96 protein-coding genes, 1 pseudogene and 1 CRISPR repeat array (1 of these 98 running past the window's edge) are annotated in these 115,343 nt (G+C 35.0%); of the genes and pseudogenes, 61 read left to right on the top strand and 36 right to left on the bottom strand.

The genetic code is table 11. The features are described 5' to 3' along the window. Nucleotides 1-287, top strand: partial view of an asparagine synthase B gene (asnB, locus tag ACGH80_RS05020; protein WP_411630627.1) — the 3' end only. 1,387 nt of this gene lie to the left of the window's left edge; only the last 287 of its 1,674 coding nucleotides appear in the window; its start codon lies off the left edge, out of view; its stop codon occupies nucleotides 285-287. 80 nt (nucleotides 288-367) lie between these two features. Here the strand turns inward: asnB and satP are convergent, their stop codons facing one another. After that, the gene (gene satP, locus ACGH80_RS05015) at nucleotides 368-946 is read right to left on the bottom strand and encodes an acetate uptake transporter (protein WP_034911261.1); all 579 of its coding nucleotides are present in this window, start codon (nucleotides 944-946) and stop codon (nucleotides 368-370) included. A 229-nt stretch (nucleotides 947-1,175) separates the two neighbouring features. Here satP and dnaK point away from each other — a divergent pair, with 229 nt between their 5' ends. Both dnaK and dnaJ read left to right on the top strand, forming a co-directional pair. Beyond that, nucleotides 1,176-3,092 (top strand): molecular chaperone DnaK, encoded by a 1,917-nt coding sequence (gene dnaK, locus ACGH80_RS05010; protein ID WP_085165595.1) that lies wholly within the window; start codon nucleotides 1,176-1,178, stop codon nucleotides 3,090-3,092. A 125-nt stretch (nucleotides 3,093-3,217) separates the two neighbouring features. After that, nucleotides 3,218-4,345 carry a molecular chaperone DnaJ gene (dnaJ, locus tag ACGH80_RS05005; protein WP_085165593.1) on the top strand — a complete coding sequence of 376 codons (1,128 nt, stop codon included), beginning with the start codon at nucleotides 3,218-3,220 and terminating at the stop codon, nucleotides 4,343-4,345. 202 nt (nucleotides 4,346-4,547) lie between these two features. Here dnaJ and ACGH80_RS05000 read toward each other — a convergent pair whose 3' ends face one another. Next, nucleotides 4,548-5,120 (bottom strand): hypothetical protein, encoded by a 573-nt coding sequence (locus tag ACGH80_RS05000; RefSeq protein ID WP_174799207.1) that lies wholly within the window; start codon nucleotides 5,118-5,120, stop codon nucleotides 4,548-4,550. A 694-nt stretch (nucleotides 5,121-5,814) separates the two neighbouring features. Between ACGH80_RS05000 and ACGH80_RS04995 the strand changes: the two genes are divergently transcribed. Further along, the gene (locus tag ACGH80_RS04995; protein WP_174799208.1) at nucleotides 5,815-6,906 is read left to right on the top strand and encodes a DUF695 domain-containing protein; all 1,092 of its coding nucleotides are present in this window, start codon (nucleotides 5,815-5,817) and stop codon (nucleotides 6,904-6,906) included. A gap of 93 nt (nucleotides 6,907-6,999) precedes the next feature. Here ACGH80_RS04995 and ACGH80_RS04990 read toward each other — a convergent pair whose 3' ends face one another. Continuing rightward, complete coding sequence (locus tag ACGH80_RS04990) at nucleotides 7,000-7,212, bottom strand: hypothetical protein (RefSeq protein WP_085165586.1); 213 nt, start codon at nucleotides 7,210-7,212, stop codon at nucleotides 7,000-7,002. Between the two features lie 411 nt (nucleotides 7,213-7,623). Between ACGH80_RS04990 and ACGH80_RS04985 the strand changes: the two genes are divergently transcribed. The 4 genes from ACGH80_RS04985 to csdE all read left to right on the top strand — a co-directional run bounded on the left by ACGH80_RS04985 (nucleotide 7,624) and on the right by csdE (nucleotide 11,227). After that, on the top strand, nucleotides 7,624-8,619 hold the full coding sequence (locus ACGH80_RS04985) for a peptidase U32 family protein (RefSeq protein WP_411630626.1): 996 nt from the start codon (nucleotides 7,624-7,626) through the stop codon (nucleotides 8,617-8,619). Between the two features lie 85 nt (nucleotides 8,620-8,704). Continuing rightward, on the top strand, nucleotides 8,705-9,583 hold the full coding sequence (locus tag ACGH80_RS04980) for a U32 family peptidase (RefSeq protein ID WP_034911249.1): 879 nt from the start codon (nucleotides 8,705-8,707) through the stop codon (nucleotides 9,581-9,583). Next, a complete protein-coding gene (csdA, locus tag ACGH80_RS04975; RefSeq protein WP_411630625.1) occupies nucleotides 9,552-10,763 on the top strand; it encodes a cysteine desulfurase CsdA in 1,212 nt (403 codons plus the stop codon). The genes ACGH80_RS04980 and csdA overlap by 32 nt, the downstream gene beginning before the upstream one ends. Before the next feature lie 68 nt (nucleotides 10,764-10,831). Continuing rightward, on the top strand, nucleotides 10,832-11,227 hold the full coding sequence (gene csdE, locus ACGH80_RS04970; protein WP_174799211.1) for a cysteine desulfurase sulfur acceptor subunit CsdE: 396 nt from the start codon (nucleotides 10,832-10,834) through the stop codon (nucleotides 11,225-11,227). 41 nt (nucleotides 11,228-11,268) lie between these two features. Here the strand turns inward: csdE and dolP are convergent, their stop codons facing one another. Further along, nucleotides 11,269-11,847, bottom strand: coding sequence for a division/outer membrane stress-associated lipid-binding lipoprotein (gene dolP, locus ACGH80_RS04965; protein WP_141672755.1), 579 nt, complete (start codon nucleotides 11,845-11,847; stop codon nucleotides 11,269-11,271). A gap of 240 nt (nucleotides 11,848-12,087) precedes the next feature. On the opposite strand from dolP, the gene ACGH80_RS04960 reads away from it, so the two are divergent. Both ACGH80_RS04960 and ACGH80_RS04955 read left to right on the top strand, forming a co-directional pair. Next, entirely contained in the window at nucleotides 12,088-12,786 is a 699-nt protein-coding gene (locus tag ACGH80_RS04960; RefSeq protein WP_411630624.1) for a DUF1266 domain-containing protein, read from the top strand. Next, nucleotides 12,783-15,503, top strand: coding sequence for a hypothetical protein (locus ACGH80_RS04955; protein WP_411630623.1), 2,721 nt, complete (start codon nucleotides 12,783-12,785; stop codon nucleotides 15,501-15,503). The genes ACGH80_RS04960 and ACGH80_RS04955 overlap by 4 nt, the downstream gene beginning before the upstream one ends. A gap of 81 nt (nucleotides 15,504-15,584) precedes the next feature. On the opposite strand, the gene ACGH80_RS04950 is transcribed toward ACGH80_RS04955, so the two are convergent. The 3 genes from ACGH80_RS04950 to xthA form a co-directional block, all read right to left on the bottom strand. Next, a complete protein-coding gene (locus ACGH80_RS04950) occupies nucleotides 15,585-17,255 on the bottom strand; it encodes an Hsp70 family protein (protein WP_411630622.1) in 1,671 nt (556 codons plus the stop codon). A 125-nt stretch (nucleotides 17,256-17,380) separates the two neighbouring features. Next, nucleotides 17,381-18,715: an exodeoxyribonuclease VII large subunit gene (gene xseA, locus ACGH80_RS04945; RefSeq protein WP_411630621.1), complete on the bottom strand. Its 1,335-nt coding sequence runs from the start codon at nucleotides 18,713-18,715 to the stop codon at nucleotides 17,381-17,383. A 40-nt stretch (nucleotides 18,716-18,755) separates the two neighbouring features. Next, nucleotides 18,756-19,562 carry an exodeoxyribonuclease III gene (gene xthA / locus ACGH80_RS04940; RefSeq protein WP_065590585.1) on the bottom strand — a complete coding sequence of 269 codons (807 nt, stop codon included), beginning with the start codon at nucleotides 19,560-19,562 and terminating at the stop codon, nucleotides 18,756-18,758. A gap of 120 nt (nucleotides 19,563-19,682) precedes the next feature. Between xthA and tyrA the strand changes: the two genes are divergently transcribed. The 10 genes from tyrA (at nucleotide 19,683) to ACGH80_RS04890 (ending at nucleotide 28,924) form a co-directional block, all read left to right on the top strand. Continuing rightward, on the top strand, nucleotides 19,683-20,804 hold the full coding sequence (tyrA, locus tag ACGH80_RS04935) for a bifunctional chorismate mutase/prephenate dehydrogenase (protein WP_034911232.1): 1,122 nt from the start codon (nucleotides 19,683-19,685) through the stop codon (nucleotides 20,802-20,804). Nucleotides 20,805-20,911: 107 nt separating this feature from the next. Beyond that, on the top strand, nucleotides 20,912-22,243 hold the full coding sequence (glmM, locus tag ACGH80_RS04930; protein ID WP_174799217.1) for a phosphoglucosamine mutase: 1,332 nt from the start codon (nucleotides 20,912-20,914) through the stop codon (nucleotides 22,241-22,243). Nucleotides 22,244-22,501: 258 nt separating this feature from the next. Next, a complete protein-coding gene (atpB, locus tag ACGH80_RS04925; RefSeq protein ID WP_174799218.1) occupies nucleotides 22,502-23,284 on the top strand; it encodes a F0F1 ATP synthase subunit A in 783 nt (260 codons plus the stop codon). Nucleotides 23,285-23,320: 36 nt separating this feature from the next. Next, a complete protein-coding gene (gene atpE / locus ACGH80_RS04920) occupies nucleotides 23,321-23,548 on the top strand; it encodes a FoF1 ATP synthase subunit c (protein ID WP_411588181.1) in 228 nt (75 codons plus the stop codon). 24 nt (nucleotides 23,549-23,572) lie between these two features. After that, nucleotides 23,573-24,043, top strand: coding sequence for a F0F1 ATP synthase subunit B (gene atpF, locus ACGH80_RS04915; RefSeq protein WP_034911222.1), 471 nt, complete (start codon nucleotides 23,573-23,575; stop codon nucleotides 24,041-24,043). Between the two features lie 13 nt (nucleotides 24,044-24,056). Continuing rightward, nucleotides 24,057-24,590, top strand: a complete 534-nt coding sequence (gene atpH / locus ACGH80_RS04910) for a F0F1 ATP synthase subunit delta (protein WP_065590588.1) — start codon at nucleotides 24,057-24,059, stop codon at nucleotides 24,588-24,590. Nucleotides 24,591-24,601: 11 nt separating this feature from the next. Continuing rightward, nucleotides 24,602-26,143 (top strand): F0F1 ATP synthase subunit alpha, encoded by a 1,542-nt coding sequence (gene atpA, locus ACGH80_RS04905; protein ID WP_034911218.1) that lies wholly within the window; start codon nucleotides 24,602-24,604, stop codon nucleotides 26,141-26,143. 14 nt (nucleotides 26,144-26,157) lie between these two features. Further along, nucleotides 26,158-27,027, top strand: a complete 870-nt coding sequence (gene atpG, locus ACGH80_RS04900; protein ID WP_065590589.1) for a F0F1 ATP synthase subunit gamma — start codon at nucleotides 26,158-26,160, stop codon at nucleotides 27,025-27,027. A 47-nt stretch (nucleotides 27,028-27,074) separates the two neighbouring features. Continuing rightward, nucleotides 27,075-28,457, top strand: a complete 1,383-nt coding sequence (atpD, locus tag ACGH80_RS04895) for a F0F1 ATP synthase subunit beta (protein ID WP_034911215.1) — start codon at nucleotides 27,075-27,077, stop codon at nucleotides 28,455-28,457. A gap of 41 nt (nucleotides 28,458-28,498) precedes the next feature. Beyond that, nucleotides 28,499-28,924 (top strand): F0F1 ATP synthase subunit epsilon, encoded by a 426-nt coding sequence (locus tag ACGH80_RS04890; protein WP_034911289.1) that lies wholly within the window; start codon nucleotides 28,499-28,501, stop codon nucleotides 28,922-28,924. Between the two features lie 166 nt (nucleotides 28,925-29,090). On the opposite strand, the gene ACGH80_RS04885 is transcribed toward ACGH80_RS04890, so the two are convergent. The 5 genes and pseudogenes from ACGH80_RS04885 to ACGH80_RS04865 all read right to left on the bottom strand — a co-directional run bounded on the left by ACGH80_RS04885 (nucleotide 29,091) and on the right by ACGH80_RS04865 (nucleotide 32,651). Then, the gene (locus ACGH80_RS04885; protein WP_411630620.1) at nucleotides 29,091-29,489 is read right to left on the bottom strand and encodes a hypothetical protein; all 399 of its coding nucleotides are present in this window, start codon (nucleotides 29,487-29,489) and stop codon (nucleotides 29,091-29,093) included. A 108-nt stretch (nucleotides 29,490-29,597) separates the two neighbouring features. Continuing rightward, entirely contained in the window at nucleotides 29,598-29,945 is a 348-nt protein-coding gene (locus ACGH80_RS04880; RefSeq protein ID WP_065590591.1) for a hypothetical protein, read from the bottom strand. 96 nt (nucleotides 29,946-30,041) lie between these two features. After that, a complete protein-coding gene (locus ACGH80_RS04875; protein ID WP_411630619.1) occupies nucleotides 30,042-30,383 on the bottom strand; it encodes a hypothetical protein in 342 nt (113 codons plus the stop codon). Nucleotides 30,384-30,544: 161 nt separating this feature from the next. Further along, a pseudogene (locus ACGH80_RS04870) lies at nucleotides 30,545-30,890 on the bottom strand (transposase); the annotation flags it as partial. 471 nt (nucleotides 30,891-31,361) lie between these two features. Beyond that, entirely contained in the window at nucleotides 31,362-32,651 is a 1,290-nt protein-coding gene (locus tag ACGH80_RS04865; protein WP_296299991.1) for an NAD(P)/FAD-dependent oxidoreductase, read from the bottom strand. Between the two features lie 337 nt (nucleotides 32,652-32,988). Here ACGH80_RS04865 and ACGH80_RS04860 point away from each other — a divergent pair, with 337 nt between their 5' ends. From ACGH80_RS04860 to rraA, 5 genes are all read left to right on the top strand, one after another. After that, a complete protein-coding gene (locus ACGH80_RS04860) occupies nucleotides 32,989-33,960 on the top strand; it encodes an HlyD family secretion protein (RefSeq protein WP_065561638.1) in 972 nt (323 codons plus the stop codon). Next, complete coding sequence (locus tag ACGH80_RS04855) at nucleotides 33,960-35,081, top strand: ABC transporter permease (protein ID WP_202983963.1); 1,122 nt, start codon at nucleotides 33,960-33,962, stop codon at nucleotides 35,079-35,081. The genes ACGH80_RS04860 and ACGH80_RS04855 overlap by 1 nt, the downstream gene beginning before the upstream one ends. A gap of 17 nt (nucleotides 35,082-35,098) precedes the next feature. Continuing rightward, the gene (locus tag ACGH80_RS04850) at nucleotides 35,099-36,259 is read left to right on the top strand and encodes an ABC transporter permease (protein ID WP_411630638.1); all 1,161 of its coding nucleotides are present in this window, start codon (nucleotides 35,099-35,101) and stop codon (nucleotides 36,257-36,259) included. A gap of 141 nt (nucleotides 36,260-36,400) precedes the next feature. Continuing rightward, the gene (locus ACGH80_RS04845; protein ID WP_065590595.1) at nucleotides 36,401-37,303 is read left to right on the top strand and encodes a 1,4-dihydroxy-2-naphthoate polyprenyltransferase; all 903 of its coding nucleotides are present in this window, start codon (nucleotides 36,401-36,403) and stop codon (nucleotides 37,301-37,303) included. Between the two features lie 89 nt (nucleotides 37,304-37,392). Then, nucleotides 37,393-37,884, top strand: a complete 492-nt coding sequence (gene rraA / locus ACGH80_RS04840) for a ribonuclease E activity regulator RraA (protein ID WP_065590596.1) — start codon at nucleotides 37,393-37,395, stop codon at nucleotides 37,882-37,884. An 88-nt stretch (nucleotides 37,885-37,972) separates the two neighbouring features. Here the strand turns inward: rraA and dprA are convergent, their stop codons facing one another. Continuing rightward, the gene (gene dprA / locus ACGH80_RS04835) at nucleotides 37,973-39,079 is read right to left on the bottom strand and encodes a DNA-processing protein DprA (RefSeq protein ID WP_296299985.1); all 1,107 of its coding nucleotides are present in this window, start codon (nucleotides 39,077-39,079) and stop codon (nucleotides 37,973-37,975) included. A 156-nt stretch (nucleotides 39,080-39,235) separates the two neighbouring features. On the opposite strand from dprA, the gene def reads away from it, so the two are divergent. Then, a complete protein-coding gene (gene def, locus ACGH80_RS04830; protein ID WP_065605826.1) occupies nucleotides 39,236-39,748 on the top strand; it encodes a peptide deformylase in 513 nt (170 codons plus the stop codon). 44 nt (nucleotides 39,749-39,792) lie between these two features. Here the strand turns inward: def and grpE are convergent, their stop codons facing one another. Continuing rightward, a complete protein-coding gene (gene grpE / locus ACGH80_RS04825; protein WP_034909401.1) occupies nucleotides 39,793-40,377 on the bottom strand; it encodes a nucleotide exchange factor GrpE in 585 nt (194 codons plus the stop codon). A 157-nt stretch (nucleotides 40,378-40,534) separates the two neighbouring features. Here grpE and nadK point away from each other — a divergent pair, with 157 nt between their 5' ends. Next, nucleotides 40,535-41,413 carry an NAD(+) kinase gene (gene nadK, locus ACGH80_RS04820; protein WP_296299982.1) on the top strand — a complete coding sequence of 293 codons (879 nt, stop codon included), beginning with the start codon at nucleotides 40,535-40,537 and terminating at the stop codon, nucleotides 41,411-41,413. A gap of 55 nt (nucleotides 41,414-41,468) precedes the next feature. On the opposite strand, the gene ACGH80_RS04815 is transcribed toward nadK, so the two are convergent. Continuing rightward, the gene (locus ACGH80_RS04815) at nucleotides 41,469-41,966 is read right to left on the bottom strand and encodes a phosphatidylglycerophosphatase A (RefSeq protein WP_034947327.1); all 498 of its coding nucleotides are present in this window, start codon (nucleotides 41,964-41,966) and stop codon (nucleotides 41,469-41,471) included. A 99-nt stretch (nucleotides 41,967-42,065) separates the two neighbouring features. Next, nucleotides 42,066-43,076: an ornithine carbamoyltransferase gene (gene argF, locus ACGH80_RS04810; protein ID WP_085163694.1), complete on the bottom strand. Its 1,011-nt coding sequence runs from the start codon at nucleotides 43,074-43,076 to the stop codon at nucleotides 42,066-42,068. Between the two features lie 270 nt (nucleotides 43,077-43,346). Here argF and carA point away from each other — a divergent pair, with 270 nt between their 5' ends. The 9 genes from carA (at nucleotide 43,347) to ACGH80_RS04765 (ending at nucleotide 59,373) form a co-directional block, all read left to right on the top strand. Then, nucleotides 43,347-44,498 carry a glutamine-hydrolyzing carbamoyl-phosphate synthase small subunit gene (carA, locus tag ACGH80_RS04805; RefSeq protein WP_411630618.1) on the top strand — a complete coding sequence of 384 codons (1,152 nt, stop codon included), beginning with the start codon at nucleotides 43,347-43,349 and terminating at the stop codon, nucleotides 44,496-44,498. An 11-nt stretch (nucleotides 44,499-44,509) separates the two neighbouring features. Then, on the top strand, nucleotides 44,510-47,725 hold the full coding sequence (gene carB / locus ACGH80_RS04800) for a carbamoyl-phosphate synthase large subunit (RefSeq protein WP_411630617.1): 3,216 nt from the start codon (nucleotides 44,510-44,512) through the stop codon (nucleotides 47,723-47,725). A gap of 165 nt (nucleotides 47,726-47,890) precedes the next feature. Next, entirely contained in the window at nucleotides 47,891-48,844 is a 954-nt protein-coding gene (gene cas1f, locus ACGH80_RS04795; protein WP_411630616.1) for a type I-F CRISPR-associated endonuclease Cas1f, read from the top strand. Further along, the gene (cas3f, locus tag ACGH80_RS04790; RefSeq protein WP_411630615.1) at nucleotides 48,841-52,164 is read left to right on the top strand and encodes a type I-F CRISPR-associated helicase Cas3f; all 3,324 of its coding nucleotides are present in this window, start codon (nucleotides 48,841-48,843) and stop codon (nucleotides 52,162-52,164) included. Before cas1f ends, cas3f begins: the two co-directional genes overlap by 4 nt. 1,094 nt (nucleotides 52,165-53,258) lie before the next feature. Further along, nucleotides 53,259-54,638: a type I-F CRISPR-associated protein Csy1 gene (gene csy1 / locus ACGH80_RS04785; RefSeq protein ID WP_411630614.1), complete on the top strand. Its 1,380-nt coding sequence runs from the start codon at nucleotides 53,259-53,261 to the stop codon at nucleotides 54,636-54,638. Beyond that, nucleotides 54,638-55,561 carry a type I-F CRISPR-associated protein Csy2 gene (gene csy2 / locus ACGH80_RS04780; RefSeq protein WP_411630613.1) on the top strand — a complete coding sequence of 308 codons (924 nt, stop codon included), beginning with the start codon at nucleotides 54,638-54,640 and terminating at the stop codon, nucleotides 55,559-55,561. Before csy1 ends, csy2 begins: the two co-directional genes overlap by 1 nt. A 35-nt stretch (nucleotides 55,562-55,596) precedes the next feature. Continuing rightward, nucleotides 55,597-56,607 (top strand): type I-F CRISPR-associated protein Csy3, encoded by a 1,011-nt coding sequence (gene csy3, locus ACGH80_RS04775; protein WP_411630612.1) that lies wholly within the window; start codon nucleotides 55,597-55,599, stop codon nucleotides 56,605-56,607. Nucleotides 56,608-56,612: 5 nt separating this feature from the next. Further along, on the top strand, nucleotides 56,613-57,182 hold the full coding sequence (cas6f, locus tag ACGH80_RS04770; protein WP_065561650.1) for a type I-F CRISPR-associated endoribonuclease Cas6/Csy4: 570 nt from the start codon (nucleotides 56,613-56,615) through the stop codon (nucleotides 57,180-57,182). Between the two features lie 137 nt (nucleotides 57,183-57,319). Beyond that, nucleotides 57,320-57,827: direct repeats of the CRISPR family, unit length 28 nt; unit sequence CTTCAATGCCGTATAGGCAGTTTAGAAA. 598 nt (nucleotides 57,828-58,425) lie between these two features. Then, complete coding sequence (locus tag ACGH80_RS04765) at nucleotides 58,426-59,373, top strand: hypothetical protein (RefSeq protein ID WP_411630611.1); 948 nt, start codon at nucleotides 58,426-58,428, stop codon at nucleotides 59,371-59,373. Nucleotides 59,374-59,783: 410 nt separating this feature from the next. Here the strand turns inward: ACGH80_RS04765 and ACGH80_RS04760 are convergent, their stop codons facing one another. The 3 genes from ACGH80_RS04760 to rph all read right to left on the bottom strand — a co-directional run bounded on the left by ACGH80_RS04760 (nucleotide 59,784) and on the right by rph (nucleotide 63,236). Further along, a complete protein-coding gene (locus ACGH80_RS04760) occupies nucleotides 59,784-61,568 on the bottom strand; it encodes a DUF262 domain-containing protein (protein ID WP_065589926.1) in 1,785 nt (594 codons plus the stop codon). 290 nt (nucleotides 61,569-61,858) lie between these two features. Then, nucleotides 61,859-62,506 (bottom strand): orotate phosphoribosyltransferase, encoded by a 648-nt coding sequence (gene pyrE, locus ACGH80_RS04755; RefSeq protein ID WP_065574840.1) that lies wholly within the window; start codon nucleotides 62,504-62,506, stop codon nucleotides 61,859-61,861. A 13-nt stretch (nucleotides 62,507-62,519) separates the two neighbouring features. Further along, nucleotides 62,520-63,236, bottom strand: coding sequence for a ribonuclease PH (gene rph / locus ACGH80_RS04750; protein WP_065561348.1), 717 nt, complete (start codon nucleotides 63,234-63,236; stop codon nucleotides 62,520-62,522). Between the two features lie 161 nt (nucleotides 63,237-63,397). Between rph and ACGH80_RS04745 the strand changes: the two genes are divergently transcribed. From ACGH80_RS04745 to ACGH80_RS04735, 3 genes are all read left to right on the top strand, one after another. Then, on the top strand, nucleotides 63,398-64,264 hold the full coding sequence (locus tag ACGH80_RS04745; RefSeq protein ID WP_065589924.1) for a YicC/YloC family endoribonuclease: 867 nt from the start codon (nucleotides 63,398-63,400) through the stop codon (nucleotides 64,262-64,264). Nucleotides 64,265-64,275: 11 nt separating this feature from the next. Then, nucleotides 64,276-65,175, top strand: coding sequence for a DMT family transporter (locus ACGH80_RS04740; RefSeq protein ID WP_085165261.1), 900 nt, complete (start codon nucleotides 64,276-64,278; stop codon nucleotides 65,173-65,175). Between the two features lie 145 nt (nucleotides 65,176-65,320). Next, the gene (locus ACGH80_RS04735) at nucleotides 65,321-66,004 is read left to right on the top strand and encodes a tetratricopeptide repeat protein (protein WP_411578685.1); all 684 of its coding nucleotides are present in this window, start codon (nucleotides 65,321-65,323) and stop codon (nucleotides 66,002-66,004) included. 72 nt (nucleotides 66,005-66,076) lie between these two features. On the opposite strand, the gene ACGH80_RS04730 is transcribed toward ACGH80_RS04735, so the two are convergent. Next, a complete protein-coding gene (locus ACGH80_RS04730; RefSeq protein ID WP_296318253.1) occupies nucleotides 66,077-67,456 on the bottom strand; it encodes an MATE family efflux transporter in 1,380 nt (459 codons plus the stop codon). A 397-nt stretch (nucleotides 67,457-67,853) separates the two neighbouring features. On the opposite strand from ACGH80_RS04730, the gene yejK reads away from it, so the two are divergent. The 12 genes from yejK (at nucleotide 67,854) to ACGH80_RS04670 (ending at nucleotide 85,926) form a co-directional block, all read left to right on the top strand. Continuing rightward, the gene (gene yejK / locus ACGH80_RS04725) at nucleotides 67,854-68,858 is read left to right on the top strand and encodes a nucleoid-associated protein YejK (RefSeq protein WP_411630610.1); all 1,005 of its coding nucleotides are present in this window, start codon (nucleotides 67,854-67,856) and stop codon (nucleotides 68,856-68,858) included. Nucleotides 68,859-68,900: 42 nt separating this feature from the next. Further along, a complete protein-coding gene (gene nfo, locus ACGH80_RS04720; protein ID WP_174798096.1) occupies nucleotides 68,901-69,743 on the top strand; it encodes a deoxyribonuclease IV in 843 nt (280 codons plus the stop codon). A gap of 34 nt (nucleotides 69,744-69,777) precedes the next feature. After that, the gene (locus tag ACGH80_RS04715; RefSeq protein ID WP_411630640.1) at nucleotides 69,778-69,915 is read left to right on the top strand and encodes a hypothetical protein; all 138 of its coding nucleotides are present in this window, start codon (nucleotides 69,778-69,780) and stop codon (nucleotides 69,913-69,915) included. Continuing rightward, nucleotides 69,912-73,616, top strand: a complete 3,705-nt coding sequence (locus ACGH80_RS04710; RefSeq protein ID WP_411630609.1) for a DUF4132 domain-containing protein — start codon at nucleotides 69,912-69,914, stop codon at nucleotides 73,614-73,616. The genes ACGH80_RS04715 and ACGH80_RS04710 overlap by 4 nt, the downstream gene beginning before the upstream one ends. Beyond that, on the top strand, nucleotides 73,610-77,353 hold the full coding sequence (locus ACGH80_RS04705) for a DUF4132 domain-containing protein (RefSeq protein ID WP_411630608.1): 3,744 nt from the start codon (nucleotides 73,610-73,612) through the stop codon (nucleotides 77,351-77,353). Before ACGH80_RS04710 ends, ACGH80_RS04705 begins: the two co-directional genes overlap by 7 nt. Then, nucleotides 77,347-78,444 carry an ATP-binding protein gene (locus ACGH80_RS04700; protein ID WP_174798099.1) on the top strand — a complete coding sequence of 366 codons (1,098 nt, stop codon included), beginning with the start codon at nucleotides 77,347-77,349 and terminating at the stop codon, nucleotides 78,442-78,444. The genes ACGH80_RS04705 and ACGH80_RS04700 overlap by 7 nt, the downstream gene beginning before the upstream one ends. Nucleotides 78,445-78,460: 16 nt before the next feature. Further along, nucleotides 78,461-81,028, top strand: coding sequence for a DUF5682 family protein (locus ACGH80_RS04695; protein WP_411630607.1), 2,568 nt, complete (start codon nucleotides 78,461-78,463; stop codon nucleotides 81,026-81,028). A gap of 9 nt (nucleotides 81,029-81,037) precedes the next feature. Next, a complete protein-coding gene (locus ACGH80_RS04690) occupies nucleotides 81,038-82,222 on the top strand; it encodes a VWA domain-containing protein (RefSeq protein ID WP_085165278.1) in 1,185 nt (394 codons plus the stop codon). Further along, entirely contained in the window at nucleotides 82,219-84,393 is a 2,175-nt protein-coding gene (locus ACGH80_RS04685) for a hypothetical protein (RefSeq protein ID WP_174798101.1), read from the top strand. The genes ACGH80_RS04690 and ACGH80_RS04685 overlap by 4 nt, the downstream gene beginning before the upstream one ends. A 274-nt stretch (nucleotides 84,394-84,667) precedes the next feature. Then, on the top strand, nucleotides 84,668-84,919 hold the full coding sequence (locus ACGH80_RS04680; protein ID WP_065609784.1) for a type II toxin-antitoxin system Phd/YefM family antitoxin: 252 nt from the start codon (nucleotides 84,668-84,670) through the stop codon (nucleotides 84,917-84,919). Next, nucleotides 84,916-85,203, top strand: coding sequence for a type II toxin-antitoxin system RelE family toxin (locus ACGH80_RS04675; RefSeq protein ID WP_065609762.1), 288 nt, complete (start codon nucleotides 84,916-84,918; stop codon nucleotides 85,201-85,203). Before ACGH80_RS04680 ends, ACGH80_RS04675 begins: the two co-directional genes overlap by 4 nt. 294 nt (nucleotides 85,204-85,497) lie before the next feature. Beyond that, nucleotides 85,498-85,926 carry a hypothetical protein gene (locus tag ACGH80_RS04670; protein WP_411630606.1) on the top strand — a complete coding sequence of 143 codons (429 nt, stop codon included), beginning with the start codon at nucleotides 85,498-85,500 and terminating at the stop codon, nucleotides 85,924-85,926. A gap of 84 nt (nucleotides 85,927-86,010) precedes the next feature. Here ACGH80_RS04670 and yccS read toward each other — a convergent pair whose 3' ends face one another. Next, nucleotides 86,011-88,182: a YccS family putative transporter gene (yccS, locus tag ACGH80_RS04665; protein WP_202983889.1), complete on the bottom strand. Its 2,172-nt coding sequence runs from the start codon at nucleotides 88,180-88,182 to the stop codon at nucleotides 86,011-86,013. 674 nt (nucleotides 88,183-88,856) lie between these two features. Here yccS and ACGH80_RS04660 point away from each other — a divergent pair. After that, a complete protein-coding gene (locus tag ACGH80_RS04660) occupies nucleotides 88,857-90,236 on the top strand; it encodes a hypothetical protein (protein ID WP_411630605.1) in 1,380 nt (459 codons plus the stop codon). 404 nt (nucleotides 90,237-90,640) lie between these two features. Here the strand turns inward: ACGH80_RS04660 and pgm are convergent, their stop codons facing one another. From pgm to ACGH80_RS04645, 3 genes are all read right to left on the bottom strand, one after another. Then, nucleotides 90,641-92,278 carry a phosphoglucomutase (alpha-D-glucose-1,6-bisphosphate-dependent) gene (gene pgm / locus ACGH80_RS04655; protein ID WP_411630604.1) on the bottom strand — a complete coding sequence of 546 codons (1,638 nt, stop codon included), beginning with the start codon at nucleotides 92,276-92,278 and terminating at the stop codon, nucleotides 90,641-90,643. 100 nt (nucleotides 92,279-92,378) lie between these two features. Then, complete coding sequence (locus ACGH80_RS04650; RefSeq protein WP_065590464.1) at nucleotides 92,379-92,882, bottom strand: hypothetical protein; 504 nt, start codon at nucleotides 92,880-92,882, stop codon at nucleotides 92,379-92,381. A gap of 22 nt (nucleotides 92,883-92,904) precedes the next feature. After that, complete coding sequence (locus ACGH80_RS04645) at nucleotides 92,905-93,090, bottom strand: hypothetical protein (RefSeq protein WP_065609748.1); 186 nt, start codon at nucleotides 93,088-93,090, stop codon at nucleotides 92,905-92,907. 166 nt (nucleotides 93,091-93,256) lie between these two features. Here ACGH80_RS04645 and ACGH80_RS04640 point away from each other — a divergent pair, with 166 nt between their 5' ends. Both ACGH80_RS04640 and gloA read left to right on the top strand, forming a co-directional pair. Continuing rightward, nucleotides 93,257-93,757, top strand: coding sequence for a glycine zipper 2TM domain-containing protein (locus ACGH80_RS04640; protein WP_085163798.1), 501 nt, complete (start codon nucleotides 93,257-93,259; stop codon nucleotides 93,755-93,757). Nucleotides 93,758-93,968: 211 nt separating this feature from the next. Further along, on the top strand, nucleotides 93,969-94,376 hold the full coding sequence (gloA, locus tag ACGH80_RS04635; RefSeq protein WP_065609744.1) for a lactoylglutathione lyase: 408 nt from the start codon (nucleotides 93,969-93,971) through the stop codon (nucleotides 94,374-94,376). A gap of 57 nt (nucleotides 94,377-94,433) precedes the next feature. On the opposite strand, the gene gmk is transcribed toward gloA, so the two are convergent. Continuing rightward, nucleotides 94,434-95,057, bottom strand: a complete 624-nt coding sequence (gene gmk, locus ACGH80_RS04630; RefSeq protein WP_296302479.1) for a guanylate kinase — start codon at nucleotides 95,055-95,057, stop codon at nucleotides 94,434-94,436. A gap of 194 nt (nucleotides 95,058-95,251) precedes the next feature. On the opposite strand from gmk, the gene ACGH80_RS04625 reads away from it, so the two are divergent. Next, nucleotides 95,252-95,956 (top strand): AzlC family ABC transporter permease, encoded by a 705-nt coding sequence (locus ACGH80_RS04625; protein WP_411630603.1) that lies wholly within the window; start codon nucleotides 95,252-95,254, stop codon nucleotides 95,954-95,956. Beyond that, on the top strand, nucleotides 95,943-96,266 hold the full coding sequence (locus ACGH80_RS04620; protein ID WP_065590469.1) for an AzlD domain-containing protein: 324 nt from the start codon (nucleotides 95,943-95,945) through the stop codon (nucleotides 96,264-96,266). Before ACGH80_RS04625 ends, ACGH80_RS04620 begins: the two co-directional genes overlap by 14 nt. Before the next feature lie 90 nt (nucleotides 96,267-96,356). Here ACGH80_RS04620 and ACGH80_RS04615 read toward each other — a convergent pair whose 3' ends face one another. The 8 genes from ACGH80_RS04615 to ACGH80_RS04580 form a co-directional block, all read right to left on the bottom strand. Then, nucleotides 96,357-97,256 (bottom strand): heme biosynthesis HemY N-terminal domain-containing protein, encoded by a 900-nt coding sequence (locus ACGH80_RS04615; RefSeq protein ID WP_174798107.1) that lies wholly within the window; start codon nucleotides 97,254-97,256, stop codon nucleotides 96,357-96,359. Nucleotides 97,257-97,266: 10 nt separating this feature from the next. Continuing rightward, nucleotides 97,267-98,697, bottom strand: a complete 1,431-nt coding sequence (locus ACGH80_RS04610; protein WP_167370031.1) for a uroporphyrinogen-III C-methyltransferase — start codon at nucleotides 98,695-98,697, stop codon at nucleotides 97,267-97,269. 99 nt (nucleotides 98,698-98,796) lie between these two features. Beyond that, a complete protein-coding gene (locus ACGH80_RS04605; RefSeq protein WP_065590472.1) occupies nucleotides 98,797-99,540 on the bottom strand; it encodes a uroporphyrinogen-III synthase in 744 nt (247 codons plus the stop codon). After that, nucleotides 99,537-100,457, bottom strand: coding sequence for a hydroxymethylbilane synthase (hemC, locus tag ACGH80_RS04600; protein WP_085163792.1), 921 nt, complete (start codon nucleotides 100,455-100,457; stop codon nucleotides 99,537-99,539). Before hemC ends, ACGH80_RS04605 begins: the two co-directional genes overlap by 4 nt. Nucleotides 100,458-100,592: 135 nt before the next feature. Continuing rightward, complete coding sequence (gene purB, locus ACGH80_RS04595; protein WP_411630602.1) at nucleotides 100,593-101,963, bottom strand: adenylosuccinate lyase; 1,371 nt, start codon at nucleotides 101,961-101,963, stop codon at nucleotides 100,593-100,595. Nucleotides 101,964-102,011: 48 nt separating this feature from the next. Continuing rightward, nucleotides 102,012-102,659, bottom strand: coding sequence for a high frequency lysogenization protein HflD (gene hflD / locus ACGH80_RS04590; protein ID WP_085163790.1), 648 nt, complete (start codon nucleotides 102,657-102,659; stop codon nucleotides 102,012-102,014). A gap of 1 nt (nucleotide 102,660) precedes the next feature. Continuing rightward, entirely contained in the window at nucleotides 102,661-103,779 is a 1,119-nt protein-coding gene (gene mnmA, locus ACGH80_RS04585; RefSeq protein WP_411630601.1) for a tRNA 2-thiouridine(34) synthase MnmA, read from the bottom strand. 276 nt (nucleotides 103,780-104,055) lie between these two features. Then, a complete protein-coding gene (locus ACGH80_RS04580; RefSeq protein WP_065590477.1) occupies nucleotides 104,056-104,745 on the bottom strand; it encodes a helix-turn-helix transcriptional regulator in 690 nt (229 codons plus the stop codon). A 150-nt stretch (nucleotides 104,746-104,895) separates the two neighbouring features. Here ACGH80_RS04580 and ACGH80_RS04575 point away from each other — a divergent pair, with 150 nt between their 5' ends. Further along, nucleotides 104,896-105,123: a transcriptional regulator gene (locus ACGH80_RS04575; RefSeq protein ID WP_065590478.1), complete on the top strand. Its 228-nt coding sequence runs from the start codon at nucleotides 104,896-104,898 to the stop codon at nucleotides 105,121-105,123. A gap of 70 nt (nucleotides 105,124-105,193) precedes the next feature. On the opposite strand, the gene tpiA is transcribed toward ACGH80_RS04575, so the two are convergent. Beyond that, on the bottom strand, nucleotides 105,194-105,958 hold the full coding sequence (gene tpiA, locus ACGH80_RS04570; RefSeq protein WP_065590479.1) for a triose-phosphate isomerase: 765 nt from the start codon (nucleotides 105,956-105,958) through the stop codon (nucleotides 105,194-105,196). Between the two features lie 100 nt (nucleotides 105,959-106,058). Here tpiA and zapB point away from each other — a divergent pair, with 100 nt between their 5' ends. The 4 genes from zapB to ACGH80_RS04550 all read left to right on the top strand — a co-directional run bounded on the left by zapB (nucleotide 106,059) and on the right by ACGH80_RS04550 (nucleotide 109,537). Further along, nucleotides 106,059-106,304 (top strand): cell division protein ZapB, encoded by a 246-nt coding sequence (zapB, locus tag ACGH80_RS04565; RefSeq protein ID WP_034910977.1) that lies wholly within the window; start codon nucleotides 106,059-106,061, stop codon nucleotides 106,302-106,304. Nucleotides 106,305-106,382: 78 nt separating this feature from the next. Further along, on the top strand, nucleotides 106,383-107,690 hold the full coding sequence (locus ACGH80_RS04560) for a DUF2868 domain-containing protein (protein ID WP_174798111.1): 1,308 nt from the start codon (nucleotides 106,383-106,385) through the stop codon (nucleotides 107,688-107,690). A 1-nt stretch (nucleotide 107,691) separates the two neighbouring features. After that, the gene (locus ACGH80_RS04555) at nucleotides 107,692-109,050 is read left to right on the top strand and encodes a DUF3482 domain-containing protein (protein ID WP_065590481.1); all 1,359 of its coding nucleotides are present in this window, start codon (nucleotides 107,692-107,694) and stop codon (nucleotides 109,048-109,050) included. Continuing rightward, complete coding sequence (locus tag ACGH80_RS04550; protein WP_081296713.1) at nucleotides 108,998-109,537, top strand: C40 family peptidase; 540 nt, start codon at nucleotides 108,998-109,000, stop codon at nucleotides 109,535-109,537. Before ACGH80_RS04555 ends, ACGH80_RS04550 begins: the two co-directional genes overlap by 53 nt. 110 nt (nucleotides 109,538-109,647) lie before the next feature. Here the strand turns inward: ACGH80_RS04550 and ACGH80_RS04545 are convergent, their stop codons facing one another. Together ACGH80_RS04545 and nifJ are read right to left on the bottom strand one after the other, a co-directional pair. Continuing rightward, the gene (locus ACGH80_RS04545; protein ID WP_174798112.1) at nucleotides 109,648-110,835 is read right to left on the bottom strand and encodes a pyridoxal phosphate-dependent aminotransferase; all 1,188 of its coding nucleotides are present in this window, start codon (nucleotides 110,833-110,835) and stop codon (nucleotides 109,648-109,650) included. Nucleotides 110,836-111,096: 261 nt separating this feature from the next. Continuing rightward, on the bottom strand, nucleotides 111,097-114,639 hold the full coding sequence (nifJ, locus tag ACGH80_RS04540; protein WP_174798113.1) for a pyruvate:ferredoxin (flavodoxin) oxidoreductase: 3,543 nt from the start codon (nucleotides 114,637-114,639) through the stop codon (nucleotides 111,097-111,099). Between the last annotated feature and the right edge of the window lie 704 nt (nucleotides 114,640-115,343).

Below are 115,343 nucleotides of genomic sequence, written 5' to 3'. Positions count from 1 at the left end.
TTGATACATTAAAAGAAATTGCAGAAAGTAAAATTACTGATCAGCAATTAGAAAATGCAAAATTCCGCTTCCCATATAATACGCCAACTTCGAAAGAAGCTTATATGTATCGTGAAATTTTCAATGAACTATTTCCAGTTGAAAGTGCAGCTCATTGTGTACCAGGTGGTCCAACTGTTGCATGTTCAACTGCTAAAGCAATTGAATGGGATGAATCATTTAAGAACTTAAACGATCCATCTGGACGTGCGGCGGTTGGTGTTCATAACGACGCTTATAAAAAATAATTGATTTTAGCGATAATTATTTGATATAAAAAACGGGGAATATTCCCCGTTTTTTATTAACGATAGACTAAATTAAATTATTAATGCGCAGCGCCTTTAGGTGCACCAATCGGTAAAACCGTACGACCAAATTGCTCATTAATCACTTCTGCCATTGCTAAATAAACAGCACTTGCTCCACAAATAATGCCTTCAAAACCTGCAATATGAATAATGCCATGGTTACCTGAAATATTACCAATAGCTAATAAAGCAAATAAAACGGTTAAACTAGCAAAAACAAATTGTAATGCGCGGTTGCCTTTTAATGTACCAATAAACATAAAGCCAGTAAAAATTCCCCATAACGCAAGGAAAATACCAACAAAAGTGGCATCAGATGGCGCTGTCGCTGGTGAAGTTGGTAAATACCAAATACCCACTAACGCAATCCAAAAGAAACCATAAGAAGTAAATGCCGTTGTACCAAACGTATTACCTTTTCGAAATTCTAAAATACCAGCAATGACTTGCGCAAGGCCGCCATAAAAAATACCCATTGAGACAATTACTGTCATAGCAGGAAAAAATCCAGCATTATGAATATTCAATAAAATTGTTGTCATACCAAATCCCATTAAGCCAAGAGGGCCTGGATTTGCAAGTTTTGTTTGTTCCATAAGGATCCTATAAATTAAGTAAGATGATTAAAGAGCGGCAATAATAAGTGTAGAAAACTCCATAATCAAGGTTTTAGAAAAATAATTTTTTTGTACCCCCTTGATATTAATAATAACGTTCCCATTTATGTGAAAACAAAAAACATTTCTTTGTGAAGTAAGGGCTTGAAAATTAAAATTTAAGACTTATATACAAGAAATAAAATACAGGTTTTGAGGAGAAAAGATTATGGGTAAAATTATTGGTATTGATTTAGGTACAACAAATTCATGTGTTGCTGTAATGGACAATGGTCAAGCAAAAGTATTAGAAAACGCTGAAGGCGATCGTACAACCCCTTCTATTATTGCTTATACACAAGATGGAGAAATCTTAGTTGGTCAACCAGCAAAACGTCAAGCAGTAACCAATCCACAAAATACACTATTTGCAATTAAACGTTTAATTGGTCGTCGTTTTGAAGATGCCGAAGTACAACGTGACGTTAGCATCATGCCATATAAGATCGTAAAAGCTGACAATGGCGACGCATGGGTTGATGTTAAAGGTCAAAAAATTGCACCGCCACAAATTTCTGCTGAAGTATTGAAAAAAATGAAAAAAACAGCAGAAGATTATCTTGGTGAAGCAGTAACTGAAGCGGTTATTACTGTTCCTGCTTATTTTAACGATGCACAACGTCAAGCAACTAAAGATGCTGGTCGTATTGCAGGACTTGATGTAAAACGTATCATCAACGAACCAACAGCCGCAGCGCTTGCTTATGGTTTAGATAAAGATGTAGGTAACCGAACTATTGCGGTTTATGACCTTGGTGGTGGTACATTTGATATATCTATTATCGAAATTGACGATGTTGATGGCGAAAAAACCTTTGAAGTATTAGCAACAAATGGTGATACTCACTTAGGTGGTGAAGATTTTGACTCACGCTTAATCAATTATTTAGTTGACGAATTTAAACGTGAACAAAACTTCGATCTAAAAAATGATCCGCTAGCAATGCAACGACTAAAAGAAGCGGCAGAAAAAGCGAAAATTGAATTATCATCAGCGCAACAAACTGATATTAATTTACCTTATATCACTGCTGATGCAAGTGGTCCAAAACATTTAAATATTAAAGTGACTCGCGCTAAATTAGAATCATTAGTAGAAGATTTAGTTAAACGTTCAATGGATCCTGTAAAAACAGCATTACAAGATGCAGGTCTTTCTGTTTCTGACATTAAAGACGTTATTCTTGTTGGTGGGCAAACTCGTATGCCAATGGTTCAAAAAGCGGTTGCTGACTTTTTTGGTAAAGAGCCACGTAAAGATGTAAACCCTGACGAAGCGGTTGCAGTTGGTGCGGCTGTTCAAGGTGGTGTACTTGGTGGTGATGTTAAAGATGTATTATTACTTGATGTAACTCCATTGTCTTTAGGTATTGAGACTATGGGTGGTGTAATGACAACTTTAATTGAAAAGAACACAACTATTCCAACAAAACATAGTCAAGTGTTCTCAACAGCTGAAGATAATCAATCAGCAGTAACCATTCATGTATTACAAGGCGAACGTAAACGTGCGGGTGATAACAAATCATTAGGTCAATTTAACCTAGACGGTATTCAACCTGCACCTCGTGGTATGCCACAAATTGAAGTTACTTTTGATATTGATGCTGATGGTATTTTGCATGTATCTGCGAAAGACAAAAATACTGGACGTGAACAAAAAATTACGATTAAAGCCTCATCAGGGTTAAGTGAAGAAGAGATTCAAAAAATGGTTAATGATGCAGAAGCAAATGCCGATGCAGATCGTAAATTTGAAGAACTAGCTCAAACTCGTAACCAAGCAGATCATCTAGTTCATTCAACACGTAAACAAGTGACTGAAGCAGGTGATCAGTTATCAGCTGATGATAAAAAAGCAATTGAAGATGCCGTAAGTGCTTTAGAAACTGCTGCTCGTGGCGAAGATAAAGCAGAAATTGAAGCAAAAATTAATGCATTAATGGAAGCTTCTAAAAAATTGCTTGAATTAGCACAACAACAAGCTCAAGCAGCTCAAGGTGCAGAAACAAATAGTGGAAGCTCTAATGCGCAAGATGATGTTGTTGATGCAGACTTCAAAGAAGTTGATGATAATAAAAAATAATCATTAGTTACTATGTTTTTTAATGAGTTATTCCAACGAGTTTTAAACATGTAATACATTAAACGGGCGCGAGGTAACTCAAGCCCGTTTAGTTGTTTATAAAATCATAAAAATAAAGGTTAATTATGGCGAAGAAAGATTATTATGAAACATTGGGCGTCAGTAAAAGTGCCAGTGAAAGTGAGATAAAAAAAGCCTATAAACGCCTAGCTATGAAATATCATCCTGATAAAAATCAGGATAACAAAGCCGAAGCTGAAGAAAAATTCAAAGAAGTAAAAGAAGCTTACGAAGTCCTAACCGATCCGCAAAAAAAGGCGGCTTATGATCAATATGGCCATGCTGCTTTTGAACAAGGTCAAGGCGGTGCAGGAGGATTCGGAGGCTTTGGTGGATTTGGCGGCGGAGCTTTTGACGATATATTCAGTGATTTCTTTGGTGGTGGTCGAGGTCGTGGACAAACTGCATCTCGCGGCAATGACTTACAATACAATATCACACTAACATTAGAAGAAGCTGCCGCAGGTGTTAGTAAAGAAATTAAAGTTCCAACGTTAGTAAGCTGTGATACTTGCCATGGACAAGGAACCGAAAAGCCTTCTGATGTGGTAACGTGTAACACATGTCATGGTGCCGGTGTTGTACAAATGCGCCAAGGCTTTTTTGCTGTGCAACAAGAGTGTCCAACTTGTCATGGTCGTGGTAAAGTAGTTAAAAATCCATGTAAAAAATGTCACGGTGAAGGCCGAGTACAAAAAACAAAAACATTATCTGTTACTATTCCTGCTGGTGTTGATACAGGAAATCGTATCCGACTTTCTGGTGAAGGTGAAGCTGGATTAAATGGTGCGCCATCTGGTGATTTATACGTACAAGTGCAAGTTAAATCACATGCTATTTTTGAACGAGACGGTACAAACTTACATTGTGAAATTCCAATTAATATTGTATTAGCATCACTTGGTGGCGAAGTTGAAGTGCCAACACTTAATGGCAAGGTCAGCTTAACAATTCCTGCTGAAACACAAACAGGAAAAATGTTCCGACTACGAGGTAAAGGCATAAAATCGTTGCGTGGTAATGCTGTCGGTGATCTTTACTGCCATGTTGTAGTTGAAACACCAGTTAATTTAACCAGTAAACAAAAAGAGTTACTAAAAGAGTTAGGTGAAAGCTTTAAAGCTGATAAAAACTCTAAACACAGTCCCAAAGAAAAAAGCTTCTTTGACAAAGTGAAAAAGTTTTTTGGTTAATTTGATATAGTAAAAGCACGATTGAACAGTAAAATCACTTGTTCAATCGTGTTTTAGCCAACATTAACACCTCTACACTCATCCCTATTTATTCACAAAAACAAAAAACTTTTAGGCAAAAATTAGTTAATGCAGGTATTAACTTTATTAAAGTTTTTGGTGTTTTTTAGCCAAATTAACCGTTTATGCAACTATTTCGTTTTTACTGCGATCCTGTTTTTTGGTTGCGATATTTTTCGGTTAAAATTGCGACATAAAACTTACCGTCAGTTTCTCGGGATAGATGTAAAGCGTATGGTTTATAGCTCCATATTTTATCCCCTACTATGTTTTTATATTCTTCTTTACCATATTTTTGGGTTAATTCTTTATAAACTTTCTGCTCTATTTCTGCTGTGTATGTTATTTTTTTATAAACATTGAACACAACTAATTTGGTAGGGTTACGCTCTAAGTCATCTTCAAGTCTAATTGTTAATTTTTCGTCTTGATTGTTGGCATTTAAAGTTATTTCATAGCTTTTGATTGTGCCTTCGACTATCGATTTTTTTCCTATTTTTGATGGCGGTAATCGCATTTTCATTTCACTAATTTTTATGTCATTTTCAGAAAGGTGATATTTGTTTTTGAGTAATTCAACCAGTTCCAGTTCGGTTATTCCAAGCTTAACCCCTGCAAGTTCAAGATTTTCCGCCTGCTCTTTTGTTAAACCATCAGCCCAACAGGTTGGGATACAAAATAACAAAGTGAATAATAAAAAGTATTTTTTTAACATTGTTTAGTTTGAATAGTATAATGAATTATGAAGTTATCATTTTATTTTAATAAAATAATAAATTAGAAGCTAGCAAGTGAAAAAATAAGTATGGTGCAAAAAGTAAGCAAAATAAATTCCTCAATCAAACTGATTATTTATACAAAAGAAATATTTAAGGAAGATTATTTTATCATAATATTGGCATTAGAATGCGCCGATAACGAAGCGAGGATAAGCTGACAAATATAAAAATCTTTCAATATGTTAAAATATTCTCCAGAAGCTTAATTTGCTATAACTCATCCTCGCCAAAAAATTTCTTCAAAAAAATAGTTAGAGCTTTAACAAACAGCAATGCTCTCACTGATTTAAAAAATCAGCTTATTAAGTAACTAAAAATAAGAAACTAAATAAAATACTTGAATAAGTAGTAGATAGGATGTGATGCACTATAATTCTAAACACTGGCAAATCTATATCTTGAATCTTTTTAGAACATTTTCAAAATAATTTGAAGTTAGCACTAAATTACAACAAGATAATGCTATTGATTTAACAATTTAGTCTAATATTGATAATCATATTGCTGAATATTATATCATTAATATTTTAATTAATTATCTTATTAGATGATTAATAGTTATAAAATTTAAATGAATATAGTGTATTATTAATGCTATTTTTGTATGATTTTTATTGAGTTAAGAGAATAATGTATATGTTTTTCAAAAAGTTTTGGAAAAAATCACCACCTGATATTAAAAACACACCAAAAGAGCAACAAAGCACACAAGATTATTTAAGTGCGATGATTCGAGATTTTTGGCAACAAGTAAAAAATTCTGAACAATCTCTTAATGAACTTGATATTTTAGATATAATGAAAAATATTAATAATCTATTAGATGAAAATCAGTTAGATGTCATTGCTGAAATTACTGTAGGGGATACTAAGAAACATAAAATTATTTTTACTGCGGATGGAAAAATTGAACGCTTCGAATATGTAATAGAAATTTTCCGACAAGCACCTGATCTTCAGTTTTTCGAAGTAGAAGCATTTCGTCAGCGCATTAATAATGTAGATACATTTGTTATAACATCTAAAGAGAGTTCTTTTTCATTAGGTGCAACTGATTTATTAATTCAATACAAAGAAAGTCGTCGTAAAATATCTATCGGTATTATGTTTGCTAAGACAGTCCCTGAAGAGATGATAAAACAGGCAGAAACGATGGCATTAATCTATCTCGATCATCTATTAGGTGAATATGATTTTGCTGTTAGAGTAGAAGCTGTTGAGTTTTTAAAGATAGATCAGAGTGCTACCACAATTCCTGCTAACCAATTTGTAACTATTTTTGATCGGTTATGGAAAGAAGATTTAAAACATACCGGTATATTTAATATTCAAGAAGATCAATGGATTGTATTTGAATTAACAGATCTTAAAATGTTAGTGCATCGTAATGAAGCGGCTAATTCTTTGTTAGGACATGAAAATTATTGTTATGCACTTAATGTTATAGTTGATATTGATAGTAAAGAGACACTTTCACTTGTTTATGAATTAGAAGATGCTATTAATCTTGCTTTACGTGCTGATGAGAGGGGAATTCATTGCCAAAACAGTTTTAGTGAAGGTGTAAGAAATATGCTATGGTATGTAGGAAATAAACAGTCAGTACTCCAATTAGTTAAACAAATAACAAACCGATATAATACATTATCAGTTAAAATTGAATGTGAGTTCGATCCTTTTTGGTTACAGTACTTACGCTGGGTTGAGTGTTATCAAGCATAAAAAAGTATCTATGATTAATGGATACTTTTTTGCACAATAACTATTGTAGCAGGGGATGTTGAGATACTATTCTAAATTTTGTGTATTTACCTGTTAAAGGTGACGGTTTATATGGTTACCAAATTCTGTAATAAATGGACTCAATGCATTTTCCCTGTTTTGGATGGACATAGCACATTTTTTAGAAGCTTGCTGTATTGCTGAAATAGATAACTTTTTAACCGATCGGTCGGGAAAACTTACTTTCATTAGGAAACCACAGCGTAAATGTTTTTCAGCTATATCGTTTAATACTAAATTAATCATCCAATCATCCAATCATCCAATAACTTAGGTTGATAATATTAAGAGCTCATGACAATTGGATTGATTTAGTGGCTTGTAGTTCTTTTGCCCATGTTTTTGTTCCTTGATGGGCATACATTCTTTTATGATTTCTTCCTGAAGCTGTGATTTTAAATTCAATTCGGCAATTATCTGTTTAAGTTTGTTATTTTCGGTCTCAAGTTCTTTTAAGCGTTTGATATCTGAACTTTCTACTCCACCGTATTTTTTCCGCTATTTATAAAAGTTAAATTACCCATATCATATTTTCGGCAGTGGTTATAGTATACTACCCATTTTTTAAACATAACCACCGCTTTCTATTCGCATTACACTCGGAATTATTGCATAATACAGAGCGTATAGACTATAAAAATTGAGTTAGGAATAATTATGGAACTTCTTTGTCCAGCGGGATCTTTACCATCATTAAAAGTGGCTATTGATAATGGCGCTGATGCTGTTTATATTGGTTTGAAAGACGATACCAATGCCCGTCATTTTGCTGGTTTAAATTTTAATGAAAAGCGATTGATTGAAGCTTCAGATTATGTACACAAACACGGCAAAAAATTGCATATTGCTATTAATACTTTTGCCCATCCAGAAAATTTTCAGCGTTGGCAATATGCGGTTGATACTGCGGCTAATATTGGTGCTGATGCTTTAATTATTGCCGATCTTGCTATGCTTGATTATGCGGCTGAAAAATACCCTAATCTTGAGCGTCATGTTTCTGTACAAGCGTCGTCGACCAATGAGGAGTCGATTAAGTTTTACTATAATAATTTTCAGGTACATCGCATTGTTTTGCCACGCGTACTTTCAATGCATCAAGTTAAACAGTTATCACAAGTGTCCCCCGTTCCACTCGAGGTGTTTGCTTTTGGTAGCTTGTGTATTATGGCGGAAGGTCGATGTTATTTGTCATCTTACTTAACTGGCCAATCCCCTAATACCGTTGGCGCTTGTTCACCTGCCAAATTTGTTCGTTGGGAAGAGACCGAAAAAGGACTGGAATCAAGGCTGAATAATGTGTTAATTGATTGCCATAAAAAAGGCGAAAATGCAGGCTATCCAACGCTATGTAAAGGACGCTATTTTGTTGGTCAGGAGCTTTATCATCCTATCGAGGAGCCAACAAGTTTAAATACCATTGAGCTATTGCCTGAACTGTTTGCTGCTAATATCGCATCGGTCAAAATAGAAGGTCGTCAGCGTAGCCCAGCTTATGTCGAGCAAGTGACAAAAGTATGGAGACAGGCTATCGATCGCTATAAGGCTAATCCGCAATCTTTCCAAGCCGAACAACGCTGGATCGATACGCTAGGTTCGGTGTCAGAAGGAACACAAACAACATTAGGCGCTTATCACCGTAAATGGCAATAAGGTGTGAATTAGCAATAGGTAATGTGCTAACAGCATCAACGTAAATCATTGAGAAAGATCTAACATAAATATAGTGAGCAAAACCATGAAATACGCATTAGGACCAGTACTTTATTATTGGCCTAAAACTGAAACAGAAGCTTTTTATTATGCCGCCAAAGAGAGTCAAGCGGATATTATTTATATGGGCGAAACGGTTTGTACCAAGCGCCGTGAAATGAAAGTACCAAACTGGATTGAATTAGCAAAAGAGATCGCTAAATCCGGTAAACAGGTAGTGCTTTCTACATTAGCTTTACTTGAAGCACCATCAGAATTAAATGACTTACGCCAATTGGTTAATAATGGGGAGTTTTTAGTCGAAGCAAACGATTTAGCTGCCATTAATGTTGCGCATGAGCATAAATTACCCTTTGTTGCAGGTCCGGCTATTAACTGTTATAACGCTTTAACTTTAAAATTATTACAAAAACAAGGTATGGTTCGCTGGTGTATGCCGGTTGAGCTTTCTCGTGATTGGTTGAGTAATGTGCTTAAACAGTTTGAGAGTTTAAATATCGCACGAAATTTTGAAGTTGAAGTGTTTAGTTATGGTTATTTACCTTTAGCTTATTCAGCTCGCTGTTTTACCGCAAGATCGGAAGATAAGCCTAAAGATAAATGCGAAACTTGTTGTATTAAGTATCCTGTTGGACGTGAGGTGTTTTCACAAGAACAACAGAAAGTATTTGTGTTAAACGGCATTCAGACTCAAAGCGGTTATTGTTACAATTTGGGAAATAATCTAAAAGAGATGAAAGGATTGGTTGATATCGTTAGAATTTCACCACTTGGTATTGAAACACTTGATATTATTAAGCAGTTTAAAGCTAACGAAGATGGATTAAATCCACTGCAAATTGAACATAACCGAGATTGTAATGGTTACTGGAATGGGATTGCCGGACTTGAACTTACCCAATAAGCATTTTCTGCCTGAACAGTTTCGGGCAAGTTTTCCTGCACTTAATAGTGAAAGCGTATATCTTGATTCGGCAGCAACAGCACTTAAACCGCTAGCAATGATTGATGCGACACTTGCGTATTATGCCCAGAATACTGCTACTGCAAAACGTAGTTTATACCAAGATGCTTTGCAAGTAACTGCAAAAATTGATAAGGCAAGACAAAATGTTGCCGATTTGGTTCACGCTAATAGTAGTGCTGAAATTATCTGGACACGAGGTGCAACCGAGTCAATTAACTTAATTGCGCAAAGCTATGCTCGATCGTTGTTACAACCCAACGATGAAATTATTGTGAGTGAATTAGAGCATCATAGTAATTTGTTACCTTGGTTGATTGTGGCTAAGCAAACGGGGGCTAAAGTCGTTAAGTGGTCGTCGGATGTTAATGAGTTATCGTCGTTAATGTCAGCTAAGACCAAGATTGTTGCAGTGACTCAAATGTCAAACGTAACTGGATTTTGCCCTGATTTAGCTACAATAAGCAACATTGTTCATCAATATGATGCGGTTTTAGTGGTGGATGGTGCGCAAGGTGTTGTTCATCATGCAATTAATGTTAACCAGTTAGATATCGATTTTTATGCCTTTTCTACCCATAAATTGTATGGTCCAACGGGGCTTGGCGTTTTATATGGTAAAAAGGCATTACTTGAGCTAATGTCGGTTTGGCATGGTGGCGGTAAAATGCTAAAAAGCGCTTCGTTTGATGATTTTATTCAAGAAGATCTTCCTTATAAATTTGAAGCTGGTACGCCTAATATTGCCGGTATTGTTGGTTTTAATGCCGTACTTGAGTGGTTAAAAAGTTGGGATAATAAGCAAGCTGAAAACTACACAAAACAGCTAGCTTGTTACGCAAAATCACAACTAAACCAATTTGCCGATATTCAATTTTATAGTGTGGATGATAGCCCGATAATCACTTTTAATATCAATAATATTCATCATAATGATATTGCTATTTTGTTAAGTGAACAAAATATTGCCATCCGTACTGGCGAGCTTTGTGCCCAGCCTTTGATGAATAAATTAGGATGCCACGGAGCGGTTCGTGTTTCATTGATGCCATATAATAATCAGCAAGATGTGGATAAATTTATTTCAGTATTGCAAAATGTAATTGAAATATTAGTGTGATTTTATACTGAAACGTATAGTTTCCTGAAACTTTTTTACAAACATTTAATCGTAAATAGGTCAATATTATGCTATCACAGCAAAGCTTAGCCGAATTATTCGCAAAGCAACATAATTGGCAAGATCGTTATCGACAGTTAGTGATGTTAGCAAAGCAATTGCCTGATTTTCCTGAAGAGCAAAAGACAGCGCAAAATCAAGTCAATGGCTGCGAAAACCGAGTTTGGTTGACTTATCAAAAACAGACAGATGATACCTATGTTTTTAGTGGTGATAGTGAAGGTCGAATAGTGAAAGGATTATTGGCAATCTTAATTATTGTTGCTAATAATAAAACAGCGCAAGAAATTGCAACGCTCGATTTTCAATCCTTATTAAGCCAATTGAAAATTTCTGATGAGTTAAGCCAATCTCGTTTGCAAGGGCTTACTAAATTAATTGAGCGTATTAAATCAGTTGTATAAAAAAGGGGCTAATTCGCCCCTGTCTTTTATATAGTCACTATTTAATCTTCAGTATACGTATATAGTGTGATAACTTTTTTTACACCACGGACTTTACTTGCAATTTCGGCTGCTGCTTTACCTTCTTCTGATGTAACAATACCAATTAAGAAAACTTCGCTATTTTCAGTTACTACTTTAATCTTGCGAGCTTTTGTTTTGGCATCTAAAACTAACTGAGATTTAACTTGAGTCGTTATCCAAGTATCATTGGTAATAGTCCCTGCGCCAACAGGCTCTCCAATACGAATTTGATTATAGACTTTTTTTACCCCTTCAACTTGGTAAGCAAGACTTTCAGCTTTTTCAACTTGTTCATTATTTGCTTGTCCAGTTAACAGAATATTACCACCATAAGCACTAGTAACAATACGAGAACCAATAAAAAATGGTCCATTATTTTTTATTTTCATGCTCATGCGTGAACTAAGTGTTGTATCATCAACTTGAGTACCCGCAGTACGAGGATCGGTTGCAACTTTTGCCGTAGCCCCTGCACCAATTCCTATAAAGGCAGCAACGCAGCCTTGTAATGTTAATGCGCAAGAAATTAACATTACTATTAAGCTAACTTTTTTCACTATAACTCCTTATGATTTATTACTCTGTAATAATCAAATTTCAATAAATTGTTTGTATTATGCCTTGTAGATATTGATTTGCAAATAATTTTATGATTTATGCTAGCTTATAGCAGTATTTATATTTTATTAAACTTAACCACACCATAGATTTCTGTTTGAATTTCAATTGTTATTTTAGTGTAAAATCTGCTATCTTTTGATAATAAATAAAATAAATTAGATGATTGGAATACAAATATGAATCAAGATTGTGTCGATTGGCTATATGGTTTATCTGCACCAATGGTTGTAATAAACATAGAAAATGGAGCAAGTTATACTTCGCCATTTTTTTATCCAGATCGAGATTTTGTTGATATGAAAGAGAGTTGGGGGATTGATTCCCGTGAAAATTTACTTAACTGTGTGTTCGACATGGTTGATGATGGGCACGCTTCAGCATTGTCTAAATATTATTTGATGTATTCTCGACTTTCCGAATTTGATTGGTGTGACCATTATCAAGAACAAGATGACTATCAAAAAGTTTTGCTTGATTTTGTCAAACAAACCTTTCCTGTGTGCGGTACTGCAGGTATCCGTAGTTGGGATTATGCTCGAATGGGATATATCTTACGAAATGGTATCACTAATAAATATATCACCGAACAAGAGGCCTTATGGGTTCTTTCTCGAATAGGACTCCGTTGTCAATATTATTATAGAAACTGGCACCATTACTTTTCAGGCTGGTTTGTTGGCTATCAATATTGGATATCACTCAATAGAAAAGAAGACTTAGAAACATTACGTTGCGAATTGACTCGAGCATCACGCGCTCATACCATGGCAAATTTACATGAAGATAAAGATGCCCCACATAATCGTTTATCTTGGTATATAGATATTGAAGAACTAGAAAAACCTGAGTCACTAATGGAGTATGATTGGTCATGAATGAAAATATTTGGCAACTGTTAGGCATTGAAAAAACAACCGATCAAGCGGCTATTCGTCAAGCATATCGAGCACAATTACCTTCATTTCATCCTGAAACTGATCCCGATGGTTTTAAAGCATTACGCGAAGCCTATGAGTCAGCAATAAAATATGCACAATCGCCCGAAACAATGGCCGATGAACCTAAGTCTGAATCAGAACAACAAGAAGTATCAGTATCTTTAACAGAAGAACAGCTTAAAGCCAATGAAATTTGTGAGGCTTATCAAACATTATTAGATGATCCTCGACGCTGTTTTAATGTTAACGAGTGGCAAAAATTTATTGGTTCGTTTTATGACTACTCAATGGTAGTTATTGATTCTGTAAAATGGCGATTGTTAGAAATAAGTTATGAATCAAAAAATATATCAGAGTCATGTGTCAAACTATTAGCCGATAGTTTACGTTGGCGGCAACTGCTAATGATTCAATTTACCGATGATTTTGAAAAGTATGATAATTATTTAAATCATATTGATCGTGGTGATTTGTTCAATTACACCTATTTACCGACAACAAGTAAAACACTGCAAAATGTAACTATCGATTATATGTACTATACTAGGTGGTTATTTTGGGAGCGTAGATCTGAGGATATTTATGCATTCTTATCACAAGATACGGTCATTTATCTTCCTGATGATAAAAATTTGATGCTTAAATTTTCCTATTGGCATTGTATAGCTAATATAAAAAATCAAGCTATTTTGGATTACGCTTTAAAATGTATTTCCCAAAATGATCAAGATGAAAATATCATTATCGAATGGAAATATATTGCCGCTATTCAATATACGCTACTTGATAATAAGCAAGAGTCCTTACAATCTTGGCTAGATCTTTATAGTTCTGGTCATTATCAAGATAAAGCAGCCAGCTGGATAGCTGGTTGGTGCGAATATTATAATAAAGATTATTTCCCATTATTAATCATGGCCCTTAATAATTCTTACTGTATTGATATAGATAACACTGAAAATTATTTAAATGCAATACCTCAGCTAACAGCAACAACTGTTTCACGATTGGCGGAACTTGAGGCTAGTGATTATTCCCCTGAAATAGCCAATTTTATTGATTGGGCGTTAAATGTAAATTGGAATTATAGACAAGTTTTATCCATGCTGTTACTTGATGACGGTACCAATCGATTGTATCGCTTATATCGCCATGCCATCATGCTTCGCCACGGTAATGAAAGATTATTGCAAGAAATCCTTGATGAACGCAGCGATGATCCATTTGAACAATTTATTTTGCAAAATTTACAAAGGCAAGCACGACAAAACCTAACATGGTTATCAGAGCTACCGCCCGTACAAGAGTTTAAAGCTTGGCTATATGATAGTGATGAAAATGCGCCTATTCCAGCTAAATTTGATCCTAATTCTGAAGATAATCATTGTTTGTATTGTCGTTTATGGCTAGATAGGCTTGATTATTTGCCTTATGTTGCCATGTTTCACCTTTATAATAATTTAGAGTATTCATATATGGAAATGTATGATTGGGTAGCTTTTCTTACAATACGAATACCTTACAAATTACCAGCTCCTCCAGATGCTTCTATCTGTTCAAGTAATAAAAATGCCTATTGGCAATGGTATCGTAATTGTTTATTAGTTATATCAATTGCCAGTCAACCCTTTGCAACGGCCAAATATCTTCAAACTGAAAATAATACATTTCAACTACCGGATGATAATTTGCTATCCCCTCTTATTAATATTTTTAAACAAGGAAACTGGCAAAATGAAACAGAGTTATATAATCTGATTAACAATGATAGTAAGTTAATTGATTGCATTTTAATAAATTATCCAAATTCAATTGAATCGTATATTGATGATACACCTGATAGCATTGATTTTAAAGAAATTGAGCAAAAACTTGAACAAGTATGGCAAACTAAATTAGCGAAACAAAACCCTCTCTACTTGATGATTTTATACACCATAGTATTTAATAAGCCCGATCAAAAAACAAAATTAAATACAATGTTACAAGATATTACTGGCGATAATAAAGAGTTAATAAAAGTATCAACAGTTCTACAAAAAAATTGGGAGTCATTATCATCTGATGATAAAATAAAATACAATTACACCGAACTAGTTGATGAAATAGTGACCATTGCTAAACGTTTATCTAACTCTTACGGTATATGTGATGAAGACGACCTTACAATGCTAGACGAGTTCAAAAATACCAGCGACAATGATTTAGTCTTACGGCTTTGTGCAGCATCACTTATAGCAAAAAATGCCGAAAATCAAAAAAAACTGAATTCACAGGCATTACCTAAAAATAAATGGTGGCAGTTTTGGCGTTGGAATGGACGAACAAATCTAAAAGGTTTGATTACACAATTACTTTGTAATTTTGTACTTTTAGGATTAATGTCCATACTTAGCAATTATTTTGAGCTAAATAGTCCAATCTTTTCTAAGATTGGTTGTTTTATTATTGCAGCTAACACGATTTTTGCTATAAAGAGACGCCTAAATGACAGTTATAAAGGACAACCTTTATTCTTTTACTACTTTTACTACTCTTTAATATCAATATTGGTTATTCCTTGGACTTTTTGGCCATTTAGGCTTCCAGGAATTAAACAAACCAATCGTTTTGGACCACCAGTAGAAGAAATTACCAAGGAAAAAGAAAAGTAAACGACAAGTAAGCTCCCCTTTTTTATCTAGGCTATACTTGGCTAAAGGAAGGGGAGAGGATATTTTTAAAAATTAGATCTTTTATCGATTAAGATCTTTTAAGTTTAACTCAATTTCACAACGAATTTCGTTAATTTCTTCAGAATTTTGTCTATTTAGTACTTCCATAAAAACTTCGATATATGATCCAATTAATAGTCGTTCATCACCCAATGATTGTGCCCATGCACGTTCTAGCCTTGCTAATAAAGTACGATTCGGCATTTCGTCGCGAGGGTGAATTTTAAGTGCTTTCAAGCGATCATGACTGTCTTGTTTTTGTTTGTCTGTTAATCCAATTGGACTATGATCAATTACTTTGCCATGTTGCTTACCAGTTTCAAGCAAAACCACATCAACTTCTAATAAGCCATTTAGATCATAACTAAAGCGGACATCAATTCCTTGTGTTCTTTCCATTGGTGTTAAAGGCACTTCAAACTCATCAATTAAAACATTATTTTCAACGCGTGGATTTTCACCTTGATAAACCGAAATACATATCGCTTTTTGCTGAGGGTGCGTTGTGTAAAATGTTTTTACTTTCGAAGTTGGTACAATGGTATTACGTTCAATAATGGGTGAAAATAATCCACTAACATTATTTGAACAACTTTCAATCCCTAGTGTATAAGGGCACACATCAGTAAGAATGACTTCTTCAACATCAGCATTTCGCAATCGACAAGCTGCTTGAACTGCGGCACCTTGTGCAACGATCGTTGTCGGATTTATGTGGCGATAGGGTAATTTACCAAATAATTTAGTAACCAGTTCTCGTACCACACCTAATTGAGATGAACCGCCGACTAATACGATATGTTCAAGTTGATTAGGTTTTAATCGGGCATCACTTAATGCTTGTTCTATTGGTGCTCTTAGTCGATTAAGTAGTGGTAACCATAGTGTTTTAGCTCGGCTTTCGTTTAAGGTAAATTGCCACTGCTTATCTTGCCAAAACCAAGTTAAAGTATGTGATTCTTCAACATTTAATTTACATTTTAGTTGTTCGGCTAAATCTAACAGGCGAGCATAATCATCGGTCGGAATATCTTGTTGTTTAAGATTCCATTCACTTAAGCAAACTTTAACAAGCTCTTGGGTAAAATCTTCACCACCTAAATAGTTATCACCAGCAGAAGCATGCACTTCAATAATGGGCATTGAATATTCAAGCACTGTTACATCAAACGTACCACCACCTAAATCAAATACTAAAGTATTACCCGATTGATCTTCATGTAATCCGTATGCCATAGCGGCTGCTGTTGGTTCATTGATTAAGCGTACAGCATTTAATCCAGCTAACTCGGCAGCAAAGCGAGTTTGCTTGCGTTGTTCATCATTAAAATAAGCAGGAACAGAAATGACAACATCACGAACTTCTTGGTTTAAAAAAGCCTCTGCATCTGCTTTCAATGATTTTAAAATTATGGCTGAAAGTTCAGTTGGCGTAAATTTTTTGTCACCTAATTCGAAAACTTTATTTGAACCTAAAAAGCGTTTAAATGCTGCTGCACTGCGATTTGGATGAGTGGTTAAACGAGACAATGCCGCATGTCCGACTAAAATAGAATCGTCTTCATCAACACTAACTACAGATGGTGTAACAACTTCACCAATTGAGTTAGGAATGAGGATAGTTTTACCATCTTGCCAAACACAAATTAAACTGTTTGTAGTGCCTAAATCAATACCGATTGGATAATGCATAAACTCTCTAAATAATATAATAATTTCCTATTGTTTAGATTATATACTAGCGATCACCAGAATTGCAAAAATGATACTAAAGATTAGTAAAATAGGTTTATCTATTATCTTTAAATATAATTATTTTATTCGTTAATTTTTGTAATTTGGCTAACAAGTTTACCTTTTTTCAGCTTTGTTACGATAATGTCACCCACAGTGACTTGTTCAGAGCGACGAACCACTGTGTTGTTTTGGTCGGTGGTAACTGAATAACCTCGTTCGAGAGTAGCTAGCGGACTAACGTTGTTAAGTTGAGAGGTTTGTAAAACAAATTGATGTTGTGATTTTATTAACTTTTGTTTAATTAAATTAATTAATTGTTGCTGTTTTTGCCAAGTAAGTTGCCCTAAATAGGTAATATTATTTTGTGGAGATACTCGTAATAGTCTTTTATCGAGTGAATTATGGCGATTTGATAGTCTGAGCAAATATTGCTGAATATTTTCAGATAATGAATGGCGATAAGCTAAAAGTTGATTTAATTGTTTTTCTAGCTTTGTTTGTGGATGTTGAGTCTGTAATTGGTGTCGCCATTTATTGAGCTTTTCTCGGCATTGCATTAAATAATAATCCATTGCCATGGATAAATGCTGCTGTTGAACTTGTAAACGCTTTACTTGTTGTAAACTGTCTCGACTAACAAGCTCGGCTGCCGCAGATGGGGTTGCCGCTCTAACATCAGCCACAAAATCGGCAATCGTAAAATCAATCTCATGCCCAACCGCACTCACAATAGGTATTTGACTAGCAAAAATAGCTCTGGCTACCACTTCTTCATTAAATGACCATAAGTCTTCAAGCGAGCCACCACCTCGTCCAACAATTAATATATCACATTCTTGACGAATGTTGGCAATGTGAATCATGTTAGCGATTTGCCCTGCCGCTTCATTGCCCTGAACTTGCGTTGGGTAAATAATTAAATGCAAACTTGGATCTCGGCGTTTTAATATCTGACAAATATCATGCAATGCCGCACCCGTTGATGAAGTGATAATTCCAACTATGCGAATGTTTTCTGGTAATGGCTGTTTATTGGTAGAATCAAATAAACCTTCCTCAGACAGCTTTTGTTTTAGTTGCTCAAACTTTTGCTGTAATAATCCCGTACCTGCTGCTTGGATTTTATCAATAACCAGTTGGTATTCGCCACGTGCCTCATATAGTGTTACTGTGGCCCTGACTAAAACTTGTTGCCCATTTTGTGGGATAAAACCTGCACGAAAATTGCTGTTGCGAAACATAGCACAGCGTACTTGTGCACTATCGTCTTTTAACGAAAAATACCAATGACCTGATGATGGACGTGAAAAGTTTGATATTTCACCTATTAACCAGATCTGGCCAATAGCATCACAAAGCAATTCTTTAACCATTTGATTAAGATCTTTCACTGATAAAATTGAATTGTTTTGCATGCTATTATCCTTATTACAACTATATTATAACTATAAAGGTTTATACTAAATCAAATTGAGCCCAAATTGGTGCATGATCAGATGGTTTTATCATTGCACGAATATCATAATCAATACCCGTTTGTTTACAATAAGTCATCATTTTTTGACTAGCTAATATTAAATCAATTCTTAATCCATTATGGGTTTCAAAACCTTTAGTACGATAATCAAACCAAGAATACTCAAGTTCAGTTGGGTGAGCATTGCGGTAAGTATCAATAAAACCGAGAGACATTAAGTTGTTTATCCATTTTCGTTCTTCCGGTAAAAATGAACATTTTCCTGTACGAAGCCATCGTTTACGGCTATCTTCGGAAATGCCTATATCTAAATCGGTTGGGCAAATATTCATATCGCCCATGACTAAAGTTAGTTGATTATTTAATTGACGATCTTGTAAATACTGTATTAAATCATTATAAAATTTACGTTTAGCAGGGTATTTAATTTCATGATGTAAACTTTCACCTTGAGGAAAATAACCATTAATTATTGTTAAATTACCTTGACTAGTAGGTAACTCAATTATGATCAAACGACATTGAGCATCATCACTATCGTTTGGAAAGCCACATTGCACAGACAAAGGTTGTTGCTTGGTTAACAACGCTACTCCATAATGCCCTTTTTGTCCGTGATAATGTAAGTGATAACCAAACTGTGCTAATTCATCAATGGGAAACTGATCGTTATGAACTTTAGTTTCTTGTAAACCAATAATATCTGGTTGGTGTGTCTCAATAATTGCTGATAATTGATGAATTCGAGCGCGAAGGCTATTAATATTAAACGAGATAACTTTCATAATAAATTTATTATATTTAATTCCATGTTATAAACTAAATACGCATCGTAACAAAAATACGTTATACTGTTAAGCTATTACAATAAAAACCACCATTTGTGATAAAGGGAATCACTAAATATGTCTACGGAATTACTTGCCTTGCGCGATAAAATCGATGAAGTCGATAAATCCATTTTATCTTTAATTACAAAGCGATTAGCATTAGTTGCCGAAGTTGGCGAAGTAAAAAGCAAACATGGCATTCCGATTTATGATCCCAATCGTGAAGCGGATATGTTAGCTAAAAGGCGACATGAAGCTGAAAAAGTAGGTATATCCCCCAATTTAATAGAAGATATTTTACGTCGTTTAATGCGTGAGTCTTATATTAGCGAAAATGATAAAGGTTTTAAAAAAGTCTATAGTGGTCAAGGATCAATAGTGATTGTTGGTGGTAATGGGCAAATGGGACGATTGTTTGCTCATTTATTTACCCTATCTGGCTATCAGGTTAAAACATTAGGTTCTAAAACTATGCATCAAGCAGCCGAAGTGGTTACTGATGCAGTGGCTGTTATCGTGACAGTACCTATTAACAAAACCTGTGAAGTCATTAAACAACTACCACCATTACCCAAAGATTGTATTTTAACGGATTTTACATCTATAAAAGCCAAGCCTCTCCAGGCAATGCTTGATAAACATCAAGGGCCTGTAGTCGGTTTACACCCAATGTTTGGTCCAGATGTACCAAATTTAGCCAAACAAATTATTGTTTATTGTGAAGGGCGATATCCAGATAAATACCAATGGCTAATAGAACAAATGCGTATTTGGGGAGCCAATTTATGTGCGATTAATGCCAAAGAGCATGACAAATGCATGTCATTCATCCAAGCATTACGCCATTTCACTTCGTTCTCATATGGTGTCAATTTGCAACGAGAACAGGCCGATTTAGAGCAATTGATCGCACTTTCTTCGCCAATTTATCGCCTTGAATTGATGATGGTTGGGCGCTTATTTGCTCAAGATCCTGAGCTTTATGCCGATATCATCATGGCGTCAGATGATAATATTGAATTAATCAAACGCTACTATGAACGCTTTGGGCAAATGGTCGAACTTATTGAACAACGTGACAAAACTAAATTTATTAAAAGTTTTAACGAAGTTACGCAATGGTTTGGTAGTTATGCCGAACGTTTTATTAAAGAGAGCCAAGGATTATTAAAATTTGCCAATGACAATCGAGAGTAGTTTTATATTAAAAAGTATACTTTCCTGAAAGTTTTTCACAAATTAAAATATACTTTTTATCAAAAGATAGTTGTTAGAAATAATAAATGTTAGTGTGAGGGAATATCATGTCTAATCGAAAATACTTTGGTACAGATGGGATTCGCGGTAAAGTTGGCCAGTATCCTATTACACCAGATTTTGCGCTTAAATTAGGCTGGGCTGCTGGGCGAGTGCTAGCCAAAGATGGCGTTAAAAAAGTATTAATCGGTAAAGATACCCGCATTTCAGGCTACATGCTTGAATCAGCACTAGAAGCGGGATTTGCTTCTGCTGGTGTTGCCGCTGCGTTTACAGGACCAATGCCAACCCCGGCAATTGCCTATTTAACCCGCACTTTTCGTGCTGATGCCGGCGTTGTCATTTCTGCCTCGCACAATCCTTTTTATGACAATGGTATTAAATTCTTTTCAACCGAAGGGAAAAAGCTTGATGATACAATCGAACTAGAAATTGAAGCCGAACTTGAAAAAGAGATCGATTGCGTTGAATCCAAACAACTTGGTCGAGCTAGCCGTATTACCGACGCTGCAGGGCGTTATATTGAATTTTGTAAAAGCACATTTGACCATGATTTAAGTTTGTCTGGATTAAAAATTGTTGTCGATTGCGCTAATGGTGCCACCTATCACATAGCACCAAAAGTATTACGAGAACTAGGAGCACAAGTAATAAAAATTGGTTGTGAGCCAGATGGTGTTAACATCAATGAAAACTGTGGCGCAACTGACATAAAAGCGCTTGCTAAACGAGTTATTGATGAAAAAGCCAATTTAGGTTTTGCCTTAGATGGCGATGGTGACCGCATTATCATGGTTGATCACGAAGGTCGAAAAATTGACGGCGATTTAATTATCTATATCATTGCCCGTGAAGCATTAAGACAAGGTCAACTAAAAGGTGGCGTTGTCGGTACATTAATGAGCAATATGGGGCTTGAAATTGCCCTTAAAAATCTCGGTATCCCATTTGCTCGTGCTAAAGTTGGTGATCGTTATGTACTTGAAAAACTAATCGAAAAAAATTGGCGCTTAGGTGCCGAAAATTCGGGACATGTTTTATTGTTAGATAAAACCACCACTGGTGATGGTATTATTGCAGGTTTACAAGTATTAGCCGCAATGATTCGTAATGATATGTCATTAGCTGACTTGTGCAGTGGTATGACAATGTTACCACAAGTATTAATTAATGTTCGGTTTTCAGGTGAAAACGACCCCTTAAATAGTGATGAAGTAAAAGCGGCAATTAAACATGCAGAAAAACAGCTTGGTCATAATGGTCGAGTTTTGATCCGTAAATCAGGAACCGAACCGCTAATTCGTGTTATGGTAGAAGGAAGCAATGAAAACGAAGTGCAAAAGTTGGCAGAAACTATCGCTACAGCAGTTAAAGCCTAAAAATACCCCCAATTATGCCCATTAATTAAGCCATTAATTGAGCTATATTGAAGTTAGAATAGTAAAAGAAGTTGCGAGCATTTACGTAAAATTAGTAAAAAGTGTCTAAAATTTTAATTTTGTTAATCAAAGGTTGACTTGTTATAGGCAATTAGGTTTAAAATAGTAACTTCAGATTATTACAGCAATTGCTTATATCTTTCAACTGAAAACATGAGCAATATTTTTTATTTTTTAAAAATAGGTTAAGAGGGTTATATGTCGGTTTCCTCTCCAGCTTCACCACAAGCTTATATCAAGCATCATCTTGAGAACTTGCAAGTAGGTTCTGGTTTTTGGACCTTAAATCTTGACTCATTGTTCTTTTCGATCTTACTTGGTGTTATTTTTTTGTGGATATTCCATCGTGTAGCAAGAAAAGCCACCAGTGGTGTCCCAAGTAAACTGCAATGTGCAATAGAAATGATCTTCGAATTTGTCAATAATACTGTTAAGGACATGTTTACTGGTCAAAATAAACTCATTGCGCCGTTAGCATTAACTGTGTTTATTTGGGTTTTCTTGATGAATTTAATGGATCTTATCCCTGTTGATTTTCTACCTTATGCAGGTCAGTACCTAGGTCTGTCACACTTGAGAGTTGTACCAACCGCAGATGTAAGCATTACTATGTCGATGTCCTTAGGTGTGTTTGCACTTATCATCATTTACTCGATCAAGTACAAAGGGATTTCAGGATTTGTTAAAGAATATACCTTGCATCCATTTAATCACTGGGCGTTTGCACCTATTAATTTAGTACTTGAATTAGTTAGCCTATTAGCAAAACCTGTTTCTTTAGGGCTTCGACTTTTCGGAAATATGTATGCAGGTGAACTTATCTTCATCCTAATTGCTGCATTATTACCTTGGTGGTCACAGTGGGTATTATCGTTACCATGGGCCATTTTTCATATTTTAATAATTACGTTACAAGCTTTTATTTTTATGGTGTTGACGATCGTCTATTTAGCTATGGCGTCGGCAACAGAAGATCATTAATTTTAATATTTTTTTGTTAATAAACTGGAGTATATAATGGAAATGTTATTTGTAGCCGCAGGCATTATGATGGGATTAGCTGCAATTGGTGGTGCAGTTGGTATAGGTTTATTAGGCGGTAAATTTTTAGAAGGTGCTGCTCGTCAACCAGAATTAATGCCTATGTTACGTACTCAATTCTTTATCGTTATGGGTCTAGTTGATGCAATCCCAATGATCTGTGTAGGTATTGCGCTTTACGTTATTTTTGCTGTTGCAGGTTAATAAAAATTTAAGAGGAATCGTGTCATGAATATGAACGCAACTCTCCTCGGCCAAGCAATTACATTTGTATTGTTTGTTTGGTTCTGTATGAAGTTTGTTTGGCCCCCTGTTATTGGCGCGATTGAAAAGCGTCAAAAAGAGATAGCCGAAGGACTTGCTTCAGCAGAAACAGCAAAAAAAGATTTGGAATTAGCCAAAGCAAATACATCTGACATAATGCAACAGGCTAAGGTTGAGGCTAATGCAATTATTGAGCAAGCGAATAAACGCAAAGCAATCATTCTTGAAGAAGCAAAGCAAGAAGCTTCTCGCGAAAAAGAACGAATTGTTGCTCAAGGACTTGCCGAAGTAGAAGCTGAACGCAAACGAGCAAGAGAAGAGCTTAAACAACAAGTCGCTACACTCGCTATTGCTGGTGCAGAAAAAATTATTGAACGTTCTGTTAATGAAGCCGCAAATAGCGACATCATTGATAAACTCGTAGCTGAACTATAAGGAGAATAGAGCAATGGCTGACTTAATTACGATTGCTCGCCCTTATGCTAAAGCCGCTTTCGAATTTGCGATAGAAAATAACAGCATCGAATCATGGCATAAAATGTTAGTGCTAACATCTGAAGTGAGTAAAGATACTCAAATAAGAAGTGTATTAACATCTGATATGAAAACTGATTCGGTGGCTAATTTACTCATCAACATTTGTAAAGATGTGTTAGATGAGTTTGGTACTAATTTTATTAAGATTATGGCTGAAAACAAACGATTATCACTTCTTCCTGAAGTGTTAACCTTGTTTGAACAATATTGTTTAGATAGAGAATTGCAAGCAGATGTTGATGTAATTTCTGCTAGTGAACTAACTAATGAGCAACTTAATAAAATTTCTGTCGCTGTCGAAAAACGTTTATCACGAAAAGTAAAACTAAAATGTCATATAGATAAATCGCTCATTTCTGGTTTTATTATTCGTACGGGCGATATGGTTATTGATAGTAGTATCAGAGGGCGTTTAAATCGTTTAAATAACGCTCTACAGTCTTAAGGGGACTGACAATGCAGCTAAATTCAACTGAAATAAGTGAACTAATTAAAGAGCGGATAGCTCAGTTCAATATTGTGAGTGATGCTCACAATGAAGGAACTATCATATCTGTAAGTGATGGTATCCTTCGAATCCACGGATTAACTGATGTAATGCAAGGCGAAATGATTGCATTACCAGGCGGCCGATATGCAATGGCATTAAACCTTGAAAGAGACTCCGTTGGTGCGGTAGTCATGGGACCATACGAAGACTTGTCTGAAGGTATGAAAGTACAATGTACTGGACGTATTTTACAAGTACCAGTTGGTGAAGGTTTATTAGGTCGCGTTATTAACACACTAGGTGAACCAATTGATGGTAAAGGCTCACTTCAACATGACGGTTTTTCACCAGTAGAAGTAGTTGCACCTGGTGTTATCGATCGTAAATCCGTTGACCAAGCATTACAAACTGGTTATAAAGCCGTTGACTCAATGATTCCAATTGGACGTGGTCAACGTGAACTTATCATCGGTGACCGTCAAACAGGTAAAACAGCACTTGCTGTCGATGCAATCATCAACCAACGCGACTCAGGTGTAAAATGTATTTATGTTGCCATTGGTCAAAAACAATCAACTATTGCCAATGTTGTACGTAAACTTGAAGAGCATGGTGCACTTAAAAACACAATTGTGGTTGTGGCATCAGCGTCTGAATCAGCTGCGTTACAATACTTAGCGCCATATGCTGGTTGTGCAATGGGAGAATACTTCCGCGATCGTGGGCAAGATGCATTAATTGTTTATGATGATTTATCTAAACAAGCTGTTGCTTATCGTCAAATTTCGTTATTACTTCGTCGTCCGCCTGGACGTGAAGCTTATCCTGGTGATGTATTTTATCTTCATTCTCGCTTACTTGAACGCGCAGCGCGAGTCAACGAAGCCTATGTTGAAGAGTACACCAAAGGCGAAGTAAAAGGAAAAACAGGCTCATTAACAGCATTACCAATTATTGAAACTCAGGCTGGTGACGTTTCAGCATTCGTACCAACTAACGTAATTTCGATTACTGATGGTCAGATTTTCCTTGAAACTAGCCTATTTAACTCAGGTATCCGCCCTGCGGTTAACCCTGGTATTTCGGTTTCACGTGTGGGTGGTGCCGCACAAACTAAGATAATGAAAAAATTATCAGGTGGTATTCGTACTGCGCTTGCACAGTATCGTGAATTAGCTGCGTTCTCTCAATTTGCATCAGACTTAGATGAAGCAACAAGAAACCAATTAAGTCACGGTGAAAAAGTAACAGAATTGTTAAAACAAAAGCAATACTCGCCAATGACTGTTGCTGAACAATCAATAGTACTTTACGCCGCTGAACGTGGTTATCTTGAAGATGTAGAATTAGCTAAAGTATTACCATTTGAAACAGCACTACTTGCTTATGCCCATAGTCAATATGCCGATTTTGTTAAATCAATTGATGAAACAGGTAATTACAATGATGAGATTGAAACTAAGCTAAAAGAATTACTTGAAAGCTTTAAATCAACTCAAACATGGTAAGGGTGAGGTAAAAAATGGCTAATGCAAAAGAGATTAGAACAAAAATTGCCAGTATCCAAAGTACGCAAAAAATCACTAAAGCGATGGAAATGGTTGCCAATTCTAAAATGCGTAAAACGCAAGATAGAATGGCTGCTAGTCGACCATATGCCGAAATGATTCGTGAAGTAATTGGACATTTAGCGTTAGCTCAGATAGGCGCCAAACATCCTTATTTAGAAGAAAGAGATGTAAAGCGAGTTGGCTATCTTATCATTTCAACCGATCGTGGTTTATGTGGTGGTTTAAATATCAATCTTTTTAAAACTGTCATTGCTGATATGTCAGCATGGCAGGAAAAAGGTGTTGAAGCTGATGTTGCTTTAATTGGTTCGCGTGGTGTTTCGTTTTTCTCGTCAGTGAAAGCGAACATCTTAACTCAAGCTACTAATTTGGGCGATGAACCAAATTTATCCGATTTAATTGGGCCGGTAAAAACAATGCTTGAGGCATATGACAACGGTAAAATTGATAGATTATATATTGTCACAAACAAATTTATTAATACGATGTCACAAAAGCCGACAATTCAGCAATTATTACCTTTACCACCATCAGAAGATAAAAAACTCAAAGCTTCATCATGGGATTATATTTATGAGCCTGATGCTAAATCACTATTAGACGTGATTTTACGTCGCTATATTGAATCACAAGTCTATCAAGCAGTGGTTGATAATTTAGCGAGTGAACAAGCAGCAAGAATGGTGGCCATGAAAGCGGCAACGGATAACGGTGCAAACCTAATTAATGAGTTACAAATTGTGTATAACAAGGCACGTCAAGGTGCTATTACTAATGAATTAATTGATATTGTATCCGGTGCAGCCGCTGTTTCAGGTTAGTGCTAAATATTGGCTTATAGTTAAGAAAAAGACGTAGAGGATTAAAAATGGCTACTGGAAAGATTGTCCAGATCATCGGTGCGGTGGTTGATGTCGAATTCCCAGAAGATGCAGTACCAAAGGTATATGATGCATTAGAAGTGGAAACAGGCACTGAAAAATTAGTTCTGGAAGTTCAGCAACAATTAGGTGGTGGCGTTGTATGTTGTATCGCAATGGGTTCATCTGATGGTTTAAGACGTGGACTTGACGTAGTAAACACTGGTCACGGCATTGAAGTACCTGTTGGTACAAAAACACTAGGTCGTATTATGAACGTACTTGGTGATCCTGTTGATAAAGCAGGTCCTATTGGAGAAGAAGAACGTTGGGCGATTCACCGTGCAGCCCCAACCTATGAAGAACTTGCAAACTCAACCGAACTACTTGAAACAGGTATTAAAGTTATCGACTTAATTTGTCCATTTGCTAAAGGTGGTAAAGTTGGTCTGTTTGGTGGTGCTGGTGTAGGTAAAACCGTTAACATGATGGAGTTGATCCGTAATATCGCTATTGAACACTCAGGATACTCAGTGTTTACTGGTGTGGGAGAACGTACTCGTGAAGGTAATGACTTTTACCACGAAATGAAAGAATCAAACGTACTTGATAAAGTATCATTAGTTTACGGTCAAATGAATGAGCCACCAGGAAACCGTTTACGTGTTGCGTTAACTGGTTTAACTATGGCTGAAAAATTCCGTGACGAAGGTAAAGATGTTTTATTATTCATCGATAATATTTATCGCTATACATTAGCTGGTACTGAAGTATCTGCGTTATTAGGTCGTATGCCATCGGCAGTAGGTTATCAACCAACATTAGCTGAAGAAATGGGGTTACTACAAGAACGTATTACTTCAACTAAGACCGGTTCGATTACTTCAATCCAAGCGGTGTATGTGCCAGCAGATGACTTGACTGACCCATCACCAGCAACAACCTTTGCTCACTTAGATGCGACAATCGTATTAAGTCGACAAATTGCTTCTTTAGGTATCTATCCGGCAGTGGATCCATTAGATTCAACTAGTCGTCAATTAGATCCTTTAGTTGTTGGTCAAGAGCACTATGATTGTGCCCGTGGTGTTCAGTCAATTCTACAACGTTATCAAGAATTAAAAGATATTATTGCTATTCTTGGTATGGATGAGTTATCTGAAGATGATAAATTGATCGTTGCTCGTGCACGTAAAATTCAGCGCTTCTTATCTCAACCATTCTTTGTTGCAGAAGTATTTACTGGTTCACCAGGAAAATATGTACCTTTAAAAGATACGATCAGTGCATTTAAAGGAATCATGAATGGTGATTATGACCATATTCCTGAACAAGCATTCTATATGGTTGGTTCAATTGATGAAGCGATTGAGAAGGCAAAATCTCTCTAAGAGATTCATTGAACGAAGATCGTATTAATGGAGATCGTATTATGGCACTAACTTCCTATCAATTAGAAGTTGTTAGTGCTGAATCTCACCTGTTTTCGGGTGATGTTCAGCGAATCAGAGTCACAGGTAAGGAAGGTGAACTTGGGATTTATCCTGGCCATACCCCTTTACTCACAACCATAAAACCAGGCATGGTCGGCATTGTGAAAGCGGATGGTGAAGAAGAGTTTATTTATCTATCTGGTGGCATCTTAGAAGTACAACCTAACATCGTAACTATCTTGGCAGATACTGCAATTCGTGGTGAAGATTTAGATGAAGCAAGAGCACAAGAAGCAGTAAGACAAGCACAAGAACATATCAATCACCCAAGTGATGATATGTCATTTGCACAAGCATCTGCTGAATTATCAAAAGCTTTGGCAAAAATTCGCGTTATCGAATTGACTCGCCGTATGGGGCAATAATTTGCTTTTGATTTTTTATCATACACAAAAGGCTATTTTGTATTACAAGTAGCCTTTTTTAACTTTCCGATAAGTTGATTGCTAAAGGACTTTCCAACATTTACTTGTGAGTTGTACCCATTCTATATCCAAATTAAAGCTAAAAAAGATTAGTTAATCAATCGAATTATTTACTATCTACACTTAAATTATTTTTCGATACAAAATAAACGTTGCTCAATCCAGCTGAACAAAATTCAGTAATATCATTTTCGTTAACTTCTACCGCATCACCTTTTGTTATAACTTGATAGCTATTGCCATTATCATCATAAAAAACGAAGCGATAAATTTGGGTATATACATATTTTTTCTTTATCATATTATTTGTATTTTTCTTTTTTTCTGATGCCAATAATGTTACTGTTGTTTTTGATGGATCTAAATCAGCCATCTCAACGATTCCTCCATCATATTGCATCCACCAAGCCGCATTATTCATGAAAGCATTTGCACAATTAGGTGTTTTAGCAAAAGAGATTATAGGCCACATTATTAGCCCAATAATTAAGAAATTTTTTTTCATTTTACAACCTTTAATTTTTTGTCTTGCCGTATTCATTTAGCTAACTAATTGATAAAGCAATAATATAGTTTGGTTAAACACGTCTGAAATCTTTAGTAATTTCACTAATTAATCAAAATAATCAACCTGGCGTTTTGCTACTAAATAACTATCAACGTTACCTATTGAGCATTCTTTATCAGAATCTTCATTTTTTGTGATGACTTCGTAAGATTTATTTTGATTATCATACAAAACAAAGTGGTAAATTTGTGTATATAAACCCTTACTTTTCTGTTCAGATGCTAAAAGTGTTATTCTCAATTTTGATTGATTCAAGTTTTCAATCTCCACTATATTACTACTTTTTAACCACTCTTTAGCCTTATTCAGAGCATGATTATGGCAATCTGGCCCTTTAGCAAAGGATAGAATTGGACATAATATTAACAATATTAATAAAGAAAGCTTTTTCATATAATTACCTTAAATTATTCTTTTTACCTATATTACTTATATCGTTGACTAAAAACAGTCTAAAATACCGAGTTTACTTACCTATTATTAGATAACCTATTGATGAACTTGGCTTTTGGATATTAGATATTTATTCACATCACTCATTGAACATTCTTCGTATGATGCTTGGCTTTTTGTAATAACTTCGTAACTATTACCATTCTTATCATAAAAAACAAAGTGATAAATTTGCGTATATAAATCTTTTTTTATTTTCTCTGAGGCCAATTGCATTATTTTGGTTTTTGATTCATCCAAGTCTTGGATATCTACTATCTTTTCATTTTTCATCCAAACCATGGTCATGTTCATAGGCCAAGTATAACAATTAGGTCCTTTGGCTAAAGATACTAGTGGCCATGACATTAACAATATCAGTATAGTTAGTTTTTTCATATTATTACCTAAATTGATTTCTTGTAGATGACGCCACAAAGTGTACCATGTAAAAATTAAGTTGTAATTATAGACTGCTGATCTTTTGTGTTTATATATTAATCAACAATACATTGGTAGCCACAAAAGTATAAATATCAGCGATAACATGCTTGCATAATTCCTATTTGTTCTAAATGCTGAGTTATTGCACCTGAGCTATGTTGATGTGCTTGCACAATAGATCATCGAGAAAACCCATTCGAAATCAGCTATACTTAATAATTATTTGATAATATACATTAATATACTTTTTTCTAAACCATAAATTAAAACATCTATAAACTGTATTTCATTCACTAAATGTAGTCGGCAAATCTCGCCAAGAAATACCTGTTCTTATTTGGAACAGTATTTCCTCAAATGTCACCCTATATTCTGTTTTGTTATAAACTCGATTCGTACTTTTCATTATTTTCAGTCGCGTTTTCCTTCCCACTGCTTACCTGTTAACATTGTTAACGGTATAATGAACTAAGTTATGGTTATTTTTGGCAAAATTATTATAACGTTCACTATGTCATTTAAAAACTGCCATCAAAGATAAACACATCCTAGATAAATTGTGATTTTTTAATCGTATGATAACGTAATTTTTTATTTTACCACGTGAAACCCAACTAGTTAGTGGTGTATAAATTACTTTATTAGCCGTTTCAAAAATATATGGCTTACCATTTGTATTAAAAATAATTACCATATGAATGTATGGAGAGTTTGTTGCTTGTTCAATAGCCAGACTTTGTTGATTGTGTGGATGGAAAAATAAAATCACTATCTTGAGGTTTATAACTAGCAATACTAAAAAGCTAACTAGAGACAGACAGCATAAATAATATAATAAAACGTATTAAATTCCCCTTACCTGTAAATAATGTTATAAATTATAAAATAGCTACTTATAAAATAGTATTTGTAAGTAGCTATCTAAATGGGAAACTAGTCTTGATGAGTAAAAATAGAGGCAAATTTATTTTTATACACCTCTTTGCTAGCTTTAACAAATCGAATTGTTTTGACAATACCTAACAGACTTGCTTGATGCATGCGATACAACAAGCGATGGATCATTAAAGCAAAAAAACCTTTAACTTTCATTTCGCCTTTACCAGCAATTTTAACCACACCTTGAGCTGTATCATGCAAAGAAATAATTGTACCATTATCTGTATATTTAAATAACTTCATTGGTTTATTATTTAACATGTTAATGATATTTTCATAACATATTTTTGCCATTTGATGTGCGGCTTGTGCTGTAGCAGGTGAGGCTCGGCCGCTGTCTTGCATAGCATAAGCACAATCACCAATAACAAAAATATTATCATCGCGCGTTGTTTGTAATGTTGGTTTAACTACCAGTTGATTCGAACGGCTTGATTCTAAACCAGCAATATCTTTTAAATAGTCTGGCGCTTTTACACCTGCAGTCCAAATCATAATATCTGCGCTAATAATATCGCCTTCCTTTGGATAAAAGCCGTTACTTTCCGCCTTGGTTATCATGGTTTTTGTTAATACATGAATACCACGTTTTTGAAGGGTATCGGTAATATTTAATGCCGTTTTTTCAGGTAAAGCAGGTAAAATACGGTCAGTTGCTTCAATAATAGATACATCAAGCAAATCAGAACACATTTTATTACGACCACAGTTGCCAAATGTTTCAACCATATGAGGTAACTCAGAAGCTAATTCAACACCTGTTGCGCCACCACCAACAATAGCAATACGAATTTTATCTTCAGTCGTCGTTTCATGTTCATCAATAATTGAACAAAAACTAGCAAATTTTGTAATCAGTGTTTCACGTAGACGAATTGCAGCGTTTTGGTCATCTAAAAAGATACAATGTTCTTTAACTCCAGGTGTGCCAAAATCGTTTGAAGTACTTCCTATTGCCACAACTAATGTATCATATGGTACAGAAATAGATTCACTATTTGAATTCTCAATAATAACATGCTTTTCTTCACGATTAAGATTAGTAAACGTGCCTTGAATAAATTGAAAATGGTGTTGTTGTCCTTGTTCAGCATAATCAATTTTATCAGCTTGCTCATTTAGAATACCAGTAGCAACTTCATGTAATAAAGGTTTCCAAATATGATAAGTATTTTTATCTATTAGTGTAACCTCGGCTTGATTACTTTTCCCTAATTTATCGCCGAGATCAGTTGCTAATTCTAATCCTCCTGCGCCACCACCAATAATAATTATTTTAACCATATTAAATACCTTAAATTTTTATTTTTTAATAGTTTACTAAATAAGTAGGTTTTTATCTATTTTATTTGACTAATATCACTTATAAATAAAACCTATTAAAGTATCATTTTATAATTAATAAAATTTATTTTAAGTAGATATAAAAAATCAGTTACCACTATAATAACTTAGTATTGATATTAATTCATTTTTAAATTAAATTGATATGCTTTGTGTAAATAAAGCAATTTTCGTATAATGGGAGAGAGTAAATTTTACATATGCTTATTTTACAAAGTATATAATAATTTTAATTCTCTATTTCTTATCTCTTTAATACCACTCTATACAAAATTTTATGAACAAAAAAGTTTTTACTATTATTGCGTTAATCGTTATTTTAATATCAATGACGATTTTAATTCGCTCACACAATAGTCAGTTTATCCTACAAGGAGAAGTTGATGCACCGAATGTTAGCGTTGCTTCTAAAGCCAAAGGTAGAGTGCAATTTATTCATGTTCATCGAGGTGATGACGTTAAACCTGGTGATATTCTTATTACTCTCGATAGCCCTGAGCTTTTAGCTCAAGTCAAAGCGGCTGAAGCAGCGCGAGACCAAGCAAAAGCTCAATTAGCACTTTCGGAGCATGGAACTCGTGAAGAAAGCATTCGTTATTATGAAGCAATTCTTGAGCAAGCAAAGGTAACATATGATAATGCTTCCAAAGAATATGAGCGTAACAAAGCTATTTCGGCCAAAGGTTATGTTTCTCAATCTATCTTAGATAATGCTTTAAAAACACGTGACTCAGCTTTTCAACAAGTTCAATCAGCACAAGCTAATTTAGACCAAGCTAAAAATGGAGATCGTATTGAGCAACGTGAAATTTATGCTGCCAAATTGGAAGAAGCTGAAGAGCAACTTAAACAGCTACAAATACAATATGATGATTTACAAGTTAAAGCGCAAGTAGCAGGTGAAATTGGTTCTATTCCTGCTGAAGTCGGCGAATTGTTTAATGCTAACAGCCCATTGTTAACAGTGATTCAATTACCTCAAGCTTATTTTGTATTTAACTTGCGTGAAGATATTATGTCTAATATTCGCAAAGGTGATCATATTATACTTGAAGTACCTGCACTCAATCACAAAGAAATTGAAGCCGAAATTCGTTATATAGCACCAATGGGCGATTATGCAACTAAACGTGCAACAAGAGCAACAGGAGATTTTGATTTAAAAACCTTTGAAGTAAGACTCTATCCTATTGCACCTGTTGAAGGTTTACGTGCAGGTATGAGCACATTATGGAAGCTAGACAAATAATGTTAGATTTCTGGCATCGTTTTAAAGAGGCGTTTAACGCCGAAATACCACAAATTTTTAGGCGATTTACCTTTCACTGGTTAATGTGGATTATGCCACTAATTATCTTTGTGTTAATTAGTAGTATTTTTTATCGAGGTGTATTATATGATTTACCAGTAGGTTATATTGATCAAGATAAGAGTACTTTATCACGCGAACTCGTGCGTAATCTTAATGCTGCAGCACATGCAGATCTTATCAATTATGATAGCCAACTTTTTGATGCTGAGCGTGATCTGCAAAAAGCAAAAATTTATGCGCTACTTTATATTCCACCTAATTTTGAAGCGGATGTATTATCAGGTCGCCAACCTACACCAATGCTTTACTATAATGCGTTATATTATAGTGCTGGATTATATTCGATCATGGATTATTCTGGGTTGATAGCAACAATCAATACCCAATATCGAACCACCATGGCTACGAGTATTGGCATGCCAGTTCCCCCATTGGCAAAAGTTAACTTTAATTATGATGGTTTATTTAATGCTAGTGGTAACTCAATGTACTTCCAACAATTTTCCGCAGTAGTGCATTTATTGCAGCTATTTGTTGTAACCACAACAATTCACATTTTAGCACAGTTGCCAAAGCGAACTCGTCCTAGCTACCCTTTTGTTTTAGGGAAATTAGCACCTTATACAATTTGGTTTACTATGCTGCTTATTTTTGAAATTGCTATGCTCGTTTTGTTTTCTAATGCGCGTGTATCAGGTTCTCCGTTTGCCATGATGATAGTGGTATTTTTCTATGTTATTGCAGCACAAAGCATTGGTATTTTGCTATACACTTTTACTAAAACTCCTATTGATGCCTATACTTATATAGGTATTTTAGTTGGACTTGCATTAACTTATTCTGGTGTTGTTGTACCTGAACTATCCATGCCATGGATTGCTAGATTTATCTCTTCGCTTGAACCATTAACTTATGCACTAAATAAACTGTTCGATCTGTTTTTGCGTCACTCTAGTTATTTGTCGGTGTTAAAAACATGCGGAATTTTAATGATCTATCCAATTATTATTACCGTATTAGTCAGAAAGCGTCTAGTAAGACGTTTACATTCACAGTAAGAGGATAAATTTAGATGATTAAAATATTTTGGTCTTCATTTATAAAAATATTCTTTTATCTGTTAGGACGACCAATGTGGTTATTGTTACTGTTGTCAGTATCATTAATGAGCCTTGTTTATATTAATGGAACTATCACTAATTTACCGATAGCAATTGTTGATCAAGATCATACTCCAACAAGCCGTGGTTTAATTCGCTCATTAGAAACAAGTTCAAAAATTGATACGATTATTTATGAAAGCTCTCTTCAAGCTTATGATGATATCAATAATCGTAAACTTTTTGCTGTGATCACAATTCCAAGAGATTTTGAAAAGCGTCTAATAAATGGTGAAGAAGTTACAATTCCTGCATATGGTGATGCTTCAAGTCGTTTAGCTAATGGTTTAATACAAGTTGATATAAAAGGGATATATCAGCAGATATTGACTGAATATAATACTAAAATAATGCGTAATAACGGATTTTCAGATAAACAGATCAATATTATTTTATCACCTATAAAAGGTCAAACCGAACCACTTTATAATGCAGGCATCAGTTTTGCCGCCATTACCTTTCCAGGTTTGTTAGTCATGTTGCTACAACACTCTTTTTTAATTGCTTCAACTCGTACTAATATCACTTTAAATTCGCTACCTCAAGGCAAACCGCCTAAAATTGTTGTCTTTGGCAGTTTATGTGGGTTATTACCTATTTGGTTATTTTTATCTATTGTATTATTTGGTTTATGGCCTTGGATACTTGGTTATCGGCAATTAGCTAGCATTCCCGAAATATTAATCATGACATTTCTATTATTGCTTGGTGCGCTAGGTTTGAGCAAATTACTAACAGAATGTTTACGCCGTACTGAGATGATATATCTTACATTAGCATTTTTAACCACACCTGTTTTCTATCTTTCAGGAACCATTTGGCCTATTGATGCAATGCCATTATGGGTGCAATGTGTTTCTTATTCTCTACCTTCAACTTGGGCAACCAATATGATTGCAGGAGTGAATCAAATGGGGTTAAGCTTATCAGATAACTGGCTAAATATATTTATGATACTTTTACTAGGAGTAATATATAGCTCGTTAGGTATTTTCATATCAGCCTTACGAGAAGGAAAAGTTAGAAGTATATTTAGAAAAATGAAAACGTTTCGATATTCAAAAATGCGTAGCTAAATGATAAATATGGGTAAAGTGCATATACGGAAAATAATCTGAGTTTTACTGAAGGAGCTTTTTATTACTAACACAGTGAATTAATTCAGTATTCCTGTTATTATGATTTATAGTTTTCACTAAAAATAATACAGTTATTGAATGTACAATAAATTTTACCCATGGATTATTAGTTTACGGTTAAAAACCATACCTCTTTCTCTTTCTGCGATATTAGTAGGTAATGCACTAGCTTATTGGCAACATCAATTTAGTTTTTGGATACTACTGTTTTCATTAATTACAGCATCATTGTTACAAATTCTTTCTAATCTAGCCAATGATTACGGAGATGAAATTAAAGGTAGCGATCAAAACAATCTTACTGCTCATAATCGAGGTATACAATTAGGCTTAATTACACTTAAGCAGCTAAAAATAGCGCTATGGATTAATATTTTTTTATGTATTTTATTTGGGCTGATTTTGCTTATATTTGCTTGTAATAATATTTATGAATTATTTATTTTTATATTATTAGGATTATTATCTATTGTTGCCGCAATAACTTATACAATAGGTAAAAAACCTTACGGCTATATTGGATTTGGCGATCTATCAGTACTTACTTTTTTTGGTTTGATTGGTGTCATGGGTAGTTTCTACTTGCAAACTAAGGTATTCTCTTTATCCATTATTTTACCTTCTTTAGGCTGTGGTTTGTTATCCGTTGCTGTGCTTAATATCAATAACCTTCGTGATATAGAACTAGATCGAAAAAGTAATAAGCGTACTTTAGTGGTAATGATTGGTAAATGTATGGGGCGATATTATCATTTATTGCTATTACTCATAGCATTTTGTTCGCTAAGTTTATTTGCATACAATAAATTACAAACAATCTGGAGCGGTTTGTTTATATTAACATTACCGTTATTTATTAAGCATATTTATATGGTTTTTCAATTTAATACGCACAAAGAAGGGGTACCTTTATTATTACAGATGGTCAAACTTGCTTTATTGACTAATTTACTTTATTGTTTGGGGATTATTTTGAGCTAGTTCACGTTTATTTAATTTTAATATCATTTTACTTGGCATTAGCGTTATACTAAATAAACTTATATATCACAGCAAAAGGAGACTTGATAATGGAGTTTGATACTTCAATTCTTTGCGATTATTACCCAGAAGATGTTAACGTAGTTGAACCAATATTTAGTAATTTTGGTGGCGTAGCATCGTTTTCAGGTCAAGCTGTAACAGTTAAATGTTTTGAAGATAACGGCTTACTATACGAAATTTTGCAATCAGACGGCTCAGGAAAAATCCTTGTTATTGATGGGGGTGGCTCTGTTCGTCGAGCGCTAATTGATGCAGAGCTAGTAGATATTGCTGTTCAAAATCAATGGGAAGGAATAATTATCTATGGTGCTGTTCGCCAAGTTGATTATCTAGCTGAAGCCGACATTGGCATTCAAGCTCTAGCTGCTATTCCTGTTGGTGCTGAAGATCAAGGCATTGGTGAAATTGATATTCGTGTTAATTTTGGTGGAGTGACTTTTTTCTCAGGTGATTTTGTCTATGCTGATAACACAGGTATCATCTTATCTGAAATTGCTCTTGAAATTGAAGATAAATAAAAAATAGTGTGAACCGCTGGTACTTATCGGCGGTTTTTATACTTAAACGTATAATTACCGGAAACTTTTTGACAAAAAATCTTTAATTTTAAATCACTCGATTACGAATATAACCACCTGTTACCGTCTTTATTAAACCTTCTAGTTCCATATCTAATAATTTGACGCTCACTTCTGAAATCGACATATTTACTTGTTGAGCAATAATATCAACAGGGATAGGTTGATGATGAATCACAGCAAAAATTTCAGGATACAAAATAGAATTATTCTGTTCTTCTTTAAGCTGATTACACGAGCTATTTACTACTGATAAATAACTATAATAATGCTCTAAAATATCAACTGGTTTAGAAACTAAATAAGCGCCTTGTTTAATTAAATAGTGAGTTCCACTACAGTTTTCATTGTTAATATCACCTGGTAAGGCAAATACATCTCGATTTTGTTCAAGTGCATAGCGCGCAGTAATTAACGAGCCGCTTTTTTCTGAAGCTTCAACCACGAAAGTTCCTAAACTTAACCCGCTAATAATTCGGTTCCGACGAGGAAAATAGACGGATCTGGCTTTTTCAAATGGAAAAAATTCGGACACAATAGCCCCACCTTGCTCCAAAATATCATTGGCTAAGTTTAAATTTGATCTTGGTGCAATTTTTGCTAAACCGCTGCCTAACACTGCGATGGTATGACCCGATACTTCAAGTGCGCCACGATGGCAAATAGCATCTAATCCAAGCGCTAAACCGCTGGTAATTGTTAAACCATTAATAGCTAATTCACTAGCAAAATATCTTCCCCACTGTGCTCCATATTCACTAAATTCACGACTTCCAACCATGGCTAATTGAGGTGAATGTAATAACTGTCGATTACCTAAAACAAACAACAATAAAGGCGGAGAACAAATTTGTTTAAGTAATAAAGGATAATCGTTATCACAATAAGCAATAAGGTGTTTTTGTGGGTGGGGTGATTCTAACCATTGAAGTATTGGTTCTAAATGAAGATATGATGTTTCATAAAAACGCACTAATTGAACATCCGACAATCCTAGTTTATTTAACAAACAAGACACATTTTGTATGCTACTTGGTAAACCGTTAGCAAAAAGCTGTCCAATTTTTTCAAAAATATTTTGTTTTCCATATCCAACCATTGAAATTCTTAATAAGAATTCATATTTACTCATCATAATCTTTCCGCACTCGTTTTAAATGATTTAGATATCTTGAATTGATAAGATAAATACTACCAATAGCCAACAAGGGCTATTCATCAGTATGATAAATGTTTACAATGAGCAATAGTTTGAATAAACCCGAAATTTGAGGAGTAGATCGAAGAATTTATGGCTATTTTACCGGTATTACGTTTTCCTGATGAGCGACTTCGCAAAGTTGCTAAGCCTGTTACCAAGTTCACCCCTGAGCTACAAACGATCATTGATAACATGATCGAAACCATGTATGACGAAAATGGTATTGGGCTTGCAGCAACCCAAGTTGATGTACATGAACAAATTATTGTTATTGATGTATCAGAAGATAAAAGCCAAGTTTATGTGATCATCAATCCTGAAGTGATAAGCCAAGAAGGTGAAACGGGTATTGAGGAAGGGTGCTTATCGGTTCCTGATTGTCGTGGATTTGTGCCAAGAGCAGAAAAAATCAAAATTAAAGCCCTAGATCGCCATGGCAATCCTTACGAAATTGATGCCGATGAGTTACTTGCTATCTGTATCCAACACGAAATGGATCATTTAAAAGGTAAACTTTTTGTTGATTACCTTTCACCATTAAAACGTCAACGAATTGAACAAAAAATGAAGAAACTTGCTCGTGAGGAGCAACGGAATCAATAAAATTAACCGCCACAGTGATTGGCGGTTAACCTATCTAAAGATAACTATTTAGCAACAATTACCATCGCAGGACGAATTAACCGGCCATTTAAGGTATAGCCTTTTTGGATGGTATTTACTATTTGACCTGATTGATGTTCTGGTGATTCAACCATACTAATTGCTTGGTGCACATCAGGATTTAGTTGTGAATCTTCAGTATTAATCACTTCAATACCAAATTTTTTGACAGTATCTAGGAATGATTTTAATGTCAGTTCTAGCCCTTCAACAGTAGCTTTATGCTCAGGGTTGGTTTTATCTGTAGATTCTAAAGCTCGTTCTAAATTATCAATAACGGGTAATAATTCATTAGAGAATTTTTCTAGTGCAAATTTACGAGCTTTATCAACATCTTGTTCAACACGTTTACGAACATTATCAATTTCAGCTCGCGCACGAATCATGGCTTCGCTTTCATTTTTTTTAGCCAACTGTAATGCTTGTTCTAGCTCTGCAATACGTGCATCTTTTGCGTTTAATTGCTCTTCTAGACTTGGTTGCGCTGGAGCTTCTTGCTCTGTTGTTTCTTCAGCTGGTGTGTCAATGTTAGTTTCATTTTCTGACATATTTTTATCTTGCTCTGTCATAAGGTACTCCAAATAATGTAGTCGAAAACTTAGTGAATTACGGTTATTATGGGGACAATTTTTATGATTACAAGCTTATCAGTAAATTGATATGTAATTTTTTGACCTGTGACGAAAAAATACATATCGTTATATAAAAGAATAACAAGGATATTTTATGAATACACCTTTTAAATGCATTGGTCTCATTGGGCTTCCTCGTAAATTAGAGGCAATCGAAACTCATCAAGTGCTTTATGATTGGCTTGTTAGTCTTGGTATTCATGTGCTAGTTGAAGATCGCTTAGCGGATCATATTCAATTTCCTGTTAGCCATTATGCTTCGTTAGAAACAATTGGTGAACAAGCTGACCTAGCCATTGTTGTGGGGGGTGATGGAAATATGCTACGTTCGGCTAGGTACTTGTCACACTATAAAATCAAAGTGATTGGTGTTAATCGAGGTAATCTCGGTTTCTTAACGGATATCTCGCATGAACAAGTAATTGAACAATTAAGTCCTGTTATTGCCGGTGAATATGAGGATGATCCTCGTTTTTTATTAGAAGTTTCCATTTATGATAATGGTAATTTGATTAATTCGAGTTTCGCCGTAAACGAAATTGTCGTCACTCCTAACACTGTAGCGCATATGATTGACTATGATGTTTACATTAATGAACGTAATGCGTTTTCACAGCGAGCTGATGGGTTAATTATTGCAACGCCAACAGGCTCTACCGCTTACTCGTTATCGGCTGGAGGCCCTATTTTAGCGCCTCATTTAGATGCATTAATTATTACGCCAATGTTTCCGCATTCGTTAGCAGTTAGACCTTTGGTTATCAAAGGCAATAACCCAATTCATCTTAAATTTCCAACTACTGCGCTTGATTTAAATATTGCCTGTGATAGCCAAATTATTTTACCGGTCAAACCAACGCAAGATGTGATTATTCGCCGATCTTTATATGAATTTAATTTAATTCATACCAAAGATTATGATTATTTTAATAATCTTTCGACTAAGTTAGGATGGTCGCAAAAGATGTTTTAATCTACTTTTGTAAAAAACTTTCAGGAAAGTATGCGTTTTAGTATAAGATTACATCTTAAATAACCAATGTCATGATATAAACGGTGAATGATGAAAAGATAGCTGCAATCACATCATCCACCATAATACCAAAACCGCCAGGTATACGTTTATCAAACCAACGAATTGGCCACGGTTTTGCCATGTCAAAAATCCTAAATGCTACAAAGGCTATCGCAATCCACATAACAGAAAGTTGTGGAATAAAAAATAGGGTGATCCACATGCCAACAAATTCATCCCATACTATATGCCCTGAATCGTGCGTATGGGTATCATCCGATGTTTTTTGGCAAATAAAACAACCAAAAATAAAAGTCACTAAAATAAATACCCAGTATAAAGCTGGTTGTAAACCATAAAATAATAACCAAAGTGGAATCGCCATTAACGATCCCATTGTTCCGGGCATAATTGGAGATAAACCACTACCTAGTCCTACAGCTAAAAAATGAATGGGATTGGTTAACTTGAGGAATTTTTTAAAATCTTTATTTCGTTCTTGTTTTGTCATAATCCAATATTCTTTTAAATAAAATTTGCCGACATTAAGCCGGCAAAAAGAAAGTGCCTAATTTTTTAGCTAAGCATTTAAGTATTGATTATGACAATATTATTCATCTTTGGCTAATGTTGCAACCATTACCGCTTTAATGGTATGTAGCCTGTTTTCGGCTTCATCAAAAACAATACTATGTTCAGATTCAAACACATCATTAGTCACTTCAAGTCCATTGGTTAAACCATATTGAGCTGCCATCTGTTTACCGACGGTAGTGTTCATATCATGAAAAGCTGGTAAACAGTGCATGAATTTGACATTTGGATTATTGGTAAGTTTAATAACATTTTCATTCACTTGATAAGGTGTTAATAATTTAACACGCTCATCCCAAACTTCCTTAGGCTCACCCATTGATACCCATACATCAGTATATAAAAAGTCGACGTCTTTAACTCCTTTGGCAACATCTTCGGTTAAGATAATTTTTGCACCCGTATTTTTTGCTATATCTTGGCACTTTTGTACGAGTTCGGCTTCGGGATGACAGGCCTTTGGTGCAACTAAACGAATTTCCATTCCCATTAAAGCCGCACCTTCCATTAACGAATTTCCCATGTTATTACGGGCATCGCCTAAATAGGCAAATTTAATGCTACTTAATGGGCGATTGCCTATATGTTCTTTCATTGTCATAAAATCGGCTAAAATTTGGGTTGGATGTGCTTCGGTCGTTAAGCCATTCCATACTGGTACACCAGCATATTGGGCTAATGTTTCAACGATCTCTTGACCATAACCACGATACTCAATACCGTCATACATTCGACCCAGCACGCGTGCGGTATCCGCAATTGATTCTTTATGACCGATTTGACTACCACTTGGCCCTAAATAAGTGACATTTGCACCTTGATCAAATGCACCAACCTCAAAAGCACAACGCGTACGGGTGGAGTCTTTCTCAAAAATTAATGCAATATTTTTACCAATCAAATGTTGTTGTTCTTGCCCTTGTTGTTTGGCTTGTTTTAATTCGATAGCAAGATTAATTAATTGATTGATTTCGGTAGGGGTAAAATCAAGTAATCGTAAAAAATGACGCTGATAAAAACCGTGCATGATATAGCTCCTAATAACCGTAATGATGTAAATGATTCTATTTGAATAATTATGCAAATTCAAGTTAAACATCATAATAACCCTAACATTTTACCTTTATGTTGAGATAAGTCTCAAAAATTAGACTTAATTATTAAAATAATTTTTATAATATTGCTTTTTTTGTACAAAAAAGTGTAATAAAATGACCAAATATTGTATCTTTGTAGCTAGGTAAAATTGAATTTTTATTCAAAATTCATGATAATTCATTCAAAGGATCTTTTAGTCATGCAAACTTATGCCCTCCTTATGTTACAAGATGGTTCGCAATTTATCGGGAAATCAATTGGTGCTGATGGTCAAACAGTTGGGGAAGTGGTATTTAACACCTCAATGACAGGTTACCAAGAAATTCTTACCGATCCGTCTTACTGTGAGCAATTGGTTACATTAACCTACCCGCACATTGGTAATGTAGGAACGAATGATACCGATGCCGAATCGAACCAAGTTTATGCAAAAGGCTTGATTATTCGTGATTTGCCATTATTAGCTAGCAACTATCGAAGCGAACTCTGTCTTTCTAGCTATTTAAAAAAACATAATGTTATTGCCATTGCGGATATTGATACGCGGCGCTTAACCCGTATTTTGCGTGAAAAAGGTGCACAGCATGGCGTCATCATAACAGCAACGGACAAAACGACCTTACTTGAAAAAGCCGAAATAGCTAAACAGCAGGCGATCGATTTTAAAGGATTAAGTGGGCTTGATTTAGCCAAAGAAGTGACTTGTTTGACAAGTTATATTTGGTCACAAGGCATATGGACAAGGCAACAGCAACAGCCTGCTCCAAAACCAGAAAGCCAATTACCATATCACGTTGTTGCTTACGACTTTGGTGTAAAACATAATATTTTGCGAATGTTAGTTGAGCGTGGTTGTAAATTAACTGTTGTACCAGCCAAAACGACAGCAAAACAAGTCCTTGCTTTAAAGCCCGATGGGATCTTTTTATCTAATGGTCCAGGAGATCCTGCACCTTGCAGTTATGCGATTGATGCCATTAAACAGTTTTTAAACACAGATATTCCTATTTTTGGCATTTGTTTAGGTCATCAACTTCTTGCGCTTGCTTGTGGTGCTAAAACTATCAAAATGAAGTTTGGTCATCATGGTGGTAATCATCCTGTTAAAGATCTAGAAAATAATAAGGTAATGATCACTGCACAAAATCACGGCTTCGCTGTAGATGAAGCAAGCTTACCAGCTCATTTACGAGCGACGCATAAATCACTGTTCGATGGTTCATTACAAGGCATTCATCACAATCAAAAACCGGCTTTTAGTTTTCAAGGTCATCCCGAAGCCAGTCCAGGGCCTCATGATGCAGCATCACTTTTTGACCACTTTATTGAGTTAATTAAAATTTATAAGTAGGAGCAATAATCATGGCTAAGCGAACAGATATAAAAAGTATACTAATTATTTGTGCTGGCCCAATTGTTATTGGCCAAGCATGTGAATTTGATTATTCTGGTGCTCAAGCCTGTAAAGCGCTGCGTGAAGAAGGTTATCGTGTTATTTTAGTTAACTCTAATCCAGCCACTATCATGACAGATCCTGAAATGGCTGATGCCACTTATATTGAACCCATTCATTGGACAAGCGTTCGTAAGATTATTGAACAAGAAAGGCCAGACGCCATTTTACCAACCATGGGCGGTCAAACAGCGTTAAACTGTGCATTAGAGCTTGAAAAACAAGGTGTATTAAAAGAATTTAATGTTGAAATGATAGGTGCAACAGCCGATGCTATCGATAAAGCCGAAGATCGAAAACGCTTTGATGAGGCGATGAAAAAAATTGGTCTTGATACCGCTCGCTCAGGGATTGCTCATTCGCTTAAAGAAGCTTACGCCGTTCTTGATCAAGTTGGTTTTCCTTGCATTATTCGTCCATCATTTACCATGGGGGGCACAGGTGGCGGTATTGCTTATAATACCGAAGAGTTTGACGAAATTTGTACTCGAGGACTTGATCTTTCGCCAACCAATGAACTACTTATTGATGAATCATTAATTGGTTGGAAAGAATATGAAATGGAAGTAGTTCGAGACAAAAATGATAACTGCATTATTGTTTGTTCAATTGAAAACTTTGATCCAATGGGTATTCATACAGGTGATTCAATTACGGTGGCTCCGGCACAAACCTTGACTGATAAAGAATACCAAATCATGCGTAACGCTTCGATCGCGGTACTGCGTGAAATTGGTGTTGAAACTGGTGGCTCCAATGTACAATTTTCGGTTGATCCAAAGACAGGACGATTAATTGTTATTGAGATGAATCCACGGGTGTCGCGATCATCTGCCTTAGCTTCGAAAGCAACGGGCTTTCCTATCGCGAAAATCGCCGCTAAACTGGCTGTCGGTTATACGCTTGATGAATTATCTAATGATATAACAGGCGGAAAAACCCCCGCTTCATTTGAACCGTCAATTGATTATGTTGTCACCAAAATTCCACGCTTTAATTTTGAAAAATTTGCTGGTTGTAATGATCGTTTAACCACACAAATGAAATCAGTTGGTGAAGTGATGGCCATTGGGCGCACCTTCCAAGAATCAATACAAAAAGCGTTGCGAGGGCTTGAAGTTGGCGCTTCAGGATTTGATCCTAAAATTGATAATTATGCTGATGAAAAAAATATCACCAAAATTCGTTATGAGCTCCAAGAAGCGGGCGCTGATCGGATTTGGTATATTGCTGATGCTTTTAGGGCAGGATTCAACTTAGAAGATATCTTTTTACTAACCAATATTGATCGTTGGTTTTTAGTACAAATTGAAGAGTTGGTTAACCTTGAAAATAAGCTAAAGGAACAATCACTTGCGCAACTTGATCAAGAAACATTATGGCAATTAAAACGTAAAGGTTTTTCAGATTTACGCATCGCCAAACTGCTTAATACCACAGAACAAGCTGTTCGCGATTTACGCCATCAATATCAAATTCACCCTGTTTATAAACGTGTTGATACCTGTGCGGCTGAATTTGCAACAGATACCGCTTATCTTTATTCAACCTATGAGCAAGAGTGTGAAGCTAATCCTCAATTTAGCCGTAAAAAAATTATGATCCTTGGTGGTGGTCCTAATCGGATTGGACAAGGTATTGAGTTTGATTATTGCTGTGTACATGCGGCATTGGCACTGCGTGAGGATGGTTATGAGACCATTATGGTTAACTGTAATCCCGAAACGGTTTCAACCGATTACGATACTTCTGACCGCCTCTATTTTGAGCCAGTTACGCTTGAAGATGTGCTTGAAATTGCACATGTTGAAAAACCAGATGGTGTTATTGTGCAATACGGTGGGCAAACACCGCTAAAACTTGCTCGTGCGCTTGAAGCTGCAGGGCTACCAATTATTGGTACCTCACCTGATGCTATAGATAAAGCCGAAGATCGTAAACGCTTTCAAGAAGTCGTCGATAAACTGAAATTAAAACAACCTGTCAACGCCACAGTGACCGATATTAACGAGGCTGTCATTGAAGCAGAAAAAATAGGTTATCCATTAGTGGTTAGACCTTCTTATGTATTAGGAGGTCGAGCAATGGAAATTGTCTATAATGAACAAGATTTAAGGCGTTATTTTAAAACAGCGGTAAGCGAATCAAATAATGCACCAGTCTTACTTGATCACTTTTTAGATGATGCAATTGAAGTTGATATTGATGTAATTGCTGATGGTGAGCAAATCCTGATTGGTGGCATTATGGAACATATTGAACAAGCAGGCATTCACTCTGGTGATTCTGCTTGCTCACTGCCAACCCACACCTTAACTGCAGATATTTTAGACAAACTACGACAACAAGCCAAACAATTAGCACTTGAACTCAATGTAAAAGGTTTAATGAATGGGCAATTTGCGGTGAAAGATAATCAAATTTATTTGATCGAAATCAATCCTCGTGCAGCTCGCACTGTACCTTTTGTCTCAAAAGCAACAGGTTTACCATTGGCGAAAATAGCGGCTCGCGTGATGACGGGACAATCACTTGCCAAGCAAAATGTGACTAAAGAGGTGATTCCTCCTTATTATTCGGTAAAAGAAGTGGTATTACCGTTTAATAAATTCAGTGGCGTCGACCCAATCTTAGGTCCTGAAATGCGCTCAACTGGTGAAGTAATGGGAATCGGTAAAACCTTTGCTGAAGCCTTTGCTAAAGCCCAGCTAGGTAGTTTATCCAATATGAAAAAATCAGGGAAAGCATTATTATCGGTTCGCGATCAGGATAAAACAAGGCTGTTAGAGATAGCTAAACGGTTAATTACTCATGGGTTTAGTATTGATGCAACTATTGGCACGGCAAAGGTATTACAACAAGCAAATATACCATGCCAAGTCGTAAAAAAAGAAAACGAAGGGCGACCAAATATCCATGACCATATAAAAAATGGCGAATATAGCTATATTCTTAATACCACCTCTGGGCGAGCAGCTATTGAAGCCTCAAAAGTATTACGTCGAAGTGCCATTCAATATAAGGTACATTACGATACCACGATGAATGCTGCTTATGCTACAACTGCAGCGCTAGATTACGATCCGGCACAAACTGTAACGCCATTACAGCAACTTTATTGCTAATCACAAAGATAAAGACGAGTATCACTCGTCTTTAAAAATTCCATCCACAATATAATAACTTAGAAGCCATGCAATTGTTCTTAATAAACAATAAAATGCTCGTTTTTGATACAGAATAATGTTAATTTATTTGCTATATTTCAATCAATTTAATTAGTTATTATCATGGATATGATTCATTCTTCTGATCTAAAAACGATCATGCATTCCAAGCGCGCCAATATTTATTATTTAGAGCATTGCCGTGTTTTGGTTAATGGCGGGCGAGTTGAGTATGTTACTGAGCAAGGTCAACAATCGTTATATTGGAATATCCCAATAGCTAATACTACCTGTATTTTATTAGGCACGGGAACATCATTAACGCAAGCGGCAGTGCGAGAGCTTTCACGGGCAGGTGTCATGATTGGCTTTTGTGGTGGAGGCGGAACGCCTCTATTTTCATCAACCGAATCTGAATTTTCCTGCCAATTTTTTTCGCCACAAAGTGAATATCGCCCGACAGAATATCTACAAAGCTGGTGTCAATTTTTGTTTGATGATGAACGTCGATTACAAGCAGCTAAATTATTGCAACAAACACGGCTTAATATTATTAGTGAGTGTTGGCCGCAATTTGATTGGGATATTGATAAAACGCAGTTAGCGCATATTCTTACTGATGCAACACAACAATTTACCGATGTTGATAATAGCCAAGCACTTTTAGCCGCAGAAGGGCGAATTAGCAAACGTCTTTATAGCATGGCAAATCAATTAACCTTACAAGATGATAAATTTAAACGGGAACAAGGCACACGAGGCAAGAGTCATGATCCTGCAAATCAATTTTTAGATCATGGTAACTATTTAGCCTATGGACTTGGCGCAACGGCTTGTTGGGTGTTAGGTCTCCCTCATGGACTTGCTATTTTACACGGAAAAACTCGCCGGGGTGGATTAGTTTTTGATGCGGCAGATATTATTAAAGATGGCATTGTATTACCTCAGGCCTTTTTATCAGCCAAACAAGGCGATAGTGAAAAAGAATTTCGTATGGCATGTATTGCGCAATTTGCTCAATTAGGTGCACTTGATAGGATTATTGATACTTTAAAACAGATAGCAGATCAAATATGAATATTTTACTTGTTAGTCAATGCAAAAAAAACGCCTTAACTGAAACAAGGCGGATTATCGATCAGTTCGCTGAGCGCTGCGGTGAACGAACATGGCAAAGCCCAATGACCGAAGCAGGGCTACAAACGCTCTATAAATTATTACGCAAAACTGCACGAAAAAATACTGCTGTTGCATGTTATTGGACACATGGTAAAAATTTAACTGATCTTTTGTGGATTGTGGGTGATCGCAGTCAGTTTAATCAAGAGGGACGAGTCCCAACTAATCGTACTAAACGTAATATTTTACGCAGTGACAGCGAAAATTGTTGGCAATATGCAACCAGTATCCAATTAATTACAACCATAGCGGCACTACTTCATGATTTAGGTAAAGCAACGATTGGTTTTCAATCTAAATTACGAGCAGAAACGGCTGTGGCGGCTGATCCTTACCGACATGAGTGGATTTCGTTACAATTATTTTTATTAATGATTCAAGGCTGCACCACGAACGAAGCCTTATTTGATCGATTAGCGCATTTTACTGAATATCGACAACAGAATCCTAATTGGTACCAGCAACTAACCAAAGTCGACAAAAATGATCTCACGCAGTTACCGTTATTGGCACAATGGATTGCGTGGCTCATTGTGTCGCATCATCGAATGCCGTTTTTACCGGATTCATTAACGGGTGATATTAAAAATTTACAGAAAATAGATTTTGATATATCTGGTTTAACTATCCGAAGTTTTTATAAAACATTTAAGGCAATTGATAAATGGGTTAAAAATAGTCATAGTCAACACGCTTCACCCAACGATTTTTGGCTGCTTAAAAGCGATATAACCTTAAGTCAGCCTTGGCTGAAAAAACTAAGCCGTTATACAACCAAAGCCCTAAATCATGTGCCTTTAATGCAATTGTCTAATATTGACGAGTTTTTATTGCATATTTCACGTTTAAGCTTAATGGTGGCTGATCATAACTACTCAAGTTTATCTTTAGCATGTGAAGAGGCAAAAGAAAATGAAGCAATATTGATTGCTAACACGAATTACCTAAAAAAAGCGAAGCAACGTTTAGATGATCATTTAATCGGTGTAGCTAATTTTTCAGCCCGCTTTGCTCGTTTATTACCAGAAATAACTACGGAATTACCCGCAATTAATCAACATAAACCCTTTACCAAACGAACAACTATAAAACGATTCCAATGGCAAAATCATGCTTTTGATTTAGCAAAAAGCTATCAACAACAATCTGATGAATGTGGCTTTTTTGGTGTTAACATGGCATCGACTGGCTGTGGTAAAACCTTAGCCAATGGGCGGATTATGTATGCGCTTTCAAATCCAAAACGGGGCGTGCGTTTTACCATTGCATTGGGATTGCGTGTTTTAACGTTGCAAACAGGTAAAGCATTAAGAGAAAGATTACACTTAAGTGATGAACATCTGGCGATTTTAGTGGGTGGGCGAGCCACAAAAACCTTGTTTGAACTGAGTAAGGAAGACATTGAACAAAACGATTCTCAAAAAAAATCAGAAAACCAAGGTAGTGAATCTATCGAATCGTTACTTGATGAATATATTGATGTAGCAGAAAGTGGTATTGCTGATTGTGAATTAGGTACTATTATCGAAGACAGTAAAGCACGGCAATTACTTTATGCGCCTATTGTGACATGTACAATTGACCATATTATTCAAGCTAGCGAATGTAGCCGAGGCGGTAAATATATTGCACCAACGTTAAGATTGTTAACCTCAGATTTGATTTTAGATGAGCCAGATGATTTTGATCAACACGACTTGCCAGCGCTGGCGCGTTTAGTCCATTTAGCTGGATTGTTTGGTAGCAAAGTACTACTGTCATCGGCGACCTTAACGCCAGATTTAATTGCCGGATTATTTGATGCTTACCAAGCAGGGCGAAAAATTTGGAATCAAAATAACCAATATGCCGATAATACCATTGTATGTGGTTGGTTTGATGAATATGAACAGTCGATATCACAAATTGCTGATACTAAAACGTTTCGAGATCACCATCAACAATTTGTAGCAATGCGCATTCAGCAATTAGCACAAAGCGCAGTTCGTCGCCAAGGGCATATCTTAGATCTACTAAATTACCAAGAAAATAAAACAGAAAACCAAAAAATTAATTATGGTGTGCTAGCTAAACAATTATTGGATCAAGCTTATCAATTTCACCAAGATCATCATCAAATTGATAAAAAATCACAAAAAAAGGTAAGTATCGGTTTAATGCGTTTTGCCCATACAGAAGATGTTATTTCACTTACAGAACAAATTTATGCACAAAAGAAGTTACCTACTGATACTACTTTTCATATCGTGGTTTATCATGCTCGACAACTGCTATTATTGCGTAGCCAGTTAGAAGAAAAACTTGATAGAATTTTAAATCGCAGTGATGAACAGGCACTATTTAACCAACCTGAAATTTGTCAAGCTATAAAAGGTAGCAAGAAAGAAAATCATATCTTTATTGTGATTGGCACACCAGTCACCGAAGTCGGGCGTGATCACGATTATGATTGGGCGATTGTCGAACCATCATCCATGCGATCTATTATTCAGTTAGTTGGACGCGTTTGGCGTCACCGGCCACAAAAAATTGCACAAAAGGCCAATGTGGCCATATTAGGCTCGAATTTAAAAGCAATTGAATCTAATTATCGTACGGATAAAGCCTGTTTTACTAAACCGGGGTTTGAAGAAGAGCCATTATTCTTGCTGAAAACCCATAAAACAAATGAACTAATTCCAGCTCATCAGTTAGTAAATATTGATGCGGTTCCACGTATTAAGTCCTGCCCTGAAGATGGGCTAACGCTAGCTGAATTAGAACATAAGGTCATGGCAGATCTTTTTGCAATTAATGCCCGTAAAAGTAATTATGTGACCAGCTATTGGCAACAAGGCTTAGCTCATCACCATTGTGTGCATTTACAGGCGATTTCGCCATTTAGAGGAAATGATAAGACACAAGATGAATATATTTGCCAACTCGACGACGATGGCGATTATCAATTTAGCTATGCAGATATCGCATGGCAAACACCAGATGAGTGCTGTAAAGATACACAAAATAGTATAATTGAATATAAAAAATGGTCATTTGCTAATCCTAATATTCAACCGTGGCTAGTTAATAGTGTCGGGCAAGCCATAGCAAAAGTAACCGAATATTTCCCAAATAAAACGCCATATCGCTTAGCAAATGAATTTTGTAGCGTAAGCTTATATCGCAATTGCAGTTGGTGTTTTCATCCTTATTTAGGATTTTATAAAAAGAAAGGATAAAAGAATATCAGTTTTTATACTGAAACATATAGTTACCTGAAACTTTTTGACAAAATATCGTCAGGTGAATAATGGTTGCTAGTAAAAGTGAGGTAATTCTTTTATACTTGATGACACTGCTGTATAAGCAGTTTAGAAATATTAAATTCTTTTCAAATATTGATTTATACATTCTACATTCACCGCCGAATAGGCGGTTTTCATTCTTAGTTATTAATTTATGTTTTTTTAAATTTAATTAACCCTATTAAATTCTTTTAAAATTATAAATGTATTGATTTTGCTTTTTCATATAGATATATTACAAAAATGTAATTTTATTTTTTGTAACAGCGCATTACAAAATCGAAGTATTAAATATAGAGAAAATTCAGATATTCACGCACCTGAAGTATAAACTTTAACAGCGATAAATAACAAAAAGTTATGTAATTATTTATAGTTAGTTATGATTCTGTATAAGCAGTTTAGAAATATTAAATTATTTTTGAACACTAATTTATATAATTCACCTTATAATATATATTATATTATTAATCAATAAATTATTTATGTTTTGTTGGTTTTGCTACCCCTATTATAATCTATTCAAAATTAAATTTGTTGACTTATCTTTTTTATATAGTTATATTACATAAATGTAATGTTAAGTTACATAACAACGTACTACAAAATTGTAGTATTAAATACAAAAAAACCCCAGATATTGCCGCATCTGAGGTTTAGAATTTTATCAACCCTGCATAATAGGAAGACAAAACTATGTCTAAGAATAAATTTTTAAAAATTCAATGTCAAATTTTAATTGAAAATATTAAGTTAAAAAAATTAATGATTATTCAATTCGAGATCTAATGAAAATTCTAAATATTTCGACGATTAAAGAAGTCAAATATTTAATTAAAAATTTAGAACTAGAACAATCTAAGTATCGCTCTTTAAATTCTCATAAAAAATGGGTTTATAACAACAATGCATTAAATATATTGAAGTTATATTTAAAATATAAAGCAGCATAGCATTAAATCAAAAGGCTTATATATGATGATATAAGCCTTTTTGATTTTGAATTTGCAAAAATATAAGGAGGGTCAATGGATAACATATCTTGGCAAGATATAAGAAAAGTAATTTTAGATTTTCTGCAACAACGGCTTGCCAATAATAGTAATTATAAAAGTGAAACCGCTAAGCTAGAAAAAGCAAAAGAGTTAGGCGATCAGGTCGCAGTGAATGAAGTTCAGCAAAAATTAGATGAATTAGCCAAGCGATTTGAATTTGAAACGTGGATGGAAGATGCGGCAACAAGAAGAATATTTTGGATTTCTTTATGTCATTTTACTTCGAAAGAGGTACATTCTTCAAGTTCTGGAGATAATATCAATTATTCAACACAAACTAAACCAATTAATAAGCACTACGTATCGTCGGCTACCCCATTAACGCTTTCATTAAATTGTTCGGGAAATGCGGCTGCTCTTGATGTTTTTTCTTTATTAAATCAATCTATTAAAGATGATATAACATTTTTACAATTGATTATTGATGGGCATCCAGGTGTTTTACCCGCCCTTTCAGACGATCAGCAAAAAGCCTCGCTTTATTTAGCTAATTTTAAAAAAGCGATCTTTAATGATTTTGACAAACCTAAAGCCTCGGAATTGAATAAGCAATTATATTGGCCGAATGATGAAGAACCGTATTTGTCAAAGCAAGATAATAATTATCGATTGTTAATTCCATTACATCCTAGCTCATTGTGTAATTACTTATACGAGAAGGTGCAAACACGATTTTCAGAAGAAAATAAATATGCACGAGAATTACGTAAAAAAAAGGATGTTGAGCATCAACCTTATTTTTCTTTCCATGACTTAGCCGTAGTTAAACTGGGAGGAAGTAATCCTCAAGGTGTCAGTCAATTAACTAGTAGTCAGGGAGGACGTAATTTTTTATTACCCTCTATGCCTCCTATATTTCAAAAATCTCAATTCCCATCGATTTCTAAACAACAAGAAACAATTTTCAATAATGCACTGCAATATTTTTGTCGATTTGGTTTTAAATTACTGTTTGATATGGTTGAAGCGCCAAAAAATATTGTAGAAGAACGAGATGATCGTAAAGATGCTTTTGCGGTGATTTTATCATTATTACTTAAGTTTGCTCGCTATATTCAAACTACTCAACCAGCTGGTTGGAGTCGTGATTATTCACTCAATTTTGATGAAAAACTTTGGCTTGATCCACAGCGAGCCCAATTAGAGAATGAAGAGGATTTTAAAAAGCAGTATGAACAAGGTGATTGGCAACAAAGTCTAGAAAAGCGTTTTGCAACTTGGGTTCAAAATGCTTTAAAAGAAAAATTTAAAAATGTTAAAAAGCAATTTGCTGATCCTGAATTTAGCGAATGGCGCCGTGAATTTAATGCAGCGGTAAAAGCAAGTCAACGTAAAAGGGAGGGGATATTTTAATGGCATCATTACGTTATTATTTATTATTTGATCATGTTAAAATCCATAATGCCAATGCGATTTCTAGCCCATTAACGTATGGATTCCCGGCTATTTCGGGGTTTTTAGGCGCTATTCATGCTTTAAGTCGTAAAATTGAATCAGAAAATCCTATTTACTTAGATGGCGTGTTAATTGCATGTCATGAATGTGATGTACAAGTTTATCGACCAAACAACTATGCCGATTATACGTTTCGATTAACACGCAATCCATTAGCTAAAAATGGTAGTACTCGTTCAATTATTGAAGAAGGGCGAGTTCATCTAGATGTTTCATTGCTTGTTGAGGTGAAAATTGAAGATCGTGAAACATTAGATGATGCAGATGAACAGCAAGCATTTATCCAACAGATGAAACAAAAACTTTACCAGCAGCGTGTTGCTGGTGGGCAGGTTGTTGATATTGAATCAGTCGCACTATATTCTGCATCAGAATCAAATAAAAAATTAATCAATGCACTATTACCCGCATTTGTTTTAGTTGAAGCACCACAAGATTTGCAAGATATTACTGCTGAATTACAGCAACAAGATCCTAATGCTACAGCGCTTGATGCCCTGATTGAAACAGCGATGTTGCATCATCATCCACAAGAAAAAGATCACTGGCAAACCACATCGGTTAAGCAAGGTCGTGGTTGGCTTGTCCCTTTACATTTGGGCTATCAAGCTATTTCACCGTTATTTTCAGCAGGTAAGGTTGAACATGCGCGCAGTAATGAGCATGCCACGCAATTTGTGGAGTGTATTTATGGGCTGGGTAAATGGGTCTTTCCCTTACGCTTGAAAGAGAGTTTATCACAGGCTTTTTGGCGTTATAAATGCAGTGAATTGCAATCTAATGATGCAGAAATTTATATTACCAATCAAGAAACTAATTAAGTAAATTTAGAAAATTATAGACTAAGGAATACATTATGAGTAAAGATAAAATGACAACGGCAAGCGTACTTGCTTTTGAACGTAGTTTTGATATTTCAGATGCAATTTTTGCACAGCAAAGTAGTACGGATACCAATAAATTATCCCCTGTTATAGTTACTGAAAAATCAGTTCGAGGTACTATTTCAAATCGTCTTAAAAATGCAGTGGCAAACGATCCAACCAAATTAGATGCTGAAATACAAAAACCAAATTTACAAACGGTAGATGTCGCTTCGTTAGATGCCGATAAAGATACTTTGGTAGTTACATGGAGCTGTAAAGTGTTGCCATTTTTAGGTAAACCATCAGTATGTAATGATATCGAATATCAAAAAGAACTAGAAAAAACAACGCAGGGTTATATTCAAACGCAAGGATTGACAGCACTAGCTAAGCGTTATGCTATTAATATCTTAAGTGGACGTTGGTTATGGCGTAACCGTATGGCAGCAGAGCAAATTAGCCTTTCGATTACTCGAAAAGATGAAAAAAAACCAATGATTGAAGTCAGTGATGTTAAACAATATCAACTAAACTCATTTGATTATGATGATAAATCGGTGAATGATCTTGCTACACTGATTGAAGCAGGATTATGTGGTAAAGAGTTTGTGATTTTTAACGTTGAAGCCAAACTGAAAATGGGCTTAGGTCAAGAAGTCTACCCGTCACAAGAATTAATTCTAGATACTAGCAAAACTAAAAGTAAAGTATTGTATGAGAAGAACAAACAAGCCGCCATGCATTCACAAAAAATCAGCAATGCAATTCGAACTATCGATACTTGGTATGACGATAATGCTCAATTCCCAATAGCAATAGAACCGTATGGCTCGGTGACATCAATGGGGCATGCTTTCCGACAACCAAAACAGAAATTAGACTTTTATACCTTGTTTGATAATTGGGTATTAAAAGGTGAAAAACCATTGCTTGAGCAACAACATTATGTGATTGCGGTATTAATTCGTGGTGGTGTTTTTGGTGCTAGTGGCAAGGAGTAAATTATATGCACTCACACTATTTAGAGCTGCGAGCTATTTCGCAAATTGAGATAACCGAGGTGGACGTGATTAATCAAGTCATGCAGTCACTTCACCAAATCTTGGTTAATCAACAAGGAAATATCGCAATTAGTTTTCCTTGTTACAATGTGCACCGAACATTAGGCGGAGTGATTCGCCTATTTGGTACCGAGCAGGAATTGCAAAAACTTAAAGCAGATATACAGCAAAAATCATCGATAAGTGATTATGCTTTATTGATGCCTATCACAACAGTACCGGCAACGATAAAAGGCTATTTGCATTTGAGTCGTGTTAATCCTAAAGGTCAGAGTGCGTTAAGACGTGCAGAAAAAAGATTAACAGCACAAGGTAAATGGACACCTGAAGTGAAAAATAAAATGGTTGAAAAGTGGGGAAGCGTTCATTTGCAATACCCACATCTTCATTTGAATAGTAAAAGTACAGGTCAAAGATTTATTTTGTGGTTAAAACAAGAAAAATGCCCAGAGCCAGTGCAAGGCACATTTAATAGCTATGGATTAAGCCAAACAGCCACTGTTCCTGATTTTTAAATCATTAACCCTTTTTTTGGGGATGATTTTAACATATTGATTATTATTGATATTAAAATAGACTCAAAAAAAGGGTAAAAATTGGGAAAAGTGCAATATGCTCTTTTACAATAAGGCACTATTGAGATAAAATTCTACTTCAATGCCGTATAGGCAGTTTAGAAAATAAATTTGTTTGAAAAATGTCAATATAAATCCTTCAATGCCGTATAGGCAGTTTAGAAATTCCATTTCCATCTTATTCTTTTTAAACCAGCCTTCAATGCCGTATAGGCAGTTTAGAAAGCTTCTCGAAGCTGCATAACCGCATTTTCAATCTTCAATGCCGTATAGGCAGTTTAGAAAAGCATATTGAATAGTTGCCACCGCGTTAGCGTCTTCAATGCCGTATAGGCAGTTTAGAAAGCATATTGAAGCGTTTGTAACGCCAATTATAACTTCAATGCCGTATAGGCAGTTTAGAAAGGTTTAACTGATTACGAAGTTGTTTCATCACACTTCAATGCCGTATAGGCAGTTTAGAAATCATACAGCATTCTTGATACGTATGACGGGTTCTTCAATGCCGTATAGGCAGTTTAGAAAAATAATAAAAGAACAGCGGATTTAAAGCTTGAGTTCACTGCCGTATAGGCAGTTTAGAAAATGTAAAGTTAAACGTGCATCAATAGTAGACACTTCAATGTCGAGTAGGTGGTCTTTTGTATAAAAGTAGAAATTTCTGTATAACTGGTTGATTTTAATAAAAATAAAAAATTAAATAAAATCAATGATCTACCTGAACGATTTTATGGGCGTAATACATCCCATAACATGGTAAGGATTATATGTTCATTGGTTGTTAGGTAATTCACTAATTCCTTGGTTTAGAAATTATCACCAATATTCATTATTTCCACAAAAGTTAAGACTTACAAAACCTAACACCGTATTCTAATTAAAAAATTGCATAAAAAGCTAGCCAAGTTTTTTTAAAATGGCTATACTTTAACCTCCTTAAAGGAATAGTTTATTAAACAATCAAATAAACATAAAAATTAAAATAAATCATTAATTTACTTGACAGGTGAACCGTAATGCATTATCATTTTAAACACCAAACACCAAACACCAAACATGGCAAACCTATGTCTTAAATTTATCAGATAAACACACTAGTTGGATTTTTAACCCCGCCACGTTTATATCTTCAAAGTTATTTTTCAAATTATTATCAAAATTATTCCGAAAAGTTCCGTTAGTATTGATATTGTTATTATTGTCTTCTTTATGGAATGTACAGGCGAATGGCAAAAAGGTTCGAACGGGTAATCGTAGTGATGCAATAATAATACCGTCGGCAGTTATCCATTATGCAAGGCCGAATCTATATTTTAGCGAAGGTAGATACGCAGGTCCTGCTGACATATGGAATCCTGATAAGGGCTTCTTAGTTCAATCAATCGATCCTGAATCATACAACCTCAATTTCCCAACTACAGGAGCGAATCATTTATTTTTTGATTTAGTCATATCGGGAGGTTTCTCTGAATTGACATGGGAACCAGTTACGCATGAGGGAATTACCGCAACAATGACACCTCTTCCAGGTATTCACATTTGGATTCATGATTCTAGTCTTGTACTTCGTGTTGTGCTAACAGGTCCAGATGCAAGAAATCAATGGGACAATCCTCATCCTAATCCAATTGCTAAGCCAAAGTTACCGCAGACGTTTGAGTTAGTGGGTAGAGATAGATATGGCATTGAGGTAGTAAAATATGGATTTGTGTTGAAGCAGTGGTTCGTCGCGCGGGATGGTCATCTTCCTTTTCGAACGAGAACCTATAGTGACCATTTAGCATGGTGTAATAATATAGGCTACCAGATGCCAAGGGTCAGGGATTTAACCAATGCGGTTACAAAATTTGGTCCATCTATAGTAGGCGCTAATCCATCTTCACCAGGTAATCATTACATGCGTCATATTGATGCAGGTTTTTCTTCCGAGTGGGGCTACTTGTTCTTTTACAACTATACTGCCCCTGGTGATGGTGCTGGTGATGCTGGCTTTCTTCCCTTAAACTATTATTGGACGAGCGATGTGACGGGGCACGAGCAGTTCACTGTGAACTTGGATGATGGCCGCATTGGTAGCCACCCCCCGAAAACCGAAGCAGGTGTTGTTTGCGTCTCAAACCTTAAACCTTAGTTTTTATTTCTTAGTCATTAGGTCGCCGAGGCCAATATTTAGAAATACCTATTTTGATACTTTAACTATCATGAAATTGTTTACCGCCGTGTAGGCGGTTTAGAAATCTAGGGCGAAAATGGACAAACGTTGGTTATGGTTCACTGCCGTGTAGGCAGTTTAGAAATATATAAAGATATGTCAGGGAGAGTTAGTGCTTCATGAGGTCTTTTTGTATTACAAACGGTTGAATGAATGGCCGTAATACGTTTATTCAAATTGATAATAATTTTCTTTATGATATTAACGCCATATCACTTGTTGGTGATACGGCGTTAATTTTATTTTATGAAAGTTTATTACAGTAGTTTAACTGACTATTTCCTATAACCAACAATTGATTCCTACACATCATATTAGTTGATTGATCATTATTTTGCCATTTTTGGGGTATCTATCTGCTTTACTAATGTAAAATCTATAGCTAATAATTTTTCTAATCGTGCAAGTATCCAATTATAACGATCTTTTAATGCATCTTCATGCCATTGTTGATTAAATGTTTTTTGATTAAAATCATCTAATACTTTTTGAGAAAGGCGAAATGCAGTCGTGTTATTAGTATGATTACCCTGATATACGATCATTTTGACATTGAAAGGATTATTACTAGCATCAATGTTTTTTTTACCGCTTAATAATGTCAAATTAGCAATACTATGTAACCATCTGTTTTTTACTTCTTCGGTGATATGATTCCATTCTGCAATAGTCTTATATTTTTTAGGTAATATATGTTCAAGGTGCAAGTCATTATTAAGTTTTAATAAAATAGGATTAGATTGATCGGTTAGATCATACTCAATTAAAATCAAAAGAGGTTTAATCCATGCTTCTTTATCAACCATATTAGAAGTTAGCTGAGATATCGCTAATTCATAAATCTTTTCGGAATTTAACTTATTTGAAAAGATTGCTTTTAAATAATTGATATGTTTTTTTTCTTTCAGTGCTTTAATGACATTAAAAGAAGTCTGCTTTACTTGGGATAATGTTTTTCCCGCAATCCAATATAAATAATAAAAGCGTCTTAGTTCAAAAACTAATTCATCAAAATCTTTATAATTTGTTGTAATGGCTGTCATTAATATCGCTTTCCAATAATTACTCCATCTCAAATATTGGAATGAATAAATATTTTTATCTTTTGAACAATATATTTTTTCGTAATAATTAATAACAAATTGTTTTAATGAGGCTATGACTTGATTAGGATCTTGATTTTCGAATAAGTTTTGTAGCTCTTCAGTGAATGATTTTTTTTGATTTGAGCCTAATAAATAATGTGCGTAAATAATAAACAAATCATTTAAACTTATATCGTCACATTGTTTAATGAGCTGCTCCATTTCACGCCAATCAGACATAAAACTATCTTCTTTTAATTTTGAAGTGGCTAAATCATCTTTATATTTTTTATAAAGCTTTTCTAATAAAAAACTTTTTATTAAGTCAGCAGAAGTTAAATCTAAACCTCTATTATTGAGCACCTGAAACAACTTAATAGCAAAATCACGACTGGTACAATCGATACGTATAATTTTAACTTGGTAAAACAAATAATTAATTAACTCTCCAAGTTTATTTTCAGGTAAAGAATTTAATTTCTCTTTAAAAATTAGTGCGGTATTAATAAATTTAAATTTGGGTTCTTGATCATTTTTAATTTGATATTTATATGGAGGCGGCAATATTTTTGTTGCTCCCTCGTTTAAAATATACGCTTCAAAATCAGATTGATGAGAGCTATGAGTGTGTAATCTTAAACGTGAAGCTCGGCTATTAAAGATTATTGCAGAACGGATAATATCAATATTTACAGAAAGGGGATTTAAATTATCATGTAGATTAAGATTCGGAAAATAATCACGTATAACGCAAAATAGTATCATTAACGTTGTTAATCTTTGTTGTCCATCGACAACATCAATATAAGGGGAATTAGGTTCATCATAAGAATTTGCTGTAATAACAGAGCCAAGAAAGTAATTTGGTACGTCATTTTCATATGATTCTAAAATATCGTCCCATAACTGTTCAACTTGTTCACTTTCCCATTTATAAGGTCTTTGATACTTTGGTATTTTATAAAGATTTTTTGTATCACCAAATAATTCACTAATTGATAAACTACGGGGTTTAAAAGATTCTTCCATATTTATACCTACTTATATTTCTATTTAATTTAATTTAATTTGAAAACATTTGATTATTAGTTATTATTCTAACAATTTACTTGTTTCATATAAATTAATTATCATGATTAATAATATAAATAAAATTTAAAAGGCTTGATATGATGATTAAATCTTAAAAAAATAAAAGCAATTATTTTACTTTATTGTGGAATTTATCTTACTGATAATAAAAATTTCTAGATAAAACATGAAAACTAAAGCCTCTTTCGAGGCTTTAGTTTTTATAAATATAGAAAAGTAAATTGTTATTACTTTATCCCAAATTCAGACCGATAAGCTTCAACTTGCGTTACTTGATCTTTTCGAGCTGGATCTTTATAGAGGTACTGGATTAAATCATCAAGCGTAATAATTGAAATTACATTGCAATGATAAGTTTGTTTAATTTCTTGAATTGCTGACAGTTCACCACGACCTTTTTCTTGACGATCTAGACAAATAAGTACGCCAGCAAGTTTAGATTGGTTATCTGCTAATATTTTCATCGATTCACGAATAGCAGTTCCGGCAGTAATAACATCATCGACCAACATAACGCGTTGTTGATAGATCGAACTACCTACTAAATTACCGCCTTCGCCATGATCTTTTGCTTCTTTACGGTTAAAGCAGTAAGGAATGTCAACATTATGATGTTCAGATAGTGCAACAACGGTTGATGAAACAATAGGGATACCTTTATAGGCTGGACCAAAAATGACATCGTACTCTAAATTAGCATCCATCAGTGCGGCTGCATAAAAACGACCTAATAAAGCCAGATCTTTACCTGTATTAAATAATCCTGCATTAAAGAAATAGGGACTTTTGCGTCCCGATTTCAAGGTGAATTCACCAAACTTTAATGCTTGCCTATTTAATGCAAATTCAATAAATTCACTTTTATATGATTTCATCGATCCTCTCCAATTAATCTTTTAAGGCCTGTTTTTGTGCATCAATAATAGTTTTGATGCCATTTTTTGCTAGCTCTAACAGTTTTAATAATTCGTCATGACTAAAAGGTTCGCCTTCAGCAGTGCCTTGCACTTCAATCATACGACCATCGTCAGTCATAACAACATTCATATCGGTTTCAGCGTTTGAATCTTCTATGTATTCTAAGTCACACACTGCTTGGCCATCGACAATACCGACAGAAACAGCAGCAACTAATGATTTAATTGGATTTTGCTTAATTTTACCATCTGCAACCATTTTGTTGATTGCATCATTTAGTGCTACACAAGCACCAGTAATTGACGCAGTTCGGGTACCACCATCTGCTTGAATAACATCGCAATCTAACGTGATAGTATATTCACCTAATAAATTAAGGTCGATCATTGCACGTAGTGAACGAGCAATAAGGCGTTGAATCTCCATAGTGCGACCGGTTTGTTTACCTTTAGCCGCTTCGCGTTGAGTTCGTGAATGGGTTGCACGAGGTAGCATTCCATACTCAGCAGTTACCCAACCTTGGTTTTGACCCTTTAAAAAACGTGGCACACCTTCATCAATAGTGGCATTACAAAGTACTTTAGTTTCACCAAACTCAACTAATACAGAACCTTCTGCATGCTTAGTATAATGACGGGTTATTTTGATAGGGCGGACTTGTTCCGCAGATCGACCTGACGGGCGCATGCAATTCTCCAGATGTTACAATTAAAAAATATCTTTTTTGAGCTAATTATTTAGGGGGACATCAACAAGATAAGGTTGATGTTTAGCCTAAGCTAAGAGCATATTATACAGAATATGTGGTACAATGCCCAGCAAGTTTTTTACAAATTTAGGAAGCAATTATGATTTCCAGTATGACCGCCTATGCCAGAAAGGAGTTAAATCAATCTTGGGGAACCGCCTCATGGGAACTCCGATCAGTTAATCAACGTTATTTAGAAACCTATATCCGCCTACCAGAACAGTTTCGTTCACTTGAACCGATGATACGTGAACGACTCCGTAATCGTCTAACTCGTGGTAAAATCGAATGTAATTTACGTTTTGAATTAGATCCTGCAGCGCAAAATCAAGAACTTTCGTTAAATAAAGATCTTGCTAAGCAAATTTTAAATGCCGCAAACTGGGTTCAAACAGAGCATCAATCAGGACAAGTTAACCCGATTGATGTACTTCGTTGGCCAGGCGTATTGTCGGCAAAAGAACAAAATCTTGACAGCATATCACAAGAAATCCTAGCGTTACTTGATACAGCTATCGACGAGTTTAAAGCTGTTCGAGAACGTGAAGGTAAAGCGCTTAGTGATTTAATTGTTAAACGTTTAGAAGCCATTACCGTAGAAGTGGATAAAATTCGTAATTGGATGCCGCAAATACTTGAATGGCAAAAAGAACGTTTAAAAAGTAAATTGGCTGAAGCTAATATTGAACTGGATCACTCTCGCCTAGAGCAAGAAATAGTGATGGTTGCCCAGCGAATTGATGTTGCAGAAGAGCTTGATCGTCTAATGACACATGTTAAAGAAACTTATTCGATCTTAAAGAAAAACGAAGCGATAGGTCGTAGATTGGATTTTATGATGCAAGAGTTTAATCGAGAAACTAACACTATTGCCTCTAAATCAATTAATGCTGAAGTGACAGCCAGTGCAATTGAATTGAAGGTACTTATAGAACAAATTCGTGAGCAAGTACAAAATATTGAGTAATCACCTATCTAATGAATAAAGTACTTGGTATTTTAGCTGTCATATTAGCATCTGTTTTATGGGGGACAACGGGCACAGCAGCTACATTTGCTCCCTCGCTTTCACCTTTACTTATTGGCTCGTTAGCAATGGGCATTGGTGGCATTTTACAATGTACATTGGCGATATCCAAAATAATCAAAGATCGTCATTTGTTAACCAAACATTTTGGTTTTCTTATTGTTGGTGCCATTGCGGTAATGATTTACCCTTTAGCTTTTTATAGCTCGATGCGGTTATCTGGCGTGACAATAGGAACGGTGGTCTCTATTGGCTCTGCGCCGATTCTTTCAGCCATTATTGAATATATTAGCAGTGATTTTCGGCTAACTAAACAATGGTTAATGGGAGCTAGCTGTGGTATTTTGGGAATAATTTTACTTGCCTTTTCAGAAAATAACTCTACTACAAATCAATATGATCATATCACTATTGGCATTTTGCTAGGCTTAATCGCTGGATTCACTTATGCCTTGTATTCATGGTCTGCACGGCAATTAATGTTAAAAGGTATCGCAACAAAATCGGCCATGGGCGCGACTTTTGGTTGTGGTGGCATCTTACTCATACCTGTTATGCTACTTACAGGATCTGCATTGTTTGACTCATTAACCAATATGGCCGTTTGCGTTTATATGGCATTGATTCCCATGTTTCTTGGGTATTTATTTTATGGCTATGGTTTATCTAAAATATCAGCCAGTTCAGCTATTACTATTAGCTTGTTAGAGCCGGTTATTGCGGCCATATTAGCGATGTTAATTATTGGCGAACAAATGTCATTAGTTGGGTGGTTTGGGGTTATATTGATTTTTATGTGTCTTATTTTTGTGACCTTATCGAGTATTACAAACTTATCGGCTTCGACATAATAAGGCTACAATACGAAATACTGAACGGAATTAATAGACTTTTGTTTTATTGTGATATTACTAAAAATAGTTCAGTAATTTTAGTTTATAATAAATTAAAATATATATTTTAACTTCATTAAGTTTTACTAATAAGCAATATAACGTGAAAAAATTAGTTGCATTATTTTTATTGTTCATATGTTTCTCAAACCCATCTTATGCTCAAGATTTTCGAGATTTGAGTTTTGACGAATTATACAAAAAAGCGGCAGAAGAAAATAATCCAGAAGCACAATTTTATCTTGGCGTTAGGTACCTTTATGGTATTTCTGTCACAAAAGATGCGCAAAAAGCAATAGAATGGTACGAAAAAGCTGCGGCACAAGGTATTGTATATGCTATGACTAATATCGCTAGCTTATATTATAAAGGTGAAGAAGTTGAACAAGATTACACCAAAGCTTTTGAATGGTTTCAAAAAGCAGCAGAAAAAGACGACGAAGCTCAATTTAATTTAGGGTATATGTACGAAAAAGGCCAAGGTGTTGAACAAAATATAACGAAAGCTTTGGAATGGTATCAAAAAGCGAGCGAAAATGGCAATGTAAATGCTCAATATTCTTTAGGTGATATGTATTTTGATGGTAAAGTTGTTGAACAAGATTATAGTTTAGCTAAAATTTGGTTGGAAAAAGCAGCCGAGCAAAATGATCCTTACGCACAATGGAATCTTGGTGTGATATATTTTAATGGCTATGATGTTAAAAAAGATACCAAAAAAGCGAAAGAATTGTTTAAAAAAGCTTGTGAAAATGGAATTAAGCATGAATTTTGTGAACAAAAATAAAAACGACTTCAGTAAATAAAATTGGGCTAAATTAAAAAGGGCGTTAAGCCCTGATTAACTTAAACGGCAGTATTAATTACAACAATGTCTTTTCTTGAGTGATTTAAAATACCAATAAAGCACAAGGCAAGCTGTACCTGTTGATAACAGATCGGCCGTTGGGGCAGCAGCCCAAACACCATCAAAACCCAAAAATAATGGTAAAATATAAAGTGCTGGTAACAAAATCAAAATTTGCCTTGAAAGACTTAATAAAATCGAAATTTTTGCCATACCAATACATTGGAAAAAGCTAGTGGTAACCATTTGAAAGCCAACAAAAATAAAAGAGAGTGTAGTAAATCGTAATGCAATAGCCGAAAGTTGCACTAAATCTTCCTCGGAACTAAAAGCTCGCACCAACATATCTGGAATAAAAAATCCTAATACAAAACCGAGCGAAGTTACAACCGTTGCTACTTTCACAGCATAAAAGAAAGTCTTTTTAACGCGATCATAATTTTTAGCACCATAATTATAACCAATAATAGGTTGCATACCTTGGTTGATACCAATGACAATCATAATCACTAAAGTAATAAGCCGGTTAGCATTAGAAAAAGCAGCAATTGAATCATCGCCCGACACATTAGCAAGTGGAGCATAACGATTAAGTTGCCAGTTAATAAACACTACAACGATTGATGCCGCCATTTGCATTGAAAAAGGCGATAAACCGATTGATATAACCGATTTTGCAATTGAAAAGTCCAACTTAAAATTACGACGATAAAGCTTAATATTACTATTCTTATTTAAAAAATGTTGCATAACAAACACAAAGCTAATCATCATCGACAACGTTGTTGCCATTGCAGCTCCACGCATCCCCCAGCCTAAACCAATAATAAAAATTGGCGCTAAAATAATATTAGCAATCACACTGACAAACATAGTTACCATGGCTTTAAAAGGGTAACCACTTGCACGCATCATATTGTTGTAGTTAAAAGTGAGGGTTAAAAAGATACTACCAGGTAGAAAAATCTCTAAAAACTCTCTAGCATAAACATGGTTAACAGGGCTAGAACCGACAAAACGTAACACGGGATCAATAAAAATAAGCAGCATTGACAGCGTAAAACCACTCAGTACTGCAGTTAGCATAAACGACGTACCAGCGACTTTTTCGGCCTTGTCGTTTTCACCACGACCTAAAAAAATTGAAATCCGACTGGCCGAACCGATTCCAACTAACATACCAATTGCCGCTGCTAAATTCATCACAGGTAAAATAAGACCAGCAGCACTTAACGCCTCGCGCCCGATCCAATGGCCAATAAAAATGCCATCAATAATATTATAAAGTGTATTAACAATCGTTCCAATCACTGCTGGCAGCGCATATTGCCAAAATAGTGCACTGATTTTTTTATTTTTAAAATCATTATAAACATCAATAGAGTGAGCCATTGCTTTTAATTTTCCGTTGATAAATATTGTAAAGAAGTTTCAGGTAACTATACGTTTCAGTATAAAAGCATAATCATTATTTTACATTGATAATGATACCCCCAAATTGCTTGTTAGGTATATTAGCAAAATAATAAATTCAGTTTTTGAATTTTACTTATTTCTTAATTTTAATGATTATAACTGATAGCGATTATCTAAACCTTGCTATCGCGACTGCGCTTACGTGTAGTTAAATCTTGTCAAAAAGTTTCAGGTAACTATACGTTTCAGTATAGATTTTATGCAATTTAACTGTGCTAGTTTAACAGACTGGCAAATTGTTAATAGCACTTTTTCAGCGCTTTGATAAAATAATGTCCTTAATGATTATAGCGATCCAATAGGAACCTCACCAATGAGCGTACAAATAGAAAAGATCATACTGCATAAATTAATTAGAAAAAGCGACACCGAAATTGAACTACAACTTCGTGACTCAATGCTCGACAACGAGCAAGCGGTTGTTAATCTAATTGAAGATATCAACCGCATCTATAATAACAAAAGCAAAGCCTATGGATTATTTAATAGCGAAAGCTTATTTGAACAATCACTAAAAGAACTACGACTAGGCAATCAAGATTTTTTACATTTCAGCCAAGAATCAACCAAACAACTACGCAACGAACTTGCCAAATATCCTTTTGCAGAAGGAGGAACGGTGGTGTTTTGCCAATATCGTTATTTGGCGGTTGAATACTTAATTATTGCGGTGTTAAATAGTTGTTTAAGTATGTTAGTTAATGAAGACTTAGATATTAGCGAAACGCAATATCTAGACATTGACCATGCCGATATTATTGCCCGTATAGACATGACCGAATGGGAAACCCAAGCCGACTCAAAACGATATTTAACCTTTTTAAAAGGACGAGTAGGGCGAAAAGTATCTGACTTTTTTATGGACTACCTAGGTGCTAATGAAGGATTAGATGCGAAAGCACAAAACAAAACACTGGTTAAAGCGGTAGATGATTACTGCCAAGAAATGCAATTTGACAAACAAGACAAAACCAACGCACGTGAAAGCGTCTACAATTACTGTCAAGCTCAATTACAAGCTGGTGAAGAAATTGAACTAAAAAATCTAGCCAACGAACTACCAACAAGTGACGATAACAACTTTATTGAATTTGTCAAAAATAGTGAATACGATTTAGAAGACACATTCCCCGTTGATCGTAGTGCATTGCGCCAACTTAAAAAATTCTCGGGCAGCGGTGGCGGATTAACCTTAAGCTTCGATTCAAATTTGTTAGGTGAACGTATAAAATGGGATCCACAGACTGACTCACTGGTTATTAAAGGTGTACCGCCTAATTTGCGTGATCAGCTACAACGTAATAGCGGCTTGAACTAATTATCTGCTAATCATAAACTAACAACGTTATTAGGACAAAAAATGAAATACATTGGTGCACATGTAAGTGCAGCAGGTGGGGTAGATAACGCTCCGATAAATGCCTATCAAATTGGCGCAACCGCATTTGCGTTATTTACCAAAAATCAACGACAATGGCACGCCAAACCGCTTGAAACAGCCACCATCGACAGCTTTAAAAAACGCTGCGAAAAATATGGTTTTACCAGCAAACAAATTTTGCCACACGATAGTTACCTTATTAATTTAGGACACCCCGATAGTGAACAGCTTGAAAAATCACGCACTGCTTTTTTAGACGAAATGCAACGTTGTGAACAATTAGGATTAACATTACTCAATTTTCACCCCGGAAGCGATCTAAAACAAATATCGGTTGATGAATGCCTAGCACGCATTGCCGAATCGATAAACATTACGCTCGACAAAACACAAAATGTGGTTGCTGTCATTGAAAATACGGCTGGACAAGGCTCTAACTTAGGCTATAAATTTGAACATCTTGCGCAAATCATTGACCAAGTCGAAGACAAAAGTCGAGTTGGAGTTTGCATTGACACTTGCCACGCTTTTGCCGCTGGTTACGATTTACGTACCGAACAAGCTTGCCAAGAAACTTTTGCTGAGTTCGAAAAAATCGTTGGTTTTCAATACTTACGAGGTATGCACTTAAACGATGCTAAAAGCGAATTTGCTAGCCATGTCGATCGCCATCACAGTTTAGGCAAAGGCAATATTGGTGAAACTGCATTTAAATATATTATGCAAGATCCAAGAATTGACGAAATTCCTCTTATCTTAGAAACCATTGATCCTGATATTTGGACGCAAGAAATAAACTGGCTAAAGGAGCAATGTCAATAGTTATTAAAGCGTTACACCTTTTGTTATCGGTGATGTGGATACAATTAAAAATAACACAATTGAAATTAGCAAAGATCCTCGTGTGTTACTAACAGAAAGTTATGCTGATTATATGGCTGTTGCTAAGGCATGTAGCGGATTTGATCCAGAATGGGAGAAGAAAGGAATATGAAAAAAATAAATGAATTATCATCACAACAATTAATTACCACTATATTTGACCCAGTAAAAGAACTGGATAAAACCATGCCAACGCGCATTACTCAATATATCTTACAGGGTGATGAACTAAATGTATTAGTTGATTTAAATCAATTGTGTCAGTCTTCAAACACGGCTACTAAACTTTATGAGTTACTTCGAAGACCTTGTGACCTTCATTATACAAATATTTGTGACGAACCCAATTCATCCGAAAAGGCAAGAATGGCCTTTTATCAGCGTTGGACTGATGATTATACTTTTGAACAGATAATCCGTTTTGCACGAGTTTTAACGGCGTTATGTGGTAATTTACGTTTTATTAAACTAATTACTCCAGAGTTACCCTCTTGGTTTTTATATCTGTTATATGATGGATTGATTACTACGTTACCGATTTGTTGTGACAATGAAGATCGGATTGATGAGCGAAAAAATTGGTCAATTAAACAATTACATGAGTTGTTAGAGATTGAGGAATCAGGATTAGGTAAAAAGTTATTATTTGCTATATTTGACCGCCAAAATATTACATATCGCAGCTGTTTTCAATATTTCTTTATGATTAATGGTCTATTACCTTATGTTATTGAGCATATCGAATTATTCAAACAATTACCGAATCAAGATATTGCGATATTAGGGCAAGTCGAACAATTAAAATATATTCGAAAGCATCCTGAACTACAAATGCCACTGATTGATTTTATTGCTGTGCAGTCATTAAATAGCTCCAAACAAGTCAATCAGCTAGCAACTGAAATGTTACTTAGTTCCCCTGTCGAAATAGTAAAGCCCCATTTACAACGTTTGTTAACTGCTGGCACAGTTAAGCAGCGTAGTCATGCTGCCGCATTACAGGCTAGAATATCCTCCGATCCGACAATCTTACAACAAGCCTTAACTAACGAAACCAACAAAACGGTCATTGCTGCGATCGAGAGTGCTTTATCACGACTTGAAAGTGCAAATACAGCCGAACAACAAGCAACTTTGATAATTCCTGATTTTGAGCCAATCGATGATGTTGATTTACCCATTATTGCTCGTGATATTTTGCAGCAAAATTATGAAGAACATTTAATAGAAAGTGAAAAAGCGGCACAAAAAGAAGTTGAAGATAACAAAAAATATAACCTTCCATATAATTGGGCAAGAAAATACTATAAAACGTTAAAAACGATTACCTCACAGGATTTAGATGATGTCTATCACTATTTAAATGGTAAGATTGAATATTCGGCGTTACTCAAAAAAATCAATAAAAATATCGATATTAAATTTTTATTAGCCAAAAAAAGGTTACAGAATCTACCTGAATTTACGCTTTTTCATCTATTACGAGTGACTCAATTAGCTGATAAAGATACAGGCGTTTATTATTTCGAAAGATTATTTGAAAAAAATGAATTTATAAAAAAATTAGATCTTAGACAAATTGCAGATGTATTAGTAAAACTCAATTATTCTCAGCATGTGCCCTATGTCGTTGCTGTGCCATTTTTAACCAAAGATACCTATCACGATGTCTATGAAAATGAACCACACAAATTATGGCCATTTTTTGCTGAAAACGAATTTTTGCTTGATGAGGCCTTAGGTTTTGCTCCCAAACAAGAAGCCTTGTCTTATCTTAATGTTGATGTAGAAAGTACCATTAAAATATTACAAACTTTCCCAAATATTCCAACTAAATATGTTGCTTATCTATTTGAATTAGCTTTGGGCGAAAGTAAACAAGTACGCTATGCCGCACAAAACGCTTTAAGTGTGATTACTAATATTCATTGCCAAGTTGAACAAGCTTTAACATCAGCAAAGCAAGAGGTGCGAATTGCCGCCGCTAATTGGTTAGCAGAGTTAGGACAAAAATCTTCAATTAAAGCATTAAATAATGCCTTAAAAAAAGAAAAACGCGAAACTGTACAAGCTGTTTTATTAGTCGCTTTAGAAAAATTAGGCGAAGATATTAGTCAACATCTAACCGTTAAAAAACTATTAACCGATGCACAAAAAGGCTTAAAAGGTAAAAAACCTGCTGATTTTGACTGGTTTGATAAAAATCTAATTCCGCCATTAACATGGAAAAATGGTGATGTAGTTGATCCTCAAATTATTGAATGGTGGGCGTGGTTAGCGGTCAAGTTAAAAGATCCAGCTAATCCATTGTTAATTATTTATAGTCGCTTATTAAGTCAGCAAAGCCAACAGCAATTAGGCGAATTTATTTTACAAAGCTTTATTAAGCAAGATACGCGAATGCCAACGGTGGAAGATGCCGAAGCAAAAGCCAATTCATTAGCCGATAAGCGATTGCAGCGATATATTGGCTACTACCAGCAACATCCTCAATACTACCCTAGTTATGCCAATATTACTTTTGAACAAGTATTTGAAGAGATAAAAAAAGAGGCTTTGGCAGTCTATCTTGGTTCAGCCATTAAAGCGAAAGGATTATTAGCATTAACTAGTGGTATTAAAGGTCATATTGCAGTTTCGTTATTACGTAGTTTTATGAAAGATCATCAACAACGACGAGCGCAAATTGAAGCGATGCTTGAACCGCTTGCTCAAAGTGATGATCCGTTGATCACTCAACTCTTGTTATCGCTTGCCCGCCGTTATCGTGCTGCATCTGTACAAGAAAAAGCCCGCTTATTGGTAGAAAGTATTGCAGAACGCAATGGCTGGACTACTGATGAACTAGCTGATCGCACCATATCTACCGCAGGGCTAGATGATAATGGTGTGTTAACCCTTGACTATGGTGAACGCACATTTACGGCTACTTTTGATGATAAGTTTAAATGGCATTTAAAAAATGCAGATGGTGACGAAATTAAATCCTTACCAGAAGCCCGAAAAAGCGAAGATCAAGCCTTAGTGAAAGAGGCAAAAAAACAGTTTTCCAACAGTAAAAAAGAACTAACGCAATTGCTTAATATGCAAATTACCCGCTTTTATGAAGCTATGTGTACACAGCGTCAATGGCGAGTAGAGGATTGGCAAAAATACTTACAGCCACATCCTATCGTAGGACGGCTTATTCAACGTTTAATCTGGCTTGAATTAGATGAAAATGGACAGATAGTAAACAGCTTTAGACCAACTGAGGATGGTAGCTTAATTACAACTGAAGATGAAGAAATAGAACTAAATGAAGGTAATCGCATTGCCCTTGCCCACTCTGCAGTGTTGCCAAGTGCTATCACAGTAAAATGGCAAGATCATCTTAAAGATTACAAAGTCTCCGAGCTATTTGATCAATTGACTCACTCATTACCAGATATAAGTAAAGTTAAAGATGACATTATTGATGAACGTTTAGGTTGGTTAACTGACAGTTTCACGATACGTGGAATCTTAACCAAATTGGATTATAAGCGTGACAATGTTGAAGATGCAGGTTGTTTTTATGGTTATTATAAGTATTTTTCTAGTCTTAACCTGTATATTAATATTGAATTTAGTGGCAGCATGGTACCAGAAGAAAATATCCCTGTTGCTCTTTTTGACCTCTATTTTAGTAAAAAGCCAGGTTTAAAAGATAGACCAATAGCTCTCGATAAATTGCCTCCAGTGTTACTCGCTGAAGGTTATGCTAACTATATGGCGGTTGCAAATGCGTGTAGTGGCTTTGATCCTGATTGGGAAGATAAATTAATATGGTAAAGGATACTGTTGACAATAATGAGCGCAATTTATTAGCGTGTTTTGAGATTTTGCGGGGGTTAGATAAATTGATTCCTGAGCGCATTTGTAAATATATTTTACAAGGTCAAGATCCTCTAGTTTTAGAGGATTTAAATCAATTATCACAAACGTATAATAATGCAAAGCGAGTTTATGGGCGCCTAGGCTTTCCAGGTGCGACTAATATCATTTATTATTCCACTGAGAAAAAACAACCAATAAAAGCAAGAGCGCTATTTTATCAACAATGGACGGATAACTATACGCCAGAACAGATTATCCGTTTTGGTAAGGTATTGGCAGCAACCTATATTGAAAATATGCAGCAAAGTCGCGTTTATTCAGAACAAAAAAATATTGATGTGATCACGCCAAATTTACCATTATGGTTTTTATATCTATTTTTAGATGGATTGGTTTCAACTTTGTTTAGCTATAATCAAAGTGCTGAAAAAATTATTCTTGAACGTCAAAATTGGTCTGTTCAACAATTACATCAATTGCTCGAAATAGAACAAAAAGGGCTAGGGAAACAGCTATTATTTGCTATTTTTGACCGTCAACAAACACCAGAATCTTATTTAAAGTGTTTTTATTATGTGTTTATGATTAATGGTTTATTGCCCTATATTTATGAACATCTTGAATGGTTTAAAACCTTGCCTGAACAGGGGCTATCTAGAGTTGGTCAATTACAGCAATTACAATATATTGCTAATCAAGACAAACTTAAACAAGATGTGATTGATTTGCTTGTAAAACAATCAACAAGTAATATAAAAGCAATCAGTGAGTTAGCAACAACCTTGTTACTAAGTTTACCTATTGACATAATACAAGCTGAATTACAAGTTTTATTAGATCAAGGAACACCTAAGCAACGTTGCCATGCGATAAACTTATTAGTTAGATTATCTGTTAATCGCAAGATTTTAGAAGAAGCATTAACCCGTCAGACGAATAAAACCGTAATAAAAACCATCGAAGGGGCTTTATCACGATTAAGTGTCAATGAGGATGCTAAACAGCAAGAAATCGGATTAATTATTCCTCCTTTTGAATCGATCGTTGAAGTTAATTTACCTTCTAAAGCGCAAGATATTTTGCAACAAAACTACCAAGAAATATTAGTCCAACAGCAAAAGAAAGCAGAACAGGAAATTCAATATAACCAAGAATATGGTTACAAAATTACATCTGAACAACAGCGTTATGCGCAATTAAAAACAATTACTGTTACTGATTTAGATGCGATTTTTGATTGTTTAAATGGTAAAGGTGATATCAAACAGGCGGATATAAAAAATAAATTAATTTATGATGTTATTTTGAATAAAGGGCGCTTGCCATCGTTACCTGAATTTAATCTTTACCACTTATTACGTGCGGAAAAAATTTGTCATCATCAGCCTAATTCCTTTTATTTAGGTTTAAGTTTTTCTCATCATGAAATCTTGTTACGTACTGATTTACGCCAGTTAGTTGAAGTCATGAATAAAATAGATTATGTGCCAGATGCGAAACGTACCATCGCTGCCGCATTTTTAATGAATTATTATTATGAAACCACAGCTGAGGTCGATCCTAATTTAGTTTGGCCATTTTTTGCCGAAAATTCCGTTTATCTTGATGAAGCATTAGGACTACTGCCAAATCAAGAACTGCAAAACAGTGATTATTTCTTTGAGAAAGAGCGAGGGATAAAAATATTAACTTTTTTCCCGAAGTTACTAGCTAAATATGTGACTTATTTACTTGAACTGGCATTAGGTGAAACTCAATCATTACGTTTATTAGCACAAAAAGCATTGAGTATGTTGCCTGATATTCATTACCGAGTGGAAGAGGCATTAATATCAACCAAACAAGCTCAGCGTATTTTAGCTGCCAAGTGGTTGGTAAAATTAGGACAGAAATCATCAATTAAAGCACTGAATAATGCGCTAAACAAAGAGAAATCTGAATCTGTACAAGCAACATTATTAGCTGCGCTTGAAAGTTTAGGTGAAAATATAAACCAATATTTAACGCCAACGAAATTATTAGATGATGCACAAAAAGGCTTAACAGGCAAAAAACCAGCAGATGCCAAATGGCTTGATGAAAGCTTAATTCCAGCATTAACTTGGCAAAATGGTAAGGTGGTTGCCCCTCAAATTATCACTTGGTGGATTTGGCTTGCGATAAAATTAAAAGAGCCTGCTAATCCATTATTAATCATTTATACCCGACTTTTAAGCATCAAAAGTCAACACGAATTAGGTGTATTTATTTTACAGGCTTTTATTAAGCAAGACACACTAACCCCAACACTTGAAGAAGCCGAAATAGAGGCAAACTTAAATGCAAAACAGCGTTTGAAAGATTATTTAAATTATGCAAACCGTTATCCTGAGTATTATGGTCAATATGAAAATATGACTTTAAGCGAAGCTTTCGAAATGATAAAGCAAGAAGTGCTTTCCCGTGTGATTGGTTCAGCTATTAAATCAAAGGGGATATTATCACTAATTGGAGGCATACAAGGTAATACTGCCGTATCGATAATAAAAAACTATATTAAAAACTATCAAATCAGGCGTGGACAAATTGAAGCCATGCTGGAATCAATAGCCGTTAGTGACGATCCGCTTATTATTCAATTTTTATTATCAATTGCACGTCGTTATCGAACGCAGTCTGTGCAAAAAAAGGCAAAATTATTGATTAACCAAATCGCTGAGCAAAAACAGTGGACGGCTGATGAACTGGCTGATCGCACCATTCCAACAGCAGGTTTAGATGAATCGGGCGTACTGAGCCTTGATTATGGTGAGCGAATTTTTACAGCTACATTAGATGATAAATTTAAATTTGTATTAAAAAACGCCGAAGGTAAAGAAATTAAAACACTCCCCGAAGCAAGAAAATCTGAAGATGAAACACTTGTTAAAGAAGCAAAAAAACAATTTAGTAATAGTAAAAAAGAGCTGAAACAGTTAATTGAATTACAAATAACGCGGCTATACGAAGCCATGTGTTTGCAACGACGTTGGTCAGTTTTAGAGTGGCAAGAATATTTCTATAACCATCCCATTATGAATCGATTAATTCAACATTTAGTATGGCTTGAAGTGAATGAATCAGGGGTAATTATAAAGAGTTTTCGTCCAACCGAAGATGGCAGTTTAATTGATTTAAATGATGATGAGATTACGCTTAATAAAGAAAACGATGTTACTGTTGCACATAGTGCATTGTTAACTAACGAAGTAGTGAAAACATGGCAAAAACATCTTGCAGATTACAAAGTTCCGCTACTACTTACACAATTTAACCATTCGTTGCCTGATGTTAGCCATGTTGAAGAAAATATTATTGATGATCGTAAAGGGTGGCTAACAGACAGTTTTACAATACGAAATATATTAATTAAACAAGGGTATAAACGAGACGATATAGAAGATGGTGCTTGCTTTTACGGCTATTATAAATATTTTAGCGAGCTTGAGCTTTATATCAATATTGAATTTAGTGGTAGCTATGTGCCAGAAGAGAATATTCCCGTTGTACTTTACAATCTATATTTTAGTAAAAAGCAAGGGAAAAACGGTAATGCAATTGATATCAACGATGTGCCGCCAGTATTACTAGCAGAAGCTTATGCTGATTATATGGCTGTTGCTAATGCCTCAAGCGGTTTTGATCCAGAGTGGGAGAAGAAAGGGTTATGGTAAAACAAACACAAGCCATTCGCTTAAGTGCAGAACAACGTTATGCTAAAGAGTTAAATAAGTTGCTGAAATTGGATAGTAATAACAATAAACCTCAAGGTTGGCAATTATCACCAAAATCGGTACGAACGTTTATTTTAGGTAATGAAGAAATTGGCATCAGCCGCAAATTTTTTGGTGACGATCCTCTTGTTGATCGAGCAATAGTCTCTTTGCTTGGTAAACAAGGTTTAATGTTAGTTGGCGAACCAGGTACAGCTAAATCGATGTTATCTGAACTGCTAGCTGCAGCAATCAGTGGTGATTCAAACCTAACTATTCAAGGTACGGCAGGGACAAATGAGGATCATATCAGATATTCTTGGAATTATGCTTTATTATTAGCAGAAGGACCAACTGAACGAGCATTAGTTGGTTCGCCAATTTACCACGGTATGCAGCAAGGTAAAATTGTGCGCTTTGAAGAAATAACACGTTGTCCTCCTGAAATTCAAGACGTACTTGTGTCATTGATGTCAGAAAAGCAAATGATGATTCCAGAAATGGGACAACATGCTAAAATTAGCGCTCGACCAGGTTTTAATCTTATTGGTACGGCAAATTTAAAAGATCGCGGTGTACATGAGATGTCGGCTGCATTAAAACGTCGCTTTAATTTTGAAACCGTTAACCCAATTACTGATAAAAACTTTGAAATAGAATTAATTAAAATGCAACTTAACCAGGAATTAGGTGAACTAAAATCGCAGATCATTATTCCAGTCGATGTCATTGAACTATTAGTAACAACGTTTCAAGAGTTAAGACAGGGGCAAACACAAGCAGGCACTAATCTGAAAACACCTGATGCGGTGATGTCAACAGCAGAAGCTGTCAATATTGTTTATGCCTCAGCATTAGATGCCTATTATTTTGATGAGGGCACCCTTGAGGGTGGACATATTGCTAAACAGCTTATTGGTGTAGTTTTAAAAGACAATGCTGATGATATTAAACGAATTCAATTTTATATGGATAATGTGGTGCGAGAAAGAGCCAAAAACTCATCAGTATGGCATTCATTCTACCAGGTGTCTAAAAAATTCTGGAAATAATAAATAGATAATCATTATGGGAAGCTCACCATTACCACAACGTCTACAAAATGCTTTGATATGTCGAGATGCATTACAACAAGCACAGATCTATTTTGCTCCAGTACGCCATCATAGTCCTGCTTGTAGTTATGCTTTGCGACAGTTGATTACTCAAATTAAACCGACTCATATTTTGATTGAAGCACCTGCTAGCTTTTCAGAAAAACTTGAGGAACTACTAAATAATAAGACAGAGCCACCCATTGCTATACTTTGTCAAACAGATCTTCAAGTAGACGAAGTTGTCTTTCAGAAGAATGAAGAATATAGTGAAGAATATAAAGAGGATGATAAGACTAACTCGCCATCGCATCAAATTACTCGCTCCGTATTTTATCCATTTTGTAGTTACTCACCAGAGTGGCAAGCAATGCAATTGGCAAAACAATACAATGCAAAAATTCAATTTATTGATCTGCCTTGGGCAGAACAAGTTACTCAAGAATTCACATCATTGCAGAGCAAATCATTACTTTCTGAAACCTATCTAAAGCATAGCCAATACATTACTCAATTGGCTAAGAAATTACATTGCCGTGATCATGACGAAGTTTGGGAGCATTTATTTGAATTAAGAAATTTTACCGATCTTGCTGATTGGCAAACATTTTTTGAAGATACGTTTATTTGGTGTGCAATGGCGAGGCTTGATTACGATTCATCATCACTTGAAGCTGAAGGATCGAGCCAACGAGAACAGCACATGTTAACCGCAATTGGGCGATTAAAAAAATCGACCCCCGATGCAAAAATTGTGGTGGTCACAGGCGGATTCCATACTTTAGCATTATTTGAAGGATTATGGCAAAACAAGCTTCTATTACCCAAACGAACCGATATTACCCGATTTAATCGACAGCAGAAAAGTGGCGACAGGGATCGAACTTGGCTTATTCGTTATAGTTTTGATCGCCTTGATGCATTAAATGGTTATACAGCAGGGATGAATTCTCCTGCTTATTACCAAAAATCTTGGCAATCAATGCTAGCTTATGAACAAAATTCTAACCAACCGCAAACAACCCAATGTTATCGAAAAACACAATTGATTGATTTTTTATCGATTATTACTGATAAATTAAGAGAAAAGCAAAATTGTAGTGATGCAATTGGTTTTATCCCTTTAAAGTCGGCGATTGAACAAGCCTGTTTATTAGCTGAACTTCGAGGTCATTATGGTCCAGGTCGTTATGATCTGCTTGATGGTATTCAATCTGCTTTTATCAAAGGAAGTATTCACGATGTACGCAGTGATTTTTGGCAAATAGTTTATCGTAGCTTATCAGGAAATCAATTAGGACAAATTCCTAATGATATAGCCTCACCACCACTTGTTAATGAAGTTTATTCAACACTTAAAAAATACCGTTTTAAGCTCGACGACACATTGCCTAAAACTACCCATATTGATATTTACCGTAACCCAGAACATCGGCAACGAAGTCGATTTTTACATCTACTGGCCTTTTTGGACGTTGGATTTGCTAATCGTCTTGACGGACCAAATTATCAATATGGAACAAGGTTAACCATTATGTTTGAAGATTGGCAATATTTATGGACTCCAATGGTTGAAGCTAGGTTAATTGAGCTGTCAGAGCAAGGCACGCAACTTGAACAGATTGCTATACAAAAACTACAACAGTCAATAGAGCAATTAACAGAAGATGGAATGGCACAATCTTGTTTGTGTGCAGTAAAAGGGGTGATACAAGCGGCGTTAATGGGATTACAAACCTATTTTTCTCAATTATTAGTGAAATTATCATCATTCTTAGAAGTTGACAGTAATTTATTGTCATTAGTGGATTGTGGGCATCGTTTACTCTATTTATGGCAAGGTCGGGACTTTTTAGCACTTAATGTCAGTTCAACTTTGTTAGCATTGCTAGCTAAAGTACCAAAACAAGCCTTTTTCTTACTTGATACATTAAAACAATCCGATACAGAGCAACAGCAAGAAAATTTAAAAACATTATTATTATTTAGAAATTTAATAAATAATCTACCAGATAAGCTAGATGCGAAAAAGTTGAAACAGGATTTTTACCTGAATTTACATCGTTTACAACCGTTATTAAGCGAGGCGCCATTGATTCGGGGCGCTATTGATAGTATTGCTTATTTGGACTCTCAAATTAGCCAATCAGAATTTGACCACAAAATAAAAATGGCTTTTGAGTTAGGATCCCAATATGAACAGGCAAGTAGCTATTTTATGGGGATAATGCAATGTGCACCCGAATTAATTATCCACTCTTCACAATTATTAACAAGCCTTGATGAATTATTAGCAAATTGGAAACAAGATCAATTTATCGAAATACTTCCTGATTTACGACTTGCATTTACGCAACTCACACCGAAACAAAATGCGATAATTGCCGAAAAAATTTCTAAAAAATATAGTGCTGAAAAAGAAGATATGAGTATTGAGCAATATAGATTTAGTGAAGAAGAATTGCAAAAAACACTTTCTTTGGAATTATCTATCTCCCAATATATTCATCAACAACAACTACAAGATTGGTTTAAACAGTAAGGATTTAGCATGATCGGCAATAAAAAAATCATTGATAAAAAAAATGTTGCTCATGTTAAGCGATGGCGATTGATATTAGGAAAATATGCAGATGGACACCTTAATCAGGCGACATTTAACCAACATGATCATAACTTAGAACAAACATTAAATTATCTTTATCAGCATGAATACCGCAAGCGAGGTTTAAAAATAGGTGATGAAGATAGTAGGGATAGTGTTAGAAAAAAGATTTCACCTGGTGGCAATGAAAATTCTGTATTTAACACAGTAAATTGGCTCAATAAAACGCGAAAACTGTTCCCTAAAAGTACATTTGAACGCATGCAACAGCAGGCGATTGCCCGTTATCAACTGCAAGGAATTTTAAACGATCCTAATGTTATTAAAGCGTTAGAGCCGAATTTGAACTCTGTGCGTTTATTAATGAATTTAAGAGGGCAATTAAAAAGTGAAGTCTATTTGGCAGTTAAAGAGCTGATTCAAAACGTTGTTGATGAAATTTTACAAAAAATCAAATCCGATTTTGTTAATGCCTTGATAGGTAAAAGGAATCGATTTCGTCGTTCCAAAATACGTTGTAACCAAAATTTTGACTGGCGTGCAACAATTAAGGCTAATTTGAAACATTTTGATCAACAAAAACAACAAATGATTATTGAAAATGCGATTTTTAACTCCCGTGCAAACAAACAATTACCTTGGGATATTATTTTATGTGTTGATCAAAGCGCCTCAATGGATAGTTCAATTATCTATTCTGCTGTTTGTGCTAGCATTATGGCTAAATTACCTTCTGTTAATTTACATTTATTTGTTTTTGACACTCAAATTGTTGATCTGTCTCACTTAGCCCATGATCCTGTGGAAGTTTTAATGACAGTTCAGTTAGGGGGGGGAACTGATATTGCCAAAGCGCTCAATTATGCTGAACAAAAAATTAAAAATCCACAACGAACAATTGTGGTATTAATTAGTGATTTTTGTGAGGGAGGAGCATTAATTCACCTTTATGCAACTGTTTCAAGAATGAACAGCAATAGAGTCAAAATGTTAGGTTTAGCAGCGCTAGATGATAATGCTGATCCTGTTTATGATTTGCAAATATCGCAGCAATTAGCTAACCGTGGTATGCAAATTGCGGCATTAACACCAGAACACTTTGCTGCTTGGCTAGCTGAGGTTATGCAATGAGTTGGCAACATATCTATTTAAACTATGATCAAGAGTCATTGGCACTTTATGCCAATATTGGCTTAGTTCGCCGTGCTCGTAAAGATATCGAGGCTAACAAAGTAAAATTAATTGAAAAAAACAATGAAGATTATTTAGAATTCAATGCAGACGGTCAGCAAGTTAGATTACCTGCTCAAGGTATTCAAGCCGCAAGTTGCAATTGTCTTGCTCACGGGCATTGTAAGCACATTATATCGGCTGTTTTATGGCTACAATCAAATGCTTCGTTGTTAGAACATTCTATTACCGATAGCAATAAAATTGATGATGAAAATCAAATTAAGTCGCTAGATCAATCTAATGATTTGCATAAATCTGATAATAAAATAAGTACAAAACAGCTTGAAACAATAAGACCTTTAGCTAACGTGTTAACTGAATTATTGTCATTAGATGCCTCCAAACTTTTAAAAAAAGCAGGAAAAAACAATATTTTTAAAGCTTATCAATTTGCGTGTAGTTGGCAAAAAAATCATTTAGTTACGATAGAATACCAAGATTCACAAATACGAATTATTGTACCAGAAAGCGATACACCTATTATTTATATGGCGGGTACTGGCTTTGATGGAATGATTTCAACTTTCTGTACAAACCAAAAAATGGCAATACATTTAGCAGCTATTGCTTATCTATTTGAAAAAAACAACAAAACATGGCCGTGGCCAATCCAATATCGACAAAGCATAACACATGAAAGTGATCAGCTTTCTGCTGATGAAATTACTTTGATTAAACAGATTCAACAGCATATTTGTAATCTTATCAATCAAGGTTTATCTCATGTGAGTCATAATCAAGCTGATCAATTACAATTACTTAATATGTCAGCAAGATCTCAAGGATTACCTCGTCTGGCTGCAATGCTTCGGCATCTTAGTCAATTGGTTGAGTTACTTGCCAAACGGCATTTTGCGGTTGAAGAACAAGATATACTTCTTTTTTTAGGGCAGATACAAGCCTATACCGAAATGCTATTACATCATCAAGGTGAACAACTTTTTAAATTGCGAGGTAGGATAAAACGCCAATATAAAACAGAATCACAGCCCCTTGAGCTATTACCATTAGGCGGTCGTTGGTGGCAAAGTAAAACAGGTGCCATTGGTGCAACTTTCTACTTTTGGGATATTGAAAAACAACAATACCAAGAAACAACATTAGCCAGATCCTATAAAAACGATATCAATTTTAATCGCACAATGATTTGGAACAGTATGTCAATATGGCAAACATTTCCTTATATGTTGATGCAAAAATCAATAAAGCTTCATCACCCTCGTTTATCAGATACTGGCGAATTGGCGATTCATGGTTCAACTGTTACTTTACAAGAAACAGGGTGGAATGATAACAATTATCAGGATTTTAGATCAAAAGCGGGATTTGAAAATTGGTCAATGCTGAGCGACTATTTACAAGATAATCATTTAGATGATTCACCTCTTAATGAGATGTTAATTCTTCATATAGCAAGCTCAAATAAACCTTATTTAGATGAAATTCGACAAAATTTAGTTTGGCAAGTAAATGATAATGATGGAAATAGCCTTTTTTTATGTCTCTTTTGGGATGAATATGAAAAATTACGTATCGATGTTTTAAAGAATTTTTTAGAAACCAACAATCACCCCTTAACCGTATTTGTCAATTGTGTAAAAAATGACAACTTTTTGGATTTAGAGCCTTTTGCATTGCTTTACAAAGAGCAACTAACAGGAGATATCAAAACATTAAACCTTGATTTTGAAGACTTCTGTCATAAAAGTAAAAAAAATAATTCTAAACAAAATGTTATTATAAATAATTATTTAGCGCATAAAAAGCATCTAGGCGAAAATCACTATATGACGGATTCACTTTCAACCTTAATTATTCAACCACTTTTAACGATACTTGAGAGTATGGTATGTTCTGGAAGACTTGAATTATTCACTGATCAAAAACAGCAATTAATTGCGATCCAATATGATTGTGATACTCTAGGATTAAACACATTAAGTACCGTTTTAAATAAAATTCTCAGTCAACAACAAATAGCAATAACACATATCTTACAAGCAGTTTACTTGTGTTATCTTTTAAAAAAGACAAACTACCAATTACCAATACAACTGAAAGATTTATGATATAAATACCTTATCGCTATTACATAACTCTAGTAGAAAATAATATTGCGTATTTTTGCGTTTATTATTCAGTAGAGTGTTATATTCTTTTATGCTAAATAAAGTTTTTAAATGTTATAAGACTAATATTCCAGTGTGATCGTAAGGTTCGTTTGGTACTATAAATAATACATAATTAGAATTATTTTAAAGGGTAACAAGCACTGATAAGACTTGTTAACAGGTCTTTAAGGTGTTATATTTAATATGCATAACAAAACAAGGGTATATGATCATGCCTAATATTATTTTGAGTGATACAACTGCAAGTATCAGTGAATTAAAAAAAAATCCAATGGCAACAGTGAATGCAGGACAAGGTTTGCCAGTTGCAATTTTAAATAGAAATCAACCTACATTTTATTGTGTTCCAGCCGAACTTTACGAAAAAATGCTTGATATGATTGATGATCAAGAATTAATTGCATTAGTTAAAGAGCGAGAAAAACAAAAGCTCGTTGATATTGATTTGGAAAGTTTTTTATGAAATACACCATCAAGTTTAGAAAGGATGCAGAAAAAGAATGGAAAAAACTTGATCGAACAATACAACAACAATTTGCAAAAAAACTACTAAAATGTAAAGAAAACCCTCATATACCAAGTAACAAGCTACGAGGAATCGTTAATTGTTACAAAATAAAATTAAAGGCATCTGGGTATCGATTGGTTTATCAAGTTCAAGATAATGTGCTAATTATTATTGTTGTCGCTATAGGAAAAAGAGAGCGTAATGAAGTTTATAACCAAGCGAGTAATCGATTGAAATAATTTAAATATCGTCATATTTTAGTTCAATTTTAATGACAACTATATCTTTTCAATGACATCACCACATAATCATAATATATAATAACTTTCATTCTGTAGAGAAACATATTTAACTAAAATTATTATAGTAAAATACTTAGAATTTTTACGTTAGGTCATTTTTTTTGATTTATTGCTACATTTAATATGATTAGTTGGCTTGATAGTAATCAAAAAATAATATGCTGGTATTTATGTGTACATAACATTTTTAATATGAAAGAATTTACATGATAGATTTTAGGTTAAAATCTCTTGAAAGAAAACATGCCGGGGCTAATTTTTGAGTTCGTTATACCTCCTTTTAAAGATTATTGTTGGAATGAAACGTCAAAGTATCTGGCAGAAAACCCATTTAACTTTATTGAAAGTATTATATATAACAATGTACCTAAGTATCAAAACCATGGGCATTGGGGGAAAACGGAAGTTAATAAAAAACAGTGGTTCTTAATAAAATCATCATTAATCAAGCTTAAACAGAAGCTTGATCACTCTCTAAATCTAATAGAACTTGAACATGACTTATACGATTTTAAGTTTATTTTTGATAATGATTTGCAAGAAATGACAAATAATTTTTACAAATATAAATCTTCTTTTTCACAGATGATTGGTGATTTTATAACATGGATTGATGATAATATACAAAAATACGGTTCAATTTATATTTTGGGTATATAACATTATTTATCAATAAAAGAATAAATGAATTAATTCTCAAATGCTAGTAATGTGGTTTAAAGGTCAATTCCCTTATTAAACCATTTAATGTTCCAATTCACTTGCAAGCATGACAACCTCAGGCAAAATATCCAAAATCAAAGCCAATTGTTGCATAACTAACAGATCATTATTTGTTTTATCATCATCAATTGAAACAGCCGAAATAGTTTCGATATAATCGGTGACGGATTTTTTAATAGCTTGGTATTCACCGTCGATCTTTTTAATGCTTAATAGATTAATAATATAGACTGACAAATCATCAAATAGATCGAAAGTCTGTTTTGAAAGAGGTTTATCGCGATGCGCACCTAAAGTCGAAAGATAGCTAATCAACGTATGATTAAGTGTTAACAAACGAAATCCCTGATCGATAACAACTGGATTCATATGCGGCTCTTTAGTCATCAAACTAATTAATGACGACAAATCTGCATTACTATCATGCGCCGCACGCCTAGCTAAACGATACATAACATCATTAGTTTTACCAGTCAAATACTGACGACCAATTAACGCTAAGTAATGGCTATCGTCATGGCAAACACGATCCACTAATTTAGGTAGATTTCTAAACTTCCAGTCAGGCCAAATAAAGCTCACAGCAAACCATGCAATAAAACAACCAATTAACGTTGCAATAATACGTGCGACCGCAACTTGAATACTACTTTCGCCAATTAAACTGAAACTAAAAAACACCAGTAACGTAATAAACGCAGTAGCGTAAGCATATTGTGAATTTTTAAATAGAAAAAACAGCCAACCAGTGATAATAATCAACACCAACTGCTCAGGAACACTTGGAAATAAAAACGTCAACGGAATACCTACAATAATCCCTAGAATGGTACCGATTACGCGTAATTTTAACCGATATTTTGTAGTTGAATAGTTAGGTTGACACACAAACAAACTGGTTAAAATAATCCAATATCCATGCTGTAAATCGGAAAAATGAATCACCATATAACCAACAAAAAACACCACACACATACGAATTGCATGACGAAATAGTGCCGATTTTATGGTTAAATTGTTTCTAATCTTGGCAAAAATAGCATAAAAGCTGGTTAGTTCTTCATCGATTAACTGATTATCTTCTTCTGCTTTTGGCAAATGTTGCTCGGTATCAATATTAGCAAGTAACAGATCGATAGAAAGCAAATTTTGATGTAAACTCTTAAGAGCTTTAATCATCAGCATATCGCTTTTATGACTAGCATGATATTGATTAATAGCTTCTTCAAGATACGAAAAATAACGTGAAAACAGCGGATCATGTTGATAAGTTTGATTTAACTTAATTGTCATTGCCAATTGCGCACAAGCTTTCGCTTGCAAATTTAAAATACGAGCAAATCTAAATAAAATATCACTATGTTTAAAATGCACACTAAGCGCTTGATAATGTCCATGCGCTGAACTTGCTCGCTCATGAATATCTTGCGCGACAAAATAATAGCTTAGTAACTTTCTAATATAAGCTTGTCCACGATAGCTTTTCAAACGATTAAATAGTGAACGTTTTGTGTTATTAAAAGCACTAATGAGTTGATTATTACTATTGTTTAATTGCAAAGTCTGTTTTTTAAAACCGTCAGACTCATCGGGATCAAACATCGCCGCCTTAGCGTCAAGATATTGTGCTAAATCAATAAAACACTGAGAAAGCGATTGTTGGGTTGTGCGAATAGGTTGGATGATCGATTCAATTAACGAAACAACATTATACCAAAGCGCACCTAACAGCAAAAAACAGGGTAAGGTGTAATTATCGGTAAACAAATTATGCCCAAGCATGGTATAGGCAGCAATTAAAAGTGATCCAAACGCAATCACACCGTAACGTTGCCCAAGCGAACCAAGCATGGTAAAAATAAACGTTGAAGAGACCAAACCGATAATAAAAAATGCAGGATAATCAAATAACAACTCGACTGAAAAAGTGGCAATAGTAAAACAGAACAATGTAAGAATTAAATTAATACAACGGCTTAATAGACGTGTATCGATCTCGGTTAAACCTGCTGCCACTACACCAAGCGTAAGGGGAATAACTAGCGAAGTATACCCAAAATACCACGGAACTAAAGTCGAACCAGTTAAACTAATTAACATCCGAAGACTAAAAAGAAGATTACTGCTGTAAAAGACTTTACGTAAAGACAAAATAAATGTGTGCACGGTGTATTGGGTTTGGTGTATGTTCAAATAATAGCTACTAGAATACTATATTGCATCAATTAGGGAAAGAGATCAAAAAGTTGTTTCTTTTTAAGAAAAATAAAAATAACAATAAAATCAATAGTCTACCTGAGCGATTTTAGAGTAAGAAACACACTTATAGCACCACAATGTTAATAAGTTTGCCTTATCAGAGCGCCAAAATATGCCGATAACGAAGTAAAGCTAGCACGCCAAACTGGGCTATTGGGCGTGTTTGTGTTTTAGATGTTATCAGCAATATTAACCATTCCGTAAAAGTCAAAAAGTCTGAAATCAGACATCATAATTTAGTTAAAAAATTCACCTATTTTTATAACTGAATCATTTCTATCTTTATGTTTCTTTAAATTTATTTACATTTCTTTACAAAAAAGTCCGCCAAAAAACTAGCCAAAATTTTCACAAAAGATTATACTTTTACAGCTGATAGAAAATCAGCTTATTTAATAAGTTAATAAAAATGAAATGGAACATTCATTAATAGGTGAAATATAATGGATTATTGTCGTAGGAGCAAAAATAGGCAGGCCTATATCTTAAATTCTCTTAAAACTTTAAATTATCAAAAACTCTTACAAACTGATAATTTTTTAGGGAATTTAGCGGATTTATTTATACCGCAACTAAAATTCATTTTTACATTCTCAAGCGTATGGTCCTTGACTCCGTTGTTGTTATTATCGTATTCATCGAACTCTCAAGCACTAACGGCTCATACAAGCGGTGTTATACAGGGTAGTGCGCCTTATTTAACATTTGACGAAGGTCGGACTAAGGCTATAACAACTGATGAGCTATTGGCTATCACATTATCCGATGGTAGTAAAATCACACCTAGAATTAATAGTTCCTCGTCTACAAAGCCAATTGAGTTACCCATAGATGGTCAAAGTTTTGCTGATATTAATATGCTGGTGCCAGCATCTACCAATTCAGTAAGTATAGACAGCTTAGTGACACGTTATCATTATTGGGGGGATGATGATGGTGATGGTGATGGAGAAGGTAGCGGTGGAGTTAAAATAACAGGAAGTATAACGCTCAGGATAACCGATAGTGATGGTCAAGCAGTTAATCGTAATGATGTTTTAGATATTTGCAAGTCACCTTATAAAGTGGAATTAAGTAGTACAGACGGTAATATAAGCACTTATTACGGCATACCAAACACCAGCTCCTTTATAGGTCGTAAAGTAGCATATTATATCAAACCGAAGGCATCGCCAACCATTTGTTTTGTAAGACCGAATCTATTTTGGGGGGACGGATTAAGTGCTGGTCCAGCCGAAATATGGAACGACAAAAAAGGATTTTTAGTTCAATCAACCCATTCAGACTCATACAGTCAAAATTTCCCGACAACGGGAGCTGATAATTTATATTTTGATTTCATCATAGGTGGAGTTGACGTTGGTCAGTTGACTTGGGAAGCCGTTACTTTGGGGGGAATAACTGCTACGGTAACAAATGTTGTAGCTAGTGATAGATGGATTCCTAATGACGATAGAAGGAAAGTCGTAGCACGCGTTAAATTAACAGGGCCTGCAGCAAGGAGTAGTCAAAAACAGTCAGACACTCCCAGTATAATTTCCAAGCCAAGTTTACCACAAACGTTTGAATTAGTGGGTAAGGATAGTCGTGGTAATGTATTAAAATATGGATTTCAATTAAGGAAATGGTTCGTTAGTCGAAATAAAAAAGATATAGTTTCTAATCAAGAATCTTGGTGTAATAGTATAGGTTATCGTCTTCCACAGACAAGTGATTTGACTAATGAAGGTGAATCTGGACGTGGAGCTAAACCGTCTTCAAGTTATAAACATTATCAACGCCGAATAGGAGCTGGATTTCTTACAGAGTGGGGACCTTTGCATAATTACATTGATGGGGGTTTTGGCTCCTCTTTTTGGTCAAGTGACAGGAAAAAAGATCTCCATGATAATATAATTTATTGGCACGAGATAAGCCCAGCAGGTCGTTCTGTCTGGAAGAGCAGTGTTGACAGTACTGAGGCTGTTTGTGTTTTTAATGCTTTGTAAGGTGTAGATGGTAGATAGAAGTTATGGTGTTAATAAAAGACAAAGCCAACGTAAAGATAAGTTCAAATAGGTAAAGTTTGCTGTGGGTACTTTAATGATTGAAAGCAAAAAAAGCGATTCGACTAGCAATACTGAAGGCTTACGCTTTTGCATAAAGTGCAAAAGCATTTTTTTAATTCACCACAATAAAAAAATCAACCAATAGTTATTTGATTTACTTTAAAATTTAATAAAATCAGCATTCTACTTGAGCTATTTATATAAAAAATCCCACTGCTTTAGGTAAAAATTGCTCAGAAAATATATTGATATTATTTTTGTTTTGATATCTTTCTAATAAAAGACTTATGTAAAAAAACAGCAGCTACTTGGCTGCTGTTTTTTATTGCGTTTGTTTTTTTCGGTTATTTAATCGCTTTAGCCACAATTTGTTGCGCCTCTTGCTGTAGCGTATTTAAATGTTCGTTGCTTATAAAGCTTTCTGCATAAATTTTGTAAGCATCTTCTGTTCCTGATGGGCGAGCGGCAAACCAGCCGTTTTTGGTTATCACTTTAAGCCCACCAATTGCAGCATTGTTAGCTGGTGCAGTGGTTAAACATTGAGTGATTTTTTCACCTGCTAAGTTGTCGGTGGTTAGTTGGCTGGCATCAAGTTTGGCTAGTTTTTGTTTTTCACTAAACGAGGCTGGCGCTTGGATTCGTCCATAATAAGAAACACCAAATTTATCTTCAAGTTCTTGGTACTGTTCTTGTGGGTTTTTGCCTAGTTTAGCCGTCATTTCGGCAGCAAGCAGACATAAAATAATGCCATCTTTGTCGGTAGACCATACTTTACCATTCGTTCTTAAAAACGATGCGCCTGCGCTTTCTTCGCCAGCAAATCCAAGTTTACCATTGTAAAGCCCATCTGCATACCATTTAAAACCAACTGGGTATTCTAAGTACTGTTTGTTTAAGCTATTTGCAACTCGGTCGATCATTGAGCTTGTGACTAGTGTTTTACCAATAGCAATATCTTTGTGCCATTGTGGACGGTTTTGGAACAAGTAATTAACACAGGTTGAAAGGTAGGCATTTGGGTTCATTAGCCCTTTTGGTGTCACAATGCCATGACGATCAAAGTCGGTATCATTACCAAAGGCTAAATCAAATTGATCTTTTAATTTTAATAATCCAGCCATAGCCCAACAGCTTGAGCAGTCCATACGAATAACTTCGTCATGATCTAGATGCATAAAGCTGAAAGTTGGATCGACTTTGTTATTAACAATATTAAGGTTGATGCCATACTTTTCGGCAATGCGTGGCCAATAGGTGATACCAGCACCACCCAATGGGTCAACACCGATTTTGAGCGATGATGATTTGATAAGAGAGAGATCTAAGATATTTTCAAGATCGTTGATATAGTCGGTTTCGTATTCTTTGGTGTGGATGTAATTTGAATTTAGAGCCTTGTCTAAGGTGACACGTTTTACACCATTGAGTTTGTTTTTCAGTAATTCATTGGCGCGGTTTTCAATTTGTTTGGTGATGTCAGTATCCGCAGGTCCGCCATTGGTTGGGTTGTATTTTATTCCGCCATCTTCTGGTGGATTATGCGATGGAGTGATAACAATGCCGTCTGATAGTTGTGATTGTTTGTTTTGATTGTAAGTTAAAATGGCATGCGATATGACTGGCGTTGGCGTATAGCCCCAATCACGAGCCATAACCACCGTTTGCTCGTTGGCGACAAAAACTTCAAGCACTGATTTTAAGGCAAGTTCTGATAAAGCATGTGTGTCTTGACCAATAAAGCAAGGGCCTGTAATGTTGTTCGCTTTGCGGTATTCGGCAACTGCTTGAGCAACGGCTAATATATGTGCTTCATTAAATGTGCCTTTGTTTGAGCTTCCGCGATGACCTGATGTACCAAAAATGACTAATTGGCTAGCATTATCCGTATCAGGTTGGATTTGGTAATAGTTATTGCGTAATGTTTCAACGTTGATAAGATCTGATGGTTGAGCTAACATTCCTGCGCGGCTTTGCTTGGCCATTTTTTACTCCTCTTTCATAAAAAAATACTTTATATGACTAAAAACGCGAATCTGTTGAGTTTATATCACGTTTTTAGCTTTTTTATTTTTATTTAACCTATTAAGGTAAAAATGCGTTGGTGACTTGGTTTATCATGGTTTCAGATATGCCCATGTCACTCATTATTGATTCAATAATATATAATTTTCTGGCAGTATTAGTGTTGCTGATAACCCAATAAGGTGTACCAATGATTTCGCGGGGTTTTGTGTTTTTGCCTGATGTTTCTAGTAATTGTTTATCTTTGGCTAAATATTTTCGCTTGCTTCCATGTAAGGATGTTGCAGCTATGGCAAATAGTGCTGGATTATAGTTATACAACGCACTAAGCAGTAATATAAAGCGACTAATAATGGATTTCTCGTTTGTGAAAGCGTCACTAGTTAATAAGTCATTAAACAGTGGATAATGATTCTCTTTTTGTGCAATAGTCTGTTTTTTTGCCGATGTAGATTGGTTTATATTTAATAAACGTCGTAATATACTTGATGCATCTTCGCCAATGTGTTTAGTTTGGCCAGCAATAAATTGGTATAATTCTTCGTCGATTTCGATAGTTTTCATTATGTTACTTGTGCCTATTGTATTATTTCACGGGACATCCTAAAGCAGGAATTTTGCCTAAATGCGAATCATGGGCTGATTTGTTATCTAAACAATCATTCGATGGCTGTTTAATGGCAGCATTATCGGTTGTTGTAGGTGCTTGATTTGCATCATGACAAGCAGTTATCATAACTGATAATGTTAATAGAAAAAATAACCGTTTCATATATTCATTGCATAGTTGATAAATTTTTGTGCTGAGTATAACCTAACTTAAGCATAAATTGTATTGGCTATTGATAAAATAATGAAAATGGTATTGTTGTTTTTAAAAAAAAATATTATTCTAAACTGTGTATAAAAAGCTTATACTATTATTATATGAGGAATAAATTATGAAAAAAATCGTCACGTTAACTATTTTAGCTGCAATTTTATCTGGATGTAGCAATAGTGATGTTTATTCTGGCGATGTTTATACAGCAGATCAAGCAAAACAAGTTCAGCAAGTAAGTTATGGTACAGTTGTTTCAGTACGACCTGTTAAAATTCAAGCTAATGCGTCAAATGGTAAAAGTGAAAGTGTAGCAGGTAGCCTTGGTGGTGCTGTTATAGGTGGCGTTTTAGGTAATACTATTGGTAATGGTTCTGGCCGTGTGTTAGCTGCTGCAACAGGAGCTATTGGTGGTGCGATTTTGGGTGATGCTATTCAAAATAAATCTAGCCAAGCTAGTGGTGTTGAGTTAGAAATCAAGCAAAAAAACGGATCTAATATTGTTCTTGTACAAAAAGGTTCGGCTAACGATTTTTATGTTGGTCAAGCTGTTCGTTTAGTCACTAATGGTAAACAAATTAGCGCATCACCACGTTATGGTAGTAGTGTAAAAAAATAACGCTTAATTTTATTAGTTTTGGACATATTGTCCTTAAATAACAACTAATTTTCGCTCATCTCAATGGTGAGCGGATTACTTTAGCAAATAACTTGATTAAATTAATTATTGTTTTTTATCTAATCGATGAATCTTTCACAGAAGTTTGCCTGTCTGAATGCTAACATATAAGCTCAAACAAATTATTAATCGTATAAGGAACAACAAAGTAATGCGTATATTACATACTATGATTCGAGTTGGCGATCTACAGCGCTCAATCGATTTTTATACTCGTGTAATGGGAATGCGGGTGTTAAGAACTAGTGAAAATACTGAATATAAATATTCACTTGCATTTGTTGGTTATGGTGATGAAACAACTAGCTCAGTTATTGAGTTAACTTATAATTGGGGTACCGATAAATACGAGCATGGTTCGGCGTTTGGTCATATAGCTATTGGTGTTGATGATGTTGCTAAAATGTGTAATGACGTCAAACAAGCTGGAGGCAAGGTAACGCGGGAAGCTGGACCTGTAAAAGGTGGCTCAACCATTATTGCTTTTGTTGAGGATCCTGATGGCTATAAGTTAGAGTTGATCCAAAATGATCAGGCTGATAAAGCGTTAGGTAATTAATTTATTCCATAAAAATATCGCCACTTTTTTGGCGATATTTTTTCATCTTATTTCGAATTATTCCCCTAGCAAATCTACTAATAATTGCCTATTGATGATAGCTTGTTTTGGTTGCTCAAGGCTGGCAGTGGTAATAATGGCACTTAAGGCATTTAATGAGGTGTCAAAATCATCGTTAATAATGATATAGTCATATTCGTTATAATGTGAAATTTCAGCTCGGGCTTTTTGCATTCTTTTGGCAATCACATGGCTGTCGTCTTGCCCACGTTTAACTAGGCGGTTTTCAAGCTCTTTGAGCGAAGGTGGTAGTATAAATATGCTTTTTGCTTGTGGCATTTTTTGGCGTACTTGCCTTGCACCTTGCCAATCAATATCTAGAAAAACATTAATTCCTTGCGATAGGCTTTGTTCTATTTCGGCTTTAGATGTGCCGTAATAGTGGTCAAATACGTTGGCATATTCGACAAATGCTTGCCGATCAATTAAGGATTCAAAGTGTTTGTGATCCACAAAGTAATAGTGTTCACCATGCGCTTCTCCTGGGCGAGGATCGCGCGTAGTATGCGAAATTGATACTTTAGCTTGATGCTGATTCTTTTGCGCTAGGTAGGCTCGGATCAGACTTGATTTGCCTGCACCACTTGGTGCAGAAATGATAAATAAAGTTCCTGTATGCATAGATATATTTGTCACATTAATTGTTATTAAGTTATTTTGATTGTCATCAATATTAGTTAAGCGATATTATAGCAAATTTCGGCAATATATTATGGCTTATTGTGAATTAAGTTATTTAATTTGTCATTTTTAATATGTATTTGTAATATAGGTAATATTAATCTATAGCATATTGTTATTATTAAGGAATATCTATGCCATTATCATTTAAAGATGGAGTTTATGCTTGTATTCCAACGCTATTGGGATATATCGGTATTGGTATTGCTGCCGGTGTTGTGGGTAAATCGGCAAATTTATCGGTACTCGAAATTACATTACTGGCTATTATTGTTTATGCAGGCGCTACGCAGTTTATTATTGCTGGATTAATGATAGTAGCTACACCTATTTCGGCTATTATTTTTACTGTTTTTTTAGTTAATTCACGTCATTTTTTGATGAGTATGGCAACAGCTCCAGCTTTTCGCAAAGCATCGTTATTAAATAATATTGGTATTGGTAGCTTATTGACCGACGAAAGTTTTGCCGTGGCAATAAATGCGATTACAAATAAAGTGCCAGTTAATGCTGCTTGGATGCATGGCCTTAATTTAACGGCTTATATTACTTGGATTTTGTCTTGTTTTATTGGTGCTTTAATCGGAGAGTGGTTGCCTGATCCTACACAATTTGGTCTAGATTATGCTTTAGTCGCCATGTTTATTGGTTTGCTCTATTTACAATTGATTAGCGATAATAGCAAAAGTCTTAAAAATCGACTTTTAGCTATGTTAACGGTTGCTGTTTTGCTAATTTTCTTAATGCGTTTTGTGTCACCTGAAATGGCTATTTTAATCAGTACGTTTGGCGGTTGTTTTATGGGTATGGCAATGGAGAAAAAGCATGACAACTTATAGTTTATTGATTATTTTAGGTTGCGGGTTAGTAACTTGGTTGCCAAGAGTGATTCCATTTATATTAGTTCGTAAATTTCAGTTGCCTAATGTTGTGACTCAATTCTTGTCATATGTACCTTTATGTATTTTAACAGCGCTATTTGTGCAAAATTTATTTGTGGCAAAGGAGGGGCATTTTCCTGATTTTAATGTGGAATATTGCTTAGCGACAATTCCAACCGCAATTGTTGCCTTTTTGACTAAGAATCTAATGTGTATTGTGGTTGCTGGTATGTGCTTTATGGCGTTAATTCGCTATTTTATGATTTGATCTGTATCAATCAATAACTGAATTTTTAACCATTATTGTGAGTTCAAACTAAAACAGGGCAATTACCCTGTTTTTTTTGTTATATTTTTTTTATGTTCTTTCTTTTTGTTCAAGTTTACTAATCGATTTTAATATCTTTTCTGCTTCGTTTGCTTGGCCTAGTTGAGTTAGATAATTAGCCATCGCTTTTTGATAAGCCATATTATTTAAAATGGCTCTTGGTTGTTCATGCCACCATTTTACTAGTGTTTGTGCATCACTATTAGTCGATAATTGCTTAATTCGACCAATATAGGCTGCTTGTTTAAACTGATCTAGTTGCGACTCGCTGTACACTTTAGCTTTGTACATTGCTGGTAATAGGTCAATAATCGCTTGATAATCACCCATTTCATAATAAAGTTGATCTGCTAATCTAAGTACTTCAGCATTGCGAGGCTTTTCGTTTAGTAGCTGGTCTAATGTGATGCGTGCAGTTGTGTATTCTTGGTTTTTTAGTTGCAATCTAATTTGTACTAGCTGAAAGGCAAATAACTCATTAGGTTGGCAACTTTTAGCGGCTTGTTCTAGCGACTGATTAGCGGGGATTAATTCATCATTATCAATTTGAGCTTGTGCCGCAAGTAAATACGATAAGGTGGTATTTTTTGCCCCTTTGGCACTTTTGATAAATAGTTTAGCAGCTTGCTTATAATCACCTTCAAGTAATAACATTTGCGCTTGTTCAACACGTTTTATCGATTTTTTTGGCGACTTTAAGCGTAGCCAATTGCCTAATGCTGTTTTAGAATTAAAAATTTTATTCAATAAACAATAGATTAAATAAAGGCAAAGTAGACCAACTAATTCAAGTATCATAAATGAATTAAATGACATGCTGACACGATATTTGGCAAATTCAAATACCGCTGAACCTTGGTGCCCTTGTAATAATGGTCCCAAAAAGAATCCACCCACTAGTACTAAGAAAATAATTAGTATTTTTATCATTATTATTCTCCTATTTTGTTAACATTGAGCGAACGCGGGTTTGCATTAGTTTTTCAAGTTCGCCAATGCTAGTTAGGTTTTCAGGCACATTTTGATTGCTGATTGATTGATTTTGCAAATTTTCAAGTTCATTAATAAACGCTTTAACGCTTGGAGCATTCCCATCAAAATAAGCATTAACCCAAATTGCGGTTTCATTTAGTGCACGTTGGTAAATAAGTTCTTGATGTCTTGGTACGGCTTGCGCTGCAATCAATAAACGGAAGCGGATGTTTTCACGTAGGTAAAGCGACTGTTCCAAATTCAGTGGTGCTTTTAATATTTGGCATTTGACGATTTGTTTTTCGTCTTGTCCTGCTTGTTCTAAGCAAGCCTTAAAGTTGTTCTCTTTGTCATCAAGTTTTTCTATGGTGATAAATTTATCCATAAAAGTCTTGGTACTGCTTAATAAATTATCAGACCAATCGTTAACCGATGATGATACCCCACTATTATTATCATTAGCTATATTGTTAATGTTTGTTTGTGGTGTGTTTGTAGCATCTTCGGCATATTGTGTCATGCCAAGATCGATATCTTTATAATTACCTACTAAAGGTAATTCGGTAAGCGATTCTGATAAACCGATTAAATTCATAATAATGCCATCGGTATCAGTAAAGCTTACTTGAGCAAGTGAATTAATATCCTTACTAATTGCCTGTCTTGCAGGCAATAGGCTTGGGTCATCAGCTTGAGTTAGGCTTTCGTCAGCACTTTTTAGTAGTAATCGTGCGGATGTGTAGTCTTGGTCACTCCAAATTTTACGACCAGCTAAATGTACTAAGTAATTGGCTTGTGAAATTAACCAAACATTGTGATCACTTGTTGACATTGCTGCTAAGCGTTCATTGATATTTTGTAAGCTTTGTTCTGTCAATTTTTGTGAATCATTAATTTGAGTTGTTAATTGTTGCTGTAGCTGTTGTTGATCACTCAGTTTACGATCAATACGCTGTTCTAGTGAATTGAATTGCTGATTTTGTTTATTAACTGCGTCGGTAATACTACTTTGTAAATCATTTGTTATACTTTGCTTGGTTGTTTGTTTTAAATTGGCCAGCTCAGTTTGTAATATTGAGATGGTTTTTTTTTGTTTTTTAATTTCCTGTTGACCATAATAAAGCCCCAAACCACCTAAGCAAACAGTTAATGCTATAGCAATTATTGATAGTTTTGAAACGGGTGATTTGCTTGTGTTCTTAGTGTTATCGCTAACACTGTTTTTAGGTTGGGATTTAGATTCCACAGATGGATTGGATTGAGTGGTTGTTTGATTTTTTTTATCTTCTTTCATAGTGTTATTCGCTTCATTTTGAACCGCTGTTATCGTTATTTGACTAAACGAAGTTGTGTTTATTGTTGAAAGTGTTGCATTGGCACCGTAATATTTTGGTGGCATAAATAACCTCATTTAGATTTCTAGAAATTTATGTTGCATTATGACATAGAGTTAACATTGTTTTAAATAAATTTTAATTATTGTCTTAATAAGCAAGTGTCATAGATTATTTATATTATCGGCTATAGTATAATTTATCATTACAGCGTTAAAAAGCTTTTGATTATTCGCACTACTCACTAGTTGAACTTTTTGCCAATTAAGTTGTTTCGCCTTTGCAAAAATTCGTTGGCTTGTTACTACAAGATTAGCATGCATTTTATGTTCAAGATTGATATATAACTCAAGCTGGATTAAGTGTTCTAGACTAGTAATAATGATGATTTGATTTTCAATATTACTAGATAATATCTTTGGCGGATAGGTGATTGGCTCACGGCAGTAACACGTTATTGATTTTACTTTGGCTTTTCGATTTGTTAGTGTTTGAGATAATAATTGCCGACCTGAATTACCGCATAAAATTAAAACAGTATGATTTTGTACAGATTCTTGCTGTAGTTTTATCAATAATCCTTCACTGTCTTCTTGTTCTGGATAATTGACTTTAGTTGTGGTGAGCTGGTTAAATAATTGTGCTGACTTTTTTCCTATTGCGTAATACCGAACATTAGTTGGTAATATTAGATTGCCAATATAGGTTTTAATAACGTGTGTAACTTGTGGTGAAACAACGATTACAATATCGTTAGGTAAAAGTTTATTCAGTTGTTGTTGTAAATTTAGTAGGTCATTGCCTTGTGAAATAGTAAAAAATGGAAGATGTTGTACAGGCAAATTTGCTTGAGCAAATAGTTGGGTAAGGTTTTCACCCTCTGGAGAGGGTCTAGTTACATAAATCATCCGCCATTTAATTCCTTTAATATTGTTTTCGCACCTTGATCTAATAAGCGTTTTGCTAATTCTTTTCCTAACTTTTCGGCTTCAGTTATACTACCCTCTAATGTCCCTTTAATTATTTTAGAACCGTCAATGCGTCCAACAAGGCCTTGTAGTGATAAAATATTGTTATTTAATTGGCTATAACAAGCAATGGGCACTTGGCATCCACCTTGTAAAGCTTTATTCATTGCTCTTTCTGCTTCAATACAAACTCGGCTATGTTTGTCATCAAGCACTGAAAGAATCTCTAATATTTTTTTGTCATCTGCTCGGGTTTCAATACCAATAGCACCTTGTCCGACAGCAGGTAAAATTAAGTCAGTATCAATATATTGTTTGATTCTGTCTTGTAGTGCTAAACGTTTTAAACCCGCTGAGGCTAATATGATGGCATCGTATTGTTGATTATCCAATTTAGCTAAACGAGTGCCTACATTGCCACGAAGATCTTTAATTTGTAAATGGGGATATTTTGCACGCAATTGACATTGACGTCGTAAACTTGATGTACCAATTATTGCACCATTGGGTAGCTCATCTATATTTGAATATTTATTTGAAATGAAGCTATCACGTACATCATCTCGCTTGCAAATTGTGGCTAATGTTAATCCTTCAGGAAACTCAGCAGGGATGTCTTTTATTGAATGGACAGCAATATCCGCTTCGTTATTTAATATTGCTTGTTCTAGTTGTTTTACAAAAAGACCTTTACCACCAATTTTCGATAAAGGGCTGTCTAGCAATACATCACCTTTAGTTACCATGGGAATTAATTCCACTGTCAAATTTGGGTGATTAGTTAAAATTTGTTGCTTAACAAAATTTGCTTGCCATAGCGCTAATGGGCTTTTACGAGTTGCAATGCGAATGTTCAATTAATTTCCCTATTTTTTGTTTAGGTGATTTATATTTAATGAGTAATTTCTACACTAGTGTGATTAATATGATCACCTGAAAGTCAATATGGCCTGATAGGGTGTGACTGTATCAGGCTATTTGGATTTAAGTTGTTATTCTAAATTGTCAACAAAGCTAACGGCATAACCAATATAGTTAGCTGGTGTTAACTGTTTTAGTCGTGTTTTTTCACTTTCGGGTAGATTTAATGAGTCAATGAATTCTTGCATGCCTTTTGCATCAACTCGTTTGCCTCGAGTTAATTCTTTCAATTTTTCGTAAGGTTTTTCGATACCATAACGGCGCATTACTGTTTGAATTGGCTCGGCTAATACTTCCCAGTTGCGATTAAGTTCTTCAAGTAAGTGGTCTTGATTGACTTCGAGTTTGTTTAATCCTTTTAGGGTTGATTGATAAGCTATAATGGCATAACTAATACCTACACCTAGATTACGCAACACTGTAGAATCGGTTAAATCACGTTGCCAGCGTGAAATCGGTAATTTGCTACTTAAATGGTTCATAATTGCATTGGCAATCCCTAAGTTGCCTTCTGAATTTTCGAAGTCGATAGGATTAACTTTGTGTGGCATAGTTGAAGATCCGATTTCGCCAGCAACAGTTTTTTGTTTAAAGTGATTTAGTGAAATATATCCCCAAATATCTCGATCAAAGTCTATCATAATGGTATTAAAACGTGCTACACAATCAAAGAATTCGGCAATATAGTCATGTGGTTCAATTTGGGTGGTATAAGGATTCCATTTTAGTCCTAGCGAGTTAACAAAATTCTCACTAAATTTATGCCAGTTCACTTGCGGATAAGCAACCATATGTGCATTATAATTTCCCGTTGCGCCATTAATCTTACCTAGTATTTCAACCGATTTTAGTTGTTGTAATTGGCGTTTTAAGCGGTAAGCTACATTAGCAAACTCTTTACCTATGGTTGATGGCGTAGCGGGTTGACCATGTGTTCTTGATAGTAGTGGTAAATCACGATAAGCGATAGCTTGTGAGGTGATTTTATCAACGAGTTTATTCCAATATGGCACTAAGACAGCTTCTCTAGCTGTTTTTAGCATTAACGCATAAGATAAGTTGTTAATGTCCTCTGATGTGCAAGCAAAATGGATAAACTCATTAATGGCGTGTAATTCTTCATGAGTACTCACTTTTTCTTTTAGAAAATATTCTACAGCTTTAACATCGTGATTAGTGGTTCTTTCGATTTCTTTAATGCGACTTGCATCTTGCACACTAAATTGGTCTACAATTTGATTAAGATGATTAATAGCTGATTGACTTAATGTTGGAACCTCTAAAATATCTGCTTGTGAAGCTAATTTTTGTAGCCAACAAACCTCGACCTGAACGCGGTATTTTAATAAACCATATTCGCTAAAAATGGTGCGTAACTCTGTGGTTTTTTCACCATAACGCCCGTCAATTGGTGAAAGGGCAGTGAGTGCAGATAATTCCATCGGTTTTACTCCGTTACAATATTTGAAATATCAGTTATAAAGTGCAAATTAGTTTGCGCAATTAATTTGGTCTAATAGTTCTTGTGCTGCTTTACAAATGCGTTTACGGCAAAAAAGAAACTGGAAACGATTTCCACCAACTTGATACCATAAAATAGCCGATCGAACACATCCCAAAAGGGCGGTTCTTACTTTTGCTTGTACCAATGTGTTTTGTAAAAATTCGATTTTGCCAACAACTTTTATTCTTGTTGATATCGGGCTGATGATATCAGAATAAATTCCCGCTAATGAATAGGACAGATCTTCAACATTAGTACTAACAGTTTCATCATTTATATCTAGATAAAGCCCTGAAATGCGTTTTAATCGTTGGTCAATTTTATCTAATGCGTCATTATTTTTTAATAATTTGCTAGTAATGCCAATTGTACCAAACAGGTAACGAATAATTTGGACTTGTTCTTTTTGTCCTGATAATAATAGTTGTATTACTGTTTGTAATCCTGTTTTGATATTTTTAATACCATCATAAACATCATCCGTTGTTTTTGGCGAGGTTTTAAACAAGCTTTTTATTGCTTGTTCATAAAGTGTAACATTACAAACGCCTGTGTTAGCAAGTTGTGGCACCAGTATTGCACTTTGTGCTGCACCAGCGAGGGCAATAGCAATATGGTGGTATTTATTATTCACGTTAGTCTTCCTTACTGTTTGTAATTCGTTCTTCTATAATACCACCACCAAGACATACTTCATCTTTATAAAAGACAGCAGACTGACCTGGTGTAACAGCTACAACAGGATTATTAAATATGACTTTAATTTTGTCATCGGTTAATGGTATTACTTGGCAGGGTATGTCTTGTTGACGATAACGTGTTTTTACAGTACAGCTAAATGGTTTTGTTACTACTTTACGATCAACCCAATGAAGTTGTTGAGCAATTAATCCTTCAGAAAGGAGTGCTGGATGATCATGGCCTTGTGCCACAATCAATTCGTTATTGGTAAGATCTTTGTCAACAACATACCATGGTGTGTCGTCAGCTTGTTTTAAGCCACCAATTCCAAGCCCTTTGCGTTGCCCCAATGTGTGATACATTAAACCTTGATGCTGGCCGATAACTTCACCATCAACGGTACGAATGTTACCTGCTTGAGCGGGTAAATATCGTGCTAAAAAGTCACTAAATTTACGTTCACCAATAAAGCAGATGCCAGTTGAGTCTTTTTTAGCAGCGGTTGCTAAACCAAGTTGTTGTGCAATTTTTCGCACTTCTGGTTTTTCGAGTTCACCAACTGGAAATAAGCTTTGGCTTATTTGTGCTTCGCTAAGGGTGTAAAGAAAGTAGCTTTGATCTTTGTTATTGTCGATCCCTCGTAATAATTCGACTTTATCGCCTGTTTGACGTTTACGGACGTAATGCCCTGTGGCAATAAAGTCTGCGCCAAGATCTTCGGCCGCATATTCTAAAAATGCTTTAAATTTTATTTCTTTATTACATAAAATATCAGGATTTGGCGTTCGGCCTGCTTTATATTCAGATAAAAAATGTTCAAATACGTTGTCCCAATATTCGGCAGCAAAATTGACAGTATGTAATTTTATATTTAATTTGTCACAAACTGCTTGCGCATCGGCTAAGTCAACAGCGGCAGAGCAATATTCTTCTGTGTCGTCTTCTTCCCAATTTTTCATAAATAACCCAACAACATCGTATCCTTGTTGTTGTAATAAATAAGCTGAGACAGAAGAATCAACGCCGCCAGACATACCGACAACGACTTTTTTTCGAGTGTTTATATTTGGCATAATATTATATTAATAGGTAAAACTAATAAAAAATTTAATGCTAATTTTAGCATAACTAGTGAAAAAAGCATAAAGTTATGCTGATAACGATTGTTAAGTTAATTTATTTTTTATAATAGCTTTACATTGATTTTATACTGAAACACATAGTTACCTGAAACTTTTTGACATTTTTTTACCTTGATATTCATAGAAAAAAACGAGAGTTAAATACATTAAAACAGCCTTACCAGTCGAAGCCGGTAAAGCTGTAATTAGCCCAAGCTTAAATGGGTTTTAGTTAAGATCTTTTAGAAGATAAACTACATGCCCAATAATTTTAAATTCTTGCGGTTCATGCTTATCCCCAATAATGGTTGGGTACTTAGGATTGTCGCAAAGTAATGCTAAGTTTGCTCCTTGATTTTGAATGCGTTTTATACTGATTTGATCCTCATATTCAACAGCATACAAATAGCCATCGATCGGTTTATAATGCGCTTTATCAATAATAAGAATATCATGATTTGATATTGTTGGCTCCATGCTATCACCTTTTGCCCATACGGCGACTAAGTCTTCGTAATTACAGCCTTGATGCCTTATTAAATTAATATCAAATGGGATTGATTCGATTTTTGAGTAAGATTTCACCATATTATTTAAATGGTGGAATGGGATATATACTGAATCTTGAGTATCTGAATCTGATAATAATCGACATTTACCTTTTCCAGTTACTAACCATTCAATAGGAACATTACATTTTTGGGCTATGATGGCTAATCTATTTAGTGATGGGTAGGTTTTGCCTGATAAGTAATCTCTTATTACAGCTTCTGACATGCCAACTTTTTTAGCAAAGGCATTACCTGAAAGACCTTCTAACACTAAGCTTAATCGATTTTTAAAATTAATGACCCCTGTATTAGTTAGGGTTCGTGTTTTTTCTTTTTCGGTTTGGTTTTTTATTTTATTTTCGAACATTTTTTCCTCTATTCCATTTTTTTATTGTTTTTATTGTTTTAAATCGTTTTTTTCTGTGTTATTCTGTTCTATATAAATTCATATCTTTTGAACATTGTATTACCGATAATCTTTACAATAGTAAGAATTTAACTAATAGAGGATCTCATAATGAGAGAGCAAGATCAAGACTGGGCACCATCTAGAGTTGTAGGCGAAATTAAAATTAGAGGCGGAAATTTAAGAGCATTGTCTAGAGCTAGTGGTTTGCAGGCTGATACTTTAAGAAACGCATTATATCGCCATTGCCCTAAGTATGAACGAATTATTTCTGATTATTTACAAGTACCTGTCGAAAAAATTTGGCCTTCACGTTATCCGACTAAGGCTAAAAAATGATATTAATTTAAATGATAAAAAGACGCTAAATTAAGCGTCTTTTTATTTTGTTATTCGACATATTTATGCGTTATTTTTTAGCCTGTTCAGCCGCTTTAACAATTGCCGCAAAAGCATCAGCTTTTAGTGATGCACCACCAACTAGTGCGCCATCAATGTCGGGTTGAGTAAATAGTTCAGCCGCATTTTTATCATTAACTGAACCACCATATTGAATGGTTACTTGTTGTGCTACTTTTGCATCTTGTTTAGCAATATGATCACGAATGAATTTATGAACAGCTTGTGCTTGTGCAGGAGTTGCAGATTTGCCAGTTCCAATAGCCCAGATTGGTTCATAAGCAATAACCGCACCGTTAAATGCTTGAACACCAAGTGCTTTTATTACTGCATCAATTTGGCGTGCGCAAACAGCTTGTGTTTGACCAGCTTCGTTTTCTGCTTCGGTTTCGCCAATACATAATACAGGCACTAAACCAGCTTCTTTAATAACACCAAATTTTTTTGCAATAAATTCATCAGATTCTTTGTGATAAGTTCGGCGTTCAGAATGTCCAATAATAATATGAGTCACGCCAATTTCTTTTAACATGTTAACTGATACTTCGCCAGTAAAAGCACCTGATAAATTAATACCAACATCTTGTGCTCCTAAAATAATATTAGATCCACCTAATTGGTGTTTTACAAAATCAAGGTATACAACAGGTGGTGCAATTGCAATATCACATGCTGTGTCGTTTGATAGCTCACTTTTTAGTCCTGAGACTAAGCTTTTAGCCATATCCAAACTACCGTTTAATTTCCAGTTACCCATAACGAGAGGTTTTCGCATAATTTTCTCCAACTTAAGATTTAAAAAGGTGTTGATTTTAGAATGAATTCGGTATAATGATTAGCATTATACACCAAATAATTTGAGCTTGAGGAAAAATATGTCATTAGAAATACTAAATCAATTAGAAAGTCGAATCCAACATACTATAAATACTATCAATACATTACAACAAGAGATTGCAACCTTAAGAAAAGGCAATCAAGAGTTAGAGCAATTAATTAATGATAGTTCAGATGAAATGAAAGCACTACGTGACGAAAACGAAAAGCTAAAACAAGATCAGCAAGTATGGCAACAACGTATTCAAACTTTATTAAGTAAAATTGGTGAAATTACACAATAATTGATTCGACTTTATGAACGCGACTTATGTCGCGTTTCTTTTATATTTTATTTATTATAATGTTGAAGATTAAGTCTAATGCGACAAAAGCTAAAATCACTCTGGTTGACCGAAACGATCCATTTAATTGAAACAGAATTTGGGCAGTTTGCTGATCAAGATATCAACCGACAAGTAAGAGCCGAACAAATATCTCTTCCAGATCGAATTGTGATGCGGGCAATCATGTTGTCTAAACAAAATGGATTGTATTTGGCGCAAAAAGTACTTTTGCGATCGGTAAAGTTATCTTTTGCATTATTGCTGCTACTATCTGTTTTTTTAGGTGGTTCATTAGCATTGGGAGCATTAAGTCAAAACCCTATCAATTTGTATTGGGCGCTTTTTAGTTTGTTAGGCGTTCATTTAATTACGCTAACTATTTGGCTTGGTTCGTTTTTCCTCTTTTCCAATTTTGGTGGTAGTTTGTTGATTCATTGTTGGTTGTGGTTGGCTAAAAAGCTTTCTCAAAAAAAGACAGTGCAACAACTGATCCCTGCATTTGTTGAACTATTTGGCTCTCGTATTCGTTGGCTTATTGGGTTTGTGCTTAACCTGTTTTGGACTGTGATTTTAAGTTGTGCATTATTAGTTTTAGTTGTGCTATTTTCAACTAAGCATTATAGTTTTGAATGGCAAACCACTTTGCTTAGTTCTGATACGATTATTGGTTTAACTCATTATTTAGGCTATTTACCGTCATTACTTGGCTTTGAAATTCCAAAAGACGAAGTTATAAAGCTAAGCGAACATGCGTTAAGTGCTGGTGAAATTCGAACATCGTGGGCTGTTTGGCTGTTAGGTGTATTTATTGTTTATGGATTAATGTTGCGGCTTTTGTGTATGGTGTTTTGTGGTGTTAATTGGCTTATTAGTAGTCGTCGAATTGAGCTTAATATCTCTCATCCTGATTATCAAATATTAGCAAATCGGTTGCAGTCATTATTTGTGAATATTGAAGATGCTGATAAATTAGGTCAAAATAGTCACCAGTGGCATTTTTCAACACATTCAATAGAAGCTGCTGAAGGTAATTTTTTGGTTGCCATCGATGTGCAAGAAAGTTGGCACTACCCTGAGTCTGTCTCATTTTTAGGTTTTTTAAATACGCGTGAACAGCGCAGTAATATTCTAGATTATTTACAATTAACGCCAGCTCAAAAATTATTAATTGCGGTTGATACCGATAGAGCGCCAGATAGGGGAGTATTAAATTTTATTAATCAACTGATTAATAAATCTCAGCAAACTCGTATTTGGTTTATTAATCAAGGTAAACAGTACCATAATTGGCAATCATTATCTTTACAGTTGGCTCAACCTGACTGGCTAAGCGAGGCTCTGTAAAATGCTATCAACATTAAAATTAGCAGTGGTTGGTCATGCCAATGTTGGCAAAACATCTTTACTACGCACCTTAATTCGTAATAGTCATTTTGGAAATGTATCTGATAGCCCTGGCACCACAAGACACGTTGAATCAATAACATTGCCACTTGAGCATAATAAATCAATAATTTTTTATGATACTCCAGGATTAGAAGACAGTTTAGCACTTTATGATTATATTAACCAATTACTTCCTACTAATGCAAAACTTGATGGTGTCGATAAATTAACATTTTTTTTACAAAGCCCAGAGTCTGAAAACGTATTTAATCAAGAAGCTAAAGTCATCAAGCAACTGCTAAATAGTGATGCGGCTATCTATGTGATAGATGTACGAGAGCCAGTATTGGCAAAGTATCACGATGAATTAGCTATTTTAGCCAATAGTGATAAGCCCATATTAGCTGTTTTAAATTTTACTGCAGACAGTAACCAAAATGAAAAGGAATGGAAAAGATTACTGTCACGCATTGGGATTCATGCTATTATAAGATTTGACGCTATATTTCCTCCTTTGGATGGTGAAGAACGTTTATATCATAGCCTTGCTTTACTAGTTGAGCCTGCTAAGGTTATATTAGATAACTGGCTAGATAAAATCGCACAAACTCGTAATTCTCGAAATCAAACCGCTAATCTGATTATTGCCGAAACACTCGTTGATGTTACAGCCTTTTATGAAATGGCTAAATCAGAAGATGTGCAGGCAATTGCTGATATGCAAAATAAAGTTAGAAAGCGAGAACAAATGGCGATCAATGAATTATTAAAATTGTATCAATTTGATTCAAATCAAGAAAGTGAAGAGAATTTACCTTTAATAAAAGGTCGCTATAATGCTGATCTATTTAATATTGATGCTCTAAAAATGATGGGTACTCATTTGACTAAAGGCTTTGTTCAGGGGGCGACAATTGGTGCTAGTATTGATTTAGCGACCGGAGGTATCTCACTTGGATCAGCTGCGTTAATTGGTGCCGCAGTTGGTAGTTTAATGCAGACTGCAAAACATTATGGTTCTAGAGTTCGGTATCAGCTTTCTGGATATAGAAAGTTAAGTGTTGATGATGTTATTATCTGTTTTCTTTCTTTGCGCTTAATTCGCCTTAAAGAAAGTTTGAATCATCGTAGCCATGCGGACACTAGCCCAGTTAGATTATCTAAAATAGATAAAACCGAATGGGAAAAAGGCGTGTTGCCTAAAAGCTTAAAATTGGCTAGGCGTTATTCGTATTGGTCAACGTTAAATAAAGGAACAAAAAGAAATGATAAAAAAAGACAATCAACTATTAGGGACGTTGCTCGACAACTGTACTAACGTGAAAAAACGTTTTTTAATAACTATATTGTTTTTTTCTATTTTCATGTTGTTTGGTTGTAGTACTACCCAACGTCAAGTTTCTATTAAGAAAACTAAACCTAGTCCTAATCTAACCATGTTAACTAAAATAGAATCTCACTATAAAAAATGGCAAAACACGCCATACCGTTATGGTGGTACGACTTTAGCGGGTAGTGATTGTTCTGGTTTTGTAATGAATTTTTTTAAAAATAAACTTTCAAAAAATTTACCAAGAAGTGCTGCTGAGCAAGCTCGGCTGGGTGTTAAGGTAAACACCCCTAAAGCAGGTGACTTAGTATTCTTTAAAACAGGCCGTAGCCGTAGTGGTCTACATGTTGGTATTTATTATGCAGATGGCAAATTTTTACACGCTTCAACATCAAAAGGTGTAGTTTATTCAAACTTAAATGATAGTTATTGGAAAAAACATTATTGGATGACGCGTCGTATTATGGGTAGCTAAATTTTTTTCGTCATTATCTTCAATGAATAATTCAATTTTGACGGCTTATAATAAAAATAAAGCTCTTTAAATTAGCTAATATTTAAAGAGCTTTAGAATAAGCTGTTAATTTAAATTTTTCCTTTTTCTTTTAATTCACGCATTACATTTGCAACGTAAAGCATCTCACTCGGCGAACCTAGCGATATTCGACACCAATTTGTTGCTGGTGCGAAATCTCTACCAATTAATACAAAATTATTTTTCATTAGTTCTCGATAATCTTTCAAATCAATTGGACTTTTGTGAAACATAAAATTAGTTTGAGATCTTAAATAATGCAAACCTAGTTCTGATAAAGCTTTTTCCATAATTTGCCTTGATACATCAACCGCTTTTTTAGAGTATGTTAAAAAGGGTTGATCATCTATTGATGCGAGAGCTGCGCAAACACCACAGTAATTCAGTTTTTCACCAGCAACATATTGAGCTATATTCTTAACGTTTTCAACTGAACTGACCACATAACCCACTCGTAACCCTGCCATAGCATGGATTTTTGAGAATGTTTTAAGCAGTATAACATTGTCACAACCTTGTGTAATTAATTTATCAACTGATTCAAATGCAGGATCATTAACAAATTCAGCATAGGCTTCGTCAACAATAAAAATAGTATTTTTAGGCTTACTTTTTATCCAAGATTCAATTTCACTTGTTGCAAAAACTGTCGAAGTTGGATTGTTTGGATTAACTAAATAGACAATTGAAAATCCATTATAATCTTCGGCAGCTTTTTGTATGCCTTTTATATCGATCTGCCAATCTGGCAAACTTGGTACTTTGGTAATTTTTAAATTAAAGATCTTTGCAAAATGTTCTCCATCTCCATAAGTAAGCTCTGGAATGACTAATTGAGTATTTGGCTTAACAAATGCAGCAATAGCACTACGAATACCTTCTGAAGATCCTGCAGTTAATAAAATTTGAGTATCATCGACTTTATGATATTTAGCTAATCGTTTGTTAAGTAATGGCATTTCGGCTTTGGCATAGCGATTAGCTTTTGGTACAGCCTCAATTGCAGCTTGTTTTGCTCGTGGTGACATACCAAGCGCATTTTCATTAAAGTTGAGCCTTACAGGATTGTTAATATCAGGTGTTGCTGCATTTTCAAGCATAGGTAGAGAGAATGAAACAGAGTTCTGCGCTTCTATTGCATGAGCTTTAGATAATAATTGATTAATAGATATCCCTGCAATTGCCGCACTGGAAAATGTGATTAATTTTCTTCTACTAACGTTTAAATTGGATATCATGATTCACCTCCCATTTAATTAATTTTTATGTGGTCAATTATTAATCATGCAAAAATAATACCAAGTTTTTAACGATCATTGGATAATTGATTCGTATATTACTCAATAACATAAAGTTAGTGATATTGGGTTGTTATGTGAGCTATTGTGATTTGAATATGCACAATCCTGGTGCTTTATTGCTCAAATGCGGTAATAAAAAAGGACTATTATTAATAACAGCCCTTTATAATGGCTTATAATTACCATGTATAGCTATTGTCAGCTATCTGCTGGTGTCTCAATATCCGAATAGGTTGCTAGCATCTGTAAGAATTTATATTTAGAATCTGCCATTTTTGTTGAACGTTCATGCAAGGTATTTGCAATTACAGGTTCAAGTGTTTCTAAACGACGGAAACGTTGTTCTTTTAGTAAGATACCAGTTAGTGACTCACTATTTGGTGCTTTTGAGTCTAGCACCAATCCTGGTTTGCCTTCTGCCATACGGCGTGGGTCGTAACGATACAAAGGCCAGAATCCTGATTTAACTAGATCTTTCATTTGTTCATGCGATTTAGCCAGATCATAGCCATGTTCCTCACAAGGACTATAAGCAATAACTAAAGATGGTCCATCATAAGCTTCGGCTTCTTGTAAGGCTTTAAGAGTTTGGTTAAGTTGTGAACCTAATGCAACTTGTGCAACATAGACATGGCCATACATCATTACACTAACACCAAGATCTTTACGTGCTTTATGCTTACCTAAATCAGCAAATTTTGATACAGCGCCCATTGGAGTGGCTTTTGATTGTTGGCCTCCAGTGTTGGAATAACACTGAGTGTCTAATACCAATATATTTACGTTATCAGTTAAGCTCATAACATGATCAAGCCCGCCGAATCCAATATCGTAAGCCCAACCATCGCCACCAATAGCCCAAACTGATTTATCTACCAAATAATTTGCATCTATCATCAACTCTTGTGCTTGCGAAGAATCTAAGTGTGCAAGCTGTTCACGTAATAACTCGACTTGTTGACGTTTTTCCGCTATAGAGGTTTCTGGTGATTTTAAGGCGATGACTATTTCGGGCGAAATATCACCAGCAACATAATCAAGCAAACGTAACGCCCGTTTTTTATGTTGGTTATAAGTAATACGATATCCTAATGCAAACTCTGCATTATCTTCAAATAATGAGTTTGCCCAAGCAGGTCCACGACCATTTCGATCAGTAGTATAAGGCGATGATGGAAGGTTGCCACCATAAATTGATGAACAGCCAGTGGCATTGGCAATCGCTAAATGGTCACCATAAAGTTGGGTCAACAATTTGATGTATGGTGTTTCCCCACAACCTGCGCAAGCACCCGAATATTCAAATAACGGTGTAAGTAATTGCGATGTACGCACATCAATGCGTTCAAGCGTGCTGATATCACGATCAGGCAATGCAGTAAAGTACTCAAAGTTAGTGCGTTGAGTCTCAAGATTATCGATCCGTGATTGCATGTTAATGGCTTTAATTTCAAAATTATTACGATCACGAGCTGGGCACACTTCGACACATAAATTACAGCCAGTACAATCTTCTGGTGCAACTTGTAAAACATATCGTTGTCCCTTCATATCACGAGCTTTTACTTCAAGTGAGCTTAATGAATCAGGCGCATTGATCATTTCATCAGGATCAACAACCTTAGCTCGAATAGCTGCATGAGGACAAGCAACCGCACAATGATTACATTGGGTACAGAGTTCAGGTTGCCAAATAGGGATCTCTTCAGCAATGTTACGTTTTTCCCACTTAGTTGTACCTATAGGCCAAGTTCCATCGGGTGGAAATGCTGATACAGGCAAGTTATCGCCTAAACCAGCTAACATTGCAGCAGTGACTGTTTTAACAAAATCAGGCGCATTAGCAGGTACAATAGATGGCATTGTTGAACTGCTTTGGTCAACACAGCTAAGCGGTATTTGTTCAAGCGAAGCTATAGCTAAGTCGAGCGCTTTCCAGTTATTTTCAACTAAATCTTGTCCTTTACTGCTGTAACTTTTGGCAATGACTTCTTTTAATTGGGCGATATTAAAATCGTTTTTAAAAATTCCAGCTAGATGAAAAAATGCCGCCTGCATAACGGTATTAATTCTTGCGCCTAAATTACATTCACGAGCTATTTTTGCCGCATTGACAATGTAAAAGTGTGCTCGTTTTTGTATTAATTGAGCTTGCACTTCTTTTGGAAGTCTATGCCAAATTTCGTCTTTGCTATACGGCGTGTTAAGTAAAAAGATGCCATCGTCTTTTAACTTATTAACAATTTGATATTTATCGATAAACTGATCTTGGTGGCAGCCAATAAAGTGTGCGCTGGTAATTAAATAGGGTGAATCAATTGGATCTAAGCTGACTCGTAAGTGTGAAGTCGTCAAACCACCTGCCTTTTTAGAGTCATATACAAAATATCCTTGTACATAAAAAGGAGAATTATCACCAATAATTTTAATATTATTTTTGGTTGCAGATACCGTGCCATCACTGCCAAGCCCATAAAATAGCGCTTCAAGAGCAGATTTTTGTGGTATCGATTGGTCAGGTAAAGGTAAAGAAAGCCCAGTTATATCATCATAAATACCAACGGTAAAACGTGGTTTGGGTTTATCTAATCCAAGTTCAGTAAAAATAGCAAGTACACAACGAGGATCAAATTCTTTAGATGATAACCCATAACGTCCACCTATAATAAGTGGCATAGTTGCGCGTTCTTTGCGCGACAGGCTTTCAGCAAATGCGGTCATAATATCTAAATAAAGCGGTTCGGCTTGTGCTCCCGGCTCTTTAGTTCTATCAAGCACAGCAATTTTATTAACAGTACTTGGCATAACTTCGAGCAGATGATTGGCTGAAAATGGGCGGAATAGCCGAACGATCACAACCCCGACTTTTTCGTTTTGTTTAAGTAAAACATCAACTACTTCTTTTGCGGTGCTAGCACCAGATCCCATAATAACAATAATATGCTCAGCATCACTAGCACCATAATATTCAAATGGTTGATACTTTCGGCCTGTTTCTGCTGCAAAAGCATCCATAGCATCAACAACATGTTGATAGACATTATCATAATAAGTATTTATCGCTTCTCGGCACTGGAAGTATGTATCAGGATTAGCTGATGTACCTCGAGTTACCGGTTTATCAGGCGTTAATGCTCGTGAGCGATAGGCTTTAATGGCTTCGTGTGGTAATAAATTACGGATTTGGTCATCACTTATTGGATAGATTTTATTAACTTCATGTGAGGTTCTAAATCCATCAAAAAAATGAACAAAAGGAACAAGGCTATTAAAACTGGCCATTTGCGAAATTAAGGCAAAATCTTGCGCTTCTTGCACTGAACTAGAACAAAGCATCGCAAAACCAGTTTGCCTAATTGCCATCACATCAGAATGATCGCCAAAAATTGAAAGAGCATGCGTTGCAACAGTACGTGCTGCAACATGCAAAACAAAAGGAGTCAGTTCGCCGGCTATTTTGTACAGCGATGGGATCATTAAAAGCAAACCTTGTGATGAAGTAAACGAAGTTGCAAGTGCACCTGTCATTAATGAACCATGAACGGTTGCAATTGCACCTGCTTCGGATTGCATTTCAATCACTCTTGGTGTATCACCAAAGACATTTGGTTTATTAAACTCAGCCCAAGTGCTAGCTTGCTCGGCCATGGTTGAGCTTGGTGTGATTGGGTAAATAGCAATGACTTCGTTTGCCCGATAAGCGACGGATGACACCGCACTATTAGCGTCTGATATGATCATTAAAAAACCTTTTATTTTATAGTGTTATGACATTACTAACTTATTATAAATTTGTATTATTGTATCAGAAACTAACCTAGCTTTTCGTTATTTTTATGTTAAATTTTTTATCATTACAACTCTAGATAAAAATATCGATAAAAACTAAAGTTAATTAACTTAAACTTTAGAAATTATTCATGTTGTTTATTATGATTTGAGTTATTACTTATAAAAAATAAAGATCTTGTAATGTATTAAATATATGATATTTCAAGAATATAAGATATTAAAACAAATACCATAATTTTCTACATAAGTCGTGTATTGATTATGGGGGAATTTATACAACTATGATTTGCTTTTTAGATTATACTTCTATAAAAAGTATTTAGGAGTATATACCGCTTAAAGCTAAGAAACTAATAATTATCAAAAAATATCTCAAAGATAGATACTTTAATTTCAAGCCTAATAAAGTATTACAAATAGTAACAAAAAACTAGCGAAGTCATTTTAAGTGGTCTATAATTCAGACACTTTTGCAGTATTAATCGCTCATTAAACGAGCTATTGATTGTTAAAAATTCAAATAAAATAAAAACTTACTTGACAGGTGGAATGTTATGCGCTATTATATTAGGCACAAGGCACAAGGCACAAGCATTGGCAATCTTATTCCCTAAATCTTTCTAATTATCACAGTAGTCAAAAACAGACGCTAT

This window comes from Gilliamella sp. BG1 (assembly GCF_046635625.1).
Taxonomy (GTDB): domain Bacteria; phylum Pseudomonadota; class Gammaproteobacteria; order Enterobacterales; family Orbaceae; genus Gilliamella; species Gilliamella bombi.
Note: the sequence above shows the minus strand (reverse complement) of the source record. Positions and strands in the feature narration are given on the sequence as shown.

Excerpts from the sequence above, each read along its gene's own strand:
- satP (WP_034911261.1), bottom strand. The coding sequence starts at position 946 with ATGGAACAAACAAAACTTGCAAATCCAGGCCCTCTTGGCTTAATGGGA.
- dnaK (WP_085165595.1), top strand. The coding sequence starts at position 1,176 with ATGGGTAAAATTATTGGTATTGATTTAGGTACAACAAATTCATGTGTT.
- dnaJ (WP_085165593.1), top strand. The coding sequence starts at position 3,218 with ATGGCGAAGAAAGATTATTATGAAACATTGGGCGTCAGTAAAAGTGCC.
- ACGH80_RS05000 (WP_174799207.1), bottom strand. The coding sequence starts at position 5,120 with ATGTTAAAAAAATACTTTTTATTATTCACTTTGTTATTTTGTATCCCA.
- ACGH80_RS04995 (WP_174799208.1), top strand. The coding sequence starts at position 5,815 with ATGTATATGTTTTTCAAAAAGTTTTGGAAAAAATCACCACCTGATATT.
- ACGH80_RS04990 (WP_085165586.1), bottom strand. The coding sequence starts at position 7,212 with ATGATTAATTTAGTATTAAACGATATAGCTGAAAAACATTTACGCTGT.
- ACGH80_RS04985 (WP_411630626.1), top strand. The coding sequence starts at position 7,624 with ATGGAACTTCTTTGTCCAGCGGGATCTTTACCATCATTAAAAGTGGCT.
- ACGH80_RS04980 (WP_034911249.1), top strand. The coding sequence starts at position 8,705 with ATGAAATACGCATTAGGACCAGTACTTTATTATTGGCCTAAAACTGAA.
- csdA (WP_411630625.1), top strand. The coding sequence starts at position 9,552 with ATGGGATTGCCGGACTTGAACTTACCCAATAAGCATTTTCTGCCTGAA.
- csdE (WP_174799211.1), top strand. The coding sequence starts at position 10,832 with ATGCTATCACAGCAAAGCTTAGCCGAATTATTCGCAAAGCAACATAAT.
- ACGH80_RS04960 (WP_411630624.1), top strand. The coding sequence starts at position 12,088 with ATGAATCAAGATTGTGTCGATTGGCTATATGGTTTATCTGCACCAATG.
- ACGH80_RS04955 (WP_411630623.1), top strand. The coding sequence starts at position 12,783 with ATGAATGAAAATATTTGGCAACTGTTAGGCATTGAAAAAACAACCGAT.
- ACGH80_RS04950 (WP_411630622.1), bottom strand. The coding sequence starts at position 17,255 with ATGCATTATCCAATCGGTATTGATTTAGGCACTACAAACAGTTTAATT.
- xseA (WP_411630621.1), bottom strand. The coding sequence starts at position 18,715 with ATGCAAAACAATTCAATTTTATCAGTGAAAGATCTTAATCAAATGGTT.
- xthA (WP_065590585.1), bottom strand. The coding sequence starts at position 19,562 with ATGAAAGTTATCTCGTTTAATATTAATAGCCTTCGCGCTCGAATTCAT.
- tyrA (WP_034911232.1), top strand. The coding sequence starts at position 19,683 with ATGTCTACGGAATTACTTGCCTTGCGCGATAAAATCGATGAAGTCGAT.
- glmM (WP_174799217.1), top strand. The coding sequence starts at position 20,912 with ATGTCTAATCGAAAATACTTTGGTACAGATGGGATTCGCGGTAAAGTT.
- atpB (WP_174799218.1), top strand. The coding sequence starts at position 22,502 with ATGTCGGTTTCCTCTCCAGCTTCACCACAAGCTTATATCAAGCATCAT.
- atpE (WP_411588181.1), top strand. The coding sequence starts at position 23,321 with ATGGAAATGTTATTTGTAGCCGCAGGCATTATGATGGGATTAGCTGCA.
- atpF (WP_034911222.1), top strand. The coding sequence starts at position 23,573 with ATGAATATGAACGCAACTCTCCTCGGCCAAGCAATTACATTTGTATTG.
- atpH (WP_065590588.1), top strand. The coding sequence starts at position 24,057 with ATGGCTGACTTAATTACGATTGCTCGCCCTTATGCTAAAGCCGCTTTC.
- atpA (WP_034911218.1), top strand. The coding sequence starts at position 24,602 with ATGCAGCTAAATTCAACTGAAATAAGTGAACTAATTAAAGAGCGGATA.
- atpG (WP_065590589.1), top strand. The coding sequence starts at position 26,158 with ATGGCTAATGCAAAAGAGATTAGAACAAAAATTGCCAGTATCCAAAGT.
- atpD (WP_034911215.1), top strand. The coding sequence starts at position 27,075 with ATGGCTACTGGAAAGATTGTCCAGATCATCGGTGCGGTGGTTGATGTC.
- ACGH80_RS04890 (WP_034911289.1), top strand. The coding sequence starts at position 28,499 with ATGGCACTAACTTCCTATCAATTAGAAGTTGTTAGTGCTGAATCTCAC.
- ACGH80_RS04885 (WP_411630620.1), bottom strand. The coding sequence starts at position 29,489 with ATGAAAAAAAATTTCTTAATTATTGGGCTAATAATGTGGCCTATAATC.
- ACGH80_RS04880 (WP_065590591.1), bottom strand. The coding sequence starts at position 29,945 with ATGAAAAAGCTTTCTTTATTAATATTGTTAATATTATGTCCAATTCTA.
- ACGH80_RS04875 (WP_411630619.1), bottom strand. The coding sequence starts at position 30,383 with ATGAAAAAACTAACTATACTGATATTGTTAATGTCATGGCCACTAGTA.
- ACGH80_RS04865 (WP_296299991.1), bottom strand. The coding sequence starts at position 32,651 with ATGGTTAAAATAATTATTATTGGTGGTGGCGCAGGAGGATTAGAATTA.
- ACGH80_RS04860 (WP_065561638.1), top strand. The coding sequence starts at position 32,989 with ATGAACAAAAAAGTTTTTACTATTATTGCGTTAATCGTTATTTTAATA.
- ACGH80_RS04855 (WP_202983963.1), top strand. The coding sequence starts at position 33,960 with ATGTTAGATTTCTGGCATCGTTTTAAAGAGGCGTTTAACGCCGAAATA.
- ACGH80_RS04845 (WP_065590595.1), top strand. The coding sequence starts at position 36,401 with ATGTACAATAAATTTTACCCATGGATTATTAGTTTACGGTTAAAAACC.
- rraA (WP_065590596.1), top strand. The coding sequence starts at position 37,393 with ATGGAGTTTGATACTTCAATTCTTTGCGATTATTACCCAGAAGATGTT.
- dprA (WP_296299985.1), bottom strand. The coding sequence starts at position 39,079 with ATGATGAGTAAATATGAATTCTTATTAAGAATTTCAATGGTTGGATAT.
- def (WP_065605826.1), top strand. The coding sequence starts at position 39,236 with ATGGCTATTTTACCGGTATTACGTTTTCCTGATGAGCGACTTCGCAAA.
- grpE (WP_034909401.1), bottom strand. The coding sequence starts at position 40,377 with ATGACAGAGCAAGATAAAAATATGTCAGAAAATGAAACTAACATTGAC.
- nadK (WP_296299982.1), top strand. The coding sequence starts at position 40,535 with ATGAATACACCTTTTAAATGCATTGGTCTCATTGGGCTTCCTCGTAAA.
- ACGH80_RS04815 (WP_034947327.1), bottom strand. The coding sequence starts at position 41,966 with ATGACAAAACAAGAACGAAATAAAGATTTTAAAAAATTCCTCAAGTTA.
- argF (WP_085163694.1), bottom strand. The coding sequence starts at position 43,076 with ATGCACGGTTTTTATCAGCGTCATTTTTTACGATTACTTGATTTTACC.
- carA (WP_411630618.1), top strand. The coding sequence starts at position 43,347 with ATGCAAACTTATGCCCTCCTTATGTTACAAGATGGTTCGCAATTTATC.
- carB (WP_411630617.1), top strand. The coding sequence starts at position 44,510 with ATGGCTAAGCGAACAGATATAAAAAGTATACTAATTATTTGTGCTGGC.
- cas1f (WP_411630616.1), top strand. The coding sequence starts at position 47,891 with ATGGATATGATTCATTCTTCTGATCTAAAAACGATCATGCATTCCAAG.
- cas3f (WP_411630615.1), top strand. The coding sequence starts at position 48,841 with ATGAATATTTTACTTGTTAGTCAATGCAAAAAAAACGCCTTAACTGAA.
- csy1 (WP_411630614.1), top strand. The coding sequence starts at position 53,259 with ATGGATAACATATCTTGGCAAGATATAAGAAAAGTAATTTTAGATTTT.
- csy2 (WP_411630613.1), top strand. The coding sequence starts at position 54,638 with ATGGCATCATTACGTTATTATTTATTATTTGATCATGTTAAAATCCAT.
- csy3 (WP_411630612.1), top strand. The coding sequence starts at position 55,597 with ATGAGTAAAGATAAAATGACAACGGCAAGCGTACTTGCTTTTGAACGT.
- cas6f (WP_065561650.1), top strand. The coding sequence starts at position 56,613 with ATGCACTCACACTATTTAGAGCTGCGAGCTATTTCGCAAATTGAGATA.
- ACGH80_RS04760 (WP_065589926.1), bottom strand. The coding sequence starts at position 61,568 with ATGGAAGAATCTTTTAAACCCCGTAGTTTATCAATTAGTGAATTATTT.
- pyrE (WP_065574840.1), bottom strand. The coding sequence starts at position 62,506 with ATGAAATCATATAAAAGTGAATTTATTGAATTTGCATTAAATAGGCAA.
- rph (WP_065561348.1), bottom strand. The coding sequence starts at position 63,236 with ATGCGCCCGTCAGGTCGATCTGCGGAACAAGTCCGCCCTATCAAAATA.
- ACGH80_RS04745 (WP_065589924.1), top strand. The coding sequence starts at position 63,398 with ATGATTTCCAGTATGACCGCCTATGCCAGAAAGGAGTTAAATCAATCT.
- ACGH80_RS04740 (WP_085165261.1), top strand. The coding sequence starts at position 64,276 with ATGAATAAAGTACTTGGTATTTTAGCTGTCATATTAGCATCTGTTTTA.
- ACGH80_RS04730 (WP_296318253.1), bottom strand. The coding sequence starts at position 67,456 with ATGGCTCACTCTATTGATGTTTATAATGATTTTAAAAATAAAAAAATC.
- yejK (WP_411630610.1), top strand. The coding sequence starts at position 67,854 with ATGAGCGTACAAATAGAAAAGATCATACTGCATAAATTAATTAGAAAA.
- nfo (WP_174798096.1), top strand. The coding sequence starts at position 68,901 with ATGAAATACATTGGTGCACATGTAAGTGCAGCAGGTGGGGTAGATAAC.
- ACGH80_RS04710 (WP_411630609.1), top strand. The coding sequence starts at position 69,912 with ATGAAAAAAATAAATGAATTATCATCACAACAATTAATTACCACTATA.
- ACGH80_RS04705 (WP_411630608.1), top strand. The coding sequence starts at position 73,610 with ATGGTAAAGGATACTGTTGACAATAATGAGCGCAATTTATTAGCGTGT.
- ACGH80_RS04700 (WP_174798099.1), top strand. The coding sequence starts at position 77,347 with ATGGTAAAACAAACACAAGCCATTCGCTTAAGTGCAGAACAACGTTAT.
- ACGH80_RS04695 (WP_411630607.1), top strand. The coding sequence starts at position 78,461 with ATGGGAAGCTCACCATTACCACAACGTCTACAAAATGCTTTGATATGT.
- ACGH80_RS04690 (WP_085165278.1), top strand. The coding sequence starts at position 81,038 with ATGATCGGCAATAAAAAAATCATTGATAAAAAAAATGTTGCTCATGTT.
- ACGH80_RS04685 (WP_174798101.1), top strand. The coding sequence starts at position 82,219 with ATGAGTTGGCAACATATCTATTTAAACTATGATCAAGAGTCATTGGCA.
- ACGH80_RS04680 (WP_065609784.1), top strand. The coding sequence starts at position 84,668 with ATGCCTAATATTATTTTGAGTGATACAACTGCAAGTATCAGTGAATTA.
- ACGH80_RS04675 (WP_065609762.1), top strand. The coding sequence starts at position 84,916 with ATGAAATACACCATCAAGTTTAGAAAGGATGCAGAAAAAGAATGGAAA.
- pgm (WP_411630604.1), bottom strand. The coding sequence starts at position 92,278 with ATGGCCAAGCAAAGCCGCGCAGGAATGTTAGCTCAACCATCAGATCTT.
- ACGH80_RS04650 (WP_065590464.1), bottom strand. The coding sequence starts at position 92,882 with ATGAAAACTATCGAAATCGACGAAGAATTATACCAATTTATTGCTGGC.
- ACGH80_RS04645 (WP_065609748.1), bottom strand. The coding sequence starts at position 93,090 with ATGAAACGGTTATTTTTTCTATTAACATTATCAGTTATGATAACTGCT.
- gloA (WP_065609744.1), top strand. The coding sequence starts at position 93,969 with ATGCGTATATTACATACTATGATTCGAGTTGGCGATCTACAGCGCTCA.
- gmk (WP_296302479.1), bottom strand. The coding sequence starts at position 95,057 with ATGCATACAGGAACTTTATTTATCATTTCTGCACCAAGTGGTGCAGGC.
- ACGH80_RS04625 (WP_411630603.1), top strand. The coding sequence starts at position 95,252 with ATGCCATTATCATTTAAAGATGGAGTTTATGCTTGTATTCCAACGCTA.
- ACGH80_RS04620 (WP_065590469.1), top strand. The coding sequence starts at position 95,943 with ATGACAACTTATAGTTTATTGATTATTTTAGGTTGCGGGTTAGTAACT.
- ACGH80_RS04615 (WP_174798107.1), bottom strand. The coding sequence starts at position 97,256 with ATGATAAAAATACTAATTATTTTCTTAGTACTAGTGGGTGGATTCTTT.
- ACGH80_RS04610 (WP_167370031.1), bottom strand. The coding sequence starts at position 98,697 with ATGCCACCAAAATATTACGGTGCCAATGCAACACTTTCAACAATAAAC.
- ACGH80_RS04605 (WP_065590472.1), bottom strand. The coding sequence starts at position 99,540 with ATGATTTATGTAACTAGACCCTCTCCAGAGGGTGAAAACCTTACCCAA.
- purB (WP_411630602.1), bottom strand. The coding sequence starts at position 101,963 with ATGGAATTATCTGCACTCACTGCCCTTTCACCAATTGACGGGCGTTAT.
- mnmA (WP_411630601.1), bottom strand. The coding sequence starts at position 103,779 with ATGCCAAATATAAACACTCGAAAAAAAGTCGTTGTCGGTATGTCTGGC.
- ACGH80_RS04580 (WP_065590477.1), bottom strand. The coding sequence starts at position 104,745 with ATGTTCGAAAATAAAATAAAAAACCAAACCGAAAAAGAAAAAACACGA.
- ACGH80_RS04575 (WP_065590478.1), top strand. The coding sequence starts at position 104,896 with ATGAGAGAGCAAGATCAAGACTGGGCACCATCTAGAGTTGTAGGCGAA.
- tpiA (WP_065590479.1), bottom strand. The coding sequence starts at position 105,958 with ATGCGAAAACCTCTCGTTATGGGTAACTGGAAATTAAACGGTAGTTTG.
- zapB (WP_034910977.1), top strand. The coding sequence starts at position 106,059 with ATGTCATTAGAAATACTAAATCAATTAGAAAGTCGAATCCAACATACT.
- ACGH80_RS04560 (WP_174798111.1), top strand. The coding sequence starts at position 106,383 with ATGCGACAAAAGCTAAAATCACTCTGGTTGACCGAAACGATCCATTTA.
- ACGH80_RS04555 (WP_065590481.1), top strand. The coding sequence starts at position 107,692 with ATGCTATCAACATTAAAATTAGCAGTGGTTGGTCATGCCAATGTTGGC.
- ACGH80_RS04550 (WP_081296713.1), top strand. The coding sequence starts at position 108,998 with ATGATAAAAAAAGACAATCAACTATTAGGGACGTTGCTCGACAACTGT.
- ACGH80_RS04545 (WP_174798112.1), bottom strand. The coding sequence starts at position 110,835 with ATGATATCCAATTTAAACGTTAGTAGAAGAAAATTAATCACATTTTCC.
- nifJ (WP_174798113.1), bottom strand. The coding sequence starts at position 114,639 with ATGATCATATCAGACGCTAATAGTGCGGTGTCATCCGTCGCTTATCGG.